Raw genomic sequence first — 115,092 nt, 5'->3', positions numbered from 1 at the left:
CCTGCTCGGAGAGCCGCACGCGATCCCATGTCTCGATCAGCATCGCGATCTTGCGGGCCACCAGGTACGAGCCGCCCGTCATCCATGCGGGCTCGTCGGACGACCCCACCCAGACGTTCTCGTCGAGAGCGGCGGAGTCGTCGGCGAGGATGTTCGCGGTGCCGTCCTTGAACCCGAAGAGGTTTCGCGGGGTCGCCTGATCCGAAGTCGTGCGGGAGGTCTTGCCGAAGCCGAGCTGCGACCAGCGCAGCTTCGCACGCCCGAAGGCGATGCGGCTGAGGTTGCGGATCGCGTGAACCGCGACTTGAGGATCATCCGCGCAGGCCTGGATGCACAGATCACCGTGGGACGCCTGCGGATCCAGGTCGTCGCCGAGGAAGGCGGGCAGACGCTCGAGGGCGGCCGGACGTCCGGCTGCGATGCCGTACCTGTCGCCGTCCTCGTTCTCGAACAGTCCGGGGCCGAAGCCGATCGTGATGGTGAGACCTGCCGCGGGCAGCCCGAGCGCCTCTCCCGTGTCGTCAGGCGGTACCTCGGCATCGCCGCCGACCGCGCCGGTCGCGCTCACCTCGAGGCCCTGGGTCATCCGGGAGGCAGCGTACGTCCAGTCCTGCAGCAGCGTGATCAGGTCATCGCGATCGGTGCGGGGCATCATGTCGAACGATGCGAAGTGCAGATGCTCCTGCACGGGGGTGGTGATGCCGGCCTGATGCGCACCGAAGAAGTCGTATGCGTGTTCGGCATCGGCATGAGCCCTGGCACGGCCGAGAGCGACTCCGCCGGTAAGCCCGGCTCCTACTCCGACCGCGAGAGAGGCCACCCCGCCGCCGAGCGCCAGACCGAGGAGTCCTCGTCTGCTGAGACCTGTCGGTGCGGCCGCCACGGCCGCCTCCTCCGTCACCGAGTCGGCGGCCACGGCATCCTTCGAGCTTTCTTCCACCTGCGGAACCGTACCCGTCGGATCAGTCGAGGACTGTGCCGGTGAGCTGCGACAGCGGCTCGGCGAGGGCGTTGATGAGATCGGTGAACTCGCGCTTGTCGGCGTCGGTCAGCGCGGAGTATCCGACGAAGCCGTCTGCCAGCGAACCGTGAGCCGCCAGGGACGCCTCGAGGGCCGCATACCCGTCCTCGATCTCGGTCACCAGCGCCTCGCCATCGTCGCCCTGCGCGGTGGCGAAGTCCTGCACGAGAGAGAACGCCATCTTGGAGCCTTCGACGTTCGCCGCGAAGTCGTAGAGGTCGGTGCCGGACCACCAGTCCTCCTCACCGGAGATCTTTCCGGTCGCGACCTCATCGAGCAACGCGATCGCACCGTTCGAGATGCCGCCGATGCCCTGATCGTCGAGGGCCGTGGTGAAGTCGTCCGAGTGCACGTAGTCGTACAGCTCCTGCACATCGGCGAGCAGCTGGTCGCCGTATTCGACTCGCTCCTCGGTCGTGGACGGTGCCCAGTCCTGCCAGGCAGGCGTCTCGCCGTCGGCATTGAGCGCGTCCTGCGCGGGCACCCAGAGGTCCTTCTCGATGCGGTGGAAGCCCGTCCAGTCGAGCCCTTCGGCCACGGCATCCACCTCGCGGTAGTCGATTCGCGGGTCGAGTGTGCCGAGAGCCTCGGCGACGGGCTCGATCCGCTCATAGAAGGCTCGTGTCTGCGGGAAGAGGGCGCGTGCCGTCTCGTCGTCGCCCGATTCGTAGGCGGCGACGAGCTCGTCGACCGACGGAACCAGCTGACCGACCTGGTCCTTGACGAAGGCGGCGTAGAGGTCGACGGCCTGCTGCTTCTGATCGGCATCCTCGCCGTCGACCGCGACCCGGTCGCCGGTCACGGTGAACGCGGACTTGCCGACCCCCTCGCCGATCATGCCCGGCTTGCACAGCGTGAAGTACTCCCCCGGCTGAGCCACCACCGTGAGGGTCCGCGACGCTGAGGGCGCGATGTTCTCGACCTCGCCGACGATGCGGAGGCCGTCTTCTGCGAGCAGATAGAACTCCGAGGTCTGCGCGCTGTCGTTCTTCACATCGAACGTGAGTGTGCCGCTCTTGGCGGTCGCAGCCGAGACGGCGCACGCCGAGTCGGTCGACGAGACATCGAAGGATGCACCTGCGGCGACATCGCTCTTGGCGACGCACCCGCTCAGGACGAGTGCTGCCGCGCCTGCTGCGGCGACGGCACCGAGGATTCGGCGAGAGGTGGTCATGCTGCTCCTTGCTGGGTGAGAGTGGATGCTGGCGCGTCCTCGTCTGCGGAGGTCGGCGGACGAGGCGTGACGGCCCGACGGGTTCGGAGCCCCTGGACGAAGAAGAATCCGACGACCGCCAGATAAAGAGCCCATGCGGTGACCTGGAGCCAGGTCATGCGTGGCATGAATCCGACGGTCGCCTGGAGGATCGTCGCCCAGACGCTGTCGGGGGCGATGACGTTCGTGACATCGAACGCCCAGCCGAACGGGAAGGCCGCCCAGCCGAGGGCGACGGCACCCGTCACGGCATCGATCGGGGCGACGGCGGTGAAGGGCCCTGGCAGCGCACCGGCCTCCTGCAGATCCATGATCGCGTAGGCGAGCACGCCCGCCGCGACGATGACGAGGAAGCCGCTCGTCCAGGTGAAGAAGCGACGGAGATCCAACCGCACGGCACCGCGCGCGAGCAGCCATCCGATCACGACGGCGGCGAGAAGACCCAGCACGGCACCGAGCAGCGCCGACGGAGCGCCCCCGAAGGACTGGACCATCGACCACAGCAGCAGCGTCGTCTCGATCCCCTCCCGAGCGACCGAGACGAAGCCGATCGCGATCAGGGCCCAGATGCCGCCCTGCGTGAGAGCGCGGTCGAGCCCGCCCTCGAGCGTCGCCTTCATCGTCCGGCCGGCCTTCTGCATCCAGAAGATCATCCAGGTGACCATACCCACGGCGAGCAGCGACAGCAGGCCGCCGATGAGTTCCTGCGCCTCGAACGTCAGCGAGTATGCACCGAACGTGAGAATCGCTCCGATCCCCAGAGCAAGGGCGATCGCAAGCGCCACACCCGCCCAAAGCCGGGGTAGTGCGTCACCTCGGCCGAGGCGCCGGAGGTAGGCGACGAGGATGCCGACGACCAGCGCGGCTTCAAGGCCTTCGCGGAGACCGATGAGGAATGTGGCGAGCACGGAGGGAGACTCTCTGAGAAAGAATGAGGTAAGGCATCCCTTACCTCAGAGAGATTAGCACCCCGTCCGCGCTGTCCTTTCACCCGCACCTGCGACCGGTGGTAATTCGGCGCAATACTTGGCCGCACTCCCCCGCAGCCGATCTACGCTCGGTGAATGGCTGATCTCTCGCTCCCCATCCTCGACCTGTCCCAGCTCGATGCAAGCCCCGAGGCCGCAGCACGGTTCCGCGACGACCTGCGGGCAGCCACCCATGACGTGGGCTTCTTCTACCTCACCGGCACCGGCATCTCGCCGGATCTCGAAGCGCGACTGCATCAGGCCGCGCTCGATTTCTTCGCTCTGCCGGAAGAGCAGAAGCTCGCGATCGAGAACGTCAACAGCCCGCACTTCCGCGGATACACCCGCGTCGGCGGCGAGCGGACCCAGGGCAAGGTCGACTGGCGCGAGCAGATCGACATCGGTCCGGAGCGCGAGCCCATCGAGGGCGGGCCGGCCTTCAATCGCCTCGTGGGCCCGAACCTGTGGCCGGCAGCACAGCCCGAGCTCAAGGCAGTGGTCACCGAGTGGCACGACACCTTGACCGAGATCGCGCACAAGCTGCTGCGCGCCTGGGCCACGACTCTCGGCGCCGAGGAGACCTACTTCGACGAGCCGTTCCGCGACCCGTCGACCCTGATCAAGATCGTCCGCTACCCGGGCACCCATGAGCCGGAACCCCAGCAGGGCGTCGGAGCGCACAAGGACTCCGGCGTGCTCACCCTGCTCTGGGTCGAGCCGGGCAAGGGCGGACTGCAAGTGGAGCGGAACGGCGAGTGGGTGTCGGCTCCCCCGGTGCCCGGCGCGTTCGTCGTGAACATCGGCGAGCTGCTGGAGTACGCGACCGGCGGTTACCTCAAGGCGACCAATCACCGAGTGATCTCCCCCCGGGCGCCGGAAGAGCGGATCTCGATCCCGTTCTTCTTCAACCCTGCGCTCGACCAGCAGCTGCCGCTGCTCGAGCTGCCGTCAGACCTGGCCGCCGAGGCGACCGGGATCACCGAGGACCCGAGCAACCCGATCCACGCCACTTACGGCGAGAACGCCATGAAATCGCGGCTGCGTGCACATCCCGACGTGGCGGCGATCCACCACCCCGATCTGGTCGGCACGAACGCCTGACCGGCGGCTAGCCGCTCTCGTCACTCCGGGTCATGCCCCAGGGCGACTGCCGTCCGCCGAGCTCGACGATCTCTCGGAGCGCATTCAGGTGGCCGTTGAACGCCTGCCGTCCTGTTTCGGTGGAGCGGACCCATGTGCGGGGACGGCTCCCGGCCTGCCCCTTCCGCGTGGCGACATAGCCCGTCGACTGGAGATGGGCTATCGCCTTGCTGAGCGCGGAGTCGTTGGCCTGGAGGACACGGGCGAGGGTTCCGAAATCGAGCTCGACACCATCGGCGAGTGATGCCAGCACCGAGAATCGGATCGGCGACGAGAAGTTGTCATCGAGCCGGATTCGCGGATGCTGCCCACGCGAGCCGACGTCAGCCACGGTCGTTCGCCCGGGCACGCAATGGACGCGATACGAAGAACCCCGCGATCGCCAGAGCTCCCGCGGCCACCAGCGCGACGGTGGAGTCGATGACTGCACCGAAGGATGGCGCGATGGCGAGGGCGCAGAGCACGAGCGCACCGATGCTGACGACCACGATCTGGGGCCACCGCCACACCTCACCGAGGTACGCCAGGCCCCAGTCGCTTCTCGCTGCGATGCTCACGGTGATGAGCCCCGCACCAGCGAGGATGGTGACGACGCTGGACAGCAACGGGTCGCCGAGCCCGACAGCAACGACCGCCGCGGCCAGGACGAGCCCGAGAACGAACGTGGTCACCCGCGCGGGCACCCGGAACGCGGTGGGTCCGTCGGGGCGCGCCCTGGGAGCATGACGGCTCGACCAGAGCTGGACCAGGCCGATGCCCACGAGGATGAGGCATGCCGACCATGCCGGGCCCGCGAGGAGCAGGAATGATGCGTCATCCCCGACCGTGATGTACAGCACGGCAGACACCAGGATTCCCAGAACGCAGAGCGCGATCGCACCGTAGTAGAGCCAACGACCCCTGGTGAACCGGCGTTGCGCACCACCGCGCTCGGCCACGCCCGAGATGATCTGCGCGGAAGCGGCCATCAGAACGACGAGCAGCGGGACGGTGCTCGATTCGCCCAAGCGGAGCAGGCCGATGTTGCTGGTCACGAAGAGGAACACGACGGCCGCGCCGATCAGCGTCGTCCATGCCTGGAGCCGCGTGCTCACCTGGGAGTTCCGACGCTCCTCGACGGCATCCGCCTCGTCGAGGTAGCGCTGCGCGATGTCCGCGCTCGGCGGCGCGAGCGCCTCATGCCCCTGGACCGACTTCTGCTCCATCGCGTGACCCCTTTCGCTTTCCATCTGGAAAGCTCACTACTTTCCTAATGGAAAGCGTGCGCGAGATCAACCCCCGGACATGACGAAGGCCGCCCCACACCTGGGACGGCCTTCTCAAGAATGTTCTGCGCGATTGTACGCTGGCTCGCTCCGCGTTATCGGCGGAGACCCAGGCGTGCGATCAGCGAGCGGTAACGCTCGATGTCGACGCTCTGGAGGTAGCCGAGCAGACGACGGCGCTGGCCCACGAGCAGGAACAGGCCACGACGCGAGTGGTGGTCGTGCTTGTGCTCCTTCAGGTGCTCCGTGAGGTCCTTGATGCGCTGCGTCAGCATCGCGGCCTGCACCTCGGGGGATCCGGTGTCACCGGGGTGCGTCGCGTACTCTTCGATGATCGCCTTCTTGACGTCTGCTTCCAGTGCCATAGATTCGATCCCCTCTCTGCTTGTTGCGCGGTGCCCGACGCCTGATGCGTGAGCTCTCTTTATCCGCGGCCGATCAAACGGCAACCTGAAGAGTCTACCAGGACTCCGTGCCGGCGCGTGACCGCCGCCGACCTCCGCTCCGCGCACCTCGGATACGCTCGGATCATGCAGGACAGGCACGCGGCGTGAGCACGGCTCGCAGTCATCTGATCGATCTCAGTCCACTGAAGGCCAGCCCGGCGTTCGCCCGCATGTGGACCGGCTCCGTGCTCGCCGGCATCGGCGGTCAGCTCACGATCGTGACCGTCATGCTGCACGTGTTCACGCTCACCGGAAGCACCTTCGCGGTCTCGATGATCGCCGTGGCGGGGCTCGTGCCGATGATCCTCGCCGGTCTCTACGGCGGGATGCTCGCCGATGCGTTCGACCGACGCCGCGTCGCGCTGATCGCGGCGACCGTGACCTTCGCGTCGACCGCTCTGCTCGCCGCGCTCACCTGGACGGGCGCCGAGACGATCTGGTGGCTGTACGTCCTGAGCATCGTCAACTCGGCCGCGAACTCCGTCGGAATGGCGACCCGTACCGCCATCGTTCCGCGCCTCATCCCCCGGAATCTGCTGGCCGCGGCATCCGCGCTCAACGGCGTCGCGTTCGGCCTGACCGTGATGGCGGGCCCCGCCCTGGCGGGGATCCTCGTCGCCCTCACCGGATACGGGTGGACCTACACGATCAACGTCGTCCTGATGCTCTCGATGTTCCTCGGCCTCTGGACTCTGCCGACGTTGCGGCCCGAGGGCGAGATCGTGCGTCCGGGGCTCGCCTCCCTCGTCGACGGGTGGAGGTTCCTGAAACGAGCGAGCAACATCCGCACGCAGTACGTCATCGACATCATCGCGATGACCTTCGGCCAGCCGCTGGTGCTGTTCCCTGCCCTCGGCACCGTGCTGCTCGGCGGCGGCGCAGTGACCACGGGCATCCTCACCGCGGCGGTCGCCGTCGGGACATTCGCGTCGAGCCTGTTCTCAGGGCGGGTGGTGCAGTACCGCTGGCACGGCAGAGGTATCGAGCGAGCGGTCGAGGCATACGGCGCATCGATCCTCGCCTTCGGCGTGGTGCTGCTGATCGGCGCGTTCTCGGATCCCGCGACGGAGAGGATACCGAACGTCGCACTGATCGTCGCCGCGTGCATCGCTCTCGCCCTGTCCGGGGCGTCCGACAACGTCAGCTCGATCTATCGGAACACGATGATGCAGGCGGCCGTGCCGGACACCATGCGCGGGCGGCTGCAGGGCGTGTTCATCATCGTCGTCGCGGGAGGGCCGCGGATCGGCGCGTTGTACGCGGGAACGCTCGCGTCGATAACGACACTGTGGCTCCCACCTCTGCTCGGCGGACTCCTGGTGATCGCCCTCGTCGCACTGCTCGCACGACGCAGCTCCCGGTTCCGCGCCTACGACGCAGAGAACCCCGAGCCCTGAGGGCCCGGGGTTCTCGAGATCATCTGTTGATCAGTCCTGCTGCAGAGCGCCCTGCAGGTCGAGGCTGATCGTGACGTCCTTGCCGACGAGCACGCCGCCGGTCTCGAGCGCCGCGTTCCAGGTCAGACCGAAGTCCTCGCGGTTGATGACGGTCTTCGCCGACGCGCCGGCCTTGTAGTTGCCCCACGGGTCGGAGCCGAAGCCGCCGAAGTCCAGCTCGAAGCTGACCGGCTTCGTGATGCCGCGGATGGTCAGGTCGCCGTCGACGAAGAGCTCGCCGCCCTCTGCGCGCGCACCGGTGGAGACGAACTCCATCGTCGGGAAGTTCTCGGTGTCGAAGAAGTCGCCCGAGCGGAGGTGCGTGTCGCGGCCCTCGTCCTTCGTGTCGATCGAGGTGACGTCGACACTCGCCTCGACGCGGGCCTCGAGGGGGTTCTCGGGAGCGACGAGGGTCGCGCTCTTCACGCCGAAGGTGCCGCGCACCTTGGAGATCATCATGTGGCGCACGCTGAAGGTGACCTCGCTGTGCGACGGGTCGAGCACCCAGGTGCCTGCGCGGTAGCCGGGAATGTCGATGCTGGTCATGGTTTCTCCTCGGGAGACATCAGCCGCACTGTGCGGCAACGGATGAGGGGCCGTGTTCACGGCGTCACGGATTACAACTTACATGCAGATGCATGCATTCCCCTGAATGCGGAAGTTCTTCGCCGACGTACGACGAAGGCGCCGGACCCCGAGGGGCACAGCGCCTTCCGGTGTCGAGCGACTCAGCCGACGGCGACGAGGTCGATGATGAAGATGAGGGTCTTGCCGGACAGGAAGTGTCCGCCTCCGACGGGTCCATAGGCCAGGTGCGGCGGGATGACGAGCTCGCGGCGTCCGCCGACCTTCATGCCGGGGATGCCGTCCTGCCAGCCCTGGATCAGGCCGCGAAGCGGGAACTGGATGGTCTCGCCACGACCCCACGAAGAGTCGAACTCCTCGCCGGATTCGAACTCGACACCGGCGTAGTGCACGGTCACGGTGTCGCCGGGCTTGGCCTCGGTGCCGTCTCCTTCGATGATGTCGCGGATCACGAGTTCCGCGGGAGCGGGACCGGTGGGGGCGTCGAACTCAGGCTTTGTGCGATCAGTCATGGTTCCATCCAACCCGAGTCTTCGGGCATGGGTCAACGCGGTGACGACTGCTCAGAGCGAACACGAGACTTCCCAGGGAAGGCGGGAGCCGACCGTCGGCTTCCGCGAAGGTCTTGACACTCGCTCACGCCGGGTGCACCCTGTTTACAGATCAACTCAGCGCCCGGTAGACATGCAGGCATCGCCGCAGCACCGGGCGCTGAGTCTGTCACGAGGCGTCGCTCCGAGCGGCCTCAGATTCCGGTGAGACCCGCCTCGTCGGCGTATCCGATGAGGATCGATGCGAGCGCATCGGGCCGACTCAGTGCGACACAATGGCTCCCCCGGATCTCATCCGCGACGACGCCGAGGCGTGTCTGCGCGAGATCACGCAGGAAGTCCGGTGGGAAGAACCGGTCCTCGGTGCACACGACGACACGTGTCGGCACACTCGGCCATGACGTCAGCGGCCAGATCGCGGCCATCGCCGCAGCAGAGGGATGCGCACGCTCCCGCCGCAGCGCCTCTTCGGCCAGCGGGCGAGGAACGTCGTGATAGAACCCCACGAACGGATCAGCATTTCCGGTGATTCCGCCGTCCAGAGCAGCCTGCGCCTCGGCGGCCGCACCGAAGCCGGTGTTCTGCCACCACTCGTCGGGCGACTCCCCCGGTGCGGGGATCATCGCCGCGAGCATCACGAGGGCGTCGGCCGACATCCTGTCGGCGACGATCGGCGCCGTGAATCCGCCGAACGAGTGGCCGACCACGATCCCGCCTCGCCGACCGCCCAGGGCCGCGACCACCGCATCCGCATAGTCGTCGAGCGTGAGCGCCTCATCATCGCCGGGCAGGTCGGGCGCGAAGACCTCGTGCCCCCGCTTCTGGAGAGCCGCTGCGACCAGGTGCCATGACCACCCCGTGTCTCCTGCACCGTGGACGAGGACGAAGGCGGCCATGGGTTCTCCTGACTCAGTAGGCCAGCAGCGCAGCTCTGGTGGCCCGCGTCCGTGCGAGCAGAGCCTGCTCGTCTGCCGGAGCCATCGGATCGCGTCCGGTGATGGCGCGCTGGCGGACGGATGCGAGCGTCGTCGCGTCCTTGATGAACTCCCGCATGAGCGGGCGGCGATCTCCGCGCAGTTGCGAGGCCCAGCCGAGCCCCGTCTTGCGGCCGGCCGGCGTCGCCAGCATGGTGACCTCTTCCGGGGTGAACCACCCGGCAGCGGCATAGTCGCCGAGACGCGCCTTGGTGAGGCGAGACTCCTCGCGTCGGAGAGCGATGATCCCGAGGATGAATCCGACGAACAGCGGCACCTGGAGCACGAAGTACAGCAGGAAGAAGTTGGCGAACGACGAGCCGTTCCAGAGACCGTGCAGGAACATCGCACCGAGCATCCCGAGCAGACCGAAGCCGAGCACCGCCCCCGTGGACGCGTGACGCCGGGCCGCCAGGCCGATCGCGAGGCCGGTCAGCGAGGTGAACATGGCATGGGCGAACGGCGACATGATCGCGCGCAGGATGAAGGTCACGGTCAGCTGCTCTCCACCGCCCTCGATGAGACTGATCGCGAAGTACTGGATGTTCTCCGTGAAGGCGAACCCCGCGCCCACGAGAGCGCCGTACACGACGCCGTCGACCGGACCGTCGAAGGCGCGACGGGCGATGAGGAAGATCAGGAAGACTCCGAAGCCCTTCCAGAACTCCTCGACGATGGGCGCCTGGATGACGGCACCGGCGACCTCTCCCCGGAACCCGAGGACCGCGGTGAGTCCGAGGTCGACGAGGAGGGTGAGTCCCACGGCGGCGATCGCGCCCCACGCGATCGCGAAGAACACGAGGGACTTGGGCTCGGGCTCCCAGCGGTCGATCATCCGGACGACGAAGAACACGATCGCGAGCGGCACGAGTGCGAGAACGAGGCCGATGATCGATGCGAGCGGTCCGAGGAACAGCCCGAAGTACGCGATCAGAGCGAGCAACAGCAGTCCGAGGAAGCCGAACAGCGAGTAGAGGGCGATGCGGCCACCTCGCCGGGCAGCGGGCAGCGCGGGCAGCCCCTGCGCCGGGGAGGGGGCCGCGGGTGCCGGCGGAGAGTAGGGAGTCGGCTGAGCGAGCACGGACGCATACGCCGGACGCTGCGTGAACTGAGCGGGTGTGTAGTTCGACTGCGCGTACTGCTGGGCGGAGTACTGCTGCGGAGCCGGCGGCTGATATCCCGGCTGCTGCTGCGGGTATCCGGGCTGCTGCTGCGGGTACGCCTGCGGCTGCTGCTGGGGGTACGCCTGCGGCTGCTGGGGATACGCCTGCGGCTGCGGCGCGGCCGGAGGCTGCCCCGGCGTCGGCGCCTGCTGGGCCGGAGGCTGCTGCGGCGCGGGCGGCGGCGTGTACGGCGATGGCTGGGACGGTCCTCCGGAACTCATAGGCAAAAGCATATGGGGAACAACCAATATCCCCGCGGTCTGGCGACTTCCTCCAGCAATTCCCGCGCCTCACCGGATAGCGTAGGAGCATGCGGTTCGCTCATCTGCGTCGTGCCGACTCTCCCGCTGCGCATCTCGCAGTGGTGGAGGGCGCCGACGCCATCCTCGTCTCCGATCTCCTTCCCGACCCCCCTGCCTCTCTGCAGCAGCTGATCGAAGGCGGAGAGCAGATGCTCGTCGCACTGCGGTCGGCTGTCGCGAGCAGCGACGCCCCTCGGCATCCGCTCGACGGCTGGGAGTTCGCCTCCGCGGTCATCGCTCCCCCCGCCGTCCTCGCGGTCGGCCTCAACTATGCGGCTCACTCGAGCGAGCTCGGTCTGAAGACCGACGCGGCTCCGACCGTCTTCACCCTGTGGCCCAACTCCCTCACCGGGCACGAGCAGACCACATCATGGCCGCGCGCGCTGAGCGAGGCCGTGGACTACGAGGCCGAGCTCGGGGTTCTGATCGGCACGCCCGCCAAGGACGTCACCGAAGCGGAGGCTCTCTCGCACGTCTGGGGCTACACGGTCGTCAACGACATCACCGCACGCAACGTCCAGTTCTCCGAGGCGCAGTGGTCTCGCTGCAAGTCGTTCGACGGCTTCACGCCGACCGGTCCGTTCGCCGTCACGGCCGACGAGATCGCCGACCCGCAGGACCTGCACATCTGGGCCGTCGTCGACGGACAGACGGTGCAGGATGCGAGCACGGATCAGATGGTGCGCTCGGTCGCGAAGCTCATCGCGCACCTCTCGCAGTCGCTGACGCTGCTACCAGGCACGCTGATCTCGACAGGAAGCCCCGGCGGGGCCGGGTACTCTCGTGATCCTCAGATCTTCCTCCGCGATCGTTCGACGGTGACCGTCGGCATCGACGGCATCGGCGAGCTGACCACGCACTGCCGCGTCGAGGGCTGAACGCCTCGCACGCACACACAGCGAAGGGGCCTCGGCGGATATCCGCCGGGGCCCCTTCTGCGTATCTCGTCAGATCTCGATGAGATCCTCGGGGGCGATGACCGGGATCGCCGCCGTGATCGCCTCGAGACCGGACAGGCGCGCCGGCGACAGCTGCTTGATGACCTCTTCACGCGACATCAGACCGGCCTCGACGACCAGGTCGGCCACGTTGCGGTTCGTGAGGAGCGCGGTCTTGGCCAGCGCGGCCGCCGCCGCGTAGCCGATGAACGGGGTGAGCGCAGTGATGACGCCTACCGACGCTCCGACCATCGCACCGAGGCGGTCGCGGTTCGCGGTGATGCCGTCGACGCAGTTCACACGCAGCGTCCACATCGCCTGGCGCATCCAGGTGATCGACTGGAAGATCGAGTGCGCGATGACAGGCTCGAAGGCGTTGAGCTGCAACTGACCGGCCTCGGCCGCCATCGTGACGGTCATGTCCGCACCGGCGACAGCGAAGGCGACCTGGTTGACGACCTCGGGGATCACGGGGTTGACCTTGCCGGGCATGATGCTCGAGCCCGCCTGCATCGCGGGCAGGTTGATCTCGCCGAAACCGGCCTGCGGCCCCGACGACAGCAGACGCAGGTCGTTGCAGATCTTCGAGAGCTTCATCGCGTTGCGCTTCAGCGTCGACGAGAACGACATGAACGAGCCGGTGTCGCTGGTCGCCTCGACGAGGTCGGCGGAGGTGACGAGGTCGAGAGACGTGATCTCGCGCAGGTGCTTGAGCACGGCGGGCGCGTAGTCGACGTGGGTCGTGATGCCGGTGCCGATCGCCGTGGCACCCATGTTGATCTCGAACATGAGCGAGGCGTTCTCGGTGAGACGCGTGTGGTCGAACCCGAGCGTCGACGCGAACCCGTGGAACTCCTGGCCGAGCGTCATCGGCACGGCATCCTGCAGCTGCGTGCGGCCGACCTTGAGCACGTCGTGGAACTCGTGCGACTTGTTGAGGAACGACACGCGCAGCAGATCGAGTTCCTCGAGTAGCGAGCGAAGGGTCAGCGACAGGCCGATCTTCACGGCCGTCGGGTACACGTCGTTGGTGGACTGGCTGCGGTTGGTGTGGTCGATCGGCGACAAGAACGCATAGTCGCCCTTCTCATGGCCCGCGAGCTCGAGAGCGATGTTGGTGATCACCTCGTTGGCGTTCATGTTCGTCGAGGTCCCGGCGCCGCCCTGGATGACGCCGACCGTGAACTGGTCGTGGAACTCCCCGTCGATCACGCGCTGCGCCGCACGGTCGATCAGGTCGGCCCGCTCGGCATCGAGGACGCCGATCTCGCGGTTCGCCCGAGCGCTGGCCTGCTTGACCATCGCGAGTGCGACGATCAGGTCGGGGTAGACCGAGATCGGACGCTTGGTGATCGGGAAGTTCGCGTCGGCGCGAGCGGTGTGGATCCCCCAGTACGCGTCGGCAGGAATCTCCATGCTCCCGAGCGAATCGGTCTCGGTACGGGTGAGGGCAGGCGCGGCAGAAGCCATGTCACATCCTTGTGGGTAGTGGCGAGTGTGTGGTGCGGGGGATGCGTCCAGTCTACGCCCGAGTGCATGCGGCGACAGGGATACGACGGCGCGTCAGCGTTTGCGAGAGAAGGCCTCGAGCCGCTCTTCCGGGCTGAGCCTCGCCATCCGCTCCAGCCACGCGGTTGAGAAGTGGTCGCCGGTCGGGGCGTCGGTCACCGGAACCACGGTGTGGGTGATCGTGTCGGGTCGCACATGCACGATCTGGAACGCCTGAGCCGCATCCATGCCGTTCACGTCGGCAGCGGGGCGTGCGACGTTCATCGTGTAGCAGGTGGCCGAAGACACGCTCACCGGAACGCCGGCGAACATCCCGTGCGCCGAGTAGTGCAGGTGACCGGCGAGGATTCCGCGCACGTCGCTCCCACGGATGACCTCGGCGAGCTCGTCCTGGTGCCGCAGCTCCAGGATGTCGAACAGCGGGACATGGCTCGGGAGGGGCGGATGATGCATCGCCAGCAGCGTGCCGTGCGGTGCGGGTTCGCGCAGCACATCGGCAAGCCACTCGAGCTGCCCGTCGTCGAGGTCGCCGTGATGCCAGCCGGGCACACTCGTGTCGAGGGCGATCAGTCGGAGTCCGTCGAGATCCCAGACACCGGTGATCGGCTCCTGGCTCGGCTCCTGGCCGAGCAACCCTTCGCGCAGCGCTGGACGCTCGTCGTGGTTGCCTGCGACCCATACGACGGGCGCACCGAGTTCCCGGGCCACCGGCTCGACGGCGGTGCGCAGGCGTCGATAGGCGTCGGGCTCCCCGAGATCCGCGAGGTCACCCGTGATGACGATCGCCGCAGGGTGCGGATGCACAGCCCTGATCGCGTCGAGCGTGTGAGCGAAGTTCGACTCCACGTCGTAGCGACCGCCGAGCCTCGCGCCGCCGGCGAGGAAATGCGGGTCGCTGACGTGGATGATCACGTGCGACGCCGGCTCGTGACGACCGAAGACGAACTCGGAGTCGGAGTGCGCTGCCATGGTCCCACCCTAGGCGCGACTCCGACACCGACACGAGAAACCTCACCACACCACCTGTAGTAGTCGAGATAGGGTTCCTGCATGGCGAAGAACCAGACCAGACGACGACTGATCGCGGATGCCGGGCTCTCGGTCCTCGCGGCGGAGGGGTCGCGAGGACTCACACATCGAGCCGTCGACCTCGTCGCCGGCGTCCCCGTGGGTACGACGTCGAACTACTTCCGGAGTCGCGATTCGCTGGTGGAAGGGCTTGTCGAGCGCATCGGAGAGCGTCTCGCCCCGAGCGAGGAGGATCTCGCTCGCCGGTCTTCGGAGGCGCCGAGCAGGGAGCTGTTCGCGGACTACATCCGCGACATCGTGCGACGTCTCACCGAGGATCGCGACGTGACGCTCGCCCTCTTCGAGCTACGGCTCGAGAGCAGCCGACGCCCCGAGGTCGCTGCGCTGCTGGGAGCATGGCAGCGAGCCGGATTCGCCGGAGACGTCGAGTTCAACTCGTCCGCAGGCCTGCCGGGCGGTCGACGGGAGATCGCACTGTTCCACTATGCGATCGACGGACTGATGCTCGACCGGCTCACCACTCCGATCGATCCGGACACCTCGACGGATGACATCGTCGACGACCTCGTCGCAGGACTGCTGCGCTGAGAAAGCCCGGCTCGCGATGCCCGGTCAGTGCCCGACCACGATGATGAGGATGCCGGCCACGACCGCCACGGCGCACAGCGCGAAGCATCCGTAGGCGCCGAAGAGCGCCACGCGCCGCTGATCGTCCGTCAGAGGACTCTTCTTCGCCGCCTTGGCAGCCTGCTTCGCGGCGCGCTTGAGCTCTTTCTCGGTGATCACCGTGATCGCATCGGTGAACTCGGCAGGACTCACGACAGGCGCGCGACCGCTGCGGACCAGCAGGCGGAGCCCGAAAGCGTAGAACGTCACGACGGCGCAGGCGCCGACGAGCGCCGCGAGGAACACCTGGACGAATGCGATCCAGTCGATGTCGACGCTCACTTCGACTCCTCCCTGCTCGCCGTGTCGGCATCCTCGATCGTCTTCGCGGGCTCTCCGCTCTTCGCCGCCTTCTTCGCGGCCTTCGCCTTCGCATCGGCCCTCGCTTCAGCCTTGGCCTTGGCATCGGCCTTCGCCTGGACCTTGACCTGCTCCCGCGCCGCTGCGCGAGCCTTTGCCTCGGCCTTGGCGTCTGCGATGCGCTGCTGACGACGGGTGGGGGGCGTGGTGTCGGGCTGCTCGATCGCGAGCCCGGACTCTGCCACATCGCTCATCGCGTTGGCGTGCGTCACCGCATCCTTGCGCGAACGCAGGAAGAGGCCGATGATGACCGCCAGAGCCAGCACCGTGTCGATCGCGATGCCCCAATTGCCGAGCCACGTGATCAGGAGCGCTGCGAGAGCGCCGACGGCGCCCGCGGCCGGAAGGGTCAGCAGCCAGCCGATCGCGATGCGGCCGGCAGTGCGCCAGCGCACAGTCGAGCCACGACGGCCGAGACCCGATCCGATGACGGATCCCGATGCGACCTGCGTGGTCGAGAGGGCGAAACCGAAGGCGCTGGATGCGAGGATCGTCGCCGCCGTCGAGCTCTCCGCCGAGAAGCCCTGTGCGGGCTTGACGTCGGTGAGTCCCTTGCCGAGGGTGCGGATGATGCGCCAGCCGCCGAGATAGGTGCCGAGCGCGATCGTGACGGCACACGCGATGATCACCCAGAGGTACGGATCGGCCTGTTCGCTGTTCTGCCACCCGACCGTGATCAGCGCCAGAGTGATGACACCCATCGTCTTCTGGGCGTCATTCGTGCCGTGCGCGAGCGCCACCAGCGAGGAGGTGAAGATCTGCCCCCAACGGAAGCCGTCGCGCCCGTCGGGCTTGCCGTCGTATCGCCGCGTGATCGAGTAGGCGAGCTTGGTCGCCGCGAACGCGATGATCCCCGCGGTCAGCGGGGCGATGAGCGCCGGGAGGATGATCTTCGACAGCACCATCCCGAAGTCGATTCCGCCGACACCGACTCCGACGAGCGTGGCCCCGATGAGTCCGCCGAACAGCGCATGGGAGGAGCTCGACGGCAGACCGAGCAGCCAGGTGAGCATGTTCCATGTGATCGCGCCGATGAGCCCGGCGAAGATCATCGGCAGGAACACATCCCCTTGGATGGTGTCCTCGCGGATGATCCCGTGTGAGACGGTCTTGGAGACCTCGGTCGAGAGGAACGCACCAACCAGGTTCAGGACCGCCGCGAGAAGCACCGCGGTCTTGGGCTTGAGAGCACCCGTCGCGATGGGCGTCGCCATCGCGTTCGCGGTGTCGTGGAACCCGTTGGTGAAGTCGAAGAAGAGTGCCAGCAGGATAACCAGCACGACGATGAGGGCTGCGGTTTCCACCGTTCGCTTTCGGTCGTTGAGGAAGAGGGAGGTGTCGACGAGATCGACGTGACGAACGAAGAGTTCACCGTGGGTTTGACTTCCGTTAACCGGCCCCGAGCAATCCTCCCACCCTGTCGGGTGCCGGTCAACTCGACCTGGGCTAGCGTGGGAGCCGTGACTGATGCCCCGATCGCAGACCGCCGCTCGACACTCCGCACTCACCACGGGGACGCCTTCGATGACCCGTACGAATGGCTGCGTGAGAAGGACTCCCCCGAGGTGATCGCGCACCTCGAAGCGGAGAACGCGCACACCGAGTCCGAGCTCGCCCACCTCGCCGAACTGCGCGAGACGCTGTTCCAGGAGATCAAGGGCCGGGTGCAGGAGACGGACCTCTCCGTGCCGACTCGGCGCGGCGACTGGTGGTACTACAGCCGCACCGAGGAGGGCTCCCAGTACGGCATCCATTGTCGTACTGCTGCGGCCGAGGGCGACTGGACTCCCCCGGTGCTCGAACCCGGCGTGACCGTGCCAGGTGAAACCGTGCTGCTCGATGGCAACGTCGAGGCCGAGGGCCACGAGTTCTTCTCGCTCGGCGCGTTCGACACGTCGGACGATGCCACCAGACTGCTGTGGGCGACGGACTTCGAGGGCGATGAGCTCTACACGGTGCACGTCCGCGATCTCATCACCGGAGAGACTCTCGCCGACGAGATCCCCGACACGGGAGGCGCGTTCTTCACCCCTGACGGCACCGGGATTCTCTACACGACCAGGGACGATGCCTGGCGCCCTGACACCCTCTGGTTGCACCGCCTCGGCACGCCGGTGGCCGAGGACGTGAAGCTCTTCCACGAACCTGACGAGAAGTACTGGCTGGGCGCCGGAATCACCCGAAGTCGCAGGTACCTGGTGATCGCCGTCGGCTCCAGCATCACGAGCGAGGAGTACCTCGTCGATCTCTCGGGTGACCTGACCGCGCCGCCCGAGATCGTCTGGCCCCGGCGCGAGGGCGTCGAGTACTCGCTCGAGCACGCGGTCGTCGACGGAGAGGACCGCCTGTACATCCTCCACAACGACGGCGCTCTGGACTTCGAGCTCGTGTCGGTCGCCGCATCCGCCCCCGGGGGCGAGCGTCGGGTCGTCCTGGCGCACGAACCGGGGCGCCGACTCCTCGGTATGGACGCGTTCCGCGACTTCGCCACGGTCGAGTACCGCAGTGAGGGACTCGAGCGCGTCGGGCTGCTCGATTACTCGACGGATGCCGTGGAGGACATCGTCTTCGACGAACCGCTGTACTCGGCCGGTGTCAGCGGCAACCCGGAATGGCACTCGCCGTACCTGCGCCTCGGCTACACCTCGTTCGTCACGCCCGGCACCGTGTACGAGCTCGACCTCGCGACGCGCGAGCTCGAACTCCGCAAGCAGGTCGCCGTCCTCGGCGGCTACGACCCTCTCGACTACGGCCAGCAGCGCGCCTGGGCCACCGCATCCGATGGCACGCAGGTGCCGATCTCGCTCGTCTGGAAGCGCTCCTTCGGTGATCCGGGCTCCGAGGCTCGACCCGTGCATCTCTACGGCTACGGGTCGTACGAGCACTCGATCGACCCCGGCTTCTCGGTCGCCCGTCTGTCCGAGCTCGACCGAGGCATCGTCTTCGCCGTCGCGCACGTGCGCGGTGGTGGCGAGATGGGACGGCAGTGGTACGAAGACGGCAAGCTGCTGAACAAGCGCAACACGTTCACCGACTTCGTCGCATGCGCCGAGCATCTCGTCGAGCAGGGCATCACGACCCCCGAACGACTCGTCGCGGAGGGCGGCAGCGCCGGCGGCTTGCTCATGGGAGCCATCACGAACCTCGCTCCCGAGCTCTTCGCCGGAGTTCTGGCCGCCGTTCCGTTCGTCGACGCGCTCACGACGATCCTCGACCCCTCGCTCCCGCTCACGGTGATCGAATGGGACGAATGGGGTGACCCCCTGCACGGCGCCGACGTCTACGAGTACATGAAGTCGTACTCGCCGTACGAGAACGTGCGGGAGGGCGTCGAGTATCCCCGCATCCTGGCGGTCACCTCCCTCAATGACACCCGCGTGCTCTACGTGGAGCCCGCCAAGTGGATCGCGGCGCTGCGGGTCGCAGGAGCCTCGGACGCACTGCTCAAGTGCGAGATGGTCGCCGGTCACGGTGGAGTGAGCGGGCGGTACAACTCGTGGAAGGAACGCGCCTTCGAGCTGGCGTGGATCCTCGACACGGTCGGGCTCGCCGCACGCTGACCACCCTCAGCGACGAGAACGGGCCGATCCGGTGAGGATCGGCCCGTTCTCGTGAGGGGTGTGGTGTCTCGCCGTCGGCTCAGCCGAACAGGGCGGCAGCCTCGTCGTAGCGGGCGCGGGGAACCGTGTTGAGCTCGCCGAGGGCCTCAGCGAACGGCACACGCACGATGTCGGTCCCCTGCATGGCGACCATCTGGCCCCACGCGCCGTCCACCAGGGCATCGGCAGCGTGCAGTCCGAGTCGCGTGGCGAGCACGCGGTCGAATGCGGAGGGCGATCCGCCGCGCTGGATGTGACCGAGGATCGTGGCGCGAGTCTCGATTCCGGTGATCCGCTCGATCGCCGGTGCGAGCTGGTCGCCGATGCCGCCCAGACGGGGGCGGTTGAATGCGTCCAGCCCCTTGTCGCTGTAGGCCTCGTCCATGCCGAGCAGCTTGAACCCCTCGGAGACCACGACGAGCGGCGCGCGACCGCGATCGTGGGCGCTCGAGACGAGTTCGGTGATGTCGTCGATCGACATCGGGACTTCGGGAATGCAGATGGCGTGCGCGCCCGCCGCCATGCCGGCGTGCAGCGCGATCCAGCCGACGTGGCGCCCCATGACCTCGGCCACCATGCAGCGCTGGTGCGAGTCTCCTGTGGTGCGCAGACGGTCCATCGCGTCCGTGGCGATATTGACGGCCGTGTCGAAGCCGAACGAGTAGTCGGTGGCGCGGAGGTCGTTGTCGATGGTCTTCGGCACGCCGATGACGTTGATGCCGTCCTTCGCGAGGCGGTCGGCTGCTGCGAGGGTCCCCTCGCCGCCGATCGCGATGATGCCGTCGATCTTGTGGCCGTAGAGCGTCTTGGCGATGTTCTCCGCGCCGCCGCGCTCACCCTCGTACGGGTTGGTGCGGCTGGTGCCGAGGATCGTTCCGCCGACCTTCGACAGGCCCTTCACCTCGTGCCGGGTGAGGGGGAAGAAGTCTCCGTCGACGACGCCTCGCCATCCGTCGCGGATGCCGACGAACTCGAGGTCGTAGGTCGTGGTGCCCTTGAGCACGATTCCGCGGATCACCGCGTTGAGTCCGGGGCAGTCGCCACCGCTCGTCAGAATGCCGATCTTCATGCTTGCCTCAGACGGGTTCAGGGGAAGGGGAAAAGGCGACGCTGCCTGCGATCGACACTAGTGCCCCGATACGCGCACGCGCCATTCGAGGCGACGAAAACCGAGGATCTTGCGGTCGCCTCGGGACGATTCGCAAGAAATGCCTTACGCGGGCCAAGAGAACGAGAAATCGGCGCCAAGAATCGAGATTCTTAACGCCGATTCTCGAGAACTCCTACTGTCAGGTCGCTCCGAGGGCTTCCCGCAGAAGGTGCATGAGCGCCCCGAGCTGCACGGGCTCCGCCGCCGCGTCATCGACGGCCTCACCGTCGAGAGCCCGCGCCGCGAGCCCCTGCTTCTGGTCGATGAGCTCGGCGATCTTCGCGTCGACGGTGTGCGCCGCGATGATCCGCCACGCCGTGACCGGCTCGTCCTGACCGATGCGGTGCACACGGTCGATCGCCTGGGTCTGCTCCGCAGCGGTCCACGAGAGCTCTGCGAGGACGACGTTGGATGCCGCCTGCATGTTGAGGCCCACACCGGCCGCCGTCAGCGAGCACACCGCGATGCCGACGTCGGGATCGCTGTTGAAGTCGTCGATCGCCTGCTGACGTGCGGTCGACGTCTGGTCGCCACGGATCGACACCGAACGGATGCCTGCCGATGCGAAGTGCGCCTCGGCCTGATCCATCACGTCGATGTGCTTCGCGAAGAACACGACCTTTCCCACCGAGCGCTGCAGCTGCGCGGCATAATCCGCCGCGAGCTGCGCCTTCGCCTGTCCGATGCGACGCACCATGGTGAAGACGTTGTCGCCTCCGGTGCCGGCGGCCTTCGACTCCTCGAGCTCGTTCTGAGCGACCAGTCGAACGATGTCCTCGTCGATCTCGCCCGGTGCGAGTCCGCGGTCGCCGCGAGCCTCGATGATCCTGCGGTAGCGAGCGGCGAGACGCTCCCCGAGTTCGCGCTCCGCCTGACGGATGCTGCGCCCGAAGTCGTCGTCCAGCTGTACCGGCAGATCGGCGATGAGCTTGTCGGGGAGGTCGGCCGCGACGTCCTTCTTCTTGCGGCGGACGATGCCCATCGAGATGACCGCTTCACGGGCCTCGGGATAGAACGCCTTGTCTGCGGGTGTGAACCCCGTCGCGTCGAGCTTCTCCATCAGTTCAGGGCCGGGCTTCTCGCCCGTCGTCCAGCCGAGGAAGCGCCAGATCGCGTCGAAGTCCTCGACGTCGTTGATCAAAGGCGTTCCCGTGAGTGCGAGCATCAGCGGGTTGCCGCCCGGTGTGCGCTCGCGCACCCGGTTGGCGAGCGAGAGTACGTTCTGGGATCGCTGGGAGCTGAGGTTCTTGATGAAGTGCGCCTCGTCGACGACCATTCCCCGAAGTCCGATCGACGCGAGCCACGACATGTGACGATCGAGGATCTCGTAGTTCACGATGAAGATGTCGGCGAACGCGTCGATGTCGGCGCCATCGCCCTGGATGACCGTCGCTCGGCGCTGCGGCGTCCAGCGCTCGACCTCGCGCGCCCAGTTCATCTTCACGACGTTGGGCACCACCACGAGAAGCGGGTAGGCGCCGGCGACGGACGCGGCGAGCACGGACTGAGCCGTCTTGCCAAGGCCGGGCTCGTCGGCGAGGAGGAAGCTCCTGTGTCCCTCGCGCACAGCCTCGAGGAAGCGCGACTGGTGCACCATCACCTCGAGGCCCTTCGGCGAGAGGTGGTCGTACTCGGGTGCGGGCGGGAGATCCATGCTTGCCGCGCCACCCCCGGCACCCGTCTCGAACGCCTTGTAGAGGGGGCCCATGAGCTCCCAGCCGTCGAGGCGACGACGGGGGGTGGTGCTTGCTCGCGGAGTGAGATCCGGAGCGAGGAACGGGTTCGCGAGCTGGCGCGATTCGACCGACGGGGGCGTCACCTGACGTTCGGCGATCGCGGCGGACACGACGGACGTCTGCACGGGCGCGATGTCGGCGATGATGAGCTCTTCGGGCGCGAGTTCCGCGCCCGACTCGAGCAGCCAGTCGCGACGCATGCGTTTCGCCACCGGCGACGTCGCCTGATCGGCTTCGAGCAGCTGGATCAGCGATGTGTCGCGGGCAGCGGTCTTGGCGAGGATCGTCGCGACGCCGTCGAGCCTCTTGAGCAGCTCCGCACGGGCCGCATCGGCGATCTCGGCATCCGCCTTGACCCTCGCGCGCTCTTCGCGCACCAGGAACGCGATCACCTGGAACTTCACCCGGTTCGTCGGGCCGAGCTTGCCCCGCTGCGACTTCGCCTCGATCTCGCGCACCTTGCGCGCGAGGATCGGGATGAGGGGCGCCTCATCGTCGCGACGAGACGTCTTCTTGCGCCGCGTTGCGGCAGTCGCCGTGGTCGGCATGCTCCTCCTGAGCGTGAAGGCCGAGCATCCACAGGATGCGGCAGCCGTTCTCGATGTCCGCGTGTGGCGTGAGCCAGGACCGTACGAACAGTAGTTCCGGTGGTCATCGACGCGCGACTCAGCCGCGAGATTCGTCGACCACCGACACCCATTCTACGCCATGCCGACCGTGGGGCCGAGATCACGTCACGGAGAGTTGGTGCGGAGTTCAGCTTCTCTGAGCTGCGAGCACCTGTTCGGCATCGGTGACGTCGGCCGCCATCTGCGCCTTGAGCTTCTCGATGCCCTCGAAGGCGACCATGCCACGCAGACGTTCGACGAACTCGACCGTGACGTCGTGGCCGTAGAGATCGAGGTCGGTCTCACCGAGCACGTGCGCTTCGACCTGGCGCTCGAGGACGTCGTCGAAGGTCGGGTTGGTACCCACCGAGATCGCCGCCCGGTGACGGATCCCGGTCTCGTGGTCGACGAGCCATCCGGCATAGACCCCGTCGCCCGGCACGAACGAGTCGACCGAGGCCGAGAGGTTCGCGGTCGGGAATCCGAGTTCCCTGCCGCGCTTGAGACCGTGCACGACCTCGCCCCGCACATCGACGTGGCGGTCGAGCACGCGCGCAGCGGTGGTCACGTCACCGTCCATCAGCAGTTCGCGGATCCAGGTCGACGAGACCCGTCGATCGGAGCCATCCAGAAAGACATCGTCGACGACCTCGACGGTGAAGCCGTGCGTGGGCCCCATCTCCCGCAGCAACGCAGGCGTTCCCGCTCCCCCGCGCCCGAACCGGAAGTCCTCGCCCACGAGCACCGTCGACACGCCGAGCGCACCGACCAGGATGCTCGTGACGAACTCCTCGGCGCTGCGTGCGGCGAACTCGGCGTCGAAGGTGAGCAGCAGGGTCGCGTCGAGTTCGAGCTCGCTCAGCAGTTCGATCTTGCGTTCGACGGTGACGACGTTCTCGGGGCAGCGATCGGGTCGCAGCACGGCGAGCGGGTTGCGATCGAACGTGACGGCGACCGTGCGGAGGCCGGACTCGTCGGCGACCTGCTTCAGCCGGCGGATGACCGCTCGATGCCCGGCATGGACGCCGTCGAACTTGCCGATCGCGACGGCGGAGGGACCGAAGTCCTGCGGGACGTCCTGTGGGTCGCGGAAGACGATCATGCCGACACCTCGGCGGCGGGTGCCTCCTGCACAGCGCGGCTCGGTCGGTGGGTGCGCAGCCACCAGATCCCGAAGACCGGAAGCACGAGTGGGATGAACACGTAGCCACGCCCGAACATCGACCAGACGGTGTCATGCGGGAAGAGGTCGGGGAAGAAGATGCTGAGCGCGCCGATCACCAGGACGCCGGTGAGCTCGAATACGATCGCGACCCACGCCACGACGTACCAGCCGCGCCGATTCGCGAGCACGAGCGCCAGGGTCGCGAGGATGTAGACGACGGCCGCCAACGCCGAGAGCGAGTACGCCAGCGGCGCCTCGTCGAACTGCCGGAAGATCTGCACGAAGCTTCGACCGGTCGCCGCCAGCGCCATGACGGCGTAGACGATCACGAGGACACGGCCGATGCCGGTCATCCGGGAGGTGGGGACGGAGGTGCTCATAGCGCCCTCCATTCTAGGTCCGGGCCGAGTGCCCAGGATGCGCACCAGGACGCTCAGGCGACCTGGATCGTCCAGATGACGTGCATGCGCCAGACCATGATCGCGACGGCGAGCCCGGCGACTCCGAGGATGACCGTGCTCCACCTGCTTCTCTCCATGAGCGCCCACAGCACCGCACCGATCGGCAGCAGTACCGCGGACACGAGATAGACCCAGTATTCGAGCAGATCACCGGTCGGAGGGTTGCCGACGAGAGGAGCCACGATCGCGACGACGACCTGGATGACCAGGAGCAGCTCGACGAGCGCGAGCGCGCCGACGGAGAAGTCGCTGGGACGTCGGCCGGTGAGACCGAGGATGACGCAGAAGAGTCCGGCGGCGGTCGCCACCGCGATCTGGGCGATCGTCAGCCACAGGATCATCGGGTCACCTCGGGCATGTTCATCGCGCTCTTCAGGTCGGCTCCCCGTCGCTCGACGACGCCGACGAGGACGCCGTCCTCGTCGATCGCGGCGGCCATGACGCCGCTGAGTCGAGAGGCCTGGTCCGTGAGCCGCTTACCGTGCCGGAGATCCCTGGCATCCGCCGCCGAGACGAGGAGCGGATCGAGCACCCGTGCCGCCGCAGCCGCCGGAGTCAGAAGCACCGTCTCGACGATGTCGTCGATCATCACGGCATCCGCGACACCGAAGTCGCCCACGTGCGTGCGTCGCAGAGCCGTGAGGTGTCCTCCGACGCCGAGGTCTGCACCGAGATCGCGGGCCAGTGAACGGATGTAGGTGCCGGACGAGCAGTCGACCACGACGTCGAGATCGAGGAAGCCGTCACCCGAGCGCTCGGCGAGGATCTCGAACCGGGAGACAGTGACATCGCGCGCTGCGAGCACGACATCCTCCCCCGCCCGCACCCGGTCGTAGGCGCGTCGGCCGTCGACCTTGATCGCTGACACCGAGCTCGGCACCTGCGAGATCTGGCCCGTCAGCGCCGTGACACCCGCCGCAACCCGCTCCGGTGTCACCGCATCCCATGCGTGCTCGGGTGCGCGTGTCAGTATCTCGCCGTCGGCATCGTCCGTGCCCGTGGTCTGCCCGAGCCTGATCGTCGCCTCGTACGTCTTGTCCGCGCCGACGATGTAGGTCAGCAGGCGCGTAGCGCCCTCGACGCCGATCACGAGCAGGCCGGTGGCCATCGGATCGAGGGTACCGGCGTGCCCGACCTTGCGGGTTCCGAGCGCACGACGCGTGCGCGCGACCACATCGTGGCTGGTCAGTCCAGCGGGCTTGTCGACGAGGAGGATGCCGGGCGAGACCATCCATCAAGCCTACGGTGCGACCGGATGCTCAGCCGCACACCTCGTACGAGGGCTCGTCGCGGGTCGTGACGACGATGTCGGATGCCACATCGGCGCCTTCACGGAACTCGAAGAAGACATGAGCCGCGTCGTCGCCCGGAAGCATCAGCCATGTGCCGCCGCCGATCTGCGCGGTGCCCTCCTGCGCGTCCGGGTACGCCGCCAACACTTCCGCCTTCGTCGCTCCGAGCCCTATGCCCTCCGCGGTGAGGGGACTCGGGACCGCGGTCGGGGACTCGGCGGCCGTGTAGACCGAGATCTCTCCGATCGGCGCCGTGTCACTCTCCGTCCCCCGCACGAAGTAGACCCCGTAGCTCGAGTCCGGTGCATTCCACCACGCGGTCCACGCGCAGTTCTCGGTGTCGTTCGTCCACGTGTCGGGTAGGCCGGCGAGAGTGCCGGTGAGGTCGCCGCCGATGCTGATGGGACCGACGCCGCTTTCACTGATGACCCATGTCGTCGGATCGGCGGGGTCAGCAGTCGGCACCGCGCTGGGCGATGGCGAGGGGGTCAGAGTGGCGGTGGCGGACGGCGACGGGTTCGACGTCGGCGCCGTCGTGGGCTCGGGGGCGCACCCGGCGATCAACCCCACGAGGAGCGTCCCCGACATGATCGCCATCGTCGTCTTCGTCATCGTCTTCATATGTCCCGCCTCCGGTGCGCGCTTCTGTTCGCCTAGGCTGTCGAGGTGCCCTCGATGTCTCATCCCGCTGCTGCGACGATGGCGCCTCTGGCTGCATGGTACCGACATGCCGCGCGGGATCTCCCGTGGCGACGCCGCGAGTTCCACGAGGAGTTCGGCGCCTGGGGCACGCTCGTCAGCGAGTTCATGCTGCAGCAGACGCCGGTGACCAGGGTGATCCCGCACCTCGAGGCGTGGCTCTCCCGATGGCCCACTCCGCGGGCACTTGCAGAGGCCACCCCTGCGGAGGTCGTGCAGCAGTGGGCGAACCTCGGCTATCCCCGGCGCGCACTGTGGCTGCACCGGGCTGCGATCGAGATCACGGACCGCCACGAGGGCGTCGTTCCCCGCGATGTCGAACCACTCCTGCTCCTCTCAGGCATCGGCGATTACACGGCCAGGGCGGTCGCAGTCTTCGCCTACGGCGACCGGCATCCCGTCGTCGACACGAACACGCGTCGGGTACTCGCGCGGGCGGTGCTCGGACAGGCGCAGCCCGGCTCGCCGTCTCGTCGGGACCTCGACCTCATGGACTCGCTGCTCCCCGTCGGCGACGACGAGTCCGCTGTGTTCAATGCGGCCGCTATGGAACTCGGCGCGACGGTCTGCACGTCACGTTCGCCTCGCTGCGAGATCTGTCCGCTGATCGACGACTGCGCCTGGGTGGCGGCCGGACGCCCCGACACCGGTGACACTCGACGACGCCAGGCGACTTTCGAGGGCTCCGACCGTCAAGCCAGAGGAGCGGTTCTGCGCGTCCTTCGCTCCGCCGCACCGGAGCCGGTGCTGTTGCCGGGCGTGCTGCCCGACTGGCCGGATCCGCTTCAGCGCGACAGGGCGATCGATTCGCTCATCGCCGACGGGCTCGCCGAAGCCGACGGCGAGACGCTCTCACTCCCCCGGTGAGACTTCCCCGCACTCGAGCGACGCCGGTCAGACGTACTGCCCGATCCGATGCGCGAGCACGGTCAGCTCGACCCTGGTTCGCACCTCCAGCTTCGCGAAGACGCGCCCCAGGTGCACCTCGACGGTGCGAACCGAGACATGGAGCGAATCGGCGATGTCTCGATTGGATGCACCGCTGACGACGAGCATCGCGACCTCGAGTTCCCGGGCTGTCACTATCGACTCCCAGACGCGTCGGCACGACGAGAGCGGGTCGCCCGCCGATGTGGACAGACGATCCTCAGAGGCGAGCCGCGCGGCGATCGCGCGCGACCACGCAGCGGCGCCTGAGACGTCCAGAAGACTGACAGCGGTCGCGAGATGCTCTCGCCCGATCTCCAGGTCACCCCTGATGAGAGAGCGTGTTCCGATCATGGCCTCGACCCGCCCTCGAGAGAACGGAGAGGTGAGCGTCCGCGCTGCATCGACGACTCGCGGACGTTCGACACGCCACTCCTCGTCCGAACAGCTCGTGATGCGAATCCTCAGCTGCTGAGCGAGGGTGATCTCCGGTGGTTCGATCCGCTGCGTGCTCCACGAAGCGACGTCCGCGACGACGATCGCCTCCTCGAGGCCCGGCACCGACATCGTCGTCTGGGGCGCTCCGCGATCCCGCCAGACGCGCATGCATGCTGCCGCCTCGGCGGAAGCACCGGCGAGGAAGGCCTCGATTCCACGATCGACGAGCTGGTCGATACGGACGGGCGGAGGGAGCGCGCAAGTAAGCGCTCTGGCGAAAGGGCCGAGCCTGCCGAGCACGGCGAGGTCGAGCCGTCGAGCGATGACCACGCCGAGGCCCGCGAAAGGGACGGCGATCGGCAGCTCGAGTGAGGCGCGGAGCATCGTCTCGCGTGCGGCGCCGATGTCTCCGCGCCACATGAGCAACAGCACCTCGACAACCGCACGGTACGCACCGACGAGCGGACTGGACTCGAACCCGGCGACGAACGGATCGACCTCGACGTCGATTCCCGAGTCGCCCACGGCCAGCAGCCGGAGGCCCCTGTCGACATCTCCTTCCACGGCCGCATGCAGCGCCCTAAGCATCCCGCCTGTGAGGGGTCCTGCTCCGTGCACCTCCGCCGCGCCGCGGTCACCCCCGACGAGCCAGGCGAGCGCGACGACGGGATCGCGCAGCGATTGCTCCGCTCCCGATCTCGTGCACCCCTCTCGGAGCTCGTCGAGCCATACGCGCATGCCGGTACGGTCTCCGCGTTCAGCACACAGCACGGCGGCGAAGGCGGCGGCACGCGCCCAGGAGTACCAGAGCCCGGCGTCATCGCTGCGGGGTCGAAAAGCCTCTGCATCGAATTGCGGTACGGCGCCTCGAAGGTGCGCTTGGGCGACGAGCAGACCGCCCAGTCCCTGCAGTCGCTGATGTTCTTCGCCGTCGGGGAACAGCGTCGCGAGTCTGCTCGCTGCTTCGACAGCGTGACCGGCAGCGATCGCGGCGACGCCGGCGACCAGGTTCGCCTCGTCCCTGGTCGTGCCGTGCGCATGAGCCGCAGCCTCTGCGGCCAGGTGGAACGCCCTCTCACTGCGCCCTGCCTCGGAGAGCTCCCTCGCTATTCGGACCAGCTCGCCGGCCGCGACCGGCTCCCCGTGCATCGATGCACGGGCCTTGTGCCAGTCCGCGTCGACCTTTTCACCGCGTTCGCGGAAGACACGGTGCAGTCGCGCGTGGACAGCGACCGCCACGGATGGCGCGGTCGTCGCTCTCAGCCAGATGGCCAGGCGCGGCTCTATGAGGCGGACGCGACCGGCATGCATCTCCAGATGTCCTCCGACGACGCCACGGTGCAACTCGGCGGCGGTCTCACCTGCGAAATCGAGGAGCGGAGCGAGCCGGTCGTCGAGACGCAGGGACACTGCCACGAGGAGCTCGCGATCGGCAGGCGCGAGTTCCAGGTGCGCGAACAGCACCTCGATCGAGGGGACCATGGGCAGCGGGGACGGCAGCGCCCTCAGACCCTGGCGTTGAGCGGGATCGAGCCTGGCCGCAACCGCCCTGATGGTCGGGCCGTCCGTCGCGAGCTCAGAAGCGAGGCGAGCGGCGACATGCGGCGCACAGCTCAGCCCATGCGCAAGGAGGTCGTCGAGGATCTCCTCCATCATGACGGATGCGACCGAAGTCACCCCGTGCGCGCGCGAAGCGTCGATGTCGAACCCCCCAGTCCCCACGGGTGGACCGCCCGTGCGGACTGAGATTATCAAGACACGCGGACCCTCAGACGAGGGCGCCGATATTCAGGAAAGCGTGTCGTCGTCGTCCTGGCGGATGTACGGGTCTGCGTCGCCTGCGTGCGATGCGGACGACGCGAGCTTCGCCACATCGGCGTCGCGCTGCTGAGCCTCACGGAGGAGTGCCGAGATGTGGTCGGCGTTCTCGGGCAGCGCGTCGGGGATGAACTCGAGCGTCGGGACGAGCCGGGTGCTCAGCTGCTTGCCGACCTCGCTGCGCAGCATCCCGGTCGCCGACGTCAGAGCCGCCCCGCTGGAGAGACGCTCCTCTTCGGTGCCGAGCACCGTGTAGAACACCGATGCGTGCTGCAGGTCGCCGCTCACGCGGACGTCGGTGATCGTCACGAAGCCGAGGCGCGGGTCTCGCAGCCCCTTCTCGAGTCGCTCAGCGAGGATCACACGAATGCGATCGGCCAGACGTGCCTGTCGTTCACCAGCCATTGTTCTCTCCCTCTACGTACCCTTCGGGCGAGGATGCATGACGCATCCTCGCCCGAAGACATATATCTGACGTGATCAGCCGCGAGGCTTCTCGACCAGCTCAGTGGTCTCGATCTCGTCACCGATCTGGATGTCGTTGAACTTGCCGAGGCCGATACCGGCCTCGTAGTCCGTGCGCACCTCGGTGACGTCGTCCTTGAAGCGACGCAGCGACTCGATGGCGAGGCCATCGGCGATCACCACACCGTCGCGGATGACACGAGCCTTGGCGTTTCGCGTGATCGTTCCCGACCGCACGATGACACCGGCGATGTTGCCGAACTTCGAGGAGCGGAACACCTCGCGGATCTCGGCGACACCCGACTGGACCTCTTCGTACTCCGGCTTGAGCATGCCCTTGAGCGAGCTCTCGATCTCGTCGATCGCGTTGTAGATGACCGAGTAGAACCGGATGTCCACGCCTTCACGCTGAGCGCGCTCGCGCGCCTTCGTGTCGGGGCGGACGTTGAAGCCCACGATGATCGCGTTGTCGATCGTCGCGAGGTTGACGTCGGACTCCGTGATCGCACCGACGCCGCGGTGGATGATGCGGAGCTGCACCGAGTCGTCGACCTCGATCTTGAGCAGCGACTCCTCGAGTGCCTCGACGGCACCGGAGACGTCACCCTTGATGATGAGGTTGAGCGACTCGACCTTGCCCTCTTCGAGAGCACGGGTGAAGTCCTCGAGCGAGATGCGCTTGCGGGCCTTGGCCAGCTGGGCGTTGCGCTCGACCGCTTCACGCTTCTCAGCGATCTGGCGGGCCATGCGGTCCTCTTCGGTGACGATGAAGACGTCGCCGGCTCGCGGCACGGAGTTCAGACCCTGCACCTGCACCGGACGCGACGGGTAGGCCTCGAGGACCTGCTCGCCGTTCTCGTCCGCCATCGCACGCACTCGGCCGTAGGCCGTTCCGGCGACGATCGCGTCTCCGACGCGGAGCGTTCCGGACTGGATCAGCACCGTGGCGACCGAACCGCGACCCTTGTCGAGCTTCGCCTCGATGGCGACACCGCGAGCGGCCTTGTTCGGGTTGGCCGTGAGGTCCAGACCCGCGTCAGCCGTGAGCAGCACCGCGTCCAGGAGTTCCTGAATGCCGGTGTTGGCTCGCGCCGACACATCGACGAACATGACGTCTCCGCCGTACTCCTCGGCGACCAGACCGTACTCGGTGAGCTGCTGACGAACCTTGGCCGGGTTGGCGTCGGGCTTGTCGACCTTGTTCACCGCGACCACGATCGGCACGTTCGCCGCCTGGGCGTGGTTCAGCGCCTCGACCGTCTGCGGCATGATGCCGTCGTCGGCCGCGACCACGAGGATCGCGAGGTCAGTGACCTGCGCTCCACGTGCACGCATGGCGGTGAACGCCTCGTGACCCGGGGTGTCGATGAAGGTGATGGCACGCTCGATGCCCTCGTGCTCCGTCCACACCTGGTACGCACCGATGTGCTGCGTAATGCCGCCGGCCTCACCGTCGATGACGTTGGTCTGACGGATCGCGTCGAGGAGTCGGGTCTTACCGTGGTCGACGTGACCCATGACGGTGACCACCGGAGGACGGATCTCGAGGTCGTCCTCGCTCTCCTCCTCGAGCTCCTGCTCGAGGTTGAGACCGAAGCCCTCGAGGAGCTCCTTGTCCTCGTCCTCGGGCGAGACCATCTGGATCTTGTAGCCGAGCTCAGCACCCAGGACCTCGAACGTCGCCTCGTCCAGCGACTCGGTGGCCGTGGCCATCTCGCCGAGGTTGAAGAGGATCGTCACGAGGGTTCCGGGCTGGACCGTGTAACCGGTCAGCGTCTCGATCTTGTCGGCGAAGTCCGCGATGGATGCGCCACGGCGCATGCGGATGATCTCCCCGTTGCCGCGGGTGACGTTGACACCACCGACGACCGGGGCGCTCCGCATCTCGAATTCCTGCCGCTTCGCCCGCCGCGACTTGCGCTGCTTGCTCTTGCCGCCGCCCTTGCCGAAGGCACCTGCGGTACCTCCACCGGGGCCACGACCGCGACCGCCACCGCCACCGGGACGACCTGCGAAGCCACCGCCGGGACGAGCACCGGGGCCCGCACCGGGGCCACCCGCACCGCCGGGGCGACCGGGGCCACCCGGACGCTGCTGGAACGGTGCACCACCGGGACGACCACCCTGACCGCCGCGCGGAGCGCCGGGACGGGGGGAACCGGGACGAGGTGCACCCGGACGCGGGGCACCGGGACGCGGAGCCTGCGGACGCGGGATGTTACCCGGCGTCGGGCGCTGGCCCATGCCCTGCGCCGAGGCGAAGGGGTTGTTCCCCGGACGCGGACCGGTGGGACGCTGTCCCATGCCCTGCGCGGTGGAGAACGGGTTGTTGCCGGGACGAGGGGCACCGGGCTTCGGAGCTCCGCCGTCGTTCGACTTCGGAGCCGCGGGGCCGGGGGTCGCCGCTGCCGGAGCAGCAGGCTCGGCCGGAGCCTCGGCTGCCGGAGCAGCGACAGGCGCTTCCGGAGCAGGAGCCGGCTTGGGTCCGGGCTTCGGGCCGGGAGTCGGTGCACCGGAACCGGGCTTCGCAGCACCGGGAGTTGCAGCGTCGGACGTCGCCTCTGCCGACTTCGCAGCGGTGTCGGCAGCACCGGGCTTGCCAGCGCCGGGCTTCGCAGCACCGGGCTTGGCAGCACCGGGCTTGGCAGCACCGGTCTTGGCGGCACCGGGCTTGGCGGCGGCAGCGGGTGCTGCATCGCCGGACGACTTCAGTGAGGCGTCCGACTCGATGGCAGCGCGCAGCTTGCGCGCCACCGGAGGTTCGATGGTCGAAGAGGGGCTCTTGACGAACTCTCCGAGTTCCTTGAGCTTTGCAAGTGCGATCTTGCTGTCGACGCCGAGTTCGGCGGCGATCTCGTGTACGCGTGGTTTACCAGCCACAATTCTCCTGTCTGGGGTCGGTCCACCCAGACAGGGCAGACCACTAGTCGCGGACGGGTCTCATTTCGAGCCGTTCACTTTGTTTCCATAGCCGTTCAGCCTTTGTTTCTTGGTGGGTGCTGTTCGATGTTCCGCGTGTCCAGATCGCTGGAGACGCGCAGTGCTCTTCCGAAAGCCCGACGCCGCAGAGCGGCATCCATGCATTCCGGTGTCGGATGAACCCACGCGCCTCGCCCCGGCAGGACAGCACGTTCATCGATGATGAGCGTCTCGTTCTGGGACACCACTCTGAGAAGAGCGGCGCGGGGAGCACGCGTGCGACAACCGACGCACATTCGTACGGGTTCCATCTTACACCTGTGTTCCCGTCCGACTCACGCGAAGGGCGCGAGTCGGACGTGACGAGCGGTCAGTCCAGGACGCTGTCGGGCTGAATGTCGATCTTCGCGCCGGTGAGCTTGGCGGCGAGGCGAGCGTTCTGCCCCTCTTTGCCGATCGCGAGCGAGAGCTGGTAGTCGGGGACCAGGGCGCGCACCGCCTTGGTGTTCGCGTCGAGGATGAAGGCGCTGGTCACCTTCGCCGGCGAGAGGGCGTTCGCGACGAAGGGAGCGAGTTCCGGGTCGAAGTCGACGATGTCGATCTTCTCCCCCGCGAGCTCTTCGGTGACGGCGCGGACGCGACGGCCCATCTCACCGATGCAGGCACCCTTGGCGTTGATGGCCGGGTCGTTGGCCCGCACGGCGATCTTCGTGCGGTGGCCGGCCTCGCGGGCCAGCGAGACGATCTCGACGAGCCCGGCCGCGATCTCCGGGACCTCCAGCGCGAACAGCTTGCGGACGAGCCCGGGGTGCGTGCGCGAGACGGTGATCTGCGGCCCCTTGAGGCCCTTCGCGACACTGGTCACGTACACGCGGAGGCGCGACCCGTGCGTATACTCCTCGCCCGGCACCTGCTCCTCGGGAGGAAGGATCGCCTCGACGGCCCCGAGGTCGACGTGGATCATGCGGGGATTCGGACCCTGCTGGATCACTCCCGCGACGATGTCGCCTTCCTTGTCCTTGAAGTCGCCGAGCACGACGTCGTCCGCGATGTCCCGCAGACGCTGGCTGATGACCTGCTTGGCGGCGAAGGCCGCGATTCGTCCGAAGTCGTCGGGTGTCGCATCCTCTTCGCCGATGATCGCGCCCTCTTCGTCTTTGACGACCTGCAGCACGGCGACGTGCCCGGTCCGACGATCGAGTTCGACGCGAACCCCTTCGGGGGTGGCTCCGTCTGCGGAGACGTGCTTCGAGTAGGCGGTCAGGATGGCCTGTTCGATGATCGAGACGAGTTCATCGAAGGGAATCGCCTTCTCCTTCTCGATCCCACGCAGCAGACTCAGTTCGATATCCATGACGGCTCCCTATTCAGCTCTCGTCGCGCGGGTGTGCTCGCACGACATCCGTACCACGATACCCTGTGCCCACCGCCCCATGCCACGGCGGCCGCCGCACGGTCGCGCTGACCAGATCGCAGGAGGACCCAGTGACCACATTCGACACCATCGTGATCGGGGCGGGGATGTCGGGAGTCACCGCAGCGCGAATGCTCGCGGACGCCGGCGAGAGAGTCTTGGTGCTCGAGGCTCGCGATCGCGTCGGCGGTCGGATGAACACCGACCGGACCGCCGGTTTCCCCGTCGACCTCGGAGCATCCTGGGTGCACGGGATCCAGGGGTCGCGCCTGTGGGATCTCGTGCAGGCGCTGGACATCCCCACGATCGAGTACACGGTCGGCAGCTTTCAGGCCGGTGGCCGCCCGATCGAGAACTTCGACGGGAACGGCACGCCGATGGATGCCGCGAGCACGGCGCAGTGGATCGAAGACGTCGCCGCGGCCGACCGCCTGCTGGTCGAGGAGATCGCCACGTCCTCCCCCGGCGACACGTACCTCGATGTGACCGAGCGGGCGCTCGACCGCTCCGGGTTCGATCCGGAGCGCATCGACGAGGTGCGTGAGTTCTTCCGGCACCGCGTCGAGGAGCAGTGCGGAGCCTGGATCGGCGACCTCGGCGCGCACGGACTCGACGAGGACGCCATCGACGGCGACGAGGTGATCTTCCCGCGCGGTTACGACGAACTCCCCCGTCGGATCGCCGACGGGCTCGACATCCGGCTCGAGCACATCGTGACGCGGGTCGCCCGGACGCCGGACGGCGTCGTCGTCACGACCGACGCAGGCGACTTCTCCGCCCGCAGCGGGCTGGTCACGGTGCCGCTCGGTGTGCTCAAGGCCGGTTCGATCGACTTCGTCCCTCCTCTGCCCAGCGCCGTAGCAGGCCCCGTCGAGCGTCTCGGAATGGGCGTCTTCAACAAGATCTTCATCCAGTTCCCGGAGCGCTTCTGGGACGAGGAGAGCTATGTGATTCGTGCGCTCGGCGAGGCCGGTGAGCACTGGCACTCCTGGTACGACGTGTCGGCGGTCAGCGGACGGCCGACCCTCCTCACCTTCGCCGCCGGCCCCTTCGGACGTCGGATGCAGGATCTCGCCGACGAGGAGATCGTCGCAGACGTGCTCGGCGCGCTGCACACGCTGTACGGCGACGCCATCGGTGCGCCCACGGCGCACTGGATCACCCGTTGGGGGCACGACCCGTTCTCGAACGGGTCGTACTCGCATCTGGCCGTCGGGTCATCGCATCACGATCACGACGACGCGGCCGGCCCCGTCGACGGCGTGCTGCACTTCGCGGGTGAGGCGACCTGGGGCGATGAGCCCGCCACAGTGGGGGCCGCCTACTACTCCGGCCACCGCGCTGCCGAGCGCATCCTCGGGCACGAGGTCGACCTCGCCTCGTTCGCGGCAGGAATCAGAGCGCGGGAGCAGAATCCAGCGAGTTGATCGCACCGATCAGACGGAACAGGTTGCCGACCTGACGCTGGTCGAGGTGGAGCGCGAGCCGCGGCAGGTGCAGCACGTCGTCGTCGGCGACCTCAGGTGACCGGGGCGCGGACCGCTCGATACGGCCGCTCACCAGCATCCCGGCGAACTGCTCGTTGAGCCGCTCGAGCTCGGCATCGGTCGGTTCGGTACGGAGGCGGAGCACGAGGGTGTCCCCCACCCAGCGCAGCGAATCGTAGTTGCGCCAGAAGCCTGCGATCACCGCGGCCGCCGACTCGACCGAGTCCGTGATGACGACGCGGTCGAAGTCGCCTTCGGAGATCACTCCCGTCGGCGCGAGATCCTCGTCGATGAAGCGCTTGAGCCCGTTCCAGAACGTGCCGCCGGGTTCGTCGAGCAGCACGATGGGCGTCGGCTCGGCCTTGCCCGTCTGCTGCAGAGTCAGGAGCTCGAACATCTCGTCCAGAGTGCCGAATCCACCCGGAAGGCAGATGAAGCCGATGGACTCCTTGATGAGCATGAGCTTGCGGGTGAAGAAGTACTTCATCGCGACGACGTGGTCGCTTCCCGCGACGAGGCTGTTCGCCTTCTCCTCGAACGGCAGTCGGATCGAGACGCCCAGCGAGAGCGCTGGTCCTGCGCCTTCAGCAGCCGCCTGCATGATTCCGGGGCCGGCGCCCGTCACGACCATCCAGCCGTCTGCGGCGAGGGCCTCGGCGACGGCTCGCGCCTGGACGTAGAGCGGATCGTCCTGCCGCGTGCGGGCAGATCCGAAGACCGTGACCTTGGGCACTCCCTCGAAGGGCGCGAAGAGTCGGAAGGCGTCGCGCATCTCGGCCAGCGCCGCGGAGGCGATCTTGAGGTCGAGCCTGTTGGTGCCGTCCTCGCCCAGCAGGATCGCCGTACGCATCATGCGCATCACCAGACGCCGATCGGTCTTGACCCCGGCTTCATCCAGCACGGCGTTGATCTCGGAGCTCAGCGATTCCGGCAGCGGTTCCTCGGTCATGTCTCCAGACTGTCACGCGTGATCGGCCCCGCGTGCGGCGCAACGCCGCCCGCGATCATGTGGCGCTCTTCCTGTCAATCCCCGTGCCTCTCGGTCACGCACGTCCGAAGCTGTCGACATGACAGAGATCACCGGACCTGAAGCCCTGGCACGTGTCGCCGAGCTCGTGGAGGACATCGACTTCACGATGCTGACGACGACCGACGATGACGGCAATCTCGTGAGCAGACCCATGTCGACGCGGCAGATGGACGACGCCGGCGACATCTGGTTCTTCACCGCGGAAGACACCGAGAAGGTCGACGAAGCCCGCAAGCACCACGACGTCGGATTGTCGTACTGCGATGCCAAGGGGATGCGTTATGTCTCGGTCGCAGGCAAAGCGACGATCGTGCACGACCGCGCGAAGATGGAGGAGCTCTACTCCCCGTCGCTGGAGATCTGGTTCGCGGACGGCCTCGACACCCCCGGAATCGCCCTGCTCAAGGTGACACCGACCGTGAGCGAGTTCTGGGAGCCCGCGAAGGGGAAGATCGCCATGGCAGCGGGAGCACTGAAGTCGCTCGTCACCAAGGACACACCCGATGACGACATCATGAACCACGGGCACATCGTCTGCTGACGCCCGACCCGCTCATGAGGATGCCGCGCACCCCGGGATGGGGATGCGCGGCATTCTCATGACGGCGATCAGCGCCTGCTGAGCTTTTCGATGGCCTCGGCCACCGAGACCGAGTCGCGCTCACCCGTGCTGCGATCCCACAGCTCGACCTGGCCCTCGGCAGCACCGCGCCCGACGATCACGATCTTCGGAACACCGACGAGCTCGGCGTCGCCGAACTTGACTCCGGGCGACACTTTCGGGCGGTCGTCGTAGAGCACGTCGAGACCCGCGGACTCCAGCTGCACCGACAGGTCGGCGGCGACATCGAACGCGACCTGATCGCGACCGGCGGCGACGACCTGCACGTCGAAGGGGGCGACGGATGCGGGCCAGATGAGCCCCTTCTCGTCGTTGTTCAGCTCGGCGATGATCGCGAGGATTCGCGTCACGCCGATGCCGTACGACCCCATCGTGACGGTGACGAGCTTGCCGTTCTCGTTCAATACCTTGAGTCCGAGCGCTTCCGCGTACTTGCGGCCCAGCTGGAACACGTGGCCGATCTCCATACCGCGTGCGAGTTCGACCGGACCGGAACCGTCGGGCGCCGGATCGCCCGCGCGGACGTTCGCGATCTCGACGATGCCGTCGGCGAAGAAGTCACGCCCGGCGACGACTGAATGCGCGTGCTTCTCGTCCAGGTTCGCACCGGTGATCCAGCTCGTGCCCTCGCTCACACGGGGGTCGACCAGGTAGCGGATACCGGTCGCCGATTCCTCGCCGAGCACAGCTCCCGTGGGAGACCAAGGGCCGATGTAACCCTTCACAAGCAGCGGGTTCTTCTCGAAGTCGTCTGCCGTGGCGGTCTCGACCTCTGCGGGCGCGAATGCGACTTCGGCGCGCTTCTCGTCGACCTCGCGGTCGCCGGGGATGCCGACGACGACGAGTTCACGGGTTCCGTCGAGGTGCGTGAGCGCGAGCACGACGTTCTTGAGCGTGTCCGCAGCCGTGTAGTCGCCGTCCAGGTTCGCGTTCGAGTGCGCGACGAGCGTCTCGATCGTGGGCGTGTTCGGCGAGTCGAAGATCACCGGCACCGCATCCGCGTCGAAAGCGATCGCGTCAGGCACGGCCGTCGTGAACGCCTCCACATTGGCGGCGTATCCGCCGGCGCTGCGGACGAACGTGTCTTCGCCGACAGGAGTCGGGTGCAGGAACTCCTCGCTGCGCGAACCGCCCATCGCTCCGGCATCCGCCTGGACGATGACGTACTCGAGCCCCAGACGCTGGAAGATGCGCTCGTAGGCATCCCGCTGAGCCTGGTAGCTGACGTCGAGACCCTCATCGGATGAATCGAAGGAATAGGCGTCCTTCATCGTGAACTCGCGTCCGCGAAGCAGTCCTGCCCGGGGACGAGCCTCATCGCGGTACTTGTCCTGGATCTGGTAGATCGTGAGGGGAAGATCCTTGTACGACGAGTACAGGTCCTTCACGAGCAGCGTGAAGGCCTCTTCGTGCGTCGGAGCGAGCAGGTAGTCCCCGCCCTTGCGGTCCTGGAGACGGAACAGCAGGTCGCCGTACTCGTCCCAGCGCCCGGTGGCCTCGTACGACTCGCGGGGCATCAGAGCCGGGAAGTGCACCTCCTGCGCGCCTGCTGCGGCCATCTCCTCGCGGACGACGGTCTCGATCTTGGCCTTGACGCGGAGCCCCAGCGGGAGCCACGCGAAGATGCCGGCAGCCTGCGGCCGGATGTACCCGGCGCGGATCAGCAGCTTGTGGCTCGCGACCTCTGCGCCTGCAGGGTCTTCACGGAGCGTGCGGAGGAAGAATTTCGAAAGACGAGTGACCACCGGGCAAGTCTACTGACCGGTGGTCACTCGTTTTCGCGATGCGTCAGTTGAGGGCGGGGAGTCCGTTGGGGATCACGCCGCCGGCGTACAGGCTCGCCGCGAGCTCCTGCACGGCGGTGAGTGCGACCCGCTGCGGAAGGGGCCCGTAGGAGATGCGAGCGACGCCGAGCTTCTCGTACTCCGACGCCGCGAGGGTGCCGGGCAGCCCGATCACGCTGAGCTTGCCCTCTCCGAGACCCTCGACGAGCTGACGTGTGATGTTGGCGTCGAGCATGCCGGGGACGAAGACGGCGGTGGCTCCGGCGTCGAGGAACGCACGGCCGCGCTGGATCGCGTCGGCGACGCTCTCGGCGACGGGACGATGTCCGGCGCGCACGAATGCGTCGGTGCGGGCGTTGAGAGCGAACGGAATGCCCTCTGCCTCGGCCGCCTTGACGATGGCCTCCACCACGGCGACGGACTCGTCGAAGGGCTTGAGGCGGTCCTCGACGTTGGCGCCGACGACACCCGCGCCGATCGCGAGACGCGTGGTCTCGCCTGCGTCACCGTAACCGTCATCGAGATCAGCGGTCACAGGAACGGAGACGGATGCCGCGATGCGCCCGACCATGTCGATCATGATGTCGCGGGTGATGGCGCCGTCCTCGAATCCGAAGGAGGCGGCGATACCGTGTCCCGCGGTGGCGATCGCCTTCGTCTCCGGGAGCTTCGCGACAGCTCGGGCGGACACGACGTCCCACACATTGACGACGCGGAGGATCTCCGGTGCTTCGTAGAGTCCGATCAGGGTCTGGGCTTTCGCAGCAGTGGTCATGCCCCCACGCTAACGCCCAGTATTCCGGTCGGGGCCGGAGGGACACGGAAGTCACAGGTTCCGGACAGTGCGTCGACCTTCATCGACTCGGACCCCACGGCGCGGTTCTCCCTGCAAGCCATTGTCGTGTTCCGGCATGTCGATGTTCTCGACCTAGGGGCGGGTTTTCTCCCCTGAACTGGGGCGGGAATGTCTGTGGTCCGTGGTGTGATGCAGGCATGACGGCACTGATGGACGCGACGGTGGAGCAGATGGGTGCGCTCGGTGCTGTCACCGAGATGCTCGTCGAGGTCGATCGCACGATCGGGTCGTTGTTGGCCGCGCGTGACGGACTCCTCGCTCTCGGGTCGCGGATCGCCGTCGAGGCGGCCGGGCAGGCCGAGGAGGCGACGGCAGACGGGGTCGATCTGGCTACGCGGGCGGTCGCGGCTGAGTTCGGCGCAGCTCTGCGGGCCAGCGACCGGACGGTGCAGCGGCACATGCTCGATGCCGAGGTCATGGTGTCACGGTTCCCGCGGGTGTGGCGGGCGCAGGGTGCAGGTCTCATCAGCGCCGCACATGCGCGGGTCATCGTCGATGCGGGCCAGCACCTTGACGATCCTGCCGCGCGCGATGCGTATGCCGCGCAGCTTGTCGCGTTCGCACAGACCGAATCCCCGAACCGGGTGGGTCGGATGGCGAGGCGGGTCGCGGACCGGTTGCAGCCGCGCAGCATCGACGCCCGTCACGCCGATGCCCGCAAGGAGCGTCGCGTGTGGATGAAGAACCGGGCCGATGGGATGGCGGAGCTGAGCGTCTTCGGCCCGGCCGCGCTCGTGCGCGGCGCGTTCGAGAGGGTCACCGCGATGGCGAACGCGGCCCTCGCTGATTCGTCGAACGGATCCAGTTCTCGGTCGTCCCGGGACGCGTCATCTCGTGACGAGCGCACGCTGGGGCAGGCCCGCTGCGACGTCGCCCTCGACCTCCTGCTCACCGGCGCACCGGCCGGACACGACACCGCAGAGGGGATGCTCGGAGCCATCCGAGCGACCGTGTCGATCACCGTCCCCGTGATGTCGCTGATCGGCGCGAGCACTGCGCCGGCTGAACTCGACGGGTGCATCCCGATCGACATCCGCACCGCGCGGTTGCTCGCCGGCACGGCGGCCGGGTGGGATCGGGTCCTGACCCATCCGATCACCGGGGCCCTGCTCGCGGTCGACCGATACCGACCGTCCGCCGCCATGAGACGACACCTGATCGCCCGAGACCAGCGATGCCGATTCCCGACTTGCGGCTATGCCGCCCGAGACTGCGACCTCGACCACACCCTCGATCACGCCACAGGCGGGGCCACCGACAACGACAACCTCGGCGACCTCTGCCGGCGCCACCACTCCTTGAAACATCTCACACCGTGGCATGTCGAACGCCTCGGCGACGGTGTCTTCGCGTGGACCAGCCCGACCGGACAGACGTACATCGACAAGCCCCCGGCGCAGAACACCACCACCGTCACGGAAGGGGACATGCCACCGCCCTTCTAAGAGGTTTCCGTCCGAAGCCACAGACTCCGGAGATGATCGTCACGCGTTGGAGGTGCCACGCGGGGCCTCGTCGCGCCGTCGGCAGTGCTCTGTCAGCTTCTCCCCCATCGCACCCGCCGGCCGGAGACACGTCCCCCGCAGCGGGCGACATAGTGTGGGGTCATGCCTCAGCGCCGATCCCACGTTGCTCCGTCCGCCACGCAGACGGAACTCACCGCGGCGCTCGCCGCCCTCCAGGAGTCTCTGGACGCTCCCGCTGACTTTCCGGCCACGGTGCTGACGGAGGCGGCCGCTTCGGATGCTGCGACTCCCGAACTCGACCTGCGCGACGTCCCGTTCGCCACCCTCGATCCACGCGGTTCTCGTGATCTCGACCAGGCCTTTCACCTCGAGCGGCGGGAAGGCGGATACACCGTTCGCTATGCGATCGCCGATGTGCCCGGATTCGTGGTTCCCGGCGGTGCGGTGGACGCGGAGGCCCGTCGTCGGGGCCAGACGCTGTACGCGGCGGACGGCACCATCCCTCTGCATCCGAAGGTGCTGAGCGAGGATCGCGCATCGCTGCTGGCGGATGTGGATCGCCCCGCGCTCGTCTGGACCTTCGCCCTCGATTCTGCTGGGGTCGTCGAGGACTCCCAGCTCGACCGGGCCCTGATCCGCTCGCGCGCGCAGCTCGACTACGTCAGCACCCAGGCGGCGCTCGACCGGGGCGAGGAAGGCCCCGCTACCCTGCTTCCGGAGATCGGCGCTCTGCGGATCGCGCTGGAGAAGCTCCGAGGCGGCGCGAGCCTGAATCTCCCGGACGAGGAGGTCGTGCGAGGAGTCGACGGAACCTACTCGATCGAACGTCGGCACCCGCTTCCCGTCGAGGAATGGAACGCTCAGCTGTCCCTCATGACGGGTATGGCGGCAGCTTCCCTGATGATCGAGGCCGGCATCGGCATCCTGCGCACGATGCCACAGCCCGACGAGAAGTCCTTCGATGCGTTCCGGCATCAGACCGAGGCGCTCGGTCGCCCCTGGACGACGGGCCGGTACGGCGACTACCTGCGCGAGCTGGATCGCGCAGACCCCATGACACTCCCGATTCTGGAGGCGGCAGCGTCGCTCTTCCGCGGAGCGGGCTACGTGACCTTCGACGGCTCGGTGCCGTCCGACACCGAGCAGGCGGCGATCGCCGCACCGTACGCGCATGCCACGGCGCCCCTGCGTCGTCTCGTCGATCGCTGGTCGCTCGCGATCTGCCTCGCCGTGTCCGAGGGGCGCGAGGTGCCGGCCTGGGTCCGCGAGTCTCTCGCTGATCTCCCGGCACTGATGCAGGAGTCCGGTCAGCGCGCGTCCAGGCTCGATTCCGCGACGATCAACTGCGTCGAGGCCGCGCTGATGACTCCCCTGGTCGGTTCCACGATCGATGCGACCGTGATCGAGATCCGCGGCGAGCGGGCGACGGTCCAGATCGCCGATCCTGCCGTCACCGCCTCGGCCCCGATTCCGGACGGTGCCGCTCCCGGAGCCGTCGTGCAGCTCCACGTCGTACGCGCCGACATCAGCCGCGGTGAGATCGAGTTCTCCGTCTGACCGCCTAGGCTCTGGGCCATGCCGATCTCGCCATATCTGAGCGACCTTCGCGAGCGTGTGGGTCATGCTCTCCTTCTGCTCCCCGCCGTCACGGCGGTCATCCGGCGAGACGATCGATTTCTGCTCTGCCGGCAAGCGCACTCGCGCGATTGGGGACTCCTCGGCGGCGGAATCGAGCCGCTCGAGAAGCCGGAGGATGCGCTGCTCCGGGAGGTGCACGAGGAGATCGGCGTCGCCGCCACCGTCCACGGAATCGTGGGTGCGTACGGGGGCGAGGATCTGATCGTGAGCTATCCGAACGGCGACAGTGTCGGTTACACCACGATCGCCTACTCGTGCTCGATTCCGGCCGACTCCGAGTTCGTGTTCGCAGACGGGGAGCTCATCGAGACGGGGTGGTTCACGACGGCGGAGATCGCCCGGCTTCCGCGAGATCGATGGGTGGACAGGATCATCGGCGATGCACGCCGTCTGGACGAAACGGCAGTTGCGCATCAGATCAACGTCGTCGAGAAAGCCGTGTGCTACGTCATCGCGGAGGGTCTCCTGCTCGTCTTCACCCACGACGACACCGACATACTCGCCACCGGCGTTCAGGTTCCTGCGGGCACCGTGCGCGATGACGAGAGTGCTGCTCAGGCCGCTGAGAGAGAGCTGTTCGAGGAGACCGGTCTCCGTGGCACGGTGACGCGCAGCCTCGGCGTCGAGTTCTACGACCTCGCCCCGTTTCGCGATGAAGTGGCTCTCCGACATTACTTCCGGCTGGAGGTCGCCGATCCCGAGGTCTCCGCCGTCTGGCAGGCCGGCGAAGCCGAGCCGGCGTCCGGCGGCCCACCCATCTCGTGGACATGCCGGTGGATCCCGCTCACTCAGGCGCATGTGCTCGCCGGGGGCCTCGGAGCTCGACTCGGCGCAGCCCTCCGTTGACCGCGCCGCTGACGTCGGAACGCGCACGGACGGACGTTACGCTTGCGGCGTGGACCACCTCGCCGTCGCTGAACGATTCGTCGCCGCCCGTTACCCCGGTGCAGTCGTCGCCATCGTGGCGGGAAGCACCGCACGCAGCGAGCGCACCCTGACGAGCGACATCGACCTGCTGCTCCTCGGAGAAGAGCTCTTCCACGCCGAAGACCAGACGAGCGAGGCCTCGACCCACGAGTTCGACGGCGAGATCTTCGAGGTGTTCGCCTATACACCGGCAGGTTTCGACGAATGGGCCGACCGAGGCATCGCACAGCACCGACCGGTGACCGTGCACATGCTCGTCGAAGGCACCGCGATCCGAGACGACGGCCGCCTCGCCGCTCTCCGCCGTCGATGGCAGACGGTCCTCGACACGGGCCCCTCACTCAGCGCGCAGGAGTCCGCATTCCGTCGCTACGTCATCACCGATGTGCTCGACGACCTCAGAGATGCCACAGACTCCCTCGAGCAGCATGCCGAGGCGTCGATCCTGTTCGAGAGGATCGCAGAGCTCATTCTTCTCAGCGAGGGACGCTGGATAGCGACGGGCAAATGGCTTCCGAGGCGGCTCCGAAACCTCAGCAGCGAGCGCACCGAGCTGCTGAGCACCCCACTGCTCGACCGCGACTACGCGACGTTCGCCGCCCGTGTGGAAGACGAGCTCGATCGTGCCGGCGGCCGGGTGCAGAGCGGCTTCGTGCGCTGAGCAGACTCGCGCGCTGAGCAACCTCGTGCGCTGAGCAACCTCCGGCGATGACCTGGCTCAGGAAGCGGGCACTGCCCGCGTCGTCATGACCAGAAGCTGCGGATCTGTCAGGTCGAGCGTCACCGAGATCGAGACGAACTCGGCGAGGGATGCCACATGCGTGCCGCCGCACAGGATTTCAGCCGTGCCTTCAGGAAGCTCGCAGTGCCAGCTGCGGCTGTCCACGATCGTCGGCCCCTCGGTCACCACTCGGCTCGACGCGCCCGACGCGACCCAGTCGGCCAGCCGTGCGTTGATCGACGCCTCACGCTCCGCGAGCGTCGCCGCGAACGTCTCGGTGTCGAATCCTGCCCTGCGCAAGCTCTTGCCCAGCCGGTACTCGTCGACCGCACCGTCCGCATGGATGCGGCTGGACTGATTGGCCTTGCCCTCGAAGTTCGGGGCGCCCAGGGCATCCTCTCCCGGATCCTTGCGCCACAGATCCGCGAGGGCGAGATCAAGCGCCAGAGACGCCAGGTGACAGGCTGTGTGTCCTCGACTCAGACCGGCCCGACGGGACGAGTCGACCGACAGTTCCACGCGTGCGCCCTCCACCAGCCAGGACGGGGTCTCGCCCTCGAGAGGATGGCCGACGAGCCACGTCCAACCCTCAGCGCCGCGCTTCGCTGGGATGTCGGATCCCACCGCGAACTCGCCCTCGTCAGACACCGCGACCATCAGAGCCTCGGTGACGCGGACGGCGGACCCCTCGAAAGCGATCTCGCCGCTGTCGCCCGGCTGATCCGGCCAGGTGTGATCGACCGGGTGGAACGGCGTCGCGTCCACGACGACGACCGTGCCTGCGGACGTCGATTCGACCCGGGCGACAGTGCTCGATCCCGAGACATCGCCGCCGGCGAAGGACACGACGGTTGACGAGGACATGGGGCTCCTTGAGAGGTTCATGACGAGCGCCGCCCCCCGCAGGAGGGGTCGTGCGATCGAATCAGTGGGACGGCGGGATGGTGAAGCTCGCGAGCCTGTCCCCGTCGACGACGAGGATCCCATCGGATTCTCCGGTGAAAACGCTGCTGGTCCACCCGAATCGGATGCGGGTGGTGTCGCCCTCCGTCGTCGCGGACAGGACCGTCATCCGGGCTCCGGCGCCGATCGCGTCGGTGTCGGCCCAGCTGCGCACGCCGTCGCGCCCCGCTTTGACGGTGCCCCAGTCGCTCACGAAGCCCTCTTCAGTGAAGGCACCGACGAAGGCATCGGTGTCGGCTGCGTTGATCGCATCGACAAGCGCCTGGACGGGGGCTGGTACGGCTGGCTTCGGCGACGTCATCTCACGCGTCCCGACACTCAGACCGTGACGACCTGTGCGGTGCCGAGCGGCGCCTCGGGTCCCATGTCTGCGGCGATCCGGTTGGCCTCTTCGATCAGTGTCGCGACGATGTCGGCCTCGGGCACGGTCTTGATGACCTCGCCCTTGACGAAGATCTGGCCCTTGCCATTGCCGGAGGCGACTCCGAGGTCTGCCTCACGAGCCTCGCCAGGTCCGTTCACGACGCAGCCCATGACCGCGACGCGCAGCGGCACCGTCATGTCCTTGAGGCCCTCGGTCACGTTCTCGGCGAGCGTGTACACGTCGACCTGCGCGCGTCCGCACGACGGGCACGAGACGATCTCGAGTTTGCGCTCGCGGAGGTTCAGCGACTGCAGGATCTGGTGCCCGACCTTGACCTCTTCGGCGGGCGGCGCCGAGAGGGACACGCGGATCGTGTCGCCGATGCCCTCGCCGAGAAGGATGCCGAACGCGGTGGCGCTCTTGATCGTGCCCTGGAACGCCGGTCCTGCCTCGGTCACACCGAGGTGCAGCGGCCAGTCGCCCCGCTCGGCGAGAAGGCGGTACGCCTTGACCATGACGATCGGGTCGTTGTGCTTGACCGAGATCTTGAAGTCGTGGAAGTCGTGCTCCTCGAACAGCGAAGCCTCCCAGACGGCGCTCTCGACGAGAGCCTCTGCCGTCGCCTTGCCGTATTTGGTGAGGATGCGTCGGTCGAGCGAGCCGGCGTTCACGCCGATGCGCAGCGAGACGCCGGCGGCCTTGGCGGCCTCGGCGATCTTGCCGACGTTGCCGTCGAACTCGCGGATGTTGCCCGGGTTCACGCGCACAGCGCCGCATCCGGCGTCGATCGCGGTGTAGATGTAGCGCGGCTGGAAGTGGATGTCCGCGATCACGGGGATCTGACTCTTCATCGCGATGATCTTCAACGCGTCGGCATCATCCTGATGGGGGACGGCGACACGGACGATCTCGCATCCGGATGCGGTCAGCTCGGCGATCTGCTGGAGAGTCGCGTTGATGTCCGTCGTCTTCGTGGTCGTCATGGACTGCACGGTGACGGGGGCGTCACCGCCGACGAGCACCTTGCCCACCTTGATCTGGCGAGACTTGCGGCGAGGGGCGAGGACTTCGGGGATCTTCGGCATCCCAAGATTCACGGCTGGCACAACTCCCAGCCTACGCCGCCTGGATGCACGCAGGCTGGATGTCGCGCGGCTCGGACGCGCGTCATCCGGCCGGGGCGACAGTGCACGGTGTGATAGTTTTCAGCCCATGCTCGCGAACTTCACCTGGTGGCCCGCCTCTTAGGCGGTGTGTTCGCGTTCCCACGAATCCAGACCGCCTCCGGGGCGGTCTTTTCGTTGAGCCGAGCCGGAGCCATGCACAGGAGACACCGATGACCCTCTCACGTCTTGCCGAGCTCACCGCAGATCCCACGGCGTCGTTCGTGCTGATCGCGCGCGACGGCGCCGACACCGTCGAGTTGCTCACGGGTGAGGTCGTCGACGTCGACCTGCTCGCCGACATCCCGCTCACGATCGACGGGACTCCGCGCGAGATCTTCGCCATGGTGCCGTACCGGCAAGTGCGCGAGCGCGGATTCGTCGCCCAGGACGACGGAGCGCCGCTGCGCTGCATCGTGGTCGACGAGCACCTGCATCTCCCGGCGCCTGCGCTGGTCGCCGATCTGCCGTCCGCCGCCGTCCCCCTCCGCGACGGCGGATTCGACACCGCAGACGAGGAGTACGCCGCGATCGTCGAGACGGTGATCGCCGACGAGATCGGCCGAGGCGAAGGCGCCAACTTCGTGATCCGCCGCGACTTCACCGCCGAGATCGACGTCGACGACCGCACTGCCGCACTCACGTGGTTCCGCGCCCTGCTCACACACGAGCGCGGCGCCTACTGGACCTTCGCCGTCGTCACCCCCGGGCACATCGCCGTCGGCGCGAGCCCCGAGGCGCACGTCGTCGCCCGCGGCGGCGTCGTCACGATGAACCCGATCTCGGGCACCTTCCGGCACCCCGCCGGCGGTGCCACCAAGGACACGCTGGTCGACTTCCTCTCCTCCACGAAGGAGACCGAGGAGCTGTTCATGGTCGTCGACGAGGAGCTCAAGATGATGAGCGCCGTCTGCTCCGACGGCGGACGCATCACCGGGCCGCACCTCAAGGAGATGTCGCGCCTCACTCACACCGAGTACATGCTCCGCGGGCGCAGCGCGCTCGATCCTCGCGACATCCTCCGCGAGACCATGTTCGCGCCCACCGTCACCGGCTCGCCGATGCAGAACGCGTGCGCGGTCATCCGCCGCCACGAGAAGAAGCCGCGCGGGTACTACTCCGGCGTCGCAGCGCTGTTCACCCCGAATGCCGAAGGCGGGCACGATCTCGACGCTCCCATCCTCATCCGTACCGTCTATCTGAAGGACGGCTCGCTCAGTGTGCCCGTGGGGGCGACGCTCGTGCGCCATTCCGACCCTCACGGAGAGGTGTCGGAGACCCATGGCAAGGCGGCCGGAGTGCTCGGCGCGATCGGCGCGATCGACCGAGACAGTGCTGCTGAGGCCCGCGAGGACGCGGATGCACCGGGCGCACCGCAGTCCCTCGCGTCCGACCCCACGGTCGCGGCACTGCTCTCTTCGCGCAACGCGCGACTCGCGGACTTCTGGCTGAACCCCCAGGGCGACGACCTCACAGGTCCGTTCGCGGGGAGGACGTCGATCGTGGTCGACGCCGAGGACCGGTTCACGACGATGCTCGCCCACCAGCTCCGCCACCTGGGACTCGACGTCACGATCCGCGCATGGAGCGAGGTGACAGACACGGAGCTCGACTCCGCCGACCTCGTCGTCGCCGGCCCCGGCCCCGGCGACCCTCGCGACACCGACAGCGAGCGCATCGCCCGGATGCGACAGGTCGTCTCGGGCCGCGTCGACACAGGCGCACCGCTGCTCGCGGTCTGCCTGAGCCATCAGATCCTCAGCGACAGCCTCGGCATCGGCCTCGCCCCGCTCGGCGCACCGCATCAGGGGTTGCAGAAGGCTGTGCCCGTGTTCGGCGAGGATGCGTCGATCGGCTTCTACAACACGTTCACCGCCAGGGTCGCACCGGGAACCACATCCGTGGGTGCCGCCGAGGTGTCCGCAGACCCCGTGTCAGGAGACGTCTACGCATTGCGCGGCGAGCACTTCGCATCGGTGCAGGGCCACCTGGAGTCGATCCTCTCCCGCGACGGCATCCGCACTCTGGAGCGTCTGGTCTCGCACGCACTCGCCTGAGCAGCGCTGCGACTGGTCCCCGCTCAGTCCCCGAACCAGCATCAGCTGCCGACCAGGATCAGCCCCCGAAGATCTTCACCGGGTTGAACACATCGGCGAGCAGCAGCACGGCGCCCATGACGATGAGCAGAGTGGCGACGACGACGGTCAGCGGCACGAGCCTGGTGGCGTCGACGGGCGCGGGCGGCGGACGACGGAACAGCTTCGCCCAGGCGCGACGGATGCCGTCCCACAGCGCGACGACGACGTGGCCTCCGTCGAGCGGCAGCAGCGGGATCAGGTTGAACACGAACAGAGCCACGTTCAGCGAGCCGAGGAGGCTCAGCAGAATGGAGAAGCGATTGAGGATCGGCGCGTCCGTGGCTGCGACCTCGCCGGCGATACGACCGACGCCCACGACGCTCAGCGGTCCGTTCGGATCCCGCTCGCTTCCCGTCACCAGAGACACGCCGGTCTCCCAGATGCGGACGGGGAGGGTGAGGATCATCGAGCCGACCCGCGCGACGGTGTCGCCGGCCATCTGCGGGCCGGCTGACAACGGCTGCTGCACGAAGCCCATCTGCGCACCCATGCCGACGTAGCCGACCTCCTTGACGACGGGTTGGCCGTCGTCCCCGATGACCGGCTGTCCGCTCGCATCCGTGATCGTACGCTCGGCCTCGATCGGCGTGATGCTCAGTGTCTTCTCCACGCCGTCACGGAGAACGACGAGATCGAGGGTCTCGCCGGGAGCGGCCTGCACGATCGCGGTCGCCTCCGCGAAGGTCGACACCGACTGACCGGCCACCGACACCAACACGTCGCGAGGCTTGATCCCCGCCTCCGCGGCCGGCGTCGCCGGGTCGTCGGCCGAGCACTCCGTCGCCGTGGAGCCGGCCGGCAGCACGCACTCGCTGACGGATGCGATCGTGGTCGTTCCCTGCTGGACTCCGATGCCCGCCAACAGGACGGTGAAGATGACGATCGCGAGGAGGAGATTCATCAGCGGGCCGCCGAGCATCACGATGACGCGCTTCCACACGGGCAGACGGTAGAAGACCCGATCCTCTGCGCCCTCCGCGATCGTCTCGTCGTTCGCGGATCGCGCGTCCTGCACGAGAGCCCGGAAGACGCCCTTCGCGGGCCCCGATGCGGTGGATGCCGGGTACATCCCCGACATCGAGATGAAGCCGCCGAGCGGCAGGAGCTTGAAGCCGTACTCCGTCTCGCCGATCCGCTTGGACCAGAGCCTCGGCCCGAAGCCGATCATGTACTGGCCGACGCGAACGCCGAACAGCTTCGCGGGCAGGAGGTGGCCGACCTCGTGCAGGCCGATCGAGAGGCCGAGGCCGATCAGCATGAACACGATGCCACCCAGATAGAGCAGTGCTTCCACTCCCCCAAGCTAGTGCTCGCAGCCTAGGAATAAGCCCCACGCCGCGACAGGGTCCGCCGGGCAGGCCCACTAGGCTTGTTCGGTGACCTCCCGCCAGCTGCGACTCCTGCGCGCGGCGTCGGCATCGGCGGTCGCCACGCTCCTCGCTGCGACGTCTCACACGATTGCCGGGGGCGCCGCGCCGCATCCGCTGCTGGTCGTCGCGGTCATGACGCTCGTCGTCCCGATCGCCGCTCTGATCATCGGCGGGCGAGCCTCACGGCTTCGAGTCGCGGCGACCGTACTGGTCAGCCAGGCGGTTTTCCACGTCGTGTTCCAGTTGCTGGGCACTCCGACCGGGACCACCGTGCTCTCCGGGCACCAGCATCACCTCGATCTCTCCGCCCTCGGCCCGACGGCGGCAGCGACCGCCCCCGACCTGCTCATGGTCATCGGCCACCTGGGCGCAGCGGTGATGACGATCGCACTGGTCTGGCACGGCGAATCGATGGTGCGTGCGGTCGCCGGGTGGATGCAGGCGCAGCTGCGCCGTGCGGTCACCGCATTCCGTGCGAGCCACCGGCATCCGATCTCTCCCGTCTTCGCCCTGCCGCTGCTGGTCGATCGCGCTCTCTCCGTCTCCCTGTCACGCCGAGGACCCCCGACGATCATCTGATCGTCACGTCGCCTCATCGAGGCGTTTCCTCACCCCGCGGATGCCGCGCTCATCTCTGCGCGCCCGCACGACAGGAATCAGGAGTTCCACCATGCGTTCCACCACCCGTCGTAACATCACCACTCGCCGCAACCTCGCCACCGGACTCATCGGAGGCGCGGTGCTCGCCCTCGCGATCCCCGCGATGGCCAGTGCGCACGTCAGCGTCAGCCCCGATGAGCTCACTGCGGGAGACCACGGCGTGCTCACCTTCTCGTTCGCCCACGGCTGTGACAACTCACCCACCACCTCGCTGAAGGTGACGATGCCCGAGGGGCTTGCCTCTGTCGCACCCACCATGGACAGCGACTGGACGATCGACATCGAGAAGGGCGACGACGGCCTCGTCAGCGCCGTGACCTACACCGCCGTGACACCGGTGCCGAACGAGCTGCGCGGCGCCGTCAGCATGTCGGTCGGGCTCGACGAGAAGACCCCCGAATCGCTCGCGTTCCCCGTGATCCAGACCTGCGTCGAAGGCAGCACCGAATGGACGCAGCTCGCAGAGGACGGCGAGGACCCGCACAGCCTCGACGCGCCCGCTCCCGTGGTCGAGGTCGCCGCCGCGGCCGCTGACGGCCACGGCGATCACGACTCTGCGGACGAAGCCGCAGACGCGGACGACGCCGATTCCGCTGCCGCCGATGAGTCAGGGGCTTCGAACGCGCTCGGCACGGCGCTCGGCGCAGGCGGCCTCGTCGCGGGCGTCGCCGCGCTCGTCGTCTCCGTGCTGGCCTACCGCCGCAAGGCGTGACGTCCTGGCGCGTCTCCTCGGCTCGATGGGGCCGAGGGGACGTGCCGCACCCCGTGATCTCTCCGGAGCCGTGAGAACATGGATGCGACATGTCGATTGAACAACAACCGAGCCTGCCTCCCGTGCTCCGCCCCGCGAACCCGCCCCGGCGTGAGCTGTCCGAACTAGCCTCTCGATTCGCGCGCGACGTCCGCGGGGAGGTGAGCGGTGTCACCCTGTCGGGGATCACGCTCGCCACCGCCGACCTCCGCCCCGGCGAGGCCTTCGTCGCGATCCGAGGCGTGAACCGCCACGGCGCCGAATTCGCGGTCACCGCCGCCGAGAAGGGCGCCGTCGCGATCATCACCGACGAGGCGGGCGCCGAGATCGCCGAGCCCGCGGGCCTGCCCGTGCTCGTCGTCGACGACCCGCGCGCGGTTCTCGGCGCGTTGAGCGCCTGGGTCTACGGCACCGGAGCAGGCGAGCCTCTCCCGCTGCTGTTCGCCACGACCGGAACCAACGGCAAGACGAGCGTGTCGCACCTGCTCGAGGGAATCCTCGACCAGCTCGGCGTGGTCACCGGGCTCTCCTCGACCGCCGAGCGGCACATCGCCGGAGAGGTCATCGTCTCGAGACTCACGACCCCCGAGGCATCCGAGATGCACGCACTGCTCGCGCTGATGCGCGAGCGCGACGTCGAAGCCGTGGCCGTCGAGGTCAGCGCCCAGGCGCTCTCGCGTCACAGGGTCGACGGCATCCGCTTCGATGTGGCCGGATTCACGAACCTCAGCCACGACCACCTCGACGACTACGCCGACATGCAGGAGTACTTCGAGGCGAAGCTCCCGCTCTTCCGCCCCGACCGCGCCACTCGCGGTGTGGTCTGCCTCGACTCCCCCAACGGGGCGATCGTGGTGGAACGAGCGGAGATCCCCGTCGTCACCGTCGGGACGCCGTCCATCGCGGCCGACCCCGCTGCCGCGGCTCGCGCCGACTGGGTCGTCGCGATCGATGACGAACGCGCGTCCGGGACCACCTTCACGCTGACGGGTCCCGCCGGATCCCTCACAACCACCGTCCCGGTGATCGGCCCTCACATGGCCGCGAACGCCGCTCTGGCGATCGTGATGCTGCTCGAGGGCGGCTACGCGTGGGACCGCATCGTGGCAGCCCTCGAGCGCGACGGCGGCATCGACGCCCACCTGCCCGGTCGCACACAGCTGGTTTCGGGCGACACGGGCCCCGTCGTCTTCGTCGACTTCGGGCACTCCCCCGACGCCTTCGAGAAGACTCTCGCAGCAGTGCGCCGCGTGACCCCTGGCAAAGTGCTGATGCTCTTCGGCGCAGACGGCGACCGCGACGCGAGCAAGCGCTACGACATGGCTCGCACGGCCGTCGAAGGCAGCGACATCCTCGTCGTCACAGACCACCACCCTCGCTTCGAGGACGCGGAATCGATCAGGGCTACTCTGGTCGCCGGAGCCCGCCGCGCACGCCCGGACGCGGAGATCCACGAGTACTCGCCGCCCGAGGCGGCCATCGTCGCTGCCGTCGGCCTCGTCGGCGAGGGCGACTCGATCCTGTGGGCCGGCCCCGGACATCAGGATTACCGCGACATCCGCGGAGTGCGCACCCCCTATTCGGCGCGCGAGCTCGCTCGCCGCGCTCTGCGCGCAGCGGGATGGCCGGTGCCGGACTCGCACTGGCCCGTGCCCTATCCCGACGAAGACTGATCACGGTCAGTGGCCGCAGCGACCGCTGCGGCCACTGTCGTCTCAGGCTGCGGAGATCAGCTGATCCGCTTTGCGGCGAGCCCAGTCCTCGGCCTCGGCAAGGGTCTCGACCGTGAGCGTCTGCGGCGGCTCATGGGCGTCGACCACCCGTGCGATCGTGTCGACGATCCCGAGGAACGGCAGTCGCCCTTCGTGGAACGCGTCGACCGCCTGCTCGTTCGCGGCGTTGTAGACCGCGGGGAACGTGGCTCCCGCACGGCCCACGGCCTTGGCGAGGGCGACGGAGGGGAAGGCTTTGTGATCGAGGGGCTCGAAGGTCCAGGACGTCGCCTGGGCCCAGTCGAGTGGGCGGCCCACGCCGCCGACGCGATTCGGCCAGTCGAGTCCGAGCGAGATGGGCAGACGCATGTCGGGCGGAGACGCCTGGGCGATCGTCGATCCGTCGATGAACTCGACCATCGAGTGCACGATCGACTGCGGATGCACGACGACCTCGATGTCGTCGTAGGCGACGTCGAACAACAGGTGGGCCTCGATGACCTCGAGCCCCTTGTTCACGAGCGTCGAGGAGTTCGTGGTGACCATCCGGCCCATGTCCCAGGTGGGATGGGCGAGGGCCTCCTGCGGAGTCACCTCGGCCATCTCGTCGCGCGAACGTCCGCGGAACGGTCCGCCGGATGCCGTGACGACGAGACGTCGCACCTCGGCATGGGTTCCACTGCGCAACGCCTGAGCGATCGCGGAGTGCTCCGAGTCCACGGGGACGATCTGATCAGGGGCCGCGGCGGCGAGAACGAGCTCACCGCCGACGATCAGCGATTCCTTGTTCGCAAGAGCGAGAGTCCGTCCCGCCTTGAGTGCCGCGAGGGTCGAGCCGAGCCCGATGGATCCGGTGATCGCGTTGAGCACGACGTCTGCCTCGACATCGCGCACCAGCTGCTCGGCCTCGGCGGCGCCGAGCGCCGTGCTCTCGACCTGGAAGGTCTGCGCCTGCTCAGCGAGCATCTCCGCGTTCGAACCGGCTGCGAGGCCGACGAGTTCGAAGCGACGGGGATTGGCGCGGATGACGTCGAGCGCCTGCGTGCCGATGGAACCTGTGGAGCCGAGGACGATGATGCGACGCATGCCGCCAGCCTATGGCAAGCCCTCGGCTCCTACGCCCTTACGGGGCCTGCTCGATGGGCGTGGTCGCGAGGATGTCGACGACGAAGACCAGCGTCTCGTTCTGCAGTTCGCTGCCCTCGGATGCGCCGTAGCCGTCCTTCGGAGGCATGGCGACGATGACCTGGGATCCGACCTGCTGGCCTTCGAGCGCCATCTTGAAGCCGGTCACGACGCCGCTCGTCTGGAACTGCGAGGGCTCCGCGTCGCGGCTCCAGCTCGAGTCGAACTCGGTGCCGTCCGACCACTTGACTCCGCGGTACTGCACGGTGACCAGGTCGCCGGCACCGACGACGGCTCCGTCGCCCTGCTTGAGGACGGCGACCTCGGTCTCGGCGGGCGCATCGGAGTCCGGGATGGTGATGGTGGGAGAGCCGGCGTCGTCGAGCTCGACGGTGGGCATGCCCTCGGTCGCATCGGCATCCGAACCGGAGGCGGTCTTGGGAAGCTGCTCGATGGTCTCGACGTACAGGATGCTCGGGTTCATGCCCTCCTGGGCGGCCGGGAGCGTCAGAACGACACTAGAGCCGATCGGGAGGCATTCCGCGGCGACCGTGAAGACGGTCGACTGGGTGGGGTCGACGATCTGCTGCGGCTGCTGCACCGCGAGAAGTGCGGACAGCACGCCGTCGGGACCGCGCTCCGAGGTGCTGAGCACCTCGTTGGTCGTGGCATCGATGAGCTGGTACCGCAGCGAGACGAGATCGCCGGGCATGACATCGTCACCGTCGCCCTCGACCACGACGGAGCGCTGGGCTTCGGCGAGATCGGCATCTGCGGGAACCGTGACCTTCGCGTCGGCGCCGGTGCCCTCGACGGACACGGCGTCGGAGCCTGCGCCGGAGGCGAGGTCGGCGAGGCAGGAGCTCTGCGCCGACGGATCGGGCGTTCCCGTCGATTCCGGTGCCGCATCGCCGGCGCACCCGGCAAGGAGCAGGGTCGCCGCAGCGACGGTGGACAGGACGATGAGCGGACGCTTGCGCACAGTGAGACCTCAGGATCGCGGGCGGGACACCCCATCATCCCTCATACCCCTTTGTCGATGCTGGGAGGCGCGCTCTGGCGCTTCATTCCCACCGCGGCATGGATCCGGGGGTAATCTGCTCTGATGACGTCAGAGCAGTCCGTGGAGCCCGAATCCTCGCCCGCAGAGACTGAGAAGCCTCGTCACGCCGGCTTCGCCTATGCGCTCGGACGCAGCCTCATCACTCCGCTCGCGCGCACGATCTACCGACCGCGCATCGAGGGCAGGGAGAACGTGCCGAAGGACGGCCCCGTCATCTTCGCGAGCAATCACCTGTCCTTCATCGACTCGATCGCGATTCCGGTCGCGGCTCCGCGCCCCGTGCACTTCCTCGCGAAGTCGAGCTACTTCGAAGGTCCGGGGCTCAAGGGCTGGTTCAGCAAGACCTTCTTCGAGTCCATCGGCGCGATCTCGGTGCGCCGCGGCGCAGGCAAGGCAGCTCTCGATGCACTCGACGTACAGCGTCAGCTGCTCGACGAGGGGCTCGCGGTGGCGCTCTACCCCGAGGGAACGCGCTCTACCGACGGACGTCTTTACAAGGGACGCACAGGGGTCGCCTTCCTTGCACTGCAGACCGGCGCGCCTGTCGTCCCCGTGGGGCTGATCGGCACCGACAAGGTGATGCCGGTCGGCGCCAAGGTGCCCACGCTCAAGGAGCGCATCACCGTGCGGTTCGGTGAGCCGCTGGATCTCGCCCCCCACGGACCCGCCACGAGCGGTCGCGCGCGCCGGCTCGCGACCGACGAGATCATGGCGGCGATCCATGCGCTGTCCGGGCAGGAGCTCGCCGACGCATACAACGAGGCGCCCGCTCAGGGCACGATCGAGAAGATCAAGCAGGCACTCCCGCACGAGCGCCGCTGAGGTCTCGGATCTCCTGATCTCCTGATCTCCTGATCTCCTGATCTCCTGATCTCGGCCGTCGCGCGGCGCCGTCCGCCGCGGCTGGGCACCGCCCGCAGCGTCGGCGGACCTAGCTCTGTGCGCGCACCGTGGCCTCGTGACGCACCGGGAAGTTCATGGAGTTGGCGATGAAGCACCACGCGTTGGCCTGTGCGTGTGCGCGTTCGGCGGCGTCGATCATGGATGCATCCGCGACCACGACCTCGGGCCGCAGCATCACCTCGACGAAGGCTCCGCCACCCGTGCCGTCCTCACGCATCATGCCCGAAGCGGTGTCTCTGTAGGAGACGACCACGACACCGGCGGTGACGCAGGCGTGCAGATACGAGAGCAGATGACACTCGGAGAGCGAGGCGAGCAGGAGGTCCTCGGGATTCCAGCGCGAGGGATCACCGCGGAACGGCTTGTCGGCGGATGCCAGGACGTCTGGCTTGCCCTCGACCTCGAGCGTGACGTCGCGGCGGTAGTCGCGATAACCGCTGGTCCCCGTGCCGGAGTTCCCGGTCCAGGTCGACGTGAGGGAGTAGCGGTGCTCGCCGAGAGGCGCGGGACGATCTGCCATGTCGACAGTCTGCCAGCCGCAGCGAACCTCGGAAACCGCTCCGCCCTGTCACAGCCCCCTGCCGAACCGACGATATCCTGAGGAGGTGCTGGAGACTCTCACCGTTCAGGATGCCGTAGAACTCGCCGTGATCGAACGGAGCGGGTTCATCGAATCCCGCCACGCCGGAGCGGCGGTGGTCCTCTCCCCCGACGGCGACGTCATCGCCCGTCACGGCAATGCGGATGCTCTGATCCTGCCCCGGTCGAGCCTCAAGCCGCTCCAGGCGGTGGCGTGCATCACGGCCGGCGCCTCTCTCGAAGGTGAGCAGCTCGCCATGTCGACCGCGAGTCACAGCGGCACGGATCGGCATGCCTCCGTCGTGCGCGACGTGCTCACCGAAGGCGGACTCACCGAAGACCACCTCGCCTGCCCGCCGGCCTGGCCCGGAGACACGTCCGCTCGCGACGAGCTGGTGCGCGAGCACGGGGCGCAGACCCGGATCCGCATGAACTGCTCCGGGAAGCACGCGGCGATGCTGCGGGCCTGTGTCGCCACGGGCTGGCCCACCGACGGGTACCTCGATCCCGCGCATCCGCTCCAGGTGCACATCCGCGATGTCATCGAGCGCCTCACGGGCGAGAAGGTCGCCCACACGGCGATCGACGGATGCGGCGCGCCGGTGTATGCGCTCACCTTGACCGGCCTCGCCCGATCGATCCATCGGATCGGGACCGCCTCTGACCGCTCCCCCTTCGCTCTGCACCGTGTCGCTGGTTCGCTGGTGCGCGCGGTCCGCGAACACCCCTGGACGATCGACGGCCCCGGTCGCCCTGACACGATCGCCATCGAGAAGCTCGGGGTCTTCGCGAAGGGTGGCGCCGAGGGCGTCATGGTCATGGTCGCTCCGAACGGAACCACCGTCGCCCTGAAGATGCTCGACGGCGGTGCACGCGCCTCCACGATCGTCGCTGCGACGCTCCTCGCGCGAGCTGGCGGACTGACCGACGCCGAGGTCGCGACGCTCGGTGCCGCACTGTCGCTCGAGGTGCTCGGCGGGGGCACGGACGTCGGAGTCATCCGGCCAGGCAGCGGCATCTGAGGCCACCCGCGGCAAGCGGATCCTTCTCGGGGAACGCGCCAGTCCTCGCGTGAGCCGACATCACCGCGGACCGACGAGCGCAGGGATCACCACGCGTCGCGGAGCGGAGTCTCCCGACAGCGACCATGCACGCCCGGCATGGGGGCGGGCATACGGCGGAAGTTCCCGCACACCTGCCAGCTGCCGCAGCTCCGTCGCATTCTCGGCTCTCACGAGCGCCTCACCCTCATTGCGAACCCGCTGCCACAGCCCCCAATGGCGCTGCCATGCGTCCGGTTCACCGATCAGGATCATCGGCCGCCCGCTATCGGACGGCTCCGCCGGCTCGCCCGAGACCGCCAGGACATCGCACTCGGGATACGCGCGAGCCAGTGTCTCGGCGACCACGGACGCGCTCGGTGTGACGAGAGCGTTCACTGCCGACCGTGGATTCCACCGGGCGTCCTCGTCGGCGTGCGTCGTCGCGCGCCGCTGGCCCGCCGAGCGGAGTCGCTCCTCCGGAACCCACGCGATCTGCAGCTCGTGGTCCCCCAACCGCAGGCGTCCTGGCGGGCGATCGCGGTCGTACCCGTCGGGATCCCCACCGGCGGCGAGGTGATCGACGCGGCTCGGCATGCGCAGCAGCCCGCGCTTCGGCAACGAGTCGAGCAGCCTCCCCACCTGCCCCGCCGCCCGCGTCGCCGTCACCACGAAAGTGGTGCCCCCACCGCTCCGCAGAATCTGCTCCCACAGCTGCGCAAGATGCTGGCCGTACTCGATCGGCAGGTCGTTGATCTGCGCATCGATGTCGTCGCAGAGCACGAGTTCCCGCCTCGGCGCACGTCCGGATACGAGTGCGATGACCGCATCCCAGGCACGCTCCGGGTCACGAGGTATCCACAGTGCCTCCGGATGCTGGCTCGCCAGAGCACGCAGGGCCGAGGTGCGACCGGAGCCGGGAGCGCCGATCAGGGCGATGCCGCGATCCGAGCCGACCGACAGGACCTCGAGTGGCTGACTCTGATGCTTCGGGTCGTCAACCCGCCCGAGGATCAGCTCGTCACGCGAGAGCTTCTCGCGGCTCAGATCGGCCAGAGGAAGAACCATCGGCAGCGCGGGAAGCCAGGGGCTCTGAGGCGTCTCGGCCCCTGCCCAGGTCACTGCGACAGCACGGAGGTCTGCCGCGCCGGTGAGAGCGACCCTCAAGGGAACCGGATCGGAGTCTTGAGGTCGACGAGCCAGGGCGAGCCCCCTCGACTCCACGCCACCCGGGAGGTCGGCGGCCGCATCCGTGCCGATCACCGCACGACTGTCTGCGGCCTCACCGACACGCAGACTCACCCGTAGCGGACAGTTCGCCGCGAGCGCATCCCGGATCACTCCGGATGCGCGCTGTGTACCGAGGATGAGATGCATGCCGAGCGCTCTGCCGCGAGCCGCGATGTCGGTGAACACGACACCGAGATCGGTGTGCTCCTGCAACAGCGCAGCGAACTCGTCGACGACGATCACCAGCCTCGGCATCCCGATCTCTCCGATATCGCGCGCGCCGGCTGCCGCAAGCACCGTCTCCCGTCGACGCAGCTCCGCCGTCAGACTGGAGACGCCGCGCCGCGCTCCCTGCTCATCGAGATCGGTGATCACCGCCGCGACCTGCGGGAGTGCCCGCAGCGGCTCGAACGCCGTACCGCCCTTGAAGTCCGCAAGCACGAAGATCACACGCTCCGGGCCGTGCACGCTCGCTATGGCCGTCACCCAGGACACCAGAAGCTCGCTCTTTCCGCTGCCGGTCGTTCCCGTGACGATGGCATGGGGCCCGTCGTCGACGATGTCGAGAATCACGTCGTCACGCTCACCCCTACCGATCGCGGCCGGCAGCCCACTTCGAGACACCGGTTGGGTGAGATCCTCGAGCCGCACTCCAGCGGGTAGTGTGTCGAGGTCTTCGGCGTCCTCGACACGAGACTCGCCGATGACGACGGCCTGCGCGCGCGACAGGCATTCCGCAGCCACCTCGATGATGCCCTCGGGGGTGCGGACTGCCGCGCGATGCGGTTCGACGATGTCGATCACCGTGGTGATGCCCTCCGGCACGTCGTCGTCGCGGCCAAGCAGCCAGAACATCGCATCCGCCGCCGGTCGCGACTCACCGGTCCGTGCCATGCCCAGCCGGAACGCCCTGCGGCGGACCGCACCCGCATGAGGGAAAGCAGACACACCCCACTCATCGAGGTGTTCTCCCACGACCGCGAGCTGCGCGGCGCCGAACCGCAGACACAGCTGGACGACCAGCGCTCGTGCCGCGGCTTCGACGATCGGAGGGGCTCCGCGCAGCGCGACCCCACTGCCGAGGGCCAAGGCGATCGGCACGTTCTCGAGCCGTCCGCACCTCGAGCGGAACTCGCGGTCGCGGTCTCCGTCTCCTCCCACGGCTCTCACCGCGCTTCGAACCGTCCCGCTGCCGACCACGAGCTCCGTCCCCGTGTCCGGCGGGACAGACCCGCGCAACGGGGCCTGCGCCAGGGACGACGCGGCGTCCGGCTGCCGGTGCCAGCGGATCTCACGCTCCTCTTCGTGGAGCTGCCTGAGTTGGGCTTCTGCCGACGACCAGGCCACGGCGCTCTCCTCCTCCGCCAGCCGATGCGCCTTGCGTCGGGAGCGCGCACCGTCGATCAGAGAAGCGAAGATCATCAGCGGACCGAGCGCCGCGAAACACAAGGAGAACAGCGAACCGGTCACGAGCCAGAGCACCACGCCGGCGATTACCGGCACCAGTGCCGCGATGAAGGGTGTGGGTGGTCTGCGCGGCGGCGCAGGGGCAGCAGGTATCACGATCGGCATGGAGTCCATGCCGATCAGTCGACACCATCGAGGGGGCGCGTCGGGTGCCCTCCACAGTCGTGCTGACTTATTCGGTGCGAGCTTCCGATGTGGAGGAAGACTCGTCCGCGACCTGCACGATGACGAGCGTCACGTTGTCGCGCCCGCCGTTCTCGAGAGCTGCGGCGAGCATGGCATCGACAGCCGCCGCAGGATCGGCGTGCTCACGGAGAAAATGCTGGATCCCGTAGTCCGTCAGCTCTTTCGTGAGGCCGTCCGAGCAGATCACGAAGCGATCTCCGGCGCGTACCTCGAGAGTGACGTAATCGGGAGCGGTCAGCTCGCTCGCACCGACAGCGCGAGTTATGACGTTGCTGTACGGGTGCCCCTCGGCCTCTTCCGGGCTGATCTTGCCCGCGGCGATGAGCTCTTGGACGACCGAGTGGTCGGTGGTCACCTGCACGAGACGGTCGTCGCGAAGAAGATAGACCCGCGAATCGCCGATGTTGAGTGCGGCCCAGTGCGGCTCGTCATTCTCGAACTCCAGGAACACTCCGGTGAGTGTCGTTCCCGTGCCCTCGTCGGTCGTCTCCGGGTGGTCGGCGATGTCGCCGACAGCCAACTGGAGAGCACCCTCGATGGATTCACGCTCGACGGCGCCTGAAGCGACGACGGCCTCGAGCCGGTCGACCGTGCTCCGGCTCGCGATCTCGCCACCGGCATGGCCGCCCATGCCGTCAGCGACGATGAACAGGGGATAGTCCGCGAAGAACGCGTCCTGGTTCGTCTCGCGTCTCTTGCCGACGTCGGTGACGCCTGCCCAGGAGATCAGCAGCGTGCGCTGCGCAACCGTGACGCTTCGCGTCTTCGTCGTCGTCGTGTCAGACACTCGTCGCCTCCGAAATTCCTGCGGGTCGGGCCGCGCCGGGATACTCACACATCGTAGTGGACACGACGACGCCCGCACCCGCGCGCCCGGGTCTCGGCAACGCGAGAAGAACGGTGGCGCCGACCCGGCGCTGCGACATGAGCATTCCCCCACGCTATCGTCTCCACCCGACACGCCTGGAATCGGCGAACACGATCCCGGTATGCAACAGAGCCCCCGACCGGAGTCGAGGACTCTGCATCACGTCATCAGGCCGGAGGCTGCGTGGGGTTCGTCGGCGGTGCTGCCGGAGGAGCTGCGGGCGGCGCCGGCGGGACCTGCGGTGCGGCAGGAGGTGCCGACGGTGCTGCCGGAGGCACACCCGGAGCCGACGGAGCCGACGGTGCTGCGGGCGGCGCGTAACCGGGCTGAGCGGGCGGCGCGTAACCGGGCTGAGCCGGGGGCGCGTAGCCCTGAGGGGCGGGAGGTGCGTACCCCTGAGGAGCGCCGTAGCCCTGCGGGGCGCCGTAGCCCTGCGGGGCGCCGTAGCCGGGGCCGGCCGCCGGACGCGGCTGCACGGGGATGCCCTGCCAGACGGTGCGGTCGGCGAGGAAGCCGTTGTTCGCCCACGATGCCGGAGCGATGTTCGGGTTCCAACGCGACTTGTCGAAGGCGTTGATTCCGAGCCACACGAGAGAGAGGAAGACGTACAGGATGACCCAGACGGAGTCCTTCTGGAGCTTGAGACCGACGCGCCACGCGGCGAGAACCGCGACGATCGCGAATCCGATGGCGACCAACCAGCCGAGAACCGGGATCCAGGTCAGCAGGCTGGCGAAGACGAGCCACGGGCTCACATCGCCGAGCTTGAAGAAGATCATGAGGTTGTAGAACGGAACCCAGGCACGCCACTTGCCCTCGACGCCGGCCTTCTCGAAGATCTTCATGAGGAAGAGAGAACTGAGCACGTAGCCGCCGAGGCTGAACACCAGGATGAAGATGAGGTAGATCGCCCAGAAGGCGGCCGCTGCGGCCCCGCCTCCGTCGTAGTTATACGATGACGCGATCGCCGCGCTTACGTCGCCGATAAATGAGAACATGAACCCCTCCGGATCCGATGGAGCAGACGCCTTGCGCGCCGCGACACCCACCATAGCGGGGTCGCGATATATGGGGCAACGACACACGCAGGAGAGGCCCCCCGTGTGACGCGGTGTCATTCGGCGACGACGAACTCCAGGATTCCGGGCTCCGGCGCGTCTCGGAGCACGATTCCCCGCGACTCGGCCCACGTTCGCAGAGTGCGCACCGAGCGCACGCGCGGACGGTCTTCGGCAAGCGCCCGGGTCAGCAGCCCTTTGGACTTCTTGTTGAAGTGGTTGAGCGCACGCCCATGCTCGGTCACCACCCGCACGTACGCGGAGGGGACGGAAGCAGGTACCGGCCCGAGTGCGACGTAAGCCTCGCTTCGCAGGTCGAGGACGAACGCGGGGTCCTCCCCCGCGATGGCCTCGGTCGTCGCTTCTGCCCAGTGGCGGCGCAGCGCCGACAGTCCGGGCAGCGACGTGCCGGCCGCCAGCCTGTAGGGCGGGATCAGGTCGAGCGCGCCGATCGGGCCGAGCGGCGCCGAATGGATCCACGCATGCGATCCGAGCCAACGGCGGGACGCCGATGACAGCGTCTGCGCATCGAGCGCGTCGTAGAGCACTCCCGTGTAGCGATCCACGGCGGGCATCGTGGCGGCAGAGCGCAGCATCCGGTTGTGGACGACATCCCCCGCCTGCTTCGGGCTCAGCTTGAGCACTTTGTGTGCAGCCGCCTCGTCGGCAGCGAGATCGACGAGCGCGTCGATCACGGCATGACGTTCGCCGTGCAGACCGGGAAGCGCGAGAGCGCTGACATCGAGGGGTGCGCCGTTCCCGCCGGGGCGCTTCGTCTCTGACGGGGGAAGCAGGATCTTCATGGGACCTCGGGGATACAGACGCGTCCGCCTCGGCACCCACTGGGGGCGCCGAGGCGGACGCGATGAACTGAACTGATCAGGCGATGAGAGCCGCGTTGCCCGCCACGATCGTCAGGACGTCGCTCTCCATGGAGAGGAAGCCGTCCTGTGCGTTGGCGAGCACCTTGGTGCCATCCGTCTGCGTGATGCGGACCTCGCCCTGGGCGAGGATCGCCAGAACCGGCTCGTGGCCGGTCATGAAGCCGATCTCACCTTCGACGGTCTTGGCGACCACGAGGCTCGCCTCTCCCGTCCAGACCTCCGCGTCCGCGGAGACGAGGCTGACATGCAGCGCCATGGTCAGCCGTTCTCCTTCTGGATCTTCGCCCACTGCTCTTCGACGTCGGAGATGCCACCGACGTTGAAGAAGGCCTGCTCGGCGACGTGGTCGAAGTCACCGCGCGTGATCGCATCGAAGGACTCGATGGTCTCCTTGAGCGGGACGGTCGAACCCTCGACACCCGTGAACTTCTTGGCCATGTACGTGTTCTGCGAGAGGAACTGCTGGATGCGACGTGCACGCGACACGACGATCTTGTCCTCTTCGGAGAGCTCGTCGACACCGAGGATGGCGATGATCTCCTGCAGTTCCTTGTTCTTCTGGAGGATCTGCTTGACCGTGGTGGCGACGCGGTAGTGGTCCTCGCCCAAGTAGCGGGGGTCCATGATGCGCGACGTCGAGGTCAGCGGGTCGATCGCCGGGTACAGACCCTTCGACGCGATCTCACGCGAGAGCTCCGTGGTGGCGTCGAGGTGAGCGAACGTCGTCGCCGGAGCCGGGTCGGTGTAGTCATCGGCGGGCACGTAGATCGCCTGCAGCGACGTGATCGAGTGGCCACGGGTCGACGTGATGCGCTCCTGGAGGAGGCCCATCTCGTCGGCGAGGTTCGGCTGGTACCCCACGGCGGAGGGCATGCGGCCCAGCAGCGTCGAGACCTCGGAACCGGCCTGCGTGAAGCGGAAGATGTTGTCGATGAAGAGCAGCACGTCCTGCTTCTGCACGTCACGGAAGTACTCCGCCATCGTCAGAGCCGAGAGGGCGACGCGCAGACGCGTTCCCGGCGGCTCGTCCATCTGGCCGAACACGAGGGCCGTCTTGTCGAAGACACCCGCCTCTTCCATCTCGTGGATGAGGTCGTTGCCCTCACGGGTGCGCTCACCGACACCGGCGAACACCGACACACCACCGTGGTCCTGCGCGACGCGCTGGATCATCTCCTGGATGAGGACGGTCTTTCCGACACCTGCGCCACCGAACAGACCGATCTTTCCACCGAGCACGTACGGCGTCAGGAGGTCGATCGACTTGATGCCGGTCTCGAACATGGTGGTCTTCGACTCGAGCTGGTCGAAGTTCGGAGCCTTGCGGTGGATCGGCCAGCGCTCGGTGACTTCGATCGTCTCGCCGGGCTCGAGGTTCAGGACCTCGCCGATCACGTTGAAGACCTTGCCCTTGGTGACGTCACCGACGGGGACCGAGATGGCCTCACCGGAGTCGCGCACCTCCTGGCCGCGGACGATGCCGTCGGTCGGCTTCAGGGCGATGGCGCGAACGAGGTCGTCGCCGAGGTGCTGAGCGACCTCGAGCGTGATCTCGACGGACTCGTCGCCGATCGTGATCGTGGTCTTCAGTGCGTTGTAGATGTCGGGGATCGAGTCGTGCGGGAACTCGATGTCGACAACCGGACCGTTGACGCGTGCGACGCGCCCGACGACCGCGGTCGCCGGCTGGTCAGCCGTGGCGGTGGTGGTCATTTTCGTCTCTTTCCTGATGGTCTATTTGCTCGACGAGAGTGCGTCGGCGCCGCCGACGATCTCCGCGATCTGCTGCGTGATCTCCGCCTGACGCGCGTTGTTGCGCAGACGGGTGTAGTCGGTGATGAGCTTGTCGGCGTTGTCGCTGGCCGACTTCATCGCCTTCTGCGTCGCAGCCTGCTTGGCAGCAGACGACTGCAGGAGAGCGTTGAAGACGCGGCTCTGGATGTACACCGGCAGGATCGCGTCGAGGACTGTCTCGGCATCCGGCTCGAACTCGTACAGCGGGTAGACGGCGCTTCCTGCTTCCGAGTCATCGGCTTCCGCGATCTCCAGCGGAAGCAGGCGCACGGATTCCGGCGACTGCGTCATCATGCTGACGAAGCGGTTGTACACGAGGTGGATCTCGTCGACGCCGCCCTCGTCAGCACCGCGGGAGAAGTCCTCGAGCAGCGTGGCCGAGATCTCCTCCGCCGTGTGGAACGACGGGGTGTCGGTGTCGCCGGTCCACTCCGCGGCCGCCGCGATGCGACGGAACTGGAAGTAGCCGACGGCCTTGCGACCGACGAGGTAGAACACCGGCTCCTTGCCCTGCCCGCGCAGGAGCTCCGCCACCTCGAGACCCTCACGGAGGATCTGCGAGTTGAAGGCTCCGGCAAGGCCCCGGTCCGACGAGAAGATCACGACCGCGGAGCGGCGGATCGTCTCGGGCTCGCGGGTGAGCGGGTGGTCGACGTTCGAGTGCGTCGCGACGGCGGACACGGCCCTCGTCACGGCTCGCGCGAAGGGGCTGGACGCCTTGACGCGTGCCATCGCCTTCTGGATGCGCGAAGCCGCGATGAGTTCCATCGCCTTCGTGATCTTCTTGGTCGTCTGAGCAGAAGAGATCTTCTGCTTGTAGACCCTGAGTTGAGCGCCCATGAAATCAGTTCCTCACGCGATTACGCGCGACGACCCTTGACGATCTTCTCCTGGTTGACGTCCTCAGCCTCGGCTGCAGCGTGCTCCTCGTGACCGGGAGCGCCGATGGCCTGCCCCTTGCCACCCTGGAACTCCAGGAGGAAAGCGTCGGTGTGCTTCTCGAGTTCAGCCACCGTGTCGTCGTCCAGGACGTTGGTCTCGCGCAGGGTGTCGAGCACCTTGGTGTTACGACGGAGGTAGTCGAGCAGCTCGCGCTCGAAGCGCAGGACATCCGCGACCTCGATCGTGTCGAGCTTGCCCTTGGTTCCGGCCCAGATCGAGACGACCTGCTCCTCGACGGGGTACGGCGAGTACTGCGGCTGCTTGAGCAGCTCGGTCAGACGCGCACCACGGGAGAGCTGACGACGCGACGCCTGGTCGAGGTCGGACGCGAACATCGCGAAGGCCTCGAGCGAGCGGTACTGAGCGAGTTCGAGCTTGAGCGTTCCCGAGACCTTCTTGATCGACTTGACCTGAGCGTCACCACCGACTCGCGACACCGAGATACCCACGTCGACCGCAGGACGCTGGTTGGCGTTGAAGAGGTCGGACTGCAGGAAGATCTGGCCGTCGGTGATCGAGATCACGTTGGTCGGGATGTACGCCGAGACGTCGTTGGCCTTGGTCTCGATGATCGGAAGACCGGTCATCGACCCTGCGCCGAGCTCGTCGGACAGCTTCGCGCAACGCTCCAGCAGACGGGAGTGCAGGTAGAAGACGTCACCCGGGTAGGCCTCGCGGCCCGGCGGACGACGCAGCAGCAGCGAGACGGCGCGGTAGGCCTCTGCCTGCTTCGACAGGTCGTCGAAGATGATCAGGACGTGCTTGCCGCCGTACATCCAGTGCTGGCCGATGGCCGAACCGGTGTAAGGAGCCAGGTACTTGAAGCCGGCGGGGTCGGACGCCGGAGCCGCCACGATCGTGGTGTACTCCAGGGCGCCGGCCTCTTCGAGCGCGCCCTTCACCGAGGCGATGGTCGAGCCCTTCTGGCCGATGGCGACGTAGATGCAGCGCACCTGCTTGTTGACGTCGCCCGACTCCCAGTTGTCCTTCTGGTTGATGATCGTGTCGATCGCGATCGCGGTCTTGCCGGTCTGGCGGTCGCCGATGATCAGCTGGCGCTGGCCGCGGCCGACGGGGATCATGGCGTCGATCGCCTTGATGCCGGTCTGCATGGGCTCGTGCACCGACTTGCGCTGCATGACGCCGGGCGCCTGCAGCTCGAGCTCACGCGAGCCCTCGGTGGCGATCGAGCCGAGGCCGTCGATCGGGTTTCCGAGCGGGTCGACGACGCGACCCAGGTAGCCGTCACCGACGGGCACGGAGAGGACCTCACCCGTGCGGGTGACCTCCTGTCCTGCTTCGACACCGGTGAAGTCGCCGAGGACGACCACACCGATCTGGTCCTGGTCGAGGCTCAGCGCGAGGCCCTTGGTGCCGTTCGCGAAGGCCACGAGCTCGTTGGCCATGACGCCGGGCAGGCCCTCGACGTGCGCGATTCCATCCGCTGCGTCGATGACGGTGCCGACCTCGGTCGCCGCTGCCCCGGTGGGCTCGTAGGCGGCGGCGAAGTCCTTCAGCGCGTCACGGATGACGTCGGGGCTGATCGATAGTTCTGCCATTGTCTTCCCTTTGTATCTGGGTGCGCGGTTCCCCGCGCGAAGTCGTGTTAGCCCGCGAGCTTCTGGCGAAGGTCGGCGAGTCGAGCGGAGATGCTGCCGTCGATGACATCATCGGCGATCTGCACGCGCAGGCCTCCGACGACGGCGGGGTCGAAGACCTCGTTGAGGGATACGTTGCCGTCGTAGCGGCTCGAGAGTGCGGCGCTCAGGCGGGTGCGCTGCGCGTCGGTCAGCGGCTTGGCGGTGTGCACCGTCGCCACCACCCGGTCACCCTGGTCGGCGACGATGCGCGTCGCCCGCGACAGCATCTGCCGGATGCGACGCTCACGCGGCTGGCGGACCAGCGACGAGACGATCAGCGCGGCGGCGTCGCTGACGCCCCCGGCCAGAAGCCTCTCGACGAGAGCACCCTTGGCGTCCTCTCCCCCGAGGCGGGTTCCGAGCGCGAGCTCGAGATCCGCGTTCGCGGCGATGACACGGGAGAAGCCGAACAGCTCTCCCCCGATGTCTGCCTGGGGAGCGGCGATCGCCGCGGCACGGATGGCCAGTTCCTCGACGCCGTCGACGAGCTGCGACGTGGAGGACCAGCGCTGAGCCACGACGGTCTTCAGGATGTTCTGCACGTCCTGAGAGAATCCGCCGAAGACCGCCGACACGACGTTCTGTCGCGCCTCTGCCGGAGCCGAGGGATCGGTGAGCGCGCCGCTCAGCTGAGACGACTCCGCCACGGTCCTGGCAGCTGCGAACAGCTCCCTGGCCGAGTCGAGAGTGACGTCCTTCGCTGCGGCAAGCGACTGAGTGGATGCCGCGAGTGCCTGAGTGGTCGCGCTGCCCATTACTGAGCCGCCTTCTCGGATGCTTCGAGGTCGGCGAGGAAGCGGTCGACGACCGCCGTCGCGCGAGCATCGTCCGAGAGCGTCTCGCCGACCACGCCACCGGCGAGGTCGATGGCGAGCGAGCCCACCTCGCTGCGCAGCGACACGAGAGCGGTCTGACGCTCTGCCTCGATCTGCGTGTGCGCGGTCGCCGTGATGCGAGCGGCCTCGCTCGACGCGGTGTCCTTGGCTTCGGCGACGATCTTCTTGCCGTCCTCACGGGCGGCCTCACGGATCTCTCCGGCCTCGGTGCGCGCCTCGGCGAGCTGCCGGGTGTACTCCTCGAGAGCGGCCTCAGCCTGCTTCTGCGCCTCGTCGGCCTTGGCGATGTTGCCCTCGATGGCGGCGGACCGCTTGTCGAGCATCGCCGTGAACTTCGGAAGGGCGACCTTCCACACGACGACGAGGATGACGAGGAACCACAGGCCCGACCAGATGATGTCGTACCACGCAGGGATCAGCGGGTTGGGTGTTTCACCCTCTGCTGCGAGGTTCGTGACAAGAGCGTTCAGCATCCTGTCTCCTTCAGAAGTCGGTAGAGATTACGGGAAGGGGATGAATCCGACGGCGATGCCGACGAATGCAAGCGCCTCGGTGAAGGCGATACCGATCCACATGAGGACCTGGAGGCGGCCGGCCAGCTCGGGCTGACGAGCGACACCCTCGATGGTCTTGCCGACGACGATGCCCACACCGATGGCCGGACCGATTGCGGCGAGGCCGTAGCCGACCGAAGCCAGGTGACCGTTGATTTCAGCGAGAACCGTAGTAGCGTCCACGGGTTTTTCCTTTCGTTGGGTGGGACGGCAGTTGCCGACCCGCTCAGTGCTCTTCTGCGACCGCGAGCTGGATGTAGACCGCGGTGAGGACGGTGAAGACGTATGCCTGGAGGACGGCGACCAGAATCTCGAAGAGAGTGAAGGCGCCGCCGAAGGCGAGGGTTCCGACACCGAGGGCGGCCCAGCCGCCACCTGCGGTGAAGAAGAAGAACTGGGTGGCCGCGAAGCACAGCACCAGCAGCATGTGACCGACGACCATGTTCATCAGGAGTCGGAGCATCAGCGTGACGGGACGGATGATGAAGGTCGAGAGGAACTCGATCGGCGTCACGATGATGTAGACCGGCCACGGCACGCCCGCCGGGAACAGCGCGTTCTTGAAGAAGCCGAGTGGGCTCTTCTTGATACCCGCGTAGATGAAGGTGACATAGCTCACCAGTGCGAGCGTCAGCGGCACGGCGGCGATGCTCGTTCCGGCGATGTTCAGGAACGGGATGATTCCCGTGATGTTCATGAACAGCACCATGAAGAAGATCGTGGTGAGGATCGGCAGGAATCGGTTTCCGTCCTTGCGTCCGAGGAGGTCGTGCGCGATGTTGGAGCGGACGAAGTCCAATCCCATCTCGACGACGCTCTGGAAGCGTCCGGGGACGATCTTCATGCGACGGGTTCCGAGAACCAGCAACAGGACGACCACGACGACGGCGAGGAACTGCACCAGGTGGATCCGGTGGACGGGAATGACCCCGAACGCGTTGAAGAGGATCTCCGGGAAGAACTCGTCGATCGAAGGTCCGTGGAACTCGCCATCAGTGGCGAGTTTGGGCATCAGGGTCGCAGCAAGATTGAACAGCGCGGGCTCCAGCTTCGGGGCACCGGTCAGAACCGGGGCGACGATGGTCGGTGTGCTTCAAGCGCAAGCGCTCGCGAACGAGCGGCGGGCACGTCATAACACTATCAGAATCTGAGGGTGTCCTAAGACCGCGGGGTGTCTTCGGCGGGCCCCTCCTGCTCCCGGTGCTCGGGGATCAGGTTGTGGCGTCCGGGGGCACGATCCTCGGGCACGACGGTCGGCAGCTGAACCCCCGGGGCGCGGTCGGTCGGCGCCTGCGTGGGAAGGGACGCATCACTCACGTTCGGCAGTCGCATCTTCGTGATGACGATCACATCGATGATCAGAGTCGCCACGACGCCCGTGACGATCGACAGGAAGAACACCATCGGACTGACCCATGGCTGACCGCTCAGAACGATCATGATCACCACGAACAGCCCGAGCTTGAGCAGCCAGCCGCCCAGGACGATCGCGAAGAACAGCTGCACGTAGAGCGGGTCGCCGAACCAGCGGTTGGCGATCAGGATGCTGAGCGCCGTGATCCCGAGGAACAGCATGGCGAGCACGACCCCGAGCAGGCCGCTCACGAGACCCTCCACGCCGTCGACGAGAAGGCCGATGCCGCCGGCCACGAGCGCGAGGACCACCATCGAGAAAGCGGACCAGAGCAGAGTCCTCCGCAGGATCGGGTTGCTGGAAACGGGGCTCGGGCTCACGGGGACTCCACGGGTGTCGGGTCGGGCTCAGCAGACGCCGCGGACTTCCGTCGGCGCAGAGGATTCAGGGTGATGACGAGGCACGCGGCGATGCCGATGACTCCGAAGGCGACGCCGGGGATGTACTGGCCGGGCCAGTCCTCACGAGCGCCGACGTACATGAGGAGGACTGCGAGGGAGATCACGGCGGTCCAGGCGTAGAAGATCAGGACGGCATCGCGGTCGCGGTGACCGAGGTCGAGCATGCGGTGGTGCAGGTGCTTGCGATCGGGAGAGAACGGCGACTTGCCGGCGTTCATGCGGCGGAGCACCGCGAGGCCGAAGTCGAGGAGCGGCAGCAGCACGACCAGCAGCGGCAGCAGGATCGGAATGAATGCACCCAGGAGCTGCGAGCGTCCGAGGCGCTCGGGGTCGAGGGCGGACGGCTCGAGCTGCCCGGTCACCGCGATCGCGGAGGTGGCCATCAGGAGTCCGAGCACCAGAGCACCGGAGTCTCCCATGAACAGCTTCGCCGGGCTCCAGTTGAACGGCAGGAATCCGAGGCACGCGCCGATCAGGACCGCCGCGAGGAAGGATGCGAGGTTGAAGTAGCTGGAGGCACCGGTGTCACGGGTCAGGATGTAGGAGTACGCGAAGAAGACCCCGTTCGCGATCAGGCACACCCCGGCTACGAGGCCGTCGAGACCGTCGATGAAGTTGACCGCGTTCATCACGATGACGATCGCGAACATCGTGATCGTGATGCTCAACCAGCTGGAGAACACGATCAGGTCGCCGAAAGGCAGAGACAGGATCTGCAGACCGCCTCCCACGGTGATGATGCCGGCGGCGAGGAACTGCGCGCCGAGCTTGATCATCCAGTCGAGGTCCCAGAGGTCGTCGACCACGCCGATGATCGCGATGAGCAGCGACGCGGCGAGGATCGACCACATGGTCTGGGGCGGCATCCACATGTTCGCGAAGAACGGGTTCGCCGCAGACACTCCGATCGCCGCCGCGATTCCGAGGAAGATGGCGACTCCACCCAGACGCGGGGTGGGGGTGGTGTGCACATCCCGCTCGCGGATGCTCGGGTACAGCTTGAACCTCAGGCTCAGCCGCCAGACCGCCCAGGTCAGCGCGAACGTGATCGCGGCGGTCAGGATGATCGTGAAGAGATACTGCTTCACGAATCCCCGTCCGATTCCGCAGGCTCCTCAGCGGGCTCGAGCAGATCGCCGAGCACCTCCTCGAGCCGCTCACGGCTGACAGCACCGGCGCGGAGGATGCGCACGCCGCCCGTAGCCTGCTCGGCTCCACGAGGGACGAGAGATGTGGCGTCGACGATGGTCGAGGCGATGCCGTCGCGGCTCACGCCGTCGGCGAGGTAGACGGAGACGCTGTCACCGAGCATCCGCTCGGCATCGAACGCCGAGATCGCCGCATCCCGACCGGTGAGGTTCGCGCTCGACACCGCGAGCGGACCGGTCTCGGCGAGCAGCTCGAGTGCGACACGCCCTTCGGGCATGCGGACGGCGACGGTGCCCTGGGTCTCCCCCAGGTCCCAGACGAGCGAGGGCTGGGCCGGGAGCACGATCGTCAGGCCGCCGGGCCAGAAGGCGTCGACGAGTCGTTGCACGGGCTCCGGCACCGACTCCGCGAGCGCGTGCAGGGTCTCCTTCGTGCCGACGAGGACGGGCGGCGGCTGGTCGCGACCTCGGCCCTTCGCATCGAGGAGTCGCTGCACCGCGGCTGGCGAGAAGGCATCGGCGGCGACGCCGTAGACCGTGTCGGTGGGCATCACGATGAGTTCGCCGCGGGCTATGGCCTGGCGGGCGTGGCGCATGCCGGCGAGGAGCTGGGACTCGTCGCCGCAATCGAAGATGGAGGACATGACGATCCGATTCTAGTTGGGGATGCCTGGGCGGTTCGTGTCCGCTTTCAGGGGCGCAGAGCGGTCGTGGCCCGATCACGCAGGGTCAGGTCGCGATGCGTCGCCGCTGCACGCCATCCGTCGCGAGTGAGGATGCTGCGGATCTCCTCCCCCTGCAGCTCCCCGTGCTCGATCACGAGCAGTCCGCCCGGATGCAGGAGCTCGAGCGCGCGGACGCTGAGGACACGCACGATGTCGAGGCCGTCCGCTCCCCCGTACAGCGCCATCGACGGGTCGTACAGTCGCACCTCGGGGTCGCGGGGCACCGCGGCGTCCGGCACGTACGGGGGGTTGGAGATCACCACGTCCGCCGTGCCGTCGAGGTCACCGAAGGCGTGGGCCAGGTCTTCGTTGACGAGCGTCAGGTTGTCGACCCCCGTGGTGTTCCTCGCCGCCCACGGATAGGCATCGGGAGACAGCTCCGTCGCGAAGATCCGTGAGTGGGGCACCTCGGTCGCCATCGCCAGTGCGATGGCCCCGCTCCCGGTGCCGAGGTCGACGCCGATGGGCTCGGGCGACGGCGATCCCAGAAGGGCGTCGATCGCGTACTGCACCACGGTCTCGGTCTCGGGTCTGGGGACGAAGACGCCGGGTCCGACCGCGAGTTCGAGGTGCCGGAACGGCGCCGTCCCGGTGATGTGCTGCAGCGGCTCCCTCGCCGAGCGGCGGGTGACGAGCGCGTCGAAGGCGACCGCAGCATCATCGGGGATCGCGTCGCCCCGGATCACTGCGGCCTGCACCTCGCCTCGCCGCGCACCGAGGATGTGCCCTGCCAGGAGCTCCGCATCGACGAGCGGATCCGGGACGCCGGCCTCCGTGAGTCGTCGGGCGGCGGCGTGCACCGCGGATGCGAGGGAGATATCAGGCATGAGCACAAGCGTAGAGCGCGGGAAGGTGTCATATTGCCCGACCCCCGAGGGCGCTCGCCTAGGCTGGAGCCGCAGTCACCCCGCACAGGAAGGCTCTCCCCATGCCCGGTATCCACTCCGACATCACCAGCGCGTTCGGCAACACCCCTCTGGTTCGCCTGAACCGGGTCACCGAGGGTCTCGGCGCGACCGTGCTCGCCAAGCTCGAGTTCTACAATCCAGCGTCGAGCGTCAAGGACCGGCTCGGCATCGCGATCGTCGACGCGGCTGAGGCATCCGGCGAGCTGAAGCCCGGGGGCACGATCATCGAGGCCACGAGCGGCAACACCGGCATCGCGCTGGCGATGGTCGGCGCAGCGCGCGGCTACAAGGTGATCCTCACGATGCCCGCATCGATGTCGAAGGAGCGGCGCATGCTCCTCAAGGCATTCGGTGCCGAGCTCGTCCTCACCGACCCCACGAAGGGCATGACGCACGCGATCTCCGAGGCTGAGGCCATCGCCGCCCGGACGCCGGGTGCCGTGCTGGCGAAGCAGTTCGCCAACGAGGCGAACCCCGCCATCCACCGCCGGACCACGGCCGAGGAGATCCTCCGTGACACCGAGGGCTCCGTCGACTACCTCGTCGCGGGCATCGGCACCGGCGGAACGATCACCGGGGTCGGCCAGGTGCTGAAGGAGCGCGTCCCCGGTGTCCAGATCGTCGCCGTGGAGCCCAAGGACTCCCCCATCCTGACCGAGGGACACCCCGGACCGCACAAGATCCAGGGCATCGGACCGAACTTCGTGCCGCCGATCCTCGACCGTGACGTCCTCGACGAGGTCATCGACGTCACCTTCGACGATGCCATCCGGGTCGCACGGGAGACCGCGAGCCGTGAGGGCATCCTCGTCGGCATGTCGAGCGGTGCCGCGATCTGGGCCGCTCTGCAGGTCGCGCAGCGTCCGGAGGCCGCAGGGAAGACCATCGTCGTCATCATCCCCTCGTTCGGTGAGCGCTACCTCTCGACCGCTCTGTACGAGCACCTGCGCGAATCCTGATCCGTCCGATGGGCATGATCGGCCGAATGCGCGAGGACATCGCGGCAGCTCGACTTCGCGACCCCGCTGCTCGCAGCGCAGCAGAGGTGGCACTCCTCTATCCCGGCCTGCACGCCATCTGGGCGCACCGCGTCTCGCATGCGCTCTGGCGCCGGCGGCTCCGGCTGCTCGCACGCGCGACGTCGCAGGTCTCGCGCTGGCTGACGGGCATCGAGATCCACCCCGGCGCGCAGATCGGACGGCGATTCTTCATCGATCACGGCATGGGCGTGGTCATCGGAGAGACCGCCGAGGTCGGCGACGATGTGATGCTGTATCACGGGGTCACGCTCGGCGGCCGCACCAGGGATTCCGGCAAACGGCATCCGACCCTCGGTGACGGCGTCGCAGTGGGTGCGGGAGCCAAGATCCTCGGCCCCATCACGATCGGCGAGGGATCGGTGGTGGGCGCGAACGCCGTGGTCACCCGCGATGCCCCCGCAGACAGCATCCTGGTCGGGATCCCGGCGAAGGCTCGGGCGCGCATCCTCGGCGAGGACACCAAAGCGATGCTCACCGCGCCCGACTACTCCATCTGAGAGTGCGTCCAGCGTCTGAACGGACGCCTCAGCGAGCCCGCGACTTCTCGACCTTCTTGCGCAGGAAGATGAGAGGCAGCAGCACGCTGCCGAGCGCCGTGACGAGCCACACGATCACGGCTCCGAGCAGCCAGCCGGTGAGATCGACGATGCGCAGGCCGCCGATCGGCAGCAGCACGACGACGACCAGGGCGATCAGAGTCGACACGATCCCGATGCCGCCCATCAGCACCGGCGCGTAACGATCGGCGATCTTGCTGACCCAGGGAGCGAGGACGCTCTGCACGATCGCGAAGATCAGGATGCAGATGACGAAGCCCCACCACTTGTCCCACTGGATCTGGAATCCGTCGAGCACGAGATCGGCGACGATGAGGCCGAGACCTGCGGACACGACATACAGGAGCGCGCGGAAGAGGAACGTGATCACGGCCCGAGCCTAGCGCCACCGCGCAGAACGACGGGGAACCGCAGTGTGATCGTGACTGCCGCTCGGGATTCGACCGAGCGCGATCGCGGGGAGCCGGAGCGTCAGGCTCCCCGCGATCTCTGTGTCACTGCGCCACGAAGAACGGGATGGCACCGGACAGGATGCCGACTCCGAGCATGACGAGCGACACGACCGTCGCACGCCACAGGACCTTCCGGTGATGATCGCCGAGGTTGACGCTCGCCAGCGAGACGAGCAGCAGGATCGCCGGCACGAGCGGGCTCTGCAGGTGCACGGGTTGCCCGATGATCGACGCGCGCGCCATCTCGACCGGGTCGATGCCGAACGCCGCGGCGCTCTGGGAGAGCACGGGGAGGATGCCGAAGTAGAACGCGTCGTTCGACATGAAGAACGTGAACGGGATCGACAGGAGCCCGGTGATGGGCGCGAGGAACGGGCCGAGTGTCGGCGGGAGAACGTCGGTGATCCAGGTCGCCATGGCGTCGACCATCCCGGTGCCCGACAGGACTCCGACCAGCACGCCGGCGGCGATCACCATCGACACGACCCCCACGATGCTCGGCGCATGGGCGACGATCTCGGACGCTTGATCCTTGATCCCGCGGAAGTTGACCAGGAGGGCCACGGCGGCGCCGACCATGAACACGTACGGGAGCGGCATGATGTCGAGCACGAGCAGCACCATGACGGCGACCGTGAGCGCCAGGTTGAACCAGATCAGCTGGGGTCGGAGAGTAGGCCGGGCAGGGTCGAGCATGGTGTCGGCCATCGCGGTGTCCGCGAGGTCGACGCTCGCGGCGGCGACGGGGCCGCGTCCGCCGGAGACGACCACGATGTTGCCGGTGCGCAGCGCGGCGCGGGCGCCCGGGGTCGCATCGGAGCCGCGGAAGAGCTTCGGGACCGTCGAAAGCGCCCCGCCGTCGGCCCCGGTGAGCCGCCCGTCGGAGTCGAGCCGTCCGAGCCGTCGGCGCTCCTGCAGCCCGAGCATCCAGGCGAAGCCGAGCGTCACGAGGATGCCGACGCCGAGGGCCGGGAGCATCGGCACGAAGATCTCCGTCGGCTGCAGGCCGAGGGCTGTCGCCGCGCGCACCGTCGGGCCACCCCACGGCACGATGTTCAGCGTGCCGTTCATGAGTCCGGCCACGCAGGTGAGCACCACAGGGCTCATGCCGAGCCGCAGGTAGATCGGCAGCATCGCCGAGGTCGTGATGATGAACGTCGTGGACCCGTCTCCGTCGAGCGAGACCGCACCTGCGAGGATCGCCGTGCCGAGCACGACCTTCGCGGGGTCGTCGCCGAGCAGGCGCGTGATCATCCGGATGAGCGGATCGAACAGGCCGACGTCGATCATGATGCCGAAGAACATGATCGCGAACATCAGCAGCGCGGCGGTCGGCGCCATGGTCGCGATCGAGTCCAGGATCATGTCCCCGAGGCCGAGACCTGCGCCGGCGAAGAGGCCGAAGACGGTGGGGACCAGGATCAACGCCACCATGGGCGTCAGGCGCTTCGTCATGATGAGCGTCATGAACGCCAGCACCATGGTGAATCCGAGGAGGACGAGGACCCACTCCGGCGGCACGAACGCCACGTCGTACGTGGGCGCCTCTTCTGCGGCCGCGGGCAGGCCGGTGAGCATGTCGGGCATACGGTGACTCCTTCGTCGTCGCACCGTCGTCTGCGACGGATCCTGACGAGACTAGGCAATACACGACGTGCGGGTGCGGTATCCCGCATTCCCCGACGTTGTGCGCGTAGCGTGGGTTCTGCGCATATTGCGCGAAGGGAGAACCGTGTCGAAGACGACGACGATCAGGCCGAGGTTCGCGACGCGCACGCTCCTGCTTCACCTCGCGACCGTCGCGCTCGTGGTCGCCCTGTGCACAGGCGTGTACCTCGCCGTCGCCGTCCAGCAGCTGCGCGCCGAGGCCGAGTCCACAGCTCTCGGCATCGCCAGGACGCTGGCGGAGGATCCGCAGGTACGCACCGAGGTCGCGCTCCTCTCCGCCGCGAACGATGCACCGGACGCTGAATCGCTCAGAGACGGAGATCTGCAGCGCATCGCGATGAACGTGTCGGATCGCACGGGTGCACTGTTCGTCGTGATCACCGACGAGGACGGCATCCGCCTCGCCCATCCGATCAGCTCGCGCATCGGCGAAGTCGTCAGCACGCCGTTCGAAGAGGTCCTCGAGGGGAACGAGGTCGTCGACTGGCAGACCGGAACGCTCGGCGAGTCCGCGCGTGCGAAGGTCCCCGTCCGCGACGACGCAGGGATTCCCGTCGGCGAGATCAGCGTCGGCTTCGAACGGACAGGGGTCTTCGACGACCTGCCCCCGCTGCTCGCTGTGATCGGCGTCACCGCGTTCGGCGCACTCGCACTGGCCGGCCTCGCGTTCCTCCTCCTTCGCCGGCGCTGGGAACGCCTCACCCTCGGCGTCCAGCCGGAGGAGCTCGTGGCGCTCGTGCAGAACCAGACAGCGGTCCTGAACGGTGTGGACGACGGCGTGCTGGCCGTCGACTCCGCCGGGATCGTCAGGGTGAGCAACGACGCCGCAGATCGGATGCTGGGGCTCGACGCCCCTGTCGGCCGCCCCTTCGCCGACCTCGGACTCCCTGCTTCCGTGCTCGAGACCGTGACGGGTGACCGAGCACGATCCAGCGCCGTCGTCGACGACCGCGTGCTGTACCTCGACTCGAGGCCTGTCGTGCGTGACGGGCGGGCGCTCGGTGATGTGCTGATCGTCCGCGATCGCACCGACGTCATCGCTCTGACCGAACGGCTGGAGACTGTGCGCACCATGACCGCCGCGCTGCGCGTGCAGCGGCACGAGTTCGCCAACCGCATGCACGTCGCCGCAGGACTCATCGACGCGGAGCGGGTCGATGATGCCAGGGCCTTCCTCGGCGAGCTGGTCGAGCGCGGCTCCGTGGCGTTCCCGATCGCGGGACTCGACCTGCTCGGCGACTCCTTCCTGCACTCGTTCCTCGGAGCCAAGGGCGTGGAGGCGGGCGAGCGCGGCGTCGCGCTGCGCATCGCAGACGAGACGCAGCTGATCGGCAGTGTGGCAGCACCGGAGGACGTCGCGGCCGTGTTGGGCAATCTGGTCGACAACGCCGTGACGGCCGCGGTCGCGGGCGAGAGGTCGCCCCGCTGGGTCGAGGTCGCCGTGCTCGGCGACGGCGATGCGCTCGTGGTCACGGTGTCGGACTCGGGAGCGGGTCTCGGAGACGTCGATCCCCTGTCACCGCGAGCTGCCTCCGACGACGCCGACACCGACACCGACGCTGCCGTGCACGGTCACGGCATCGGACTTCCGCTGGCCCGCGAGATCGCACGGCGCAGCGGCGGGGAACTCTGGGTCATCGACCCCGGAGGGGCGCAGCACGGCGCTGTGTTCGCCGCGCGCCTCAGCGGCGCCGTCTCCCCTCTCTCGACAGTTCAGAAGGAGAACTCATGACAGACCCCGTGCGCGTCCTCATCCTCGACGACGACTTCCGTGTCGGGCAACTGCATCGGGGAATCGTCGACGAGCAGGCCGGCTTCATCGCACTCGAGCCCGTGCGGTCGATCGCCGAAGCGCGGGAGAGCATCCGTTCCTCGCGTCCTGACCTGCTGCTGGCCGACGTCTTCCTGCCGGACGGAGACGGTATCGCGCTGGTGCAGGATGCCGGGGTCGATGCGATCCTCATCTCGGCTGCCGACGACGCCCCGACGGTCCGCCGTGCGTTGAAGTCGGGCACCGTGGGGTATCTGCTCAAGCCTTTCGATCGACGCGCGCTCACCGGACTGCTCGACCGGTACGCGCGGTATCGCAACCTCCTCGCCGGGGACCGCCCTCTGCGACAGGACGACGTCGATCGGGCGCTGGCGATCCTGCACGGCGCGGGAGAGCCGGTCTCGGTCTCACGGTCGGCCACCGAGCAGCTGGTGCTCGCCGCGCTCGGTGACGGAGAGGCGTCGGCGACAGAGGTCGGAGAGCGCGTCGGAATATCCCGCGCCACGGCGCAGCGTCATCTCGCCGCACTCGCTGCGCGGACCGTGGTCGAGGTCAGCCTGCGATACGGCGCCACCGGGCGACCCGAGCACCGCTACGCGGCGCGGATCTGAGGACGCGCGAGGCCCGAGGGCCGGCGGCGGGCAGGACGCCGATCCGACTCCGGGTGGGACGCCGGTCAGGAGCCCGGTCAGGACTCCGAGCCGACGGCGGCGAGACGCGCCTCTTCGTCGGCCTGGATCGCGCTCTCGATGATCGGCTCGAGCGCGCCGTCCATCACCTGATCGAGGTTGTACGCCTTGAATCCGGTGCGGTGGTCGGCGATGCGGTTCTCGGGGAAGTTGTACGTGCGGATGCGCTCGGAGCGGTCCATGCCGCGGATCTGCGACTTGCGCGCGTCGGATGCCGCGGCATCCAGCTCCTCCTGCTGCTTCGCCAGTAGTCGCGCACGCAGCACACGCATCGCGGCCTCGCGGTTCTGCAGCTGCGACTTCTCGTTCTGCATCGACACGACGATGCCGCTGGGAAGGTGCGTGATGCGCACGGCCGAGTCGGTCGTGTTCACCGACTGACCGCCAGGGCCTGAAGAGCGGAAGACGTCGATCTTGAGATCGTTCTGGTTGATCGCGATCTCGTCGGGCTCATCCACCTCGGGGAACACCAGAACACCGGTGGTCGAGGTGTGGATGCGGCCCTGCGACTCGGTCGCTGGCACGCGCTGCACTCGGTGCACGCCGCCCTCGTACTTGAGATGCGCCCAGACACCCTGAGCAGGGTCCGTGGACGATCCCTTGATCGCGACCTGGACGTCTTTGTATCCGCCGAGGTCGGATTCGTTGCGCTCGAGGAGCTCGGTCTTCCACCCCTTCGACGCCGCGTACTGGATGTACATGCGCAGCAGGTCGGCGGCGAACAGTGCGGACTCCGCGCCGCCCTCCCCCGCCTTGATCTCCATGATCACGTCACGCGCGTCATCCGGATCCCTCGGGATCAGCAGGCGCCGGAGCTTCTCCTGCGCGGCCTGAACGCTCTCTTCGAGACCCGGGACCTCATCGGCGAACGCATCGTCCTCGCGGGCGAGTTCGCGCGCCGCGTCCAGATCGTCGGATGCCGCCACCCACGCCTCGTGGGCGGCGACGATCCTGGACAGCTCGGCGTAGCGGCGGTTGACGCGCTTCGCTCGGGCAGCATCGGCGTGCACCGCCGGGTCGGAGAGTTCCTCCTGCACCCGGCGATGCTCGTCGATCAGAGTCTGGACGGACTCGAACACAGCGGCTCCGCTCAGCGGATGTTGTTGTCGTGACCGTGCGCACCCGAGGGGAGCGTCGGAATCGACTTCTGCATCTGCACCAGGAACTCGACGTTCGAGTGGGTCTCCTTGAGCTTGCCCAGGACGACCTCGAGAGCCTGCTGCTGGTCGAGGCCCGCAAGAGCGCGACGCAGCTTCCAGGTGATCTTGACCTCGTCGGCCGACAGCAGCATCTCTTCGCGGCGGGTGCTCGAGGCATTGACGTCGACCGCGGGGAAGATGCGCTTGTCGGCGAGCTGACGCGACAGACGCAGCTCGCTGTTGCCGGTGCCCTTGAACTCCTCGAAGATGACCTCGTCCATCTTGGAGCCGGTCTCGACGAGAGCCGTGGCGAGGATCGTGAGGGATCCGCCGTTCTCGATGTTGCGCGCGGCGCCGAAGAAGCGCTTGGGCGGGTACAGCGCCGACGCGTCGACGCCGCCCGAGAGCACGCGTCCGGAAGCCGGGGCCGCGAGGTTGTACGCACGGCCGAGGCGGGTGATCGAGTCGAGCAGCACGACGACGTCGCGGCCCAGCTCGACGAGACGCTTGGCGCGCTCGATGGCGAGCTCGGCGACCGTGGTGTGGTCTTCCGCGGGGCGGTCGAAGGTCGAGGCGATGACCTCGCCCTTGACCGTGCGCTCCATGTCGGTGACCTCTTCGGGGCGCTCGTCGACGAGCACGACCATGAGGTGGACCTCGGGATTGTTCTGGGCGATCGCGTTGGCGATCTGCTGCAGGACGATCGTCTTGCCGGCCTTGGGCGGCGCGACGATGAGACCGCGCTGACCCTTGCCGACAGGCGCGACGAGGTCGATGATGCGCTGGGTCAGCTTCTCAGGTGCCGTCTCGAGACGCAGGCGCTCCTGCGGGTAGAGCGGGGTGAGCTTGCCGAACTCGACGCGGGTGGCCGCGTCGTCGATGGACAGGCCGTTGATCGAGTCGACCTTGACCAGGGCGTTGTACTTCTGACGGCCCTGCTGCTCGCCCTCGCGAGGCTGCTTGATCGAGCCGACGATCGCGTCGCCCTTGCGCAGGTTGTACTTCTTGACCTGTCCGAGCGAGACGTAGACGTCGCTGGGGCCGGCGAGGTAGCCGGTCGTGCGGACGAAGGCGTAGTTGTCGAGCACGTCGAGGATTCCGGCGATCGGGATCAGGACGTCGTCCTCGCCGATCTCGGTGTCGAACTCGTCGGTCGGCGCTCCGCCGCGGCGCTTGTTGCGCTGACGGTTGCGGCCGTTGCCGCCCTCGTCATCGGAGGCATTCTGCTGCTGCTGCGGCTGCTGCGCCTGCTGCTGCTCGCCGGCCTGGCCGTTGCCGTTCTGGCCGCGTCCGCGGTTGCGGCTGCGGTTGCGGTTGCGACCGCGGCCACCCTGCTCGTCGCCGCCGTCAGCGGAGTCGGAGGAGGAGTCGGCGACGGGAGCGGAGTCTGCCTGGGCGGACTCGGCAGACTTCTCGGCGGCCGGAGCCTCGGCGTCGGCCGCCGGCTTCTTGGCGGTGCGGCGTCCGCGACCGGTGGTCTTCGCAGGCGCGTCGGACGAGTCGGCGGCAGGAGCAGCATCGGCAGCCGGAGCAGCGTCAGCGGCCGGAGCGGCAGACGACTCGGCTGCGGGCGCCTCGGCGTCGGCCTTCTTCGCGCGGCTGCGACGAGGAGCCTTCGCCTTCGGTGCGGCCTCGGCGGCCGGAGCGTCGGCGGCGGGCGCCTCGGACTTCGCCGGGGCCTTGGACTTCGCCGGCGTCTCCGCCTTCGCGGATGCCTCACGCGTCGCGGGCGCCTCGGACTTCGCCGGTGCGCTGTCGGAGGCGGCGTCGGCGGCGGCGGCAGCGGCAGCGGCAGCAGCCTTCTCCGCCTTGGCGGACGCCGTCGCGGTGGTCGCGCGGCGCGGTGCACGCTTGCGGGCCGGAGCCACTTCGGTCGCAGCGGTGGTCGCGGCGTCGGAGCTCGCGGCCTGGGCCGGAGCAGCGGCGGCGGGTGCCGCCTGGTCGTTCTGGGTCTCGGAGAAATTCTCCACGAGTACTCCCTCTTTGGTCTCGGAGACGTGAGCGGTACGCGCACAACGGGTGCTGCGCGCGGTCGCACGGGCTGACGCTCGGCGTCAGCCAGCCTCGGCACTGGGTTCTCGAAAAGAACGAGTTCTCGGTGAGAGCAGTGCCACAGGGGTTTGCGTGCGGGTCTTGCAGAGTTGCAATGGGGCCAGATTCACGCAGTTACGTGGAGCCCTCCGCTCGATTCCCCACTGTACCACCACGCACGTCGACCGCGAGCAGCAGCGCTTCCCACGGGGTGTCGGTGGTGGATTCGGCGAGTTCCACGGCGTCCTGACGGCTGCCGGGCCCGTCGGCGAGCACGAGCACACTGGGTCCGGCGCCGGACACCACAGCGGCGAAGCCTGCAGCGCGCAGAGCCTGAACGAGGCGCTGCGTCTCGGGCATCGCCTCGGCGCGGTAGTCCTGATGAAGGCGATCCGCCGTCGCGTCGAGCAGCAGCTCGGGGCTCTGGGTCAGAGCCGCGATGAGCAGCGCCGAGCGCGAGAGGTTGAACACCGCATCGGCGGTCGAGACCTGAGGCGGCTGGAGCGAACGGGCCTTCGAGGTCGACATCGTGTACGACGGCACGAGCACGAGCGGAGAGACACCGCGGTGCACGAGCAGCTTCTTGTGCTGCGCGCCCCGCTCCCCCATCCACGCGATCGTGAGTCCGCCGAAGAGGGCGGGGGCCACGTTGTCGGGGTGCCCTTCGATCTCGGTCGCGAGACGCAGCATGTCGGCATCGCTGATCTCGACGTCGCCCTCGAGCAGGCCCTTGGCCGCGAGGATGCCCGCGGCCACGGCCGCTCCGGAGGAGCCGAGACCTCGGCCGTGCGGAACGCCGTTCTCCGCGATGATCCGCAGACCGGGAAGCGCACGATCGACGTCGGCGTAGACATGCGCGATCGTCCGGACGATCAGGTTCGACGCGTCGCGCGGGATCTCGGCCGAGCCGGAACCCGAGACCTCGATCTCGAGCTCACCGGCGGGCAGCTCCGTGACCACGAGGGTGTCGTAGACGCTCAGCGCGAGCCCGAGCGTGTCGAAGCCGGGGCCCAGGTTCGCACTGGTGGCGGGTACGGTCACCTCGACCGTGCGCGCTGATGCCACCGTCATTCGCCTTCCACGCGCAGCACCGACACGACGCGCTCGACGACCGAGCTGTCGGCGAGTGCGTCGACGGTCGCGCTGAGAGCCGCATCGGTGGCACGGTGCGTGCCGATGACGAGACGGGCGGTGGGCTCGTCTTCGCCCTCGACCGTCTGGACCACAGTGGCGACCGAGACGTCGCCGTCGCTCAGGATGCCGGCGACGGTCGCGAGGACGCCGGGGGCGTCCGAGACCTCGAGAGTGATCTGGTAGCGCGTGGTGACGTGGCCGATCGGCACGACCGGCAGGTTCGCCCTGGTGGACTCTCCCACGCCGACCCCGCCGGCGATGTGGCGGCGAGCCGCCGAGACGACGTCACCGAGAACGGCGGATGCCGTCTGCACGCCACCGGCACCTGCGCCGTAGAACATGAGCGAGCCAGCCGCCTCCGCCTCGACGAACACCGCGTTGTTCGCGCCGTGGACCGACGCGAGCGGGTGGGTCTTCGGGACGAGCGCCGGGTAGACGCGCACCGAGATCGACTCCGCACCGTTGGCCTCGATGCGCTCGCAGACGGCGAGCAGCTTGATCACGAATCCGGCCGCCCGGGCCTCGTCGATCATCGATGCGGTGATCGACGTGATGCCCTCGCGGTACACGGCGTCGAGCGGGACAGCCGTGTGGAAGGCGAGGCTGGCGAGGATCGCGGCCTTCTGCGCGGCGTCGTACCCCTCGACGTCGGCCGTGGGATCGGCCTCCGCATAGCCGAGTCGCTGGGCGTCGGCGAGCACGTCGGCGAAGTCTGCACCCTCGGTGTCCATGCGGTCGAGGATGTAGTTGGTCGTGCCGTTCACGATGCCCATGATGCGGACGACGCGGTCGCCGGCGAGCGAGTCGCGCAGCGGGCGGATGATCGGGATCGCACCGGCAGCGGCGGCCTCGTAGTAGACGGAGGCGCCGACGCGGTCGGCAGCCTCGAACAGCTCGGGGCCGTGCGTGGCGAGCAGCGCCTTGTTCGCGGTGACGACGTCTGCGCCGGAGCCGATCGCCTGCAGGATGCTCGTGCGCGCCGGCTCGATTCCGCCGATCAGCTCGATCACGATGTCGGAGCCGAGGATCAGCGACTCCGCGTCGGTCGTGAAGAGCTCCTTCGGCAGGTCGGTCTCACGGGGCGCGTCGAGGTTGCGCACGGCGATGCCCGCCAGTTCGAGCGAAGCCCCCGCGCGGTCGGCGAGCTCGTCACCGTGACGCAGCAGGAGGTCGGCCACCTGGGAGCCGACCGCGCCGGCGCCCAGAAGCGCCACCCGAAGTCGTCGGTACTCAGTCGTCATTGCTTCTCCTTAGGAGGGTGGATCAGTCGTGTGTCGTCGGCTGCCGCATCGCGTGACGCGCGGCTCACTGGTGGTTCTGGGGCGCTTCGATGCCCGCATCCCGCGAGAGGACGTCAGCGACCGTCTCGCCGCGGACGATGACCGTCGACCGACCGTCGCGAACGGCGACGATCGGAGGACGCGGGACGTGGTTGTAGTTGCTCGCCAGCGGAGCGCAGTAGGCACCTGTGGCAGGGACCGCCAGGAGATCGCCGGGCGTGACGTCGGCCGGAAGGAACTCATGATCGACGACGATGTCGCCGGACTCGCAGTGCTTGCCGACGACACGGCTGAGCTGCGCAGCACCGACGCCCACTCGTGAGGCCAGGCGGGCCGAGAACTGGGCTCCGTAGAGTGCGGGACGGGCGTTGTCGCTCATGCCTCCGTCGACGCTGATGTAGCGACGGGTCGCACCCGACTCCAGCGCCACGTCCTTCGTCGTGCCGACCTCGTAGATCGTCACGCCCGCGGTGCCGACGATGGCTCGGCCGGGCTCGAACGACAGTGCCGGGAGCGCGATGCCGCGTGCCGCGCAGCCTTCGGCGACCGCCGTCACGATCTCACCAGCGAGCGTCTCGATCGGCGTCGGGTCGTCGACGCTCGTGTAGGCGATGCCGAAGCCACCGCCCAGGTTGAGCTGCGGAACCGGCCCATCCTCGAGGAGCGCGGCATGGAGTTCGAGCACGCGGGACGCGGATTCGCGGAAGCCCGCGACGCCGAAGATCTGCGAGCCGATGTGGCAGTGCAGGCCCGCGAAGTCGATGCCGGGGATCTCACGGATGCGCGCGACGGCACGCTCCGCCTCGGGCAGCGGGAAGCCGAACTTCTGGTCTTCGTGGGCGGTCGCGAGGAAGTCGTGCGTCTCGGCGTGCACGCCGCTGATGACCCGCACCAGCACGCGCTGGGTCGCGCCTGTCCGAGCGGTGATCGCCGCCAGCCGCTCGATCTCGATCTCGCTGTCGACGATGATCGTCCCGACGCCCACCTCGACGGCGCGTTCGAGCTCGGCGACGGACTTGTTGTTCCCGTGGAAACCCATCGATGCCGGAGCGACTCCCGCGGCGAGAGCGACCTCGAGCTCTCCCCCGGTGCACACGTCGATGCGGAGTCCCTCATCTACCACCCACCGGGCGATCGTCGTGGTCAGCAGCGCCTTGCCGGCGTAGTAGACCTGAGCGGTCGTGCCGTGATCGGCGGCGGCCGTGTCGAAGGCGCGTCTGAACGCCCGCGCGCGGGTGCGCACCTCGTCTTCGTCGATCACGAGGAGCGGTGTGCCGTAAGTCCGGGCGAGAGCGGTGGCGGCGATGCCGGCCAGTTGGATGACCCCGTCGGAGTCGCGGATCGCGGACGCGGGCCACACGGCGGTCGGGAGATCGTTCGCGTCGTCGGGCTCGACGAGCCATTCCGGGGCGAGCGAATCGGCAGGGGAAAGCAAGGAACACCAATCGTGGGACGGGTCTCGGGCGGGAACGCGCACTGCGAGGTTGACCCCGATTCTAGGGCACCCTCCATGCCGCATCCGTCATGGTGACGCCCGGCGTCAACCCCCTGAAAGCACCCGTCGGCCACTCGTAAGGTGGGGGAATGAGCACCGACTCCGCAGCACCCGATGCCGACCGTCCCGGCCTGATCGCGCGCGTGAGCGCGGCGGCGATCCGCTGGGCACTGACGCGGCGGCCGATCCGCGCGTTCCTGCTGTACTCGGAGCGCCGGGGCCCGATGCTCGCCGACAGCGTGACGTACCGGGCGCTGTTCAGCGTGTTCGCGGGCGTCCTGCTCGGGTTCTCGATCGCCGCACTGTGGCTCGCAGGCAACCCCGACGCGTGGCAGGCGATCATCGCTGCAGTGCAATCGGTCATTCCCGGCCTCATCGGCGACGGCGGGATCATCGACCCGTCCGACCTCGAGGCCCCGGTCTCACTCTCGATCGCCGGTGCGATCTCGGTGATCGCGCTCACCGGCTCGGCTCTCGCCGCCGTCGGTTCCCTCCGCACCGCCGTGCGGCTCCTCGCGGGCACAGCCCAGGCCGACATCCTCTTCATCTGGGTGATGCTGCGCAACCTCCTGCTCGCGATCGGTATCGGCCTCGCATTCGTGGCCGCGGCCGCGGTCACCTTCATCGGCCGCATCGGCATCACCTGGATCGCCGGGCTGCTCGGTATCTCCGACGATTCCGCCACAGCGACCTGGAGCATCCGCATCGTGTCGCTCCTGGTCGTGCTCGCGCTCGACACGGCCCTGATCGCCGGCGTCTTCCGATTGCTGTCGGGAACGCGTCCGTCTGCACGATCGCTGTGGACAGGCGCCCTGCTGGGTGGCATCGGGCTCCTCGTGCTGCAGGAGCTGTCGGGCCTCTTCATCGGAGGTGCCACCAGCAATCCGCTGCTCGCCTCGTTCGCCTCGCTGCTGGCTCTGCTGATCTGGCTCAACCTGTCGACCCAGGTGATCCTGATCTCCTGCGCGTACATCGTCACATCGGAAGAAGAGCGTCACGACCGCGTGCACGCCCGATTCGGTGCGACGACGTTCCCGCAGCGCCGCGTGCAGCGCGCCGAGGCCGAGGTCGCGCTCGCGACCACCGAGCTGCGCGCCGCGCAGAAGGCCGAGAAGGAGTTCCGTACCGGCTCGACCGCCGACTGACCTCAGCTCTGGGGGCACACACCCTTGTCGAGCAGGCTCGCGTCGGTCGCGATCGCACCGTCGACATCTACGTCGATCACAGCCTCCGTGCCGTCGATCTCGAGCCCCGTCAGGGTGATGCCGGCGGGGAGCTGGTCGGCGATGCACACACGCTGCGTCTCGGTGAGGCGATCACCCAGGGATCCGAGAGAGGATCCGACCTGATCCGCGTCGACCTCGAGGCCGCCGATCGTGAGCCCCACGGGGGTCAGCTCCAGGTCGCCCTCGGCGATTCCGGGTGTCACCGTGAGCGAGACGGGGATCGCGATGCCGAGGACGCTCACCGTTCCGGCGACGGTCGCGTTCGGAGCCTCGAGCGTCACGGTGTCGACGGGAAGATCGGTGCCGGCGAGCAGAGTGGTGAACTGCGACTCGTCGATCCGGATCGTCCCGGTCGCCCCGCTCAGGTCGCCGCCACGCAACGGCACCCCGGTCGCGGTGACGTCGACCGCGCCGGTGATCCCCTGCAATGTCACGGAATCCGTCGAGAGATGAAGGGTGTCGAGCGTTCCGCCGATCAGCTGCGGGATCAGGATGCCCTCGGCTTCCACGTCGAGCTCCTGGTCTGCAGGCAGATCGAGCTGATCGATCACGATTCCGCGGACGATCCCGGGAAGGACCGAACGCACCACGAGCTCCGCTGCGACGGCCAGCAGTGCCAGCACGACCACGATGATGAGCAGCACCCACGGCCACCTCTTGCGCTTGCGCGTCGCGGGCGCGGCGGCGACAGCATCCGCATTCCCCTTCTCGCCCGGGATCACGAGCGTCGGATGCTCGGAATCAGCGGCGGGATAAGGGAGAGTGTGGTTGTCGTCGCTCATGCTGCCATCCTGCCCTACAGCGCGGACGGCAGCCGAGTCACATCCGCTCGGGAGCGGACACACCCAGGAGGTGGAGGCCGTTGCGGAAGACCTGCCCCGCGGCGTCGTTGAGCCACAGGCGCGTGCGGTGCACGGTCTCGATCGGGTCGTCGCCCTGGGGGATCACGCGGCAGTTGTCGTACCAGCGGTGGTACAGGCCTGCGAGTTCCTCGAGGTATCGCGCCACACGGTGCGGTTCGCGGACCTCCGCGGCGTAGGCGACGATGCGCGGGAACTCCTGCAGAGCGCCGAGCAGCGCGCCCTCCGTCTCGTGCGTGAGCGTCTCGGGAGCGAACTCCGAGCGATCCACGCCGGAATCGGCTGCGTTGCGCCCCACGTTGTGCGTGCGGGCGTGTGCGTACTGCACGTAGAAGACGGGGTTGTCGTTCGTGCGCTTCTGCAGGACGTCGAGATCGATGTCGAGATTGGAGTCGGTCGAGCTGCGAGTCAGCGCGTAGCGCGCCGCATCCACGCCGACGATCTCGACGAGGTCCTCGAGCGTCACCACGGTTCCTGCACGCTTGGACATGCGCATCGGCTGGCCGTCGCGCACCAGGTTGACCATCTGCCCGATGAGGATCTGCAGGTTGACGTCGGGCTCGTCACCGAATGCCGCGCACATCGCCATGAGGCGCTGCACGTAGCCGTGGTGATCGGCACCCAGCATGATGATGCACCGGTTGAAGCCGCGCTCGCGCTTGTCGAGGTAGTACGCCAGGTCGCCGGAGATGTACGCCGGCTGCCCGTCGGACTTGACCACCACGCGGTCCTTGTCGTCGCCGAACTCCGTCGTGCGCAGCCACAGCGCGCCGTCGGCCTCGAACATGTGGCCGAGCTCCTGGAGCCGCGAGATGGCGCGCTCGACGGCCCCCGACTCGTGCAGGTCGTTCTCGTGGAAGTAGACGTCGAAGTCGACCCCGAACTCGTGCAGGCTCGCCTTTATCTCATCGAACATCAGGTTCACGCCGTTCGCGCGGAAAGCCTCCTGCAGGTCTTCCGGCGACAGGGTCGAGAGGTCGCCGTCGTAGGCGAGCTCGACGCGCTTCGCGATGTCGAGAATGTATCCGCCGCCGTAGCCGTCTTCGGGGGTCGGTTCGCCCAGGTGAGCGGCGACCAGACTGCGTGCGAAGCGATCGATCTGACCGCCGTGATCGTTGAAGTAGTACTCGCGGGTGACCTTCGCTCCCTGAGAGGCGAGCATGCGGGCGAGCGAATCGCCGACCGCGGCCCAGCGGGTGCCGCCGAGGTGGATCGGTCCTGTCGGGTTCGCCGACACGAACTCGAGGTTGATCACCTCGTCGGAGCGCGAGTCGTTGTGGCCGTACTCGGCGCCCGCGTCGACGATCAGCTTCGCGAGCGCGCCGGCTGCCGCCGCGTCGAGACGGATGTTGATGAACCCGGGGCCGGCGACCTCGGTGCTCGCGATGCCGTCGACCTCGGCGAGTCCGTCGGCGATCTGCTGGGCGAGTTCCCGGGGGTTGGTGCCGAACGGCTTCGCCAGACGCATCGCGATGTTCGAGGCCCAGTCGCCGTGGTCGCGGTTGCGCGGACGGTCGAGGACGATGTCGGATGCGGCGAGCGCGAGCGGCTCGCCCGGACGTCGTTCCTCGGCGATCGGTGCGAGGACGGCGAGGAGGGCTTCGGCGAGCGTTTCAGGGTTCATAGGCCTCTCAGTTTACGGCGCGTCACGCGCCCGAATTTGCGAGGGCCGGATCGTGATCTACAGTCATGCCATGAAGGCCGCATCCGTCCGCCACCGCCTGCCCGTCGCGGGCCTCGCCGTCGCCGTGATCCTGGCTCTCGCCGCGGTCGCCCTCGGCGTCTGGCGTCCGTGGGTTCCGGTGCCGTCTTCTGCGCCCGTCGGCGCCGCTGCGGCCGCCGACGAAGCAGTCACGATCGCCCCCGTGCCACTGCTGCTCCCCGAGCATCCGACTGTTCTGGTGTTCGGGGATTCCTGGACCTACGGCTCAGCTGCGACCGAGCCGACGCTCGGCTACGCCTACGTGCTCGCGGACCTGATCGACGGCGAGACCATCGTGAACGGCGTCCGCGGCAGCGGATATCTCAAGCCCGGACTCGACGGCCCCGCGTTCGGCGAGCGCATCGCCGCATTGGACCCGACGCTCACACCGGATCTGATCATCATGCAGGGGTCGATCAACGATCGAGCCCAGGGAGTGGCCGGGTACCGCGAGGCCGTGAATGCGGCGTGGGATGCGATGTCCGCGACGTACCCCGACGCGATGATCGTCATTCTCGGGCCGGCACCGCATGAGCTCCCCGTCGGAACCGAGACCGCCCGTATCGACACCGATCTCGGAGAGCTCGCGGCTGCCCGCGGGTGGTGGTACATCTCCCCCATCGCGCAGAACTGGATCACGGATCAGAACTACCTGTCGGTGATCGACGTCGAGGTCGGACGCCAGCATCCCTCGACCGACGGCCATCGGTACCTGGCGGAGAAGCTCGCCGCGGCGCTCGCGGAACTCGGCGACGCGCCGGTGACCGAGGCCGGAGGGTCGGAGACCACGCCCGAGCAGTGATATTGTCGATCGGTACGCCTCCGTAGCTCAGTGGATAGAGCGCCGGTTTCCGGTACCGTAGGTCGCTGGTTCGATTCCAGTCGGGGGCACACACTCTGTAAGTTGAACGGTTCTCGCGTCATCTGCAGCATCTCGATACGAAAAGGCCGCCTGATCTCAGGCGGCCTTTCGTGTTTCTGAGGACGACGGGGCACGCAGCATCCGTGCGGAGCATGCGTCCGAGCCACATGGGGATACCGATGGGTCACCCGCTTCAGGTGATCCGTCATCGTCGCCCCGTCGCCTGGCGACCTAGATTGGCCATCAACCATTCGGCAGGCGACAGGCCCTGACCGGCAAGAGCGACGCTCGACGAGCGGATCGACTCAGGTGGTGGGTAGCGATGTCCGACCTCCAGGCACACTGTCGACGGAGTAGCCGACGGACTGCGCGCTTCGTGGTGATCTCCTTCGCCGCATCTCTAGCCATCCTCGCGTGCGCCACCACTCCGGCTGCAGGTGCGCCCGCGCCGCCGCGCACTGCACTCCAGGCAGTCGGTCCGCTGCTCCTCGAGGAGGACTTCACGGGCGAGTCCGCGGTGAGCGAGTTCACCGGGTACGGCACGGCGTGCCTGACAGGCGCACCCGTCGTCGGCGGCCTCGGCGCCGCGGAGCATCCGCTCACCGGTTGCCCGCTGCAGGGACCACCGCCAGCGGGCTTCGAGGCGCTCTTCCCGATCTCTCCGCCACTCGGTTCTGCACCGAACGGCTACCTCCGGCTCACGGACGCGCTGCCCGACCAAGCCGGTGCCGTGCTCTATGACACTCCCATCCAGGCGACCGATGGGGTGGAGATCACGTTCGAGCAGTGGCAGTACGGCGGATACTCGACGATCCCGCAGTTCGCCGACGAGACAGCAGACGGCATCGCCTTCTTCCTCGTCGATGCCACCGCGACCCTCGACGCACCCGGTGCCTTCGGGGGAAGCCTCGGCTACGCCAAGAAGCTGCCGGACGACAACCCGGCGAACACCATCGTTCCGGGCGTGGCCGGCGGCTACCTCGGGTTCGGCTTCGATGTGCTCGGCAATTTCTATGGCGACTGGGAACAGCGCGGAGCGGGATGTCCCGCGGATCAGCTCTCGCCGGCGGGATCGAGCTTCCAGGTGCCGGCACCTGGTGAGAACATGGTCACCGTCCGAGGGCCGGTCGGCCAGGACCAGACGCTCGGCTACTGCTTCCTCACGGCGACCGCCACCGGCCCGAACGCATCGACGCTGCCCGCGCTTCTGCACGGTGCGACCACCGGGCCTCTCGTCACCGATCCGGCCGGGGCCGTGGCGGCTCTCGAACCCTCGCGGCGCACGGTCACGTTGATTCTCGAACCGGAGCCGGTTCACACCATCACTGTCGTCATCGACTTCCACGACGGCATCGGGCCGCAGGAAGTGCTCTCGATGCAGGCGCCCGACCCCGTGCCCGAAGCGGTCAAGTTCGGGTTCGCCGCGTCGACCGGCGCGTTCACCGACGTCCATCTGATCCGCACACTGCGCATGCAGGCCATTGACCCTGTGCCCGCTCTCACCCTCACGAAGACGGTTCAGCCGGTGGTCGCTGACGAGATCGGCCCCGGAGCCGATCTGCGCTACAGCTTCCTGGTCGCCAATGTCGGAGGTGGCGACATCACAGACATCACCGTCGACGATCCGCTCGTGGGAGCCGTGGAGTGCCCCTCGACCGTGCTCACCGAAGGCGCATCCATACCCTGCACCGCGACCTATCGGATCACCGAGGCCGATGCCGCGGCGGGTTCGGTCACGAACGTGGCCACCGTGTCGGGGGAAGGCCGTGGAGGCCCCGTGCCGCCGGCGACTGCTCGTGCCGACATCGAGGTCGTCACGGTGCTGGCCACGAGCGGAATCGACGGAGCGCAGATGCTCACGGGGTCAGCGGCAGCTGCGCTTCTTCTGTCGATGGGAACGATCGTGGTGACACGACGCCGTCGGGAACGGACCGAGTGATCGGTATGAATGAGAACAGGGGGCGAGAGGGCCGATGACCGATCTGGTGCTGTCTCTGCTGCCGCTGGCGCTGGGCGTCGTGATGAGTCCGCTCGCGATCATGGCGCTCGTCGCGGTGCTGCTGTCGCAGCGAGCACGCGTGAACGGCGTGATGTTCCTGATCGGCTGGGCGCTCGGCGTCTTCATCGGCGTGTTCGCGAGTTTCGCTGTGCTCGGGTTCTTCGAGATCCATGAGCGCAACGCCCCGCCTCTCTGGGTGCCGATCGTGCGGCTGCTGATCGGCATCTCCCTGCTCCTGGGCGCCGTCTGGATCTACCGCCGCGGGCGGGCCCACACGCTGGCGATGGCACAGGCATCCTCACCGACCGAGGTCACCGCTGCCGCGCCTCAGCTCCCAGGGTGGCTCAAGTCCGTGGAGACCTTCACTCCGGCGCGGTCACTGGCGCTGGGTGCCGGGATCTTCCTGCTGAACCCGGTCGATCTGTCCTGCGCGATCCTGGCCGCCCTCGACGTACGCCTCGCCGCACTCGACACGACGGCCAGTGTCCTCGTGCTCCTCATCTTCGGGCTCGTCGGTGTGCTGCCCATCGGCATCCCGGTCGTCCTCGTCCTCGTGAAGGGCGAAGCCGCCGACCCCGCACTGCATCGCATCCGGGCCTGGATCGCCTCCCACACGAGCGTCCTCAACGCCGCGCTGGTGCTCGTGATCGCCGTGCTGCAGCTGCAGAAGGCGGTATCGGCGCTCCTCGCCTACTGATCTCGCATCGACGATCAGCAGGGCGAGGGGCCGACCCGCTACTGCTTGAGCATCGCGACGGCGAGCTTGTGCTCATCGTCGATGAGATGCGAGTGGTCATCGTCACCGAGGTCGATGCGCACCCACTCGATGTCTCCGGTGAACGCATTGCCCGTCGCACCGTAGTCGGGCGAGACCGGCGAGGCGAGATCGGCGCCGACGTCGACCGTCTCGTCGAAAGTGAACTGGAACGGGATCGTCTTGTTCACGCGACCCTCTCCGATGGACACCCCGTCGGCGAAGAGCGTCACCGTGCCGCCCTTGGCCAGCCCTCCGCCGTCGTAGCCGAAATGTGCGCGCAACTCGGTGGCGCCCGCGGGGATCGGCTCGGCCGAGCGCACGATGTCCACGTCGATGCCCAGCAGGTTGTATGCGAACACCAGGGACCCCTCGTGCGCGTAGAACGACCAGCCGCCGTAGGCGCCTCCCTGCGCGATCACCACCCCGGATGCACCGTCTTCGGGGAGATCGACCTGTGCGGTCACGGTCCAGGACTTGTTCTTGATGTTGATCGAGGTGTTCTCGCTCAACCGCTTCATGCCGGGATAGAACTTCTGAGAGTCGCTCACGACGAGCTGCGGACGACCGGCGATGTCGGGATTCATCCTCTCCGCCGAGCGGATGTCGAGCGGCAGCACGTTGAAACGCGCCGCCTGGATCAGGAACAGCCGCTGCAGGTGGGCGAGCCGCTCGGGCTCTTCGGCCGCGAGGTCGTGCGACTGCGTCCAGTCCTTCTCGACGTCGTAGAGCTCCCACACGTCGTCGTCGAGTCCGTGCGAGGAACCTGCCCACGGGTCCTTGTGCTTCGCGACGGCCGTCCAGCCCTTGTGATAGATCGCGCGGTTGCCCAGCATCTCGAAGTACTGCGTCTCGTGCCGCTCGTCGGCATCCGCATCCTCCGCCGCGAAGCTGTAGTTCATCGGCGTTCCCTCGTACGGGCGCTGGGTCACGCCGTTGACCATCGACGGCTCGGGGATCCCGGCGGCCTCGAGAACGGTCGGGGCGACGTCGATGACATGGCTGAACTGGTGACGGACCGCGCCCTGCTCGACTCCCCCACCGGGCCAGCTGACGATCGTCCCGTTGCGCGTGCCGCCCCAGTGGCTGGCCACCTGCTTTGTCCACTGATAGGGCGTGTCCATCGCGTGGGCCCAGCCCACCGCGTAGTGGTTGTACGACCGCGGGGTCCCGATGTCGTCGATGTGATCGGCGACATACTGCTCGGTCTCGATGTCGTTCATGTGGTTGATCGTGAAGCCCTCGTTCGTGGTTCCGTGCATCGATCCCTCGGCGCTGGCGCCGTTGTCACCGATGATCACGTAGACGAGCGTGTCTTCGAGGATCCCGAGCTCCTCGTACGCATCGAGGAGCCGCCCCACATGATGGTCGGCGTACTCGAGGAAGCCTGCATAGACCTCCATCTGACGCGCCAGCGCCGGCTTGATGAGCTCGCTCATCTCGTCCCACGACGGGATGCCGGGGCTGCGCTCGGTGAGCACGGCGTCCGCCGGGATCACCCCGAGTTCCAGCTGGCGGGCGAATGTCTCCTTGCGGATCTCATCCCAGCCCTGATCGAAGTGCCCCTTGTACTTGTCCGCCCACTCCTCCGGCACGTGATGAGGCGCGTGAGTCGCGCCGGGAGCGAAGTAGGTGAAGAACGGCACATCGGGGGCGAGGGACTTCTGCTGCCGCGTCCACGCGATCGCCTTGTCGGTCATGTCGCCCATGAAGTGATATCCGTCGTCGGGCGTGCCCCACGGCTCGACCGGTGTCGTGTTCTCGTAGAGGGCCGGGTACCACTGGTTCGTCTCACCGCCGATGAAGCCGTAGAAGTACTCGAATCCGTTGCCGGGAGACGGCCACCCCGAGAACGGCCCGATCGCGCTCGCCTGCCATACCGGGACTTCGTGGCACTTGCCGAACTGCGCCGTGTTGTATCCGTTCAGCTTCAGGGTCTCGGCGAGCGGTGCGCAGCTGTTGGGGCGCAGCGAGCTGTACCCCGGCGCCGATGTGGCGATCTCGGTGATACCACCCATGCCGACCGTGTGGTGGTTGCGTCCGCTGAGCAGCGCCGCACGTGTCGGCGAGCACAGTGCGGTCGTGTGGAACCGGGTGTACTTGAGCCCTGCACCGGCGACCCGTTCGAAGTTCGGGGTGTGCACCGGTCCGCCGAACGCACTGGAGGCTCCGAACCCCGTGTCGTCGATGAGGACGACGAGCACATTCGGTGCCCCTTCAGGTGGGCGCACGGGGTCGATCGCCGGGAAGCGTGTGTCGGGGTCGGTCGCATCGTACGTGACCGTGCCGGTGTAGGCCAGATCCGGGATCGGAAGAACAGAACGCTGCGTGTCGGCCATCGTCACTCCTCAGGGTCGCGGCGAACCCGGAAGCCCGCCTCCTGCCGCCCAGCGTATGGGCGTGTCCCGTCGTCGGTCCCGCCGTATCGCCCGCGGCGGGTGACCCACAGCCTCCCCAGTGCTGACGCGGTGCCAGCATGAGAGCGTCGTCCACTCCAGCGCGACGGCGACCCGACCGGGAGGCGAGGATCAGGATGACGGATGCGGTGACATCGCCCTCACACACGCCTGCCGGGTCTCGACTGCGCTGGTGGTTCCCGACCCTCGTCGGCTATCGCCGTGAGTGGCTGTCCTCCGACATAATCGCCGGCCTCGCCGCGGGTGCGGTCGTAGTGCCGCAGGCGATGGCCTACGCCACGATCGCGAACCTCCCGGTGCAGGTCGGCCTCTACACCTGCATCATCCCGATGCTCGTCTACGCGCTCCTCGGCGGATCCCGAGCGATGAGCGTCTCGACGACCTCGACCGTCGCGACCCTCACCGCGACCACTCTCGTCACGAGCACCACAGCTGGCGGAGCCGACGATCCGATGGGCGCCCTCATGGCGTTGACGATGCTCGTGGGCGTCATGCTCGTGATCGCCCGGCTTCTGCGGCTCGGATCGCTGGTCGAGAACATCAGCACGGCGACGGTGCTCGGCATCAAGATCGGCGTGGGCGGCACGGTCGCCGTCGGGCAGCTCCCGAAACTCCTCGGCGAGACCTCCAACGCCTCGGGCGAGGGATTCTTCCGTTCGATCCTCGCCGCTCTCGAAGCGTTCGACAGCGTCAATTGGCCGACGGTGGCGCTGTCCGCCGCGTCGATCGTCATCATCCTGCTGTGCAAGCGCTTCGTGCCGAAGATCCCAGGGACGCTCGTGGTCGTCGCCCTCGGAATACTGCTGGTCTGGCTCGCGCACATCGACGAGGCAGGGGTGGCACTCGTCGATCCCGTGCCCTCAGGGCTCCCGATGCCCGGGCTGCCGGATCTCACCGATCTCGGCTCGCTCGTCCCCGGCGCCCTCGCCATCGCCATCATGGTGTTCCTCGAGACGGCAGCGGTGGCCCGTGGCATCCGTCGCACCTCCGAGCCGCCGATCGACGCGGATCAGGAGCTCCTCGCCGCCGGGGCCGCGAACCTCGCAGGAACCTTTTTCAGCGTGCTCCCCTCTGCCGGCGGCTTCTCGCAGAGCGCCGTGAACCAGAGCGCCGGGGCACGCACACAGCTCGCGACGCTGGTGACCGTCGCCCTTGCCGTGCTGGTCGCGCTGTTCCTCGGCCCCGTGGTGTCGCTGCTCCCCCAGGCCACGTTGGCGTCGATGGTCCTGGTGGCGGTGGCCGGTCTGATCGACATCCCGACGCTCGTGCGCTGGGCGCGCATCAGCGCCGTCGACTTCTGGATCGCACTCGTCGTCGCGGTGATCGGCCTGACGGGCGGGCTTCTCGCCGCCGTCGCGGCGGGCGTCGCAGTGACGCTGATCCTCGTGCTCCGCGAACTGAACATCCCGCGCCTCGAGATCGTCGGAGAGCGCGACGGCCGAGTGGCGATCCGCACGCTGCGCGGCCTCTACACCGCGAACGCCCTCGCGAACGAGCGGGCGATCATCGATCTCGCCCTCACGCGTCCCGAACCGGTGCGAGCTGTGATCCTGGATGCCCGGAGGCTCGACACCGTCACCATCACCGTGCTCGACACACTCGCCGACCTCGACCGCGAGCTCGCGGCACAGGGCATCGTTCTGCACATCGCCGCACTGCCCGAGCGCGCGAGCGTGATCGCGACGAGGACCGATTGGTATCAGGGGCTGATCGCGGCCGGCCGCGTGCACGCGCACGTGGCGGGAGGTCTCGCCGCGCCGCTGTGAACGCGGGCCTTCTATATCCCGCCGACATCGGGCCTGCGGCGGTCGACCTCGGCGAGCGCCTCAGCGAGCGCATCCCCGAGACGCGGACGCTCGATGAAGATGTTCTCTTCGCCGATGATGTGCTGGACTCCCGTGGAGACGAGCTGCGCATGCACACGCGCACCTAACCCGGCGATCATGAGTGTCGCCCCCGCAGCGGCGAGCTCGTGCGCGTACTCGCGGAGCATCGTGAGGAACGTGACGCCCAGCTCATCCGTGCCGCGCAACCGGATGATGACGACGGCGTCGTTCGCGGCATCGCCGGTGCTGGGAAGCTGCTGGCGGAAAGACGGGGCGGAGGCGAAGAACAGACTCCCGTAGGGCGTCAGCACGATCGTCGCACCGGGGACGATCACAGAAGGAGGATCGGTCTCGGTCGGGCGCCCGCTCTCGTCGTCGAACACCCACTGTCGGACCCGTACACGGTTGGACTGACGCGCGATGTGCAGCACGATTGCCAGTCCGACTCCAGCGAGCACCGCGTACTGCAACGGAATCGCCAGCGTGAGCCCGAATGTCACGAGGAAGACCGTGATCTGCACCGGGCCGGTCTTCAGGACCATCGCGATCTGGTGCGGCTTCACCGTCCGCACCCCGACGAGGATCAGGAGCCCCGCCAACGCCGGCATCGCGATGTAGCCGATCAGCGGCGCGAACAGCAGCACGGTCAACACCATGACGATCCCCGCGATGAGGTTCGCCGCCGCGCTTCGGGCCCCGGCAGCCCGCGAGAGCGCCGTCGCAGACATGGACCCTCCCACGGGCAGCCCTTGCAGCATCCCTGTGGCGATGTTCGCGACGCCCTGGCCGCGGAAATCGGCCGAGGCATTCGGGTACGCACCGTCGGGGTTCGGCATCGAGCCGGAGATCGCGGCCCCCTGCACCAGCCCCACCAGCGCCAGCGAGAGCGCGGGAACGAGCATCGCGAAGAACAGCGACGGGTCAGGCAATGAGATGCCGGGCAGACTCCGTTGCACCTCGGCGACGTCCGAGATCGTGCCGACCCCGGCGGGGAAGGCCAGCGCAAGTGCAGAGCCGAGCACGATCGCGACCACCATCGACAGTGCTCCGAGTCGGGTGCGCTCGAGCAGGAGAATCGTGGCGATCGTGACCGAGCCGACCAGGATGGATGCCCAGCTCACCTGACCGAGGTTCAGCGCGACATCGACAACCCGCCACAGTCGGCCGTCCTCCGAGCTGTCGTACCCCGTGAAGTTCTCGAGCTGGCTGAGCACGATGTTCACCGCGACGGCGTTGACGAACCCGATGAGCACTGCAGTCGGGATGAAGCGCACGAGGCTGCCGAGTCCGGCGAGGCCCAGCGCGAGCATCGTGATTCCCGCCATCATGGTCAGGGTCGCCATGGCAGCCGCGCCATCGGCACCGTGCACCTCTGGGACGTCGGCGATGATCACGGCCATCGCTCCGGTCGCCTGGACGGTCATGAAGACCGACCCCGTCGCGAGCGCGCCGGAGATCGTGCCGACGATGTAGGCGTTCAGGCCGAACAGCGGATTCACACCCGCGAGCAACCCCGCCGCGAGTCCGTCGGGCACGCTCTCGATGCCGAGGACGAGTCCCGCCCGGAGATCACCGCCGATCGTGCGCCGCGAGCCGAACCGGCGCCGGTAGCGCGTCCATCCGGTGCGCAGCGTCATAGCGCTTCTCCCCCTGTCGCCACGGTCGCCGCGGTCAAGGCTCGCGTCCGCCGTCAGCTCGTCTGCGCGCCGGGTGCCGGCTCTGCGTCGATCTCGAGCTCGGTCTCGGTTGCGGTCGCGAGTTCAGGTTTAGGTTCAGGTTCAGGTCCAGGTTCAGGTTCAGGTGCTGTTTCGGTTTCGACCTCTGTCGGTCGCCGCACCAGCTCGACGACGAGGACGAGGCCGATGAGCGCGAGGACGAGCCCGATGATGATGCCGAACGAGACGGGTCGGTTCACGATCAGGATCAGCACGGCCAGGAGCATCGCCGTGACGAGGATCGGTCCGCGGAATCTGTCGACACCGGCGCCGAATCGTCCGGTCGAGAGGCCCCGCCGCTCCCCCGCCCGCCGGATCGAGGCGAAGCCGCTCTCGGCCGCCCCGCGGAGCTTGCGCGCGGTCGGGCTCGATCCGGCGATCCATGCCCAGGCGGCGACCACGACCCCGACGAGCGCGAGCGCGGCGATCGTCGAGCTCAGCAGAGAGGTGAGCACATCGAACATCGACTCCGCGGCCGCAACGGTCATGATCGACGGGCTCACCGCGCCGATGAAGAATCCGCGACCGATTCCGAGGCCGGCGGAGAAGAGGAGGAAGACGAGCGCGAACCCGAGGCTCGTCCAGAGCACCGCGCGCGGCCGGTCGCGCGCCAGCAGCACGCCGACGACGAGGAGCCCGAGCACGATCCACGGGAGCCAGAATCCTGAGCTCACCGCCACCTGGTAGACGGTCCTCACCAGCACCAGCGCGTCGGCCTGCGCGATCGGGATGGATCTGTCGATCTCGGGGATGAGATCCGCGAACCCGACGCCCCGCTCCGCGAGTTCGGCCTTCACCCGAGCGATCACGACTCCGAGGTCCACCGACAGCACACCGTCGTCGGCGAGCTGCAGCGCGGTGTCCGGACTGTTCTGCATGATCGCGACAGCCCTCTCGTGCGTGAACCGGAGCGACTCCGCCCAGATCGTCGCGAACTGGTCGGAGGCCACGAGATCGTGCACGACACCGTCGACGAGCCCGACCAGCCCGCTGGCCGCCGGCACCTCGAGCAGGGTCAGGGCGGACTCCGCGCGCGGGGGCAGGTCGAGTTCGCGCAGCCCGTCGAAGACGTCGCCGACCACCGCCGTCAGATCGACCTGCTCGTGGATCGCTGCGCTGACCTGGTCGGCGACGAACTCCTGCACGTCGGGGTCCTCGGCCAACGGGGCGAAGGTCGCGACGAACTGATCGGCATCCACCAGCTGAAGCCGCGCCCACGTGCCCATCGCCGCGATCGGCGAGATCAGCACCGCGAGCACCAGCACGATGCCCGCGACGACGGATCTGCCTCGCGGCCTCCTCCTGGGCGCACGAAGGGTGGTGTTCTCCTGCTCGAGAGCGCGGACCCGGGCCCTCAGATCGTCCAGTTCGGTCATGTGCCGTCCTCCTCGTTCATCGACGCCGCCGACGGCGCATCAGGATCGCCGTCATGATGCCGACGACCACCATCAGGATGGCCAGAGCGAGCAACGCGAATCCGCCGATCATCACCCAGTCCATGTCCGCACCCTTCTCCCGTCCTCGCCACCGCAGCTCACGAGAACGCGGCGATCCCCTTGCCGATGATCGTGACCCCGAGTACCAGCAGCAGCACCGTCATGATGACGGCGTTCTCGGCCTGCAGCCAGTCCCGGAGCCGGCCGAGCGGCTCGCGCAGCGCTCCGGACGCCAGCAGGAACCCGACGACCGGAATCAGCACGGTCGACGCCGCCAGCACGGTGAAGCAGACGATCACGATCGTCACCTCGCCTCCGGACAGGCCGAGCGCGCCGAGGGTCATGCCGGCGCTGGCTCCGAGGAGCAGGTTCTTCGGGTTCGCGCCCGAGAGCAGGAGCCCGAGTCCGAGCGTCGCGACGAAGGACATCCCGTCGATCTGCTGCATCCACTTCGGCATCTCAGGCATCACGTCACCCTGCGGACGCCCGCGCCACTGCTTCACAGCCATCAGCACGAGCAGCACCCCGAGAACGATCTGCACGACTCCGAGAACGGGCTTCGACGTGTCGTCGGACGCCTCGGGAAGAACCGAGGACAGCAGCGTGAAGACGGTGGCGACGATGGCGATCCCCGCGATCCAGCCCACCAGGAAGCCGACGCTCGTCGTGCGGGCGCGCGGCGACATCAGCATCAGGATGCCCGCGATGATGGGCAGCGGGCTGATCGCGATCCCGAGCGCGAGCGGCAGCAGCTGTCCGATGGCCTGGCCCATGAGAGTCTCCTTCGCCCGCGGGCTAGCTCAGCAGCTTCTGCTTGGCGGCGGCGAACTCGTCCTCCGACAACACCCCGGAGTCCTTCAGCGAGGCCAGCTGCTGAAGCTTCGAGATCATGTCGTCGGCGCTCGTCGACGCGGCGGCCGGTGCGGCCGGCGCGACAGGGGCGGCATACTGCGCCGCCGCGTTCTGCGCGGCCGCGTCGATCTGCGCCTGCTGCTGCGCGGCGGCGTACTGCTCCTGCTCGTACTGGCCCTGCGCGCGCTGCTCACGGTTGCGCATCGCGGCGCCCTGCACTGCGGTCGCGGTTCCTGCGACGACCGCGGTTCTGGCGGCGAGTCCGATCAACCCGGGGCGGCCGAATCTTCTGAATGGCATGTCATTCACCTTCCTGGTCGAGGATGTCCATCATGGCGTTCACGACGGGTGCCGGAACGCGCTCGCTGCGCAGCACCTGACCGCCGGCGGCCGCCAGCTTCTGCGCGAGTTCTCGGGCGAACGAGAGCTCGAGGACGACGATGGCGGCAGACTGCCCCGGCGGGACCAGCTCGGCCAACGCGTCGACGTCCTCCTCCCCCGCGATCCCGGAGGCTATCGGGGTGATGTCGCCGAGGCTCAGGGGTCCGCCGTCCGTGTCGAGTTCGAGGATCTCGATGTCCCCCTGCTCGGACTTGGTGAGGACGACGAAGTCGAGGAGACGCACGACCCCGCTGCTGATGAGATCGGTGAGAGCTCGAAAGGTGGCCGGATCCGGCCTGTCCCCCTCGAAACCGACCAGATAGAACTCCGCCGGTCCGAAACGGAAGTCATTCATGAAGCTGCCCTTTCTCTGGGTGGGACGATGTTGACGATGTGCTGCGCGCCTGGTCCTGCAGTGATGAGACGGCCGCCCTGTTGGTGTCGAAAACCTGCTGGCCCGTCAGTATCCCGAGCCGCTCGAGACGCGGTCGAGCGCTCGAGCGCAGGCGGCTGAATGCGAGTGAGACGCCGTGATCGTCGAGCCAGTCGACGAGACCTTCGAAGGACTCCGCAGCAGTGACGTCGGCGTCGGTCACCGCTTCGAGGTCGATGACGACGTGATGCACGACATCTGCGCCCGGTGCGGTGACCGCGGCGCGGATCGCCTGCGCGAAGACGTCGCCGTTCGCGAAGAAGAGCGGAGCCGCCATGCGCACGACGACGATCCCCGGTGCCGTCATCGATCCGGCGGCCCCCTCTTCGAGCAGAGAGTCCCCGGGCTCGCCGTCGTCTGCCAGGACGTCGATGGCGGGATTCGCCGCACGCTTCGCGAGATTGATCAGCGCGAGCACGAAGGCGACGACGATGCCGGGGATCGATCCGACGAAGAGCGTCACGAGGAAGCACACGGCCCCGACCGCGAACTCGAATCTGTCGAGTCTCCACAGCGAGACGAGCTCGCGGAACCCCAGGAGCGGCAGGATCGCCACTCCGACGATGGCGCCGATGGCGGGAGACGGGATGTCCTCGAGAAGCCCGGTGCCGAAGAGCAGCAGGAGGAGTGTCCCGACGGCCAGGACGAGAGAAGGCAACTGGGTGCGAGAGCCCGCCTGGTCCATCGCCGCCGTCCGGCTGGTCGACGATCCGACGGCGAAGCTCCCTTGCGCCCCCGCCGCGATGTTCGCGACCCCGAACGCCATCAGGTCGCGGTTCGGGGAGGTGCGGTAGTGGCGCTTCTCGCCGTACGACCGCGACACGAGAAGCCCTTCAGCGGTGGTCACGAGCGTCAGCGCTATCGCCGAGGGGATCAGGAGAAGCCAGGTCTGCCAGTCGATCACGGGCCAGGTGAACGACGGCGGACCGGCGGGCACCTCCCCGAGCACCGCGACGCCCTTGTCGCCGAGGCCGGCGATCACGACCACGACGGTCGCCACGACCAGCACGACCAGCGCCCACGGCACCATGCGAAGGAACCTCTTGCCGAGAAGCAGCACCGCCACAGATGCCGCGGCGATCAGCACCGACCAGCCGTTCGCCGAGCCGAGCCCGCCGAGAAGGTCACCCACCTTCTCGACGAACTCACCCCCCGAATCGATCTTCACGCCGAGCATCTTGGCGATCTGCGACACCAGGATGTCGAGCGCGAGTCCCCCGACGAAACCGATCAGGATCGGCTTGGACAGGAAGTTCGCGAGGAAGCCGAGTTTGAAGACCGCGAGCAGGATGAACATCACGCCGCAGATGATCGCCTGAGCGAGCGCGAGCACGGCGTAGTCCGCTGATCCTGCGACCGCGAGCCCGCCGATCGACGATGCGACGAGCGCGGCGGCCGCGGCATCCGGCGAAGCGACCAGCTGGCGCGACGACACTACGAGCGCGTAGATGACGGTGGGGACGACGAGCGCGTAGAGGCCTGCGGTCGCCGGAAGCCCGGCGATCTGCGCGTAGCCGATGTTGAGCGGGATGGCGATCGCGAGCAGCGTCACGCCGGCGAGCAGCTCGCGCACGATGTTCGCACGCGTCAGTCCTGCCAGCGGTCGCTGCACCTGGTCACCTCCGTACCGTCGTCCCGTGCCGTCGCCACGGGTGCGGGCGATGTGCGACTCATGCTCGCACCGGTGCGCAGGACGGCGATCGGTGCGCTCACCCCAACGGGGTGACCGCAGCACAGAGCGGCGTCGCGAAGGGCTCCGAGAGAGGCTCGCCCGCTCTGGGTGAGGTGGCGGTACAGCGGGCGGTGGGCGCTGTCAGGATCTCGGTACGCATTACCTCAACGAAAGGAGTCGATGATGTCGATCTGGGACAGCTTCTGGGCCATCATCTGGTGGTTCTTCTGGGCATTCGTGTTCATCTCGTACCTCATGGTGCTCTTCAACATCGTCGCCGATCTCTTCCGCGACCACTCGGTCAACGGCTGGGTCAAGGCGATCTGGATCATCTTCCTGATCTTCGTGCCGTTCCTCACGGCGCTGGTCTACCTCATCGCCCGCGGCAAGGGGATGGCCGAGCGGGGTGCCTCCGCGTATCAGGAGCAGCGGCACGCAGCCGACTCGTACATCCGCAGCGTGGCGTCGCACAGCCCGAGTGATGAGATCGACAAGGCGTCGAAGCTCCTCGCCGCAGGGACCATCACGAACGAGGAGTTCGCGTCCATCAAGGCCCGAGCCCTCAGCTGATGACATGGGCGAGATGGTCGGTGTGACGCGAGCTCTCGGCGACGTCGAGTTCTTCGTCGTGAGACTCGACTCCGACCATCTCCGCCCGAGTGTTCTCGAGGCGCTGCTGAGGCAGGTGGAGGCCGGCACCGTGCGCGTTCTCGACGTGCTGCTCATCCGGCGCCCGACGCCGCACGAGTTCGGTCTCATCGAGGTGGACTCCGACGAGTTCACCCTCGCCGGACTCGAGCTCCATGCTCGGGGCTTGGTCGCCGAAGACGACGTGAGACATTTCGCCGCTGTGCTCCCTGTGGCATCGTCTGCCCTGCTCATCCTGGTCGAGCCGACCTGGGCCGAGCAGTTCTCCGCCGAGCTGACGTTCAACGGCGACACCATCCTCGCGACGCAGTTCATCCCTGCCGCGGTGGCGAACGCGGTGCTCGGATCCACGCGCGACCTCCGCTGAGGCTGCGTCTCAGACCGTGGTCTGCACCGCCTCGCGACGCGAAGAGACGCCCAGCTTGCGGTAGATCGACCGCTGATGCGTCTTCACCGTGTTGATGGACAGGTTCAGGACCGCTGCGATCTCCGGAAGGGTGCGCGCGGTCTGGAGCTGCTGGTAGACATCCCGCTCCCGATCCGACAGGGCGCCGACACGCGAACCGGACACCTCGACGACGAGACAGCGAGCAATGAAGTCCTCGAACTGGCTGCCGAAGTGCACGTGCTCGTGGAGCAGCTTGCGCACTGCGGATTCGCGCGGACCGAACGGCAGCCGGATGCCCTCTGCCGACGCTACGGCGAGCGCAGCCTCGCAGAGCTCGTGTGCCCCGTCGTGATAGCCCGCGTGACGCCGCAGGACTGCTGCGGTGATCAAGGTCGACACCTTCACGTACGAGACCTCCGAGAACGTGCGGAGACTTCGGAGCATCTCGAGAGCGGTGGTGTACTCCCCCGCCCGGCGGAAGACACCGGCGAGCGCCACGCACACGACCGGGAGATCGGGGCACTGCACATACTTGCCCGCGATCCGCAGCGCCCGATCCTGGCGACCGACGGCCTCTTCCAGAAGCCCGATCGACGATTCGCGGAACACCGGCCAGGCGATCCCGTGCACGATATCGAGCGGGATGTCCTGAATTCCGATCGCCGCACGGCGGCAGGCCGCGGCGTCCCCGGTCTCCGCGGTGGCATAGGCGATCATCATTCGCGCGATGCTCGTGAACGACCGATCCGCGCCGCCGTTCGAGAGCAGGGCGCCGAAGTCATCGATCGCTTCGTCGACGTCGCCAGACCAGTAGGAGACGTACCCGGCAGCTGCCGCCGCGCTCCCGCCGGCGTACGTGCTCCAGGACAGGCGCACCCCGTCTGCCCGATCGACGGCAGCGAGCGACGCGCGCGCGGCGGTGAGCTGTCCAGCCCAGGTCTGCCCGAAGGCCAGATGGCCCAGAGAGCGCTTGGCGAGCTCGTCGTCTCCCGAGTTCTGCGCCTCCCTGGCCGCCGCCGCGAAGTACTCGACAGGCAGGGACGGTTCGGTGCGGTGACGGATCTCGGTCCAGCCCATCAGGTAGTTGATCGCGGCACGATCGCTGAGCGCCGTCGCATCCGCGCTCAAGAGCATCTCGCGCACATCGGCGCTCGCCTGGGCGAGCTGGTCGCGATCGTCGGCGATGAACAGGTGCGCCAGCTGCAGAACGGCGGGGCGCCGGGTGTGAGCGGATGCCTCGATCAGGCCGACCGCCCGGTGGAAGAGCTCTCGTGCGATGTGTCGGTCGCCGAGCACGTCGCTCGCGCAGGCGCGGATGAGGAGCACTTCAGCATCGTCGGGTGCGTGGCGCAGCATCTCGATCGCGGTGCGCTCGACCTCGGCTGCCGCCGACCCGACGACGAGTCCCACCCAATGGTCGAGAAGCGTCTGACGCGCGTGCTCGGTGTCCTCCGCTCTGAGCGAGTGAGTGATCGCGGAGATGGGATCTGTGTCATCGAGATGCGCTGCGGCCCGGCGATGACAGGCCGCAGCGCGAGCGGGGTCGGCCTGCAGTATCTCGGCGCATTGCTTCGCGAATGCCGCATGCCACCGATACACCGGACAATGCGGGCCTTCGAACTTGTCCAGGAACAGCCCGAGCCGCACACAGGTCTCGAGCAGTTCAGCTGCACGAGGGTCCTGGGTCACGGCCGCGGCGAGGTCGCCGGTGAGTTCGCCGCAGACACTGGCATCGAGGACGAAACGCGAGATGTCCGACGGCAGCGCCTCGAGCACGTGCTCTCGCACGTAGTCCCCCAGGAAGGCCGAGGCGATCGTCGCCTCCGAGTCGGGACGGGTTCCGCCGATCAGCATCAGGCGCACGGCGATGGGCCACCCCCGCGTCTCCTCGAGGATCGACTCGGGGGCGAGATCGACAGGCTCCCTCGAATGAAGGGTCCTGACCTCGGATCCGGTGAAGCTCAGGATGTCGGAGCCAACGAACGATCCCGGGTCCATCAGTCGTTGTCTGGACGACGTCACCTCGAGGAGAGTCGTTCCGACGAGGACGACCCTCAGCCGATCGGGCGCCTGCTCCGCGAGGAGCCCCAGCAACCCGCTCCGCCAGTGCTCCCCCGCGCGATGCGCGTCGTCGACGACCAGATGGATCGTACTGTCGACGTCGGCGAACACGCGGCAGATCTCCTGATAGGCGCGGCCCGGATCCTCCAGATCGCGAGGGAACAGCAGCGGACCCCCGGCTCGTTCGGAGGCGACATTGAGCGCATCCACGACGCCCTGCGCGAGCCTGCTCGGATCGGAGTCGTAGGAATTCAATGCGAGCCACGCGACCTCGTCCTCGGACTTCGCCCACTCTGCGGCAGCCATCGTCTTGCCGAAGCCGCTCGGCGCGCTGATCACCGTGAGCGGGCTGCTCTCCACCGCGGCGCTGATCGCTGTCGTGACCCGCTCCCGGGAGATGATGCCAGGTGGCCGCGAGGGAGCTCTGAACCGTACTTCTGGCCCGGGTTTCGTCAGGCGGGGGAGGCTGACCATGCGTTCAACGTACTGATATATCGGGCTGCGTACAAGGACTCATGCGCGTGCATCCATCGCTGCGCCCGAGGGAGCGGAAGGCGCCACTCTGTCCGTCGCCGCGGCGTCGCGCGTGAGAGCATCCGCGGTGCGGATGAACAGGATGATCCAGGTGAACACCAGCACTCCCGCCACGAGTTCCACGGCCGTGAGTGTGTAGTAGCCGACGGCGAACAGCACCGCCAGCGCCACGATCACGAGGATGAACACGAAACCGAGCATGAGGAATGTGCGCGACACTCCGGGAATCCACCACCGCAGCATGAACACGAGGATGCCGAAGGCTACGACCATGCCCGAAGCGACGCCCGTGTGCAGGGCGAAGAACTCATCGACCGGGAACACCCCGACGAGGCCGAGGAAGATCCCGACGACGACGAGGCTCGTCCGCACTCCCGTCACGCCGCGGGGGTTCGGGGTCGGAATCCCCCGCGTCGCGGTGCGCGCGAGCGTGGTCACGAGGATGCCCGCCACGATCAACGTGAGATTGAAGGTTCGCGCCGAGAGATCGTTCGTCATTCCGAGGGCACTCAGGTTGTCCTTCCACCACAGCGGGTCGCTAGCGGTGAGCATGCTCGTGACCACTCCGAACACCAAGAAGACGGCCAGCACGAGCGCGAGCAGCTGAAGGTCCATGTGGGTCGCGGAGAAGTACACGACGTAGGCCGTGACACCTGCAGTGGCGGCCGACAGCAGCAGCACGGGGATCGGGAACACCACCGCGCCCTCGAACCCCTGCTCCATGATCGTGGCGACCAACGTCCAGCCGAGCAGGGCGATCACGGCGTGCGCGAATGCGACGGCCGCGAGGTCGAGGATCACGAGCACCCGCGCCTGTCTCGGTGCGGTGCGGTCGGAGGCGACGACGTACCCCAGTATGAAGACGACGATCGCTGTCGCGGCCGACGCCATCGCCGCGAACTGTCCGACCGACCCGCTCCCGGCGATCGGCGCCGACCGCAGCCCGAAGACAGGCACCGCGACGAGGCCGGTGACGATGAACGCGACGATCGAGATCTGCAGCCCGATCGCCTCCCGCGCTCGCTCTCTCGGCTCGGTGCTCGATCGCGCGACATCGAGGAGGTCCTGAGGTGCGGGATTCGTCATCATCCACACAGTGTCGAACGTGTGACGCCACCTTGCGACTGCGGTTCATCCGATCAGGGCGAGGCTCACCATGCTGCGGAGCCGAGTGCTCACCCACCAGGGGTGATCCGCGCGCATGCGACCGCGGGACACCGAGCAGTCTGGAAGACATGAGAGCGAGATCGAGCGTGCCACCGGCAGGAAGGATGCTGTCGTGAACCTCGACGACCTGTTCCCCTCCGGGCTCACCACCTGGCAGGTCGTGTTCGCGATCCTGTCGGTCGTCGTCGGCTGGGTCACGTCCCACTTCGCCCGCGGGGCCGTGCTCAAGCTCGCGGCGCGCACGCCCGGCATCTCGGACTCGGTCGCACAGCTCGCCGCGCGCGTCACGCAGTACACCCTGCTGCTCGTGGGAATCGGCATCGGGCTCGCGTTCCTCGGGGCGAACGTCCAGCCGCTGCTCGCGATGACGGCGATCGCCGTCGTCGTGCTGATACTCGTGCTGCGAGGTGTCGCCGACAACTTCGCCGCGGGAGTGCTGATCCAGTCGAGACAGTCGGTGAAGATCGGCGAACAGATCTGCGTCGAAGGTCCGGACGGTGCCGTCCGCGGGATCGTCAAAGAGCTCACCGGACGAACCGTCATCATCACGACGGCCGACGGCAGGACGGCGCACGTTCCGAATGCTCTGCTGCTCACGGGCGTGCTGCTCAACGAATCACGCTACGGGGCCCGCCGGAGCTCGCTCGAGATCCGTGCGGCTCGCTCCGACGATCGTGACCTGGACGGCGTGATCACCGTCATCCTGGGCGCCGCACGCGAGATCGACGGCCCCCGCCCCGGCGAGCACTTTCAGGTGTTGACCGAATCGGTCTCACCCACCCGATGGATCCTCTCTCTGCAGCTGTGGCACCATCCTCTGCGCGGTGCGGTGGTGGTCTCAGACGGAGTACGTCGAGTCTCTGCGGCGCTGGAGGCCGCCGGCATCCCCGCCGTCGTCGTCGCCGGTCGCGGCGAGAGTCCACTCGTGGTCGCCGAGCAGATCTGAACCACGGCGCCTCACCCGCGGGAGATGAGCACCGACTACCGCGCGTGCCGACTGACGGGCACGATCGACTCTCGAGACGGTGACGGAGACGACGGTCAGACATGAGGAGATCCGCGGGGATGTCGCGGCAGAACACCTGACCGCGGAAGATGGCAAGGAGACGTGAGATGAGTACACACCTGGCTTCATGGCGTGAGAGCGCCAGTCGAGATGCGATCGTCGAGTTCGTCGAGGCGGTCACCACCGGACCGGACGCCGTGCCCCCGGAACAGAGGATCGCCGTCTTCGACAACGACGGCACCCTCTGGACAGAGAAGCCCATGCCGACCCAGCTGCACTACATCGTGGAGCAGTGGGCCGCGGCCGGTCGCGAAGACCCGGCTCTCGCTGCGCAGCAGCCCTACAAGGCCGCTGTCGACGGGGACTATGCCTGGTTGGGCGGCGCGATCGACAAGCACTACGCCGGGGACGACTCGGATCTGCACACCCTGATCGGAGCGCTCGTGAGGACCACGATCGGTCTGAGCGTCGACGACTATCAGGCAGCCGTCGCCGCTTTCTACCGCGATGCGAGACATCTGACCCTCGCCCGCGCCTACACGACGGTCTCGTATCAGCCCATGGTGGAGCTGCTCCGATACCTCGAGACGCACGGCTTCACCTGCTACATCGTCTCGGGCGGTGACCGGGACTTCATGCGCCCCATGACGGTCGACACCTACGGCATCCCACCCGAGCGGGTGATCGGCTCCGCCGTCGGGCTCCGCTACGACAGCGAGAGCAACGACGTGCGTTACGGCGAGAACTTCGACTTCTTCGACGACGGACCGCAGAAGCCGATCCGCATCTGGACGAGGATCGGCCGTCGCCCCCTGTTCGCCGCCGGCAACTCCAACGGGGATGTCCCGATGCTGCGATTCGTGCAGAAGCACCCACGCTCGCTCAGCCTGCTCGTGCATCACGACGACGACACCGGACGCGGCGACGCCCCCTACGACAAGGGCGCCGAGGACGCACTGGCTCAGGTCGGCTCCTCCGGCTTCACCCGAGTCAGCGTGAAGGACGACTGGGAGACGGTCTTCGCTCCGCAGATGTGACTCGCATCGCAGAGAAGGAACCCGCCCATCCGGGCGGGTTCCTTCTCTGTCGGAGTTCGAGCGGCGTCAGACGATGGCTGCGCGGAGCTCGGCTGCGGCGGCACCGACATCTGGGGCGCTGTAGATCGCGCTTCCGGCGACGGCGATCTGCGCTCCCGACTTCTGCACCGAGCCGATGCTCGCGGCGTTCACCCCGCCGGCGACCGAGAACGGCACTCCCGAGGCCTCTCCGTCACGCAGCAGCGTGTCGAAGGTGAAGCCCTCCTCGGCCTGCTCGTCGAGGCCGGCGTGCATCTCGACGAACTCGGCGCCCAGCTCGACGACCTCCTTCGCCCGCGCGGGCTTGTCCTTCACTCCGATGAGGTCGACGACGATCCCCTTGCCGTGCTTCTTCGCTGCCTTGACGGCTCCCGCGATGGTGCTGTCGCCCGCGGTGCCGAGAACGGTCACGAGGTCCGCACCGGCGGTGAAGGCGATGTCGGCCTCGAGCTCGCCGGCATCCATGGTCTTGAGGTCGGCGAAGACGATCTTGTCGGGGTGGGCCTGCTTGATCGCGGTCACTGCGCTGAGGCCCGCGCTCTTGATCAGCGGGGTGCCGAGCTCGAGGATGTCGACGTGCGGAGCAGCCGCCTCGGCGAGCGCGAGCGCGGCCTCCGTGGTGAGCGTGTCCATGGCGAATTGCAGCTTCATCATGTTCCTTTCATTACTGCGGTCATGCACTAGTGGCTGCGGTGGACCGGTCACGGCAGTGACCCGGTCGTCGCGGTCATTCGAGGTTCGAGTGACGAGGCCAGAGGTCGTCGGCGTCCTGGCCGCTCCGTGCCCAGAGAGCGTGGAACAGCGCATCGCCGATCAGCACGACGGCCTGTTCGAAGAGGCTGCCTGCGTACTGGGCCGAGGCCGCACCAGAGCGATCGAGCTTGCCCGCCGCGGGCACGACGATCGTCGCCGACCCCGAGAGCGAGGCGAGCGGCGAGGACCCGTCGGTGGTGATCGTCGCGACCTCGGCGCCGACCCCCACAGCGGTCTCCGCCGCACGCACGATGCCCGAGGTCGTTCCCGAACCGCTCGCGACGAGAAGGAGATCGCCCCGCGAGATCGCCGGCGTCGTCGTCTCCCCCACCACGTGGACATCGAGCCCCAGGTGCATCAGCCGCATGGCGGTCATCTGCAGCGCGAGACCGGAGCGTCCGGCGCCGAGCACGAAGATCGTGGGCGCCTCGGCCACCAGGTCGGCCACACGTCCGAGTGAGACCGGGTCGGTGCGGATCACCGACCCGAGCACGGTGCTGATCTCATTCGACACGAGCCCCAGGGAATGCCCGAGGCCGACCTCCATCACGTCCATTCCTCCATCGTGCGGCTGCTCCGCCGACGCCGCCCCCGCCCGATCGCATGGTTCCTCCTACCCGAAAGCATGGGTGGGGCATGATGGGTAGGTGACTACCATCGACGCGACTCCGACGATCGACTCCCCCGCTCTCCGACGCGCGCAGCAGGAGGGCGCGCGGGCGCTCTCGGAGCTCGGCGATCGACATGCCGTGACCCTGGAATCACTGCTCGCGATCCTGCGCTCCGATCGACTCGATGATCGGGCGGCTCGGAACCTCGCGATCGAGGCCGCCGCCAATGCGCTGGTGAAGCTGCGCGTCGCGAGCGATCAGCACCGGGACGCGGTGCTGGAACCGGTGGTCGGCGCCTTCGCGCGGCTTCAGTCGGACCTGCGCCCCCTTGAGCGCTTCGGGGACCTCGACCTGCAGTTCGTCGAGCCGCCCACGACCGGACGCGCGCTGCCGAGCGAGGTCGCCCACGCGGCTCGGGCCATCGTCCGCAATTCGGTCCTCGCGATCGTCGACGACGGCACAGCCCGTCGGGTGCGCATCCAGTGGGACTGCGACGGCCTGAATCTGCTGATCGGTATCAGGGATGACGGGCGCGGCGAGCTCTCGGTGCGTGACGATGCGCTTCGCCCGGCGGCCGAGAGCGTCGTCGCCTTGAACGGAGATCTCGCCGTGTCGTCCACCGAAGGGTGGGGCTCCGCGATCGACATCCGCCTCCCCCTCGACCCACCCGCCGCGCCCGAGCCCCTGGGCGATGTCTCAGAGCTGTCCACCCGAGAGCGCGAGGTCCTTCGCCTCGTCGTGGGTGGCTCACGGAACCGTGAGATCGCATCGACGCTCGGGATC

At 67.8% G+C, this 115,092-nt stretch carries 104 protein-coding genes and 1 tRNA gene (2 of these 105 running past the window's edge); 33 read left to right on the top strand and 72 right to left on the bottom strand.

The features are described from left to right. The 3 genes in view from efeB to efeU are tightly spaced (at most 22 nt apart) and all read right to left on the bottom strand, a layout consistent with a single transcriptional unit that may run on beyond the window. Positions 1–940, bottom strand: the 5' portion of a protein-coding gene (gene efeB / locus RQG77_RS02890) for an iron uptake transporter deferrochelatase/peroxidase subunit (RefSeq protein ID WP_396653376.1). It extends 374 nt beyond the left edge of the window; 940 of the gene's 1,314 nt are visible here — the first part of the coding sequence; its start codon is at positions 938–940; the stop codon falls past the left edge of the window. A 22-nt stretch (positions 941–962) separates the two neighbouring features. After that, entirely contained in the window at positions 963–2,195 is a 1,233-nt protein-coding gene (efeO, locus tag RQG77_RS02885) for an iron uptake system protein EfeO (protein ID WP_311243346.1), read from the bottom strand. After that, positions 2,192–3,142 (bottom strand): iron uptake transporter permease EfeU, encoded by a 951-nt coding sequence (gene efeU, locus RQG77_RS02880; protein ID WP_311243345.1) that lies wholly within the window; start codon positions 3,140–3,142, stop codon positions 2,192–2,194. Before efeU ends, efeO begins: the two co-directional genes overlap by 4 nt. 156 nt (positions 3,143–3,298) lie before the next feature. On the opposite strand from efeU, the gene RQG77_RS02875 reads away from it, so the two are divergent. Next, the gene (locus RQG77_RS02875) at positions 3,299–4,303 is read left to right on the top strand and encodes a 2-oxoglutarate and iron-dependent oxygenase domain-containing protein (RefSeq protein ID WP_311243344.1); all 1,005 of its coding nucleotides are present in this window, start codon (positions 3,299–3,301) and stop codon (positions 4,301–4,303) included. 7 nt (positions 4,304–4,310) lie between these two features. On the opposite strand, the gene RQG77_RS02870 is transcribed toward RQG77_RS02875, so the two are convergent. From RQG77_RS02870 to rpsO, 3 genes are all read right to left on the bottom strand, one after another. Beyond that, a complete protein-coding gene (locus tag RQG77_RS02870) occupies positions 4,311–4,691 on the bottom strand; it encodes a transcriptional regulator (RefSeq protein ID WP_311243343.1) in 381 nt (126 codons plus the stop codon). Next, positions 4,666–5,547, bottom strand: a complete 882-nt coding sequence (locus RQG77_RS02865) for a hypothetical protein (RefSeq protein WP_311243342.1) — start codon at positions 5,545–5,547, stop codon at positions 4,666–4,668. Before RQG77_RS02865 ends, RQG77_RS02870 begins: the two co-directional genes overlap by 26 nt. A gap of 155 nt (positions 5,548–5,702) precedes the next feature. Continuing rightward, positions 5,703–5,972 carry a 30S ribosomal protein S15 gene (rpsO, locus tag RQG77_RS02860; RefSeq protein ID WP_017203073.1) on the bottom strand — a complete coding sequence of 90 codons (270 nt, stop codon included), beginning with the start codon at positions 5,970–5,972 and terminating at the stop codon, positions 5,703–5,705. Between the two features lie 185 nt (positions 5,973–6,157). Between rpsO and RQG77_RS02855 the strand changes: the two genes are divergently transcribed. Beyond that, positions 6,158–7,450, top strand: a complete 1,293-nt coding sequence (locus RQG77_RS02855; RefSeq protein ID WP_311243341.1) for an MFS transporter — start codon at positions 6,158–6,160, stop codon at positions 7,448–7,450. Positions 7,451–7,480: 30 nt separating this feature from the next. Here the strand turns inward: RQG77_RS02855 and RQG77_RS02850 are convergent, their stop codons facing one another. From RQG77_RS02850 to RQG77_RS02835, 4 genes are all read right to left on the bottom strand, one after another. Further along, positions 7,481–8,035, bottom strand: a complete 555-nt coding sequence (locus tag RQG77_RS02850; RefSeq protein WP_056308168.1) for a YceI family protein — start codon at positions 8,033–8,035, stop codon at positions 7,481–7,483. A 182-nt stretch (positions 8,036–8,217) separates the two neighbouring features. Continuing rightward, on the bottom strand, positions 8,218–8,586 hold the full coding sequence (locus tag RQG77_RS02845; RefSeq protein ID WP_056308170.1) for an FKBP-type peptidyl-prolyl cis-trans isomerase: 369 nt from the start codon (positions 8,584–8,586) through the stop codon (positions 8,218–8,220). 233 nt (positions 8,587–8,819) lie between these two features. Further along, positions 8,820–9,521, bottom strand: a complete 702-nt coding sequence (locus RQG77_RS02840) for an alpha/beta hydrolase (RefSeq protein WP_311243340.1) — start codon at positions 9,519–9,521, stop codon at positions 8,820–8,822. Positions 9,522–9,534: 13 nt separating this feature from the next. After that, complete coding sequence (locus tag RQG77_RS02835; protein ID WP_311243339.1) at positions 9,535–10,983, bottom strand: PrsW family intramembrane metalloprotease; 1,449 nt, start codon at positions 10,981–10,983, stop codon at positions 9,535–9,537. A gap of 89 nt (positions 10,984–11,072) precedes the next feature. Here RQG77_RS02835 and RQG77_RS02830 point away from each other — a divergent pair, with 89 nt between their 5' ends. Continuing rightward, complete coding sequence (locus RQG77_RS02830; protein ID WP_311243338.1) at positions 11,073–11,942, top strand: fumarylacetoacetate hydrolase family protein; 870 nt, start codon at positions 11,073–11,075, stop codon at positions 11,940–11,942. Positions 11,943–12,011: 69 nt separating this feature from the next. Here RQG77_RS02830 and RQG77_RS02825 read toward each other — a convergent pair whose 3' ends face one another. Both RQG77_RS02825 and RQG77_RS02820 read right to left on the bottom strand, forming a co-directional pair. Further along, positions 12,012–13,472 carry an aspartate ammonia-lyase gene (locus RQG77_RS02825; protein WP_056308175.1) on the bottom strand — a complete coding sequence of 487 codons (1,461 nt, stop codon included), beginning with the start codon at positions 13,470–13,472 and terminating at the stop codon, positions 12,012–12,014. 93 nt (positions 13,473–13,565) lie between these two features. Next, complete coding sequence (locus RQG77_RS02820; protein WP_311243337.1) at positions 13,566–14,480, bottom strand: phosphodiesterase; 915 nt, start codon at positions 14,478–14,480, stop codon at positions 13,566–13,568. 81 nt (positions 14,481–14,561) lie between these two features. On the opposite strand from RQG77_RS02820, the gene RQG77_RS02815 reads away from it, so the two are divergent. Next, entirely contained in the window at positions 14,562–15,128 is a 567-nt protein-coding gene (locus RQG77_RS02815; RefSeq protein WP_311243336.1) for a TetR/AcrR family transcriptional regulator, read from the top strand. A 24-nt stretch (positions 15,129–15,152) separates the two neighbouring features. On the opposite strand, the gene RQG77_RS02810 is transcribed toward RQG77_RS02815, so the two are convergent. Together RQG77_RS02810 and RQG77_RS02805 are read right to left on the bottom strand one after the other, a co-directional pair. Further along, positions 15,153–15,488, bottom strand: coding sequence for a peptidase (locus RQG77_RS02810; RefSeq protein WP_311243335.1), 336 nt, complete (start codon positions 15,486–15,488; stop codon positions 15,153–15,155). Continuing rightward, positions 15,485–16,870, bottom strand: coding sequence for an inorganic phosphate transporter (locus tag RQG77_RS02805; RefSeq protein ID WP_311243334.1), 1,386 nt, complete (start codon positions 16,868–16,870; stop codon positions 15,485–15,487). Before RQG77_RS02805 ends, RQG77_RS02810 begins: the two co-directional genes overlap by 4 nt. A gap of 156 nt (positions 16,871–17,026) precedes the next feature. On the opposite strand from RQG77_RS02805, the gene RQG77_RS02800 reads away from it, so the two are divergent. After that, entirely contained in the window at positions 17,027–19,126 is a 2,100-nt protein-coding gene (locus tag RQG77_RS02800; protein ID WP_311243333.1) for a S9 family peptidase, read from the top strand. A 79-nt stretch (positions 19,127–19,205) separates the two neighbouring features. On the opposite strand, the gene RQG77_RS02795 is transcribed toward RQG77_RS02800, so the two are convergent. The 7 genes from RQG77_RS02795 to RQG77_RS02765 form a co-directional block, all read right to left on the bottom strand. Next, entirely contained in the window at positions 19,206–20,234 is a 1,029-nt protein-coding gene (locus RQG77_RS02795; RefSeq protein ID WP_311243332.1) for an ATP-dependent 6-phosphofructokinase, read from the bottom strand. A gap of 220 nt (positions 20,235–20,454) precedes the next feature. Then, the gene (locus RQG77_RS02790) at positions 20,455–22,599 is read right to left on the bottom strand and encodes a DEAD/DEAH box helicase (protein ID WP_311243331.1); all 2,145 of its coding nucleotides are present in this window, start codon (positions 22,597–22,599) and stop codon (positions 20,455–20,457) included. A 208-nt stretch (positions 22,600–22,807) separates the two neighbouring features. Next, positions 22,808–23,761, bottom strand: coding sequence for a bifunctional riboflavin kinase/FAD synthetase (locus tag RQG77_RS02785; protein WP_311243330.1), 954 nt, complete (start codon positions 23,759–23,761; stop codon positions 22,808–22,810). Beyond that, positions 23,758–24,177, bottom strand: coding sequence for a hypothetical protein (locus tag RQG77_RS02780; protein WP_396653382.1), 420 nt, complete (start codon positions 24,175–24,177; stop codon positions 23,758–23,760). Before RQG77_RS02780 ends, RQG77_RS02785 begins: the two co-directional genes overlap by 4 nt. Before the next feature lie 80 nt (positions 24,178–24,257). Beyond that, the gene (locus RQG77_RS02775; protein WP_311243328.1) at positions 24,258–24,626 is read right to left on the bottom strand and encodes a hypothetical protein; all 369 of its coding nucleotides are present in this window, start codon (positions 24,624–24,626) and stop codon (positions 24,258–24,260) included. After that, complete coding sequence (gene truB, locus RQG77_RS02770) at positions 24,623–25,516, bottom strand: tRNA pseudouridine(55) synthase TruB (RefSeq protein WP_311243327.1); 894 nt, start codon at positions 25,514–25,516, stop codon at positions 24,623–24,625. The genes RQG77_RS02775 and truB overlap by 4 nt, the downstream gene beginning before the upstream one ends. Before the next feature lie 28 nt (positions 25,517–25,544). After that, positions 25,545–26,198, bottom strand: coding sequence for a hypothetical protein (locus RQG77_RS02765; RefSeq protein ID WP_311243326.1), 654 nt, complete (start codon positions 26,196–26,198; stop codon positions 25,545–25,547). 54 nt (positions 26,199–26,252) lie between these two features. On the opposite strand from RQG77_RS02765, the gene RQG77_RS02760 reads away from it, so the two are divergent. Continuing rightward, positions 26,253–27,143 carry an A/G-specific adenine glycosylase gene (locus RQG77_RS02760; RefSeq protein ID WP_311243325.1) on the top strand — a complete coding sequence of 297 codons (891 nt, stop codon included), beginning with the start codon at positions 26,253–26,255 and terminating at the stop codon, positions 27,141–27,143. 27 nt (positions 27,144–27,170) lie between these two features. Here the strand turns inward: RQG77_RS02760 and RQG77_RS02755 are convergent, their stop codons facing one another. From RQG77_RS02755 to nusA, 5 genes are all read right to left on the bottom strand, one after another. After that, entirely contained in the window at positions 27,171–29,297 is a 2,127-nt protein-coding gene (locus RQG77_RS02755) for a helix-turn-helix transcriptional regulator (RefSeq protein ID WP_311243324.1), read from the bottom strand. 132 nt (positions 29,298–29,429) lie between these two features. Then, on the bottom strand, positions 29,430–29,864 hold the full coding sequence (gene rbfA / locus RQG77_RS02750) for a 30S ribosome-binding factor RbfA (protein WP_311243323.1): 435 nt from the start codon (positions 29,862–29,864) through the stop codon (positions 29,430–29,432). Positions 29,865–29,939: 75 nt separating this feature from the next. After that, on the bottom strand, positions 29,940–32,804 hold the full coding sequence (gene infB, locus RQG77_RS02745) for a translation initiation factor IF-2 (RefSeq protein ID WP_311243322.1): 2,865 nt from the start codon (positions 32,802–32,804) through the stop codon (positions 29,940–29,942). Positions 32,805–32,899: 95 nt separating this feature from the next. Further along, entirely contained in the window at positions 32,900–33,139 is a 240-nt protein-coding gene (locus RQG77_RS02740; RefSeq protein WP_235559984.1) for a YlxR family protein, read from the bottom strand. A 74-nt stretch (positions 33,140–33,213) separates the two neighbouring features. Beyond that, positions 33,214–34,197: a transcription termination factor NusA gene (gene nusA, locus RQG77_RS02735; RefSeq protein WP_056308208.1), complete on the bottom strand. Its 984-nt coding sequence runs from the start codon at positions 34,195–34,197 to the stop codon at positions 33,214–33,216. 131 nt (positions 34,198–34,328) lie between these two features. Here nusA and RQG77_RS02730 point away from each other — a divergent pair, with 131 nt between their 5' ends. Beyond that, positions 34,329–35,684, top strand: a complete 1,356-nt coding sequence (locus RQG77_RS02730; RefSeq protein ID WP_311243321.1) for an NAD(P)/FAD-dependent oxidoreductase — start codon at positions 34,329–34,331, stop codon at positions 35,682–35,684. Here the strand turns inward: RQG77_RS02730 and RQG77_RS02725 are convergent. Further along, a complete protein-coding gene (locus RQG77_RS02725; RefSeq protein ID WP_311243320.1) occupies positions 35,653–36,693 on the bottom strand; it encodes a TIGR00730 family Rossman fold protein in 1,041 nt (346 codons plus the stop codon). The two genes, RQG77_RS02730 and RQG77_RS02725, sit on opposite strands and share 32 nt — an antisense overlap. 118 nt (positions 36,694–36,811) lie before the next feature. Here RQG77_RS02725 and RQG77_RS02720 point away from each other — a divergent pair, with 118 nt between their 5' ends. Then, on the top strand, positions 36,812–37,315 hold the full coding sequence (locus RQG77_RS02720) for a pyridoxamine 5'-phosphate oxidase family protein (protein ID WP_056308214.1): 504 nt from the start codon (positions 36,812–36,814) through the stop codon (positions 37,313–37,315). 68 nt (positions 37,316–37,383) lie between these two features. Here RQG77_RS02720 and RQG77_RS02715 read toward each other — a convergent pair whose 3' ends face one another. Continuing rightward, entirely contained in the window at positions 37,384–39,141 is a 1,758-nt protein-coding gene (locus RQG77_RS02715) for a proline--tRNA ligase (RefSeq protein WP_311243319.1), read from the bottom strand. 43 nt (positions 39,142–39,184) lie between these two features. Continuing rightward, positions 39,185–39,955 (bottom strand): isocitrate lyase/phosphoenolpyruvate mutase family protein, encoded by a 771-nt coding sequence (locus RQG77_RS02710; protein ID WP_311243318.1) that lies wholly within the window; start codon positions 39,953–39,955, stop codon positions 39,185–39,187. A gap of 218 nt (positions 39,956–40,173) precedes the next feature. Here RQG77_RS02710 and RQG77_RS02705 point away from each other — a divergent pair, with 218 nt between their 5' ends. The 4 genes from RQG77_RS02705 (at position 40,174) to RQG77_RS02690 (ending at position 44,728) form a co-directional block, all read left to right on the top strand. After that, a complete protein-coding gene (locus tag RQG77_RS02705) occupies positions 40,174–41,481 on the top strand; it encodes a DUF222 domain-containing protein (RefSeq protein WP_311243317.1) in 1,308 nt (435 codons plus the stop codon). Between the two features lie 162 nt (positions 41,482–41,643). Then, the gene (locus tag RQG77_RS02700; RefSeq protein WP_311243316.1) at positions 41,644–43,059 is read left to right on the top strand and encodes an RNB domain-containing ribonuclease; all 1,416 of its coding nucleotides are present in this window, start codon (positions 41,644–41,646) and stop codon (positions 43,057–43,059) included. Between the two features lie 18 nt (positions 43,060–43,077). Beyond that, positions 43,078–43,986, top strand: a complete 909-nt coding sequence (locus RQG77_RS02695) for an NUDIX domain-containing protein (protein ID WP_311243315.1) — start codon at positions 43,078–43,080, stop codon at positions 43,984–43,986. Between the two features lie 49 nt (positions 43,987–44,035). Then, positions 44,036–44,728, top strand: a complete 693-nt coding sequence (locus tag RQG77_RS02690) for a hypothetical protein (RefSeq protein WP_311243314.1) — start codon at positions 44,036–44,038, stop codon at positions 44,726–44,728. A 57-nt stretch (positions 44,729–44,785) separates the two neighbouring features. Here RQG77_RS02690 and RQG77_RS02685 read toward each other — a convergent pair whose 3' ends face one another. From RQG77_RS02685 to ispG, 3 genes are all read right to left on the bottom strand, one after another. Further along, the gene (locus RQG77_RS02685) at positions 44,786–45,652 is read right to left on the bottom strand and encodes a hypothetical protein (RefSeq protein ID WP_311243313.1); all 867 of its coding nucleotides are present in this window, start codon (positions 45,650–45,652) and stop codon (positions 44,786–44,788) included. Between the two features lie 61 nt (positions 45,653–45,713). Then, a complete protein-coding gene (locus RQG77_RS02680; RefSeq protein WP_056308228.1) occupies positions 45,714–46,052 on the bottom strand; it encodes a nuclear transport factor 2 family protein in 339 nt (112 codons plus the stop codon). A gap of 17 nt (positions 46,053–46,069) precedes the next feature. Then, on the bottom strand, positions 46,070–47,221 hold the full coding sequence (gene ispG, locus RQG77_RS02675) for a flavodoxin-dependent (E)-4-hydroxy-3-methylbut-2-enyl-diphosphate synthase (RefSeq protein WP_187249498.1): 1,152 nt from the start codon (positions 47,219–47,221) through the stop codon (positions 46,070–46,072). Between the two features lie 230 nt (positions 47,222–47,451). Here ispG and RQG77_RS02670 point away from each other — a divergent pair, with 230 nt between their 5' ends. Further along, positions 47,452–49,335, top strand: a complete 1,884-nt coding sequence (locus RQG77_RS02670; protein ID WP_311243312.1) for a chorismate-binding protein — start codon at positions 47,452–47,454, stop codon at positions 49,333–49,335. A gap of 58 nt (positions 49,336–49,393) precedes the next feature. Here RQG77_RS02670 and RQG77_RS02665 read toward each other — a convergent pair whose 3' ends face one another. Continuing rightward, on the bottom strand, positions 49,394–50,710 hold the full coding sequence (locus tag RQG77_RS02665) for a site-2 protease family protein (RefSeq protein ID WP_311243311.1): 1,317 nt from the start codon (positions 50,708–50,710) through the stop codon (positions 49,394–49,396). Positions 50,711–50,792: 82 nt separating this feature from the next. On the opposite strand from RQG77_RS02665, the gene RQG77_RS02660 reads away from it, so the two are divergent. From RQG77_RS02660 to RQG77_RS02650, 3 genes are all read left to right on the top strand, one after another. Next, a complete protein-coding gene (locus RQG77_RS02660) occupies positions 50,793–51,365 on the top strand; it encodes a hypothetical protein (RefSeq protein WP_311243310.1) in 573 nt (190 codons plus the stop codon). 91 nt (positions 51,366–51,456) lie between these two features. Continuing rightward, entirely contained in the window at positions 51,457–52,158 is a 702-nt protein-coding gene (locus RQG77_RS02655; RefSeq protein WP_311243309.1) for a YcnI family protein, read from the top strand. An 89-nt stretch (positions 52,159–52,247) separates the two neighbouring features. Further along, positions 52,248–53,870 (top strand): UDP-N-acetylmuramoyl-L-alanyl-D-glutamate--2,6-diaminopimelate ligase, encoded by a 1,623-nt coding sequence (locus RQG77_RS02650; protein ID WP_311243308.1) that lies wholly within the window; start codon positions 52,248–52,250, stop codon positions 53,868–53,870. 42 nt (positions 53,871–53,912) lie between these two features. On the opposite strand, the gene dxr is transcribed toward RQG77_RS02650, so the two are convergent. Then, entirely contained in the window at positions 53,913–54,995 is a 1,083-nt protein-coding gene (dxr, locus tag RQG77_RS02645) for a 1-deoxy-D-xylulose-5-phosphate reductoisomerase (protein ID WP_311243307.1), read from the bottom strand. A gap of 37 nt (positions 54,996–55,032) precedes the next feature. Further along, on the bottom strand, positions 55,033–56,016 hold the full coding sequence (locus RQG77_RS02640) for an FKBP-type peptidyl-prolyl cis-trans isomerase (RefSeq protein WP_311243306.1): 984 nt from the start codon (positions 56,014–56,016) through the stop codon (positions 55,033–55,035). Between the two features lie 123 nt (positions 56,017–56,139). On the opposite strand from RQG77_RS02640, the gene RQG77_RS02635 reads away from it, so the two are divergent. Further along, positions 56,140–56,919: a lysophospholipid acyltransferase family protein gene (locus RQG77_RS02635; protein ID WP_311243305.1), complete on the top strand. Its 780-nt coding sequence runs from the start codon at positions 56,140–56,142 to the stop codon at positions 56,917–56,919. Between the two features lie 109 nt (positions 56,920–57,028). Here the strand turns inward: RQG77_RS02635 and RQG77_RS02630 are convergent, their stop codons facing one another. Then, positions 57,029–57,520: an OsmC family protein gene (locus RQG77_RS02630; protein WP_056308243.1), complete on the bottom strand. Its 492-nt coding sequence runs from the start codon at positions 57,518–57,520 to the stop codon at positions 57,029–57,031. Between the two features lie 85 nt (positions 57,521–57,605). Here RQG77_RS02630 and RQG77_RS02625 point away from each other — a divergent pair, with 85 nt between their 5' ends. Further along, on the top strand, positions 57,606–58,601 hold the full coding sequence (locus RQG77_RS02625; RefSeq protein WP_311243304.1) for an asparaginase: 996 nt from the start codon (positions 57,606–57,608) through the stop codon (positions 58,599–58,601). 60 nt (positions 58,602–58,661) lie between these two features. Here RQG77_RS02625 and RQG77_RS02620 read toward each other — a convergent pair whose 3' ends face one another. From RQG77_RS02620 to prmC, 16 genes are all read right to left on the bottom strand, one after another. After that, positions 58,662–61,430 (bottom strand): FtsK/SpoIIIE domain-containing protein, encoded by a 2,769-nt coding sequence (locus tag RQG77_RS02620; RefSeq protein WP_311243303.1) that lies wholly within the window; start codon positions 61,428–61,430, stop codon positions 58,662–58,664. Positions 61,431–61,488: 58 nt separating this feature from the next. Beyond that, positions 61,489–62,289, bottom strand: coding sequence for a protein phosphatase 2C domain-containing protein (locus RQG77_RS02615; protein WP_311243302.1), 801 nt, complete (start codon positions 62,287–62,289; stop codon positions 61,489–61,491). 248 nt (positions 62,290–62,537) lie between these two features. Then, on the bottom strand, positions 62,538–63,368 hold the full coding sequence (locus RQG77_RS02610; RefSeq protein ID WP_311243301.1) for a DUF5684 domain-containing protein: 831 nt from the start codon (positions 63,366–63,368) through the stop codon (positions 62,538–62,540). A 116-nt stretch (positions 63,369–63,484) separates the two neighbouring features. Then, positions 63,485–64,231, bottom strand: a complete 747-nt coding sequence (locus RQG77_RS02605; RefSeq protein ID WP_311243300.1) for a peroxide stress protein YaaA — start codon at positions 64,229–64,231, stop codon at positions 63,485–63,487. 76 nt (positions 64,232–64,307) lie between these two features. Then, entirely contained in the window at positions 64,308–64,568 is a 261-nt protein-coding gene (locus RQG77_RS02600; protein WP_056308253.1) for a F0F1 ATP synthase subunit epsilon, read from the bottom strand. Positions 64,569–64,570: 2 nt separating this feature from the next. After that, a complete protein-coding gene (gene atpD, locus RQG77_RS02595) occupies positions 64,571–66,025 on the bottom strand; it encodes a F0F1 ATP synthase subunit beta (RefSeq protein ID WP_045255375.1) in 1,455 nt (484 codons plus the stop codon). Between the two features lie 21 nt (positions 66,026–66,046). After that, positions 66,047–66,946, bottom strand: coding sequence for a F0F1 ATP synthase subunit gamma (locus RQG77_RS02590; protein ID WP_053095762.1), 900 nt, complete (start codon positions 66,944–66,946; stop codon positions 66,047–66,049). Positions 66,947–66,966: 20 nt separating this feature from the next. Continuing rightward, positions 66,967–68,607, bottom strand: a complete 1,641-nt coding sequence (atpA, locus tag RQG77_RS02585) for a F0F1 ATP synthase subunit alpha (RefSeq protein ID WP_056308255.1) — start codon at positions 68,605–68,607, stop codon at positions 66,967–66,969. 47 nt (positions 68,608–68,654) lie between these two features. Beyond that, positions 68,655–69,443, bottom strand: a complete 789-nt coding sequence (locus RQG77_RS02580) for a F0F1 ATP synthase subunit delta (protein ID WP_311243299.1) — start codon at positions 69,441–69,443, stop codon at positions 68,655–68,657. Further along, positions 69,443–69,997, bottom strand: coding sequence for a F0F1 ATP synthase subunit B (locus RQG77_RS02575; RefSeq protein WP_311243298.1), 555 nt, complete (start codon positions 69,995–69,997; stop codon positions 69,443–69,445). Before RQG77_RS02575 ends, RQG77_RS02580 begins: the two co-directional genes overlap by 1 nt. 27 nt (positions 69,998–70,024) lie before the next feature. Beyond that, complete coding sequence (gene atpE / locus RQG77_RS02570; protein WP_017203132.1) at positions 70,025–70,261, bottom strand: ATP synthase F0 subunit C; 237 nt, start codon at positions 70,259–70,261, stop codon at positions 70,025–70,027. A 43-nt stretch (positions 70,262–70,304) separates the two neighbouring features. Further along, the gene (atpB, locus tag RQG77_RS02565; RefSeq protein WP_311243297.1) at positions 70,305–71,090 is read right to left on the bottom strand and encodes a F0F1 ATP synthase subunit A; all 786 of its coding nucleotides are present in this window, start codon (positions 71,088–71,090) and stop codon (positions 70,305–70,307) included. Between the two features lie 146 nt (positions 71,091–71,236). After that, entirely contained in the window at positions 71,237–71,746 is a 510-nt protein-coding gene (locus RQG77_RS02560; RefSeq protein ID WP_311243296.1) for a hypothetical protein, read from the bottom strand. A 62-nt stretch (positions 71,747–71,808) separates the two neighbouring features. Then, positions 71,809–72,981 (bottom strand): MraY family glycosyltransferase, encoded by a 1,173-nt coding sequence (locus tag RQG77_RS02555; RefSeq protein WP_056308264.1) that lies wholly within the window; start codon positions 72,979–72,981, stop codon positions 71,809–71,811. Further along, a complete protein-coding gene (locus RQG77_RS02550; protein WP_311243295.1) occupies positions 72,978–73,685 on the bottom strand; it encodes an L-threonylcarbamoyladenylate synthase in 708 nt (235 codons plus the stop codon). The genes RQG77_RS02555 and RQG77_RS02550 overlap by 4 nt, the downstream gene beginning before the upstream one ends. A gap of 47 nt (positions 73,686–73,732) precedes the next feature. Further along, entirely contained in the window at positions 73,733–74,593 is an 861-nt protein-coding gene (gene prmC, locus RQG77_RS02545) for a peptide chain release factor N(5)-glutamine methyltransferase (protein WP_311243294.1), read from the bottom strand. Positions 74,594–74,694: 101 nt separating this feature from the next. Between prmC and cysK the strand changes: the two genes are divergently transcribed. Together cysK and epsC are read left to right on the top strand one after the other, a co-directional pair. Then, a complete protein-coding gene (gene cysK / locus RQG77_RS02540) occupies positions 74,695–75,633 on the top strand; it encodes a cysteine synthase A (protein ID WP_056509250.1) in 939 nt (312 codons plus the stop codon). Between the two features lie 8 nt (positions 75,634–75,641). Further along, positions 75,642–76,211 carry a serine O-acetyltransferase EpsC gene (gene epsC, locus RQG77_RS02535; RefSeq protein ID WP_056509247.1) on the top strand — a complete coding sequence of 190 codons (570 nt, stop codon included), beginning with the start codon at positions 75,642–75,644 and terminating at the stop codon, positions 76,209–76,211. A 28-nt stretch (positions 76,212–76,239) separates the two neighbouring features. On the opposite strand, the gene RQG77_RS02530 is transcribed toward epsC, so the two are convergent. Next, positions 76,240–76,641 carry a phage holin family protein gene (locus RQG77_RS02530; protein WP_311243293.1) on the bottom strand — a complete coding sequence of 134 codons (402 nt, stop codon included), beginning with the start codon at positions 76,639–76,641 and terminating at the stop codon, positions 76,240–76,242. Positions 76,642–76,765: 124 nt separating this feature from the next. Next, positions 76,766–78,310, bottom strand: a complete 1,545-nt coding sequence (locus RQG77_RS02525) for a CitMHS family transporter (protein WP_311243292.1) — start codon at positions 78,308–78,310, stop codon at positions 76,766–76,768. 145 nt (positions 78,311–78,455) lie between these two features. On the opposite strand from RQG77_RS02525, the gene RQG77_RS02520 reads away from it, so the two are divergent. Both RQG77_RS02520 and RQG77_RS02515 read left to right on the top strand, forming a co-directional pair. Then, a complete protein-coding gene (locus RQG77_RS02520; protein ID WP_311243291.1) occupies positions 78,456–80,123 on the top strand; it encodes a sensor histidine kinase in 1,668 nt (555 codons plus the stop codon). After that, entirely contained in the window at positions 80,120–80,773 is a 654-nt protein-coding gene (locus tag RQG77_RS02515; protein ID WP_311243290.1) for a response regulator, read from the top strand. Before RQG77_RS02520 ends, RQG77_RS02515 begins: the two co-directional genes overlap by 4 nt. A 77-nt stretch (positions 80,774–80,850) precedes the next feature. On the opposite strand, the gene prfA is transcribed toward RQG77_RS02515, so the two are convergent. From prfA to lysA, 5 genes are all read right to left on the bottom strand, one after another. Further along, positions 80,851–81,930, bottom strand: coding sequence for a peptide chain release factor 1 (gene prfA, locus RQG77_RS02510; protein ID WP_311243289.1), 1,080 nt, complete (start codon positions 81,928–81,930; stop codon positions 80,851–80,853). Positions 81,931–81,941: 11 nt separating this feature from the next. Continuing rightward, positions 81,942–83,960, bottom strand: a complete 2,019-nt coding sequence (gene rho, locus RQG77_RS02505; RefSeq protein ID WP_311243288.1) for a transcription termination factor Rho — start codon at positions 83,958–83,960, stop codon at positions 81,942–81,944. 196 nt (positions 83,961–84,156) lie between these two features. Continuing rightward, a complete protein-coding gene (gene thrB, locus RQG77_RS02500; RefSeq protein ID WP_311243287.1) occupies positions 84,157–85,092 on the bottom strand; it encodes a homoserine kinase in 936 nt (311 codons plus the stop codon). Next, positions 85,089–86,396 (bottom strand): homoserine dehydrogenase, encoded by a 1,308-nt coding sequence (locus RQG77_RS02495; protein ID WP_056308286.1) that lies wholly within the window; start codon positions 86,394–86,396, stop codon positions 85,089–85,091. The genes thrB and RQG77_RS02495 overlap by 4 nt, the downstream gene beginning before the upstream one ends. A 64-nt stretch (positions 86,397–86,460) precedes the next feature. Then, positions 86,461–87,870: a diaminopimelate decarboxylase gene (gene lysA / locus RQG77_RS02490; protein WP_311243286.1), complete on the bottom strand. Its 1,410-nt coding sequence runs from the start codon at positions 87,868–87,870 to the stop codon at positions 86,461–86,463. Positions 87,871–88,019: 149 nt separating this feature from the next. Between lysA and RQG77_RS02485 the strand changes: the two genes are divergently transcribed. Further along, the gene (locus tag RQG77_RS02485; protein ID WP_311243285.1) at positions 88,020–89,075 is read left to right on the top strand and encodes a YhjD/YihY/BrkB family envelope integrity protein; all 1,056 of its coding nucleotides are present in this window, start codon (positions 88,020–88,022) and stop codon (positions 89,073–89,075) included. Between the two features lie 2 nt (positions 89,076–89,077). Here RQG77_RS02485 and RQG77_RS02480 read toward each other — a convergent pair whose 3' ends face one another. After that, complete coding sequence (locus tag RQG77_RS02480) at positions 89,078–89,938, bottom strand: DUF2993 domain-containing protein (RefSeq protein ID WP_311243284.1); 861 nt, start codon at positions 89,936–89,938, stop codon at positions 89,078–89,080. Positions 89,939–89,975: 37 nt separating this feature from the next. Beyond that, positions 89,976–91,640 (bottom strand): arginine--tRNA ligase, encoded by a 1,665-nt coding sequence (gene argS / locus RQG77_RS02475; RefSeq protein WP_311243283.1) that lies wholly within the window; start codon positions 91,638–91,640, stop codon positions 89,976–89,978. Between the two features lie 70 nt (positions 91,641–91,710). Here argS and RQG77_RS02470 point away from each other — a divergent pair, with 70 nt between their 5' ends. The 4 genes from RQG77_RS02470 (at position 91,711) to RQG77_RS02455 (ending at position 95,276) form a co-directional block, all read left to right on the top strand. Next, entirely contained in the window at positions 91,711–92,520 is an 810-nt protein-coding gene (locus RQG77_RS02470; protein ID WP_311243282.1) for an SGNH/GDSL hydrolase family protein, read from the top strand. A gap of 16 nt (positions 92,521–92,536) precedes the next feature. After that, a tRNA-Arg gene (locus RQG77_RS02465) sits at positions 92,537–92,609 on the top strand. 347 nt (positions 92,610–92,956) lie between these two features. After that, positions 92,957–94,519: a lectin-like domain-containing protein gene (locus RQG77_RS02460; RefSeq protein WP_311243281.1), complete on the top strand. Its 1,563-nt coding sequence runs from the start codon at positions 92,957–92,959 to the stop codon at positions 94,517–94,519. A 34-nt stretch (positions 94,520–94,553) separates the two neighbouring features. Then, on the top strand, positions 94,554–95,276 hold the full coding sequence (locus tag RQG77_RS02455; RefSeq protein WP_311243280.1) for a GAP family protein: 723 nt from the start codon (positions 94,554–94,556) through the stop codon (positions 95,274–95,276). Between the two features lie 38 nt (positions 95,277–95,314). Here the strand turns inward: RQG77_RS02455 and RQG77_RS02450 are convergent, their stop codons facing one another. Next, complete coding sequence (locus tag RQG77_RS02450; RefSeq protein WP_311243279.1) at positions 95,315–97,672, bottom strand: arylsulfatase; 2,358 nt, start codon at positions 97,670–97,672, stop codon at positions 95,315–95,317. A 206-nt stretch (positions 97,673–97,878) separates the two neighbouring features. Between RQG77_RS02450 and RQG77_RS02445 the strand changes: the two genes are divergently transcribed. Further along, positions 97,879–99,516, top strand: coding sequence for a SulP family inorganic anion transporter (locus RQG77_RS02445; protein ID WP_311243278.1), 1,638 nt, complete (start codon positions 97,879–97,881; stop codon positions 99,514–99,516). Between the two features lie 11 nt (positions 99,517–99,527). Here the strand turns inward: RQG77_RS02445 and RQG77_RS02440 are convergent, their stop codons facing one another. The 6 genes from RQG77_RS02440 to RQG77_RS02415 all read right to left on the bottom strand — a co-directional run bounded on the left by RQG77_RS02440 (position 99,528) and on the right by RQG77_RS02415 (position 106,005). Then, positions 99,528–101,213 (bottom strand): SulP family inorganic anion transporter, encoded by a 1,686-nt coding sequence (locus RQG77_RS02440; protein ID WP_311243277.1) that lies wholly within the window; start codon positions 101,211–101,213, stop codon positions 99,528–99,530. Between the two features lie 53 nt (positions 101,214–101,266). Then, positions 101,267–102,667 (bottom strand): hypothetical protein, encoded by a 1,401-nt coding sequence (locus RQG77_RS02435; RefSeq protein ID WP_311243276.1) that lies wholly within the window; start codon positions 102,665–102,667, stop codon positions 101,267–101,269. 158 nt (positions 102,668–102,825) lie between these two features. Further along, complete coding sequence (locus RQG77_RS02430) at positions 102,826–103,500, bottom strand: GAP family protein (RefSeq protein ID WP_120493136.1); 675 nt, start codon at positions 103,498–103,500, stop codon at positions 102,826–102,828. Between the two features lie 22 nt (positions 103,501–103,522). Further along, on the bottom strand, positions 103,523–103,879 hold the full coding sequence (locus RQG77_RS02425; protein ID WP_311243275.1) for an SHOCT domain-containing protein: 357 nt from the start codon (positions 103,877–103,879) through the stop codon (positions 103,523–103,525). Between the two features lies 1 nt (position 103,880). Next, a complete protein-coding gene (locus RQG77_RS02420) occupies positions 103,881–104,315 on the bottom strand; it encodes a DUF6325 family protein (protein WP_120493137.1) in 435 nt (144 codons plus the stop codon). Then, on the bottom strand, positions 104,308–106,005 hold the full coding sequence (locus RQG77_RS02415) for a SulP family inorganic anion transporter (RefSeq protein ID WP_120493382.1): 1,698 nt from the start codon (positions 106,003–106,005) through the stop codon (positions 104,308–104,310). Before RQG77_RS02415 ends, RQG77_RS02420 begins: the two co-directional genes overlap by 8 nt. Before the next feature lie 243 nt (positions 106,006–106,248). Between RQG77_RS02415 and RQG77_RS02410 the strand changes: the two genes are divergently transcribed. Both RQG77_RS02410 and RQG77_RS02405 read left to right on the top strand, forming a co-directional pair. Continuing rightward, positions 106,249–106,635, top strand: coding sequence for a PLDc N-terminal domain-containing protein (locus RQG77_RS02410; protein ID WP_056308319.1), 387 nt, complete (start codon positions 106,249–106,251; stop codon positions 106,633–106,635). Between the two features lie 4 nt (positions 106,636–106,639). Continuing rightward, positions 106,640–107,080, top strand: a complete 441-nt coding sequence (locus RQG77_RS02405) for a DUF6325 family protein (RefSeq protein WP_311243274.1) — start codon at positions 106,640–106,642, stop codon at positions 107,078–107,080. A 9-nt stretch (positions 107,081–107,089) separates the two neighbouring features. Here RQG77_RS02405 and RQG77_RS02400 read toward each other — a convergent pair whose 3' ends face one another. Further along, positions 107,090–109,522 carry a LuxR C-terminal-related transcriptional regulator gene (locus tag RQG77_RS02400; RefSeq protein ID WP_311243273.1) on the bottom strand — a complete coding sequence of 811 codons (2,433 nt, stop codon included), beginning with the start codon at positions 109,520–109,522 and terminating at the stop codon, positions 107,090–107,092. Between the two features lie 153 nt (positions 109,523–109,675). Further along, positions 109,676–110,785, bottom strand: a complete 1,110-nt coding sequence (locus RQG77_RS02395; RefSeq protein WP_311243272.1) for a DUF998 domain-containing protein — start codon at positions 110,783–110,785, stop codon at positions 109,676–109,678. A 190-nt stretch (positions 110,786–110,975) separates the two neighbouring features. On the opposite strand from RQG77_RS02395, the gene RQG77_RS02390 reads away from it, so the two are divergent. Together RQG77_RS02390 and RQG77_RS02385 are read left to right on the top strand one after the other, a co-directional pair. Further along, positions 110,976–111,809, top strand: coding sequence for a mechanosensitive ion channel domain-containing protein (locus RQG77_RS02390; protein WP_311243271.1), 834 nt, complete (start codon positions 110,976–110,978; stop codon positions 111,807–111,809). Between the two features lie 167 nt (positions 111,810–111,976). Further along, entirely contained in the window at positions 111,977–112,906 is a 930-nt protein-coding gene (locus RQG77_RS02385) for an HAD family hydrolase (protein ID WP_311243270.1), read from the top strand. Between the two features lie 66 nt (positions 112,907–112,972). Here the strand turns inward: RQG77_RS02385 and hxlA are convergent, their stop codons facing one another. Together hxlA and hxlB are read right to left on the bottom strand one after the other, a co-directional pair. Next, complete coding sequence (gene hxlA / locus RQG77_RS02380; RefSeq protein ID WP_311243467.1) at positions 112,973–113,596, bottom strand: 3-hexulose-6-phosphate synthase; 624 nt, start codon at positions 113,594–113,596, stop codon at positions 112,973–112,975. A 76-nt stretch (positions 113,597–113,672) separates the two neighbouring features. Continuing rightward, positions 113,673–114,254: a 6-phospho-3-hexuloisomerase gene (gene hxlB / locus RQG77_RS02375; protein ID WP_311243269.1), complete on the bottom strand. Its 582-nt coding sequence runs from the start codon at positions 114,252–114,254 to the stop codon at positions 113,673–113,675. Positions 114,255–114,345: 91 nt separating this feature from the next. On the opposite strand from hxlB, the gene RQG77_RS02370 reads away from it, so the two are divergent. Continuing rightward, positions 114,346–115,092 carry the 5' portion of a LuxR C-terminal-related transcriptional regulator gene (locus RQG77_RS02370; protein ID WP_311243268.1) on the top strand. The gene runs 90 nt beyond the window's last position, so only the first 747 of its 837 coding nucleotides appear in the window; its start codon is at positions 114,346–114,348; the stop codon falls past the right edge of the window.

It is taken from the genome of Microbacterium sp. WCS2018Hpa-23 (assembly GCF_031843845.1).
Lineage (GTDB): Bacteria > Actinomycetota > Actinomycetes > Actinomycetales > Microbacteriaceae > Microbacterium.
This window is presented reverse-complemented; position numbering and strand designations above follow the sequence as displayed.

Coding starts and splice junctions, on each gene's coding strand:
- RQG77_RS02455 (WP_311243280.1), top strand. CDS start 94,554: ATGACCGATCTGGTGCTGTCTCTGCTGCCGCTGGCGCTGGGCGTCGTG.
- efeO (WP_311243346.1), bottom strand. CDS start 2,195: ATGACCACCTCTCGCCGAATCCTCGGTGCCGTCGCCGCAGCAGGCGCG.
- RQG77_RS02470 (WP_311243282.1), top strand. CDS start 91,711: ATGAAGGCCGCATCCGTCCGCCACCGCCTGCCCGTCGCGGGCCTCGCC.
- RQG77_RS02775 (WP_311243328.1), bottom strand. CDS start 24,626: ATGATCCTGTGGCTGACGATCGCCCAGATCGCGGTGGCGACCGCCGCC.
- RQG77_RS02760 (WP_311243325.1), top strand. CDS start 26,253: ATGTCTCATCCCGCTGCTGCGACGATGGCGCCTCTGGCTGCATGGTAC.
- RQG77_RS02780 (WP_396653382.1), bottom strand. CDS start 24,177: ATGACCGGCATCGGCCGTGTCCTCGTGATCGTCTACGCCGTCATGGCG.
- RQG77_RS02600 (WP_056308253.1), bottom strand. CDS start 64,568: ATGGCGCTGCATGTCAGCCTCGTCTCCGCGGACGCGGAGGTCTGGACG.
- RQG77_RS02605 (WP_311243300.1), bottom strand. CDS start 64,231: ATGAAGATCCTGCTTCCCCCGTCAGAGACGAAGCGCCCCGGCGGGAAC.
- atpA (WP_056308255.1), bottom strand. CDS start 68,607: ATGGCAGAACTATCGATCAGCCCCGACGTCATCCGTGACGCGCTGAAG.
- prmC (WP_311243294.1), bottom strand. CDS start 74,593: ATGCCTGATATCTCCCTCGCATCCGCGGTGCACGCCGCCGCCCGACGA.
- epsC (WP_056509247.1), top strand. CDS start 75,642: ATGGGCATGATCGGCCGAATGCGCGAGGACATCGCGGCAGCTCGACTT.
- RQG77_RS02480 (WP_311243284.1), bottom strand. CDS start 89,938: ATGAGCGACGACAACCACACTCTCCCTTATCCCGCCGCTGATTCCGAG.
- RQG77_RS02685 (WP_311243313.1), bottom strand. CDS start 45,652: ATGTCCTCGTCAACCGTCGTGTCCTTCGCCGGCGGCGATGTCTCGGGA.
- RQG77_RS02620 (WP_311243303.1), bottom strand. CDS start 61,430: ATGGACTCCATGCCGATCGTGATACCTGCTGCCCCTGCGCCGCCGCGC.
- rbfA (WP_311243323.1), bottom strand. CDS start 29,864: ATGGCTGGTGAACGACAGGCACGTCTGGCCGATCGCATTCGTGTGATC.
- RQG77_RS02580 (WP_311243299.1), bottom strand. CDS start 69,443: ATGGGCAGCGCGACCACTCAGGCACTCGCGGCATCCACTCAGTCGCTT.
- RQG77_RS02590 (WP_053095762.1), bottom strand. CDS start 66,946: ATGGGCGCTCAACTCAGGGTCTACAAGCAGAAGATCTCTTCTGCTCAG.
- nusA (WP_056308208.1), bottom strand. CDS start 34,197: ATGGATATCGAACTGAGTCTGCTGCGTGGGATCGAGAAGGAGAAGGCG.
- RQG77_RS02790 (WP_311243331.1), bottom strand. CDS start 22,599: ATGCCGACCACGGCGACTGCCGCAACGCGGCGCAAGAAGACGTCTCGT.
- RQG77_RS02420 (WP_120493137.1), bottom strand. CDS start 104,315: ATGAATGACTTCCGTTTCGGACCGGCGGAGTTCTATCTGGTCGGTTTC.
- RQG77_RS02405 (WP_311243274.1), top strand. CDS start 106,640: ATGGGCGAGATGGTCGGTGTGACGCGAGCTCTCGGCGACGTCGAGTTC.
- RQG77_RS02525 (WP_311243292.1), bottom strand. CDS start 78,310: ATGCCCGACATGCTCACCGGCCTGCCCGCGGCCGCAGAAGAGGCGCCC.
- cysK (WP_056509250.1), top strand. CDS start 74,695: ATGCCCGGTATCCACTCCGACATCACCAGCGCGTTCGGCAACACCCCT.
- RQG77_RS02410 (WP_056308319.1), top strand. CDS start 106,249: ATGTCGATCTGGGACAGCTTCTGGGCCATCATCTGGTGGTTCTTCTGG.
- RQG77_RS02670 (WP_311243312.1), top strand. CDS start 47,452: ATGACCCTCTCACGTCTTGCCGAGCTCACCGCAGATCCCACGGCGTCG.
- RQG77_RS02725 (WP_311243320.1), bottom strand. CDS start 36,693: ATGACCGAGGAACCGCTGCCGGAATCGCTGAGCTCCGAGATCAACGCC.
- atpD (WP_045255375.1), bottom strand. CDS start 66,025: ATGACCACCACCGCCACGGCTGACCAGCCGGCGACCGCGGTCGTCGGG.
- RQG77_RS02820 (WP_311243337.1), bottom strand. CDS start 14,480: ATGGCAGCGCACTCCGACTCCGAGTTCGTCTTCGGTCGTCACGAGCCG.
- RQG77_RS02450 (WP_311243279.1), bottom strand. CDS start 97,672: ATGGCCGACACGCAGCGTTCTGTTCTTCCGATCCCGGATCTGGCCTAC.
- truB (WP_311243327.1), bottom strand. CDS start 25,516: ATGGTCTCGCCCGGCATCCTCCTCGTCGACAAGCCCGCTGGACTGACC.
- RQG77_RS02575 (WP_311243298.1), bottom strand. CDS start 69,997: ATGCTGAACGCTCTTGTCACGAACCTCGCAGCAGAGGGTGAAACACCC.
- RQG77_RS02740 (WP_235559984.1), bottom strand. CDS start 33,139: ATGTGCGTCGGTTGTCGCACGCGTGCTCCCCGCGCCGCTCTTCTCAGA.
- hxlA (WP_311243467.1), bottom strand. CDS start 113,596: ATGAAGCTGCAATTCGCCATGGACACGCTCACCACGGAGGCCGCGCTC.
- RQG77_RS02765 (WP_311243326.1), bottom strand. CDS start 26,198: ATGAAGACGATGACGAAGACGACGATGGCGATCATGTCGGGGACGCTC.
- RQG77_RS02695 (WP_311243315.1), top strand. CDS start 43,078: ATGCCGATCTCGCCATATCTGAGCGACCTTCGCGAGCGTGTGGGTCAT.
- RQG77_RS02850 (WP_056308168.1), bottom strand. CDS start 8,035: ATGACCAGCATCGACATTCCCGGCTACCGCGCAGGCACCTGGGTGCTC.
- RQG77_RS02515 (WP_311243290.1), top strand. CDS start 80,120: ATGACAGACCCCGTGCGCGTCCTCATCCTCGACGACGACTTCCGTGTC.
- RQG77_RS02425 (WP_311243275.1), bottom strand. CDS start 103,879: ATGCCATTCAGAAGATTCGGCCGCCCCGGGTTGATCGGACTCGCCGCC.
- RQG77_RS02795 (WP_311243332.1), bottom strand. CDS start 20,234: ATGAAGATCGGCATTCTGACGAGCGGTGGCGACTGCCCCGGACTCAAC.
- RQG77_RS02650 (WP_311243308.1), top strand. CDS start 52,248: ATGTCGATTGAACAACAACCGAGCCTGCCTCCCGTGCTCCGCCCCGCG.
- RQG77_RS02830 (WP_311243338.1), top strand. CDS start 11,073: ATGCGGTTCGCTCATCTGCGTCGTGCCGACTCTCCCGCTGCGCATCTC.
- RQG77_RS02815 (WP_311243336.1), top strand. CDS start 14,562: ATGGCGAAGAACCAGACCAGACGACGACTGATCGCGGATGCCGGGCTC.
- hxlB (WP_311243269.1), bottom strand. CDS start 114,254: ATGGACGTGATGGAGGTCGGCCTCGGGCATTCCCTGGGGCTCGTGTCG.
- dxr (WP_311243307.1), bottom strand. CDS start 54,995: ATGCGTCGCATCATCGTCCTCGGCTCCACAGGTTCCATCGGCACGCAG.
- rpsO (WP_017203073.1), bottom strand. CDS start 5,972: ATGGCACTGGAAGCAGACGTCAAGAAGGCGATCATCGAAGAGTACGCG.
- RQG77_RS02635 (WP_311243305.1), top strand. CDS start 56,140: ATGACGTCAGAGCAGTCCGTGGAGCCCGAATCCTCGCCCGCAGAGACT.
- RQG77_RS02825 (WP_056308175.1), bottom strand. CDS start 13,472: ATGGCTTCTGCCGCGCCTGCCCTCACCCGTACCGAGACCGATTCGCTC.
- RQG77_RS02845 (WP_056308170.1), bottom strand. CDS start 8,586: ATGACTGATCGCACAAAGCCTGAGTTCGACGCCCCCACCGGTCCCGCT.
- RQG77_RS02875 (WP_311243344.1), top strand. CDS start 3,299: ATGGCTGATCTCTCGCTCCCCATCCTCGACCTGTCCCAGCTCGATGCA.
- RQG77_RS02395 (WP_311243272.1), bottom strand. CDS start 110,785: ATGATGACGAATCCCGCACCTCAGGACCTCCTCGATGTCGCGCGATCG.
- RQG77_RS02680 (WP_056308228.1), bottom strand. CDS start 46,052: ATGACGTCGCCGAAGCCAGCCGTACCAGCCCCCGTCCAGGCGCTTGTC.
- RQG77_RS02495 (WP_056308286.1), bottom strand. CDS start 86,396: ATGACGACTGAGTACCGACGACTTCGGGTGGCGCTTCTGGGCGCCGGC.
- RQG77_RS02840 (WP_311243340.1), bottom strand. CDS start 9,521: ATGGCCGCCTTCGTCCTCGTCCACGGTGCAGGAGACACGGGGTGGTCA.
- RQG77_RS02755 (WP_311243324.1), bottom strand. CDS start 29,297: ATGATGGAGGAGATCCTCGACGACCTCCTTGCGCATGGGCTGAGCTGT.
- RQG77_RS02785 (WP_311243330.1), bottom strand. CDS start 23,761: ATGATCGTCTTCCGCGACCCACAGGACGTCCCGCAGGACTTCGGTCCC.
- RQG77_RS02610 (WP_311243301.1), bottom strand. CDS start 63,368: ATGTTCTCATTTATCGGCGACGTAAGCGCGGCGATCGCGTCATCGTAT.
- RQG77_RS02440 (WP_311243277.1), bottom strand. CDS start 101,213: ATGACGCTGCGCACCGGATGGACGCGCTACCGGCGCCGGTTCGGCTCG.
- thrB (WP_311243287.1), bottom strand. CDS start 85,092: ATGACGGTGGCATCAGCGCGCACGGTCGAGGTGACCGTACCCGCCACC.
- RQG77_RS02385 (WP_311243270.1), top strand. CDS start 111,977: ATGAGTACACACCTGGCTTCATGGCGTGAGAGCGCCAGTCGAGATGCG.
- atpB (WP_311243297.1), bottom strand. CDS start 71,090: ATGCCCAAACTCGCCACTGATGGCGAGTTCCACGGACCTTCGATCGAC.
- RQG77_RS02655 (WP_311243309.1), top strand. CDS start 51,457: ATGCGTTCCACCACCCGTCGTAACATCACCACTCGCCGCAACCTCGCC.
- RQG77_RS02630 (WP_056308243.1), bottom strand. CDS start 57,520: ATGGCAGATCGTCCCGCGCCTCTCGGCGAGCACCGCTACTCCCTCACG.
- RQG77_RS02865 (WP_311243342.1), bottom strand. CDS start 5,547: ATGGAGCAGAAGTCGGTCCAGGGGCATGAGGCGCTCGCGCCGCCGAGC.
- RQG77_RS02710 (WP_311243318.1), bottom strand. CDS start 39,955: ATGACCACTGCTGCGAAAGCCCAGACCCTGATCGGACTCTACGAAGCA.
- RQG77_RS02435 (WP_311243276.1), bottom strand. CDS start 102,667: ATGACCGAACTGGACGATCTGAGGGCCCGGGTCCGCGCTCTCGAGCAG.
- RQG77_RS02720 (WP_056308214.1), top strand. CDS start 36,812: ATGACAGAGATCACCGGACCTGAAGCCCTGGCACGTGTCGCCGAGCTC.
- RQG77_RS02705 (WP_311243317.1), top strand. CDS start 40,174: ATGACGGCACTGATGGACGCGACGGTGGAGCAGATGGGTGCGCTCGGT.
- RQG77_RS02485 (WP_311243285.1), top strand. CDS start 88,020: ATGAGCACCGACTCCGCAGCACCCGATGCCGACCGTCCCGGCCTGATC.
- RQG77_RS02430 (WP_120493136.1), bottom strand. CDS start 103,500: ATGGGCCAGGCCATCGGACAGCTGCTGCCGCTCGCGCTCGGGATCGCG.
- RQG77_RS02835 (WP_311243339.1), bottom strand. CDS start 10,983: ATGAGTTCCGGAGGACCGTCCCAGCCATCGCCGTACACGCCGCCGCCC.
- argS (WP_311243283.1), bottom strand. CDS start 91,640: ATGAACCCTGAAACGCTCGCCGAAGCCCTCCTCGCCGTCCTCGCACCG.
- RQG77_RS02560 (WP_311243296.1), bottom strand. CDS start 71,746: ATGGTGGTCCTCGCGCTCGTGGCCGGCGGCATCGGCCTTCTCGTCGAC.
- RQG77_RS02700 (WP_311243316.1), top strand. CDS start 41,644: ATGCCTCAGCGCCGATCCCACGTTGCTCCGTCCGCCACGCAGACGGAA.
- RQG77_RS02550 (WP_311243295.1), bottom strand. CDS start 73,685: ATGTCCTCCATCTTCGATTGCGGCGACGAGTCCCAGCTCCTCGCCGGC.